103 protein-coding genes and 1 pseudogene (2 of these 104 running past the window's edge) are annotated in these 113316 nt (G+C 71.1%); 56 read left to right on the top strand and 48 right to left on the bottom strand.

Annotation, left to right across the window (positions count from 1 at the left end):
• Positions 1-577, top strand: partial view of a LacI family DNA-binding transcriptional regulator gene (locus JKJ07_RS25090; protein WP_202994215.1) — the 3' portion only. 440 nt of this gene lie to the left of the window's left edge; 577 of the gene's 1017 nt are visible here — the last part of the coding sequence; its start codon lies off the left edge, out of view; it ends in the stop codon at positions 575-577.
• Here the strand turns inward: JKJ07_RS25090 and JKJ07_RS25085 are convergent.
• Positions 574-1938, bottom strand: coding sequence for a TrpB-like pyridoxal phosphate-dependent enzyme (locus JKJ07_RS25085; RefSeq protein WP_202994214.1), 1365 nt, complete (start codon positions 1936-1938; stop codon positions 574-576). The genes JKJ07_RS25090 and JKJ07_RS25085 overlap by 4 nt on opposite strands.
• Positions 1939-1987: 49 nt before the next feature.
• On the opposite strand from JKJ07_RS25085, the gene JKJ07_RS25080 reads away from it, so the two are divergent.
• The 4 genes from JKJ07_RS25080 (at position 1988) to JKJ07_RS25065 (ending at position 4861) form a co-directional block, all read left to right on the top strand.
• Positions 1988-2623, top strand: coding sequence for a TetR/AcrR family transcriptional regulator (locus JKJ07_RS25080; protein ID WP_307834396.1), 636 nt, complete (start codon positions 1988-1990; stop codon positions 2621-2623).
• A gap of 70 nt (positions 2624-2693) precedes the next feature.
• Entirely contained in the window at positions 2694-3674 is a 981-nt protein-coding gene (locus tag JKJ07_RS25075) for a nitronate monooxygenase (RefSeq protein ID WP_202994213.1), read from the top strand.
• A gap of 33 nt (positions 3675-3707) precedes the next feature.
• Positions 3708-4103 carry a nuclear transport factor 2 family protein gene (locus JKJ07_RS25070; RefSeq protein ID WP_202994212.1) on the top strand — a complete coding sequence of 132 codons (396 nt, stop codon included), beginning with the start codon at positions 3708-3710 and terminating at the stop codon, positions 4101-4103.
• Entirely contained in the window at positions 4100-4861 is a 762-nt protein-coding gene (locus JKJ07_RS25065; RefSeq protein WP_202994211.1) for an ABC transporter permease, read from the top strand. Before JKJ07_RS25070 ends, JKJ07_RS25065 begins: the two co-directional genes overlap by 4 nt.
• A 135-nt stretch (positions 4862-4996) precedes the next feature.
• On the opposite strand, the gene JKJ07_RS25060 is transcribed toward JKJ07_RS25065, so the two are convergent.
• Positions 4997-5317: a nuclear transport factor 2 family protein gene (locus JKJ07_RS25060; protein ID WP_202994210.1), complete on the bottom strand. Its 321-nt coding sequence runs from the start codon at positions 5315-5317 to the stop codon at positions 4997-4999.
• Between the two features lie 40 nt (positions 5318-5357).
• Here JKJ07_RS25060 and JKJ07_RS51830 point away from each other — a divergent pair, with 40 nt between their 5' ends.
• On the top strand, positions 5358-6110 hold the full coding sequence (locus JKJ07_RS51830; protein ID WP_202994209.1) for a GNAT family N-acetyltransferase: 753 nt from the start codon (positions 5358-5360) through the stop codon (positions 6108-6110).
• A 368-nt stretch (positions 6111-6478) separates the two neighbouring features.
• On the opposite strand, the gene JKJ07_RS25050 is transcribed toward JKJ07_RS51830, so the two are convergent.
• From JKJ07_RS25050 to JKJ07_RS50075, 3 genes are all read right to left on the bottom strand, one after another.
• Complete coding sequence (locus tag JKJ07_RS25050) at positions 6479-7096, bottom strand: hypothetical protein (protein ID WP_202994208.1); 618 nt, start codon at positions 7094-7096, stop codon at positions 6479-6481.
• A gap of 56 nt (positions 7097-7152) precedes the next feature.
• Positions 7153-7632, bottom strand: coding sequence for a DUF6082 family protein (locus tag JKJ07_RS25045; RefSeq protein WP_202994207.1), 480 nt, complete (start codon positions 7630-7632; stop codon positions 7153-7155).
• A 511-nt stretch (positions 7633-8143) separates the two neighbouring features.
• The gene (locus JKJ07_RS50075) at positions 8144-8362 is read right to left on the bottom strand and encodes a hypothetical protein (protein ID WP_236030025.1); all 219 of its coding nucleotides are present in this window, start codon (positions 8360-8362) and stop codon (positions 8144-8146) included.
• Positions 8363-8399: 37 nt separating this feature from the next.
• Between JKJ07_RS50075 and JKJ07_RS25040 the strand changes: the two genes are divergently transcribed.
• Together JKJ07_RS25040 and JKJ07_RS25035 are read left to right on the top strand one after the other, a co-directional pair.
• Positions 8400-8735 (top strand): LysR substrate-binding domain-containing protein, encoded by a 336-nt coding sequence (locus tag JKJ07_RS25040; RefSeq protein ID WP_307834395.1) that lies wholly within the window; start codon positions 8400-8402, stop codon positions 8733-8735.
• Between the two features lie 95 nt (positions 8736-8830).
• On the top strand, positions 8831-9709 hold the full coding sequence (locus JKJ07_RS25035; protein WP_236029856.1) for a substrate-binding domain-containing protein: 879 nt from the start codon (positions 8831-8833) through the stop codon (positions 9707-9709).
• Here JKJ07_RS25035 and JKJ07_RS25030 read toward each other — a convergent pair.
• Positions 9678-11084 (bottom strand): glycoside hydrolase family 43 protein, encoded by a 1407-nt coding sequence (locus JKJ07_RS25030; protein ID WP_202994205.1) that lies wholly within the window; start codon positions 11082-11084, stop codon positions 9678-9680. The two genes, JKJ07_RS25035 and JKJ07_RS25030, sit on opposite strands and share 32 nt — an antisense overlap.
• Before the next feature lie 131 nt (positions 11085-11215).
• Here JKJ07_RS25030 and JKJ07_RS25025 point away from each other — a divergent pair, with 131 nt between their 5' ends.
• A complete protein-coding gene (locus JKJ07_RS25025; protein ID WP_202994204.1) occupies positions 11216-11512 on the top strand; it encodes a hypothetical protein in 297 nt (98 codons plus the stop codon).
• Between the two features lie 495 nt (positions 11513-12007).
• Here JKJ07_RS25025 and JKJ07_RS25020 read toward each other — a convergent pair whose 3' ends face one another.
• From JKJ07_RS25020 to JKJ07_RS24985, 8 genes are all read right to left on the bottom strand, one after another.
• A complete protein-coding gene (locus JKJ07_RS25020) occupies positions 12008-13105 on the bottom strand; it encodes an epoxide hydrolase family protein (protein ID WP_202994203.1) in 1098 nt (365 codons plus the stop codon).
• A gap of 53 nt (positions 13106-13158) precedes the next feature.
• Positions 13159-14634 carry an L-arabinose isomerase gene (araA, locus tag JKJ07_RS25015; protein WP_202994202.1) on the bottom strand — a complete coding sequence of 492 codons (1476 nt, stop codon included), beginning with the start codon at positions 14632-14634 and terminating at the stop codon, positions 13159-13161.
• Complete coding sequence (locus JKJ07_RS25010; protein WP_202994201.1) at positions 14631-15302, bottom strand: L-ribulose-5-phosphate 4-epimerase; 672 nt, start codon at positions 15300-15302, stop codon at positions 14631-14633. The genes araA and JKJ07_RS25010 overlap by 4 nt, the downstream gene beginning before the upstream one ends.
• The gene (araB, locus tag JKJ07_RS25005) at positions 15299-16906 is read right to left on the bottom strand and encodes a ribulokinase (RefSeq protein WP_202994200.1); all 1608 of its coding nucleotides are present in this window, start codon (positions 16904-16906) and stop codon (positions 15299-15301) included. The genes JKJ07_RS25010 and araB overlap by 4 nt, the downstream gene beginning before the upstream one ends.
• Positions 16907-17926, bottom strand: coding sequence for a galactofuranose ABC transporter, permease protein YjfF (gene yjfF / locus JKJ07_RS25000; RefSeq protein WP_202994199.1), 1020 nt, complete (start codon positions 17924-17926; stop codon positions 16907-16909).
• Positions 17923-18954, bottom strand: coding sequence for an ABC transporter permease (locus JKJ07_RS24995; RefSeq protein WP_202994198.1), 1032 nt, complete (start codon positions 18952-18954; stop codon positions 17923-17925). Before JKJ07_RS24995 ends, yjfF begins: the two co-directional genes overlap by 4 nt.
• Positions 18951-20453, bottom strand: coding sequence for a sugar ABC transporter ATP-binding protein (locus tag JKJ07_RS24990; protein ID WP_236029855.1), 1503 nt, complete (start codon positions 20451-20453; stop codon positions 18951-18953). Before JKJ07_RS24990 ends, JKJ07_RS24995 begins: the two co-directional genes overlap by 4 nt.
• A 66-nt stretch (positions 20454-20519) precedes the next feature.
• On the bottom strand, positions 20520-21509 hold the full coding sequence (locus JKJ07_RS24985; protein ID WP_202994196.1) for an ABC transporter substrate-binding protein: 990 nt from the start codon (positions 21507-21509) through the stop codon (positions 20520-20522).
• A gap of 355 nt (positions 21510-21864) precedes the next feature.
• Here JKJ07_RS24985 and JKJ07_RS24980 point away from each other — a divergent pair, with 355 nt between their 5' ends.
• The 3 genes from JKJ07_RS24980 (at position 21865) to JKJ07_RS24970 (ending at position 27510) form a co-directional block, all read left to right on the top strand.
• Positions 21865-22881, top strand: coding sequence for a LacI family DNA-binding transcriptional regulator (locus JKJ07_RS24980; RefSeq protein WP_202994613.1), 1017 nt, complete (start codon positions 21865-21867; stop codon positions 22879-22881).
• Positions 22882-23547: 666 nt separating this feature from the next.
• Positions 23548-26268, top strand: a complete 2721-nt coding sequence (locus JKJ07_RS24975) for a beta-L-arabinofuranosidase domain-containing protein (protein WP_202994195.1) — start codon at positions 23548-23550, stop codon at positions 26266-26268.
• 249 nt (positions 26269-26517) lie between these two features.
• Complete coding sequence (locus tag JKJ07_RS24970; protein ID WP_202994612.1) at positions 26518-27510, top strand: LacI family DNA-binding transcriptional regulator; 993 nt, start codon at positions 26518-26520, stop codon at positions 27508-27510.
• A 492-nt stretch (positions 27511-28002) separates the two neighbouring features.
• On the opposite strand, the gene JKJ07_RS24965 is transcribed toward JKJ07_RS24970, so the two are convergent.
• Positions 28003-28659, bottom strand: a complete 657-nt coding sequence (locus JKJ07_RS24965) for a response regulator (protein WP_307834393.1) — start codon at positions 28657-28659, stop codon at positions 28003-28005.
• Between the two features lie 16 nt (positions 28660-28675).
• Positions 28676-29857 carry a sensor histidine kinase gene (locus JKJ07_RS50070; RefSeq protein WP_236029854.1) on the bottom strand — a complete coding sequence of 394 codons (1182 nt, stop codon included), beginning with the start codon at positions 29855-29857 and terminating at the stop codon, positions 28676-28678.
• A 132-nt stretch (positions 29858-29989) separates the two neighbouring features.
• Here JKJ07_RS50070 and JKJ07_RS24960 point away from each other — a divergent pair, with 132 nt between their 5' ends.
• A complete protein-coding gene (locus JKJ07_RS24960) occupies positions 29990-30940 on the top strand; it encodes an alpha/beta fold hydrolase (protein WP_236029853.1) in 951 nt (316 codons plus the stop codon).
• Here JKJ07_RS24960 and JKJ07_RS24955 read toward each other — a convergent pair.
• Positions 30906-31790 (bottom strand): EamA family transporter, encoded by an 885-nt coding sequence (locus JKJ07_RS24955; RefSeq protein ID WP_202994193.1) that lies wholly within the window; start codon positions 31788-31790, stop codon positions 30906-30908. The genes JKJ07_RS24960 and JKJ07_RS24955 overlap by 35 nt on opposite strands.
• Before the next feature lie 68 nt (positions 31791-31858).
• On the opposite strand from JKJ07_RS24955, the gene JKJ07_RS24950 reads away from it, so the two are divergent.
• The 3 genes and pseudogenes from JKJ07_RS24950 to JKJ07_RS24940 all read left to right on the top strand — a co-directional run bounded on the left by JKJ07_RS24950 (position 31859) and on the right by JKJ07_RS24940 (position 33671).
• Entirely contained in the window at positions 31859-32734 is an 876-nt protein-coding gene (locus JKJ07_RS24950) for a LysR family transcriptional regulator (RefSeq protein ID WP_202994192.1), read from the top strand.
• A pseudogene (locus JKJ07_RS24945) lies at positions 32727-33212 on the top strand (GNAT family N-acetyltransferase); the annotation flags it as partial. The gene JKJ07_RS24950 and the pseudogene JKJ07_RS24945, both read left to right, overlap by 8 nt.
• Before the next feature lie 72 nt (positions 33213-33284).
• Positions 33285-33671 carry a tetratricopeptide repeat protein gene (locus JKJ07_RS24940; protein WP_202994610.1) on the top strand — a complete coding sequence of 129 codons (387 nt, stop codon included), beginning with the start codon at positions 33285-33287 and terminating at the stop codon, positions 33669-33671.
• Here JKJ07_RS24940 and JKJ07_RS24935 read toward each other — a convergent pair.
• From JKJ07_RS24935 to JKJ07_RS24925, 3 genes are read right to left on the bottom strand one after another with little or no spacing between them, the layout of a single operon-like run.
• Positions 33653-34249, bottom strand: a complete 597-nt coding sequence (locus tag JKJ07_RS24935; RefSeq protein WP_202994191.1) for a hypothetical protein — start codon at positions 34247-34249, stop codon at positions 33653-33655. The two genes, JKJ07_RS24940 and JKJ07_RS24935, sit on opposite strands and share 19 nt — an antisense overlap.
• Entirely contained in the window at positions 34246-34782 is a 537-nt protein-coding gene (locus JKJ07_RS24930; RefSeq protein ID WP_202994190.1) for an RNA polymerase sigma factor, read from the bottom strand. The genes JKJ07_RS24935 and JKJ07_RS24930 overlap by 4 nt, the downstream gene beginning before the upstream one ends.
• A 41-nt stretch (positions 34783-34823) precedes the next feature.
• Positions 34824-36611: an ABC transporter ATP-binding protein gene (locus JKJ07_RS24925; RefSeq protein WP_202994189.1), complete on the bottom strand. Its 1788-nt coding sequence runs from the start codon at positions 36609-36611 to the stop codon at positions 34824-34826.
• An 87-nt stretch (positions 36612-36698) separates the two neighbouring features.
• Between JKJ07_RS24925 and JKJ07_RS24920 the strand changes: the two genes are divergently transcribed.
• On the top strand, positions 36699-37124 hold the full coding sequence (locus JKJ07_RS24920; RefSeq protein WP_202994188.1) for a MarR family winged helix-turn-helix transcriptional regulator: 426 nt from the start codon (positions 36699-36701) through the stop codon (positions 37122-37124).
• Positions 37125-37268: 144 nt separating this feature from the next.
• Here JKJ07_RS24920 and JKJ07_RS24915 read toward each other — a convergent pair whose 3' ends face one another.
• A complete protein-coding gene (locus tag JKJ07_RS24915; RefSeq protein ID WP_202994187.1) occupies positions 37269-38108 on the bottom strand; it encodes a tetratricopeptide repeat protein in 840 nt (279 codons plus the stop codon).
• Positions 38109-38260: 152 nt separating this feature from the next.
• Here JKJ07_RS24915 and JKJ07_RS24910 point away from each other — a divergent pair, with 152 nt between their 5' ends.
• The gene (locus JKJ07_RS24910; RefSeq protein WP_202994186.1) at positions 38261-38452 is read left to right on the top strand and encodes a hypothetical protein; all 192 of its coding nucleotides are present in this window, start codon (positions 38261-38263) and stop codon (positions 38450-38452) included.
• A gap of 36 nt (positions 38453-38488) precedes the next feature.
• Here JKJ07_RS24910 and JKJ07_RS24905 read toward each other — a convergent pair whose 3' ends face one another.
• Entirely contained in the window at positions 38489-38977 is a 489-nt protein-coding gene (locus JKJ07_RS24905; RefSeq protein WP_202994185.1) for a MarR family winged helix-turn-helix transcriptional regulator, read from the bottom strand.
• Between the two features lie 73 nt (positions 38978-39050).
• Between JKJ07_RS24905 and JKJ07_RS24900 the strand changes: the two genes are divergently transcribed.
• Complete coding sequence (locus JKJ07_RS24900; RefSeq protein ID WP_202994184.1) at positions 39051-41060, top strand: MMPL family transporter; 2010 nt, start codon at positions 39051-39053, stop codon at positions 41058-41060.
• Here the strand turns inward: JKJ07_RS24900 and JKJ07_RS24895 are convergent.
• Complete coding sequence (locus tag JKJ07_RS24895) at positions 41009-42151, bottom strand: LLM class flavin-dependent oxidoreductase (RefSeq protein ID WP_202994183.1); 1143 nt, start codon at positions 42149-42151, stop codon at positions 41009-41011. The genes JKJ07_RS24900 and JKJ07_RS24895 overlap by 52 nt on opposite strands.
• A 47-nt stretch (positions 42152-42198) precedes the next feature.
• Between JKJ07_RS24895 and JKJ07_RS24890 the strand changes: the two genes are divergently transcribed.
• Complete coding sequence (locus JKJ07_RS24890; RefSeq protein WP_202994182.1) at positions 42199-43464, top strand: sulfite oxidase; 1266 nt, start codon at positions 42199-42201, stop codon at positions 43462-43464.
• On the opposite strand, the gene JKJ07_RS24885 is transcribed toward JKJ07_RS24890, so the two are convergent.
• The 7 genes from JKJ07_RS24885 to JKJ07_RS24855 all read right to left on the bottom strand — a co-directional run bounded on the left by JKJ07_RS24885 (position 43421) and on the right by JKJ07_RS24855 (position 50899).
• Complete coding sequence (locus JKJ07_RS24885) at positions 43421-44335, bottom strand: hypothetical protein (RefSeq protein ID WP_202994181.1); 915 nt, start codon at positions 44333-44335, stop codon at positions 43421-43423. The two genes, JKJ07_RS24890 and JKJ07_RS24885, sit on opposite strands and share 44 nt — an antisense overlap.
• Positions 44336-45194: 859 nt before the next feature.
• Positions 45195-46034, bottom strand: coding sequence for a TauD/TfdA dioxygenase family protein (locus JKJ07_RS24880; protein ID WP_202994180.1), 840 nt, complete (start codon positions 46032-46034; stop codon positions 45195-45197).
• Positions 46031-46789, bottom strand: coding sequence for an ABC transporter ATP-binding protein (locus tag JKJ07_RS24875; RefSeq protein ID WP_202994179.1), 759 nt, complete (start codon positions 46787-46789; stop codon positions 46031-46033). The genes JKJ07_RS24880 and JKJ07_RS24875 overlap by 4 nt, the downstream gene beginning before the upstream one ends.
• On the bottom strand, positions 46776-47798 hold the full coding sequence (locus tag JKJ07_RS24870; protein ID WP_202994178.1) for a taurine ABC transporter substrate-binding protein: 1023 nt from the start codon (positions 47796-47798) through the stop codon (positions 46776-46778). Before JKJ07_RS24870 ends, JKJ07_RS24875 begins: the two co-directional genes overlap by 14 nt.
• An 11-nt stretch (positions 47799-47809) precedes the next feature.
• Positions 47810-48658 (bottom strand): ABC transporter permease, encoded by an 849-nt coding sequence (locus JKJ07_RS24865; protein ID WP_202994177.1) that lies wholly within the window; start codon positions 48656-48658, stop codon positions 47810-47812.
• Between the two features lie 63 nt (positions 48659-48721).
• Positions 48722-50614, bottom strand: a complete 1893-nt coding sequence (locus tag JKJ07_RS24860) for a beta-propeller fold lactonase family protein (RefSeq protein WP_202994176.1) — start codon at positions 50612-50614, stop codon at positions 48722-48724.
• A gap of 39 nt (positions 50615-50653) precedes the next feature.
• Complete coding sequence (locus JKJ07_RS24855) at positions 50654-50899, bottom strand: hypothetical protein (protein ID WP_202994175.1); 246 nt, start codon at positions 50897-50899, stop codon at positions 50654-50656.
• 140 nt (positions 50900-51039) lie between these two features.
• Here JKJ07_RS24855 and JKJ07_RS24850 point away from each other — a divergent pair, with 140 nt between their 5' ends.
• Together JKJ07_RS24850 and JKJ07_RS24845 are read left to right on the top strand one after the other, a co-directional pair.
• Positions 51040-51594 carry a cysteine hydrolase family protein gene (locus JKJ07_RS24850; RefSeq protein WP_202994174.1) on the top strand — a complete coding sequence of 185 codons (555 nt, stop codon included), beginning with the start codon at positions 51040-51042 and terminating at the stop codon, positions 51592-51594.
• Between the two features lie 28 nt (positions 51595-51622).
• Positions 51623-52009: a VOC family protein gene (locus JKJ07_RS24845; protein WP_202994173.1), complete on the top strand. Its 387-nt coding sequence runs from the start codon at positions 51623-51625 to the stop codon at positions 52007-52009.
• Between the two features lie 114 nt (positions 52010-52123).
• On the opposite strand, the gene JKJ07_RS24840 is transcribed toward JKJ07_RS24845, so the two are convergent.
• Entirely contained in the window at positions 52124-52339 is a 216-nt protein-coding gene (locus tag JKJ07_RS24840; protein WP_202994164.1) for a hypothetical protein, read from the bottom strand.
• 98 nt (positions 52340-52437) lie between these two features.
• Between JKJ07_RS24840 and JKJ07_RS24835 the strand changes: the two genes are divergently transcribed.
• Positions 52438-54669 carry a putative bifunctional diguanylate cyclase/phosphodiesterase gene (locus JKJ07_RS24835; RefSeq protein WP_202994163.1) on the top strand — a complete coding sequence of 744 codons (2232 nt, stop codon included), beginning with the start codon at positions 52438-52440 and terminating at the stop codon, positions 54667-54669.
• A 94-nt stretch (positions 54670-54763) separates the two neighbouring features.
• Entirely contained in the window at positions 54764-55087 is a 324-nt protein-coding gene (locus JKJ07_RS24830) for an STAS domain-containing protein (RefSeq protein WP_202994161.1), read from the top strand.
• 3 nt (positions 55088-55090) lie between these two features.
• Here JKJ07_RS24830 and JKJ07_RS24825 read toward each other — a convergent pair whose 3' ends face one another.
• Together JKJ07_RS24825 and JKJ07_RS24820 are read right to left on the bottom strand one after the other, a co-directional pair.
• Positions 55091-55564, bottom strand: coding sequence for a GNAT family N-acetyltransferase (locus JKJ07_RS24825; RefSeq protein ID WP_202994159.1), 474 nt, complete (start codon positions 55562-55564; stop codon positions 55091-55093).
• Positions 55565-55577: 13 nt separating this feature from the next.
• Positions 55578-57971 carry a phosphoketolase family protein gene (locus JKJ07_RS24820; RefSeq protein WP_202994155.1) on the bottom strand — a complete coding sequence of 798 codons (2394 nt, stop codon included), beginning with the start codon at positions 57969-57971 and terminating at the stop codon, positions 55578-55580.
• A gap of 142 nt (positions 57972-58113) precedes the next feature.
• Here JKJ07_RS24820 and JKJ07_RS24815 point away from each other — a divergent pair, with 142 nt between their 5' ends.
• On the top strand, positions 58114-59805 hold the full coding sequence (locus tag JKJ07_RS24815) for a sulfatase-like hydrolase/transferase (RefSeq protein ID WP_307834392.1): 1692 nt from the start codon (positions 58114-58116) through the stop codon (positions 59803-59805).
• A gap of 61 nt (positions 59806-59866) precedes the next feature.
• Entirely contained in the window at positions 59867-61234 is a 1368-nt protein-coding gene (locus JKJ07_RS24810) for a transaminase (RefSeq protein WP_202994153.1), read from the top strand.
• Here the strand turns inward: JKJ07_RS24810 and JKJ07_RS24805 are convergent.
• Positions 61224-61970 carry a PASTA domain-containing protein gene (locus tag JKJ07_RS24805; RefSeq protein ID WP_202994152.1) on the bottom strand — a complete coding sequence of 249 codons (747 nt, stop codon included), beginning with the start codon at positions 61968-61970 and terminating at the stop codon, positions 61224-61226. The genes JKJ07_RS24810 and JKJ07_RS24805 overlap by 11 nt on opposite strands.
• 100 nt (positions 61971-62070) lie before the next feature.
• Between JKJ07_RS24805 and JKJ07_RS24800 the strand changes: the two genes are divergently transcribed.
• Positions 62071-63588 (top strand): methyl-accepting chemotaxis protein, encoded by a 1518-nt coding sequence (locus tag JKJ07_RS24800; RefSeq protein WP_202994151.1) that lies wholly within the window; start codon positions 62071-62073, stop codon positions 63586-63588.
• A gap of 54 nt (positions 63589-63642) precedes the next feature.
• On the opposite strand, the gene JKJ07_RS24795 is transcribed toward JKJ07_RS24800, so the two are convergent.
• On the bottom strand, positions 63643-65223 hold the full coding sequence (locus JKJ07_RS24795) for a methyl-accepting chemotaxis protein (RefSeq protein WP_202994143.1): 1581 nt from the start codon (positions 65221-65223) through the stop codon (positions 63643-63645).
• Positions 65224-65555: 332 nt separating this feature from the next.
• On the bottom strand, positions 65556-66302 hold the full coding sequence (locus tag JKJ07_RS24790) for an acetoacetate decarboxylase family protein (protein ID WP_202994141.1): 747 nt from the start codon (positions 66300-66302) through the stop codon (positions 65556-65558).
• A 59-nt stretch (positions 66303-66361) separates the two neighbouring features.
• Between JKJ07_RS24790 and JKJ07_RS24785 the strand changes: the two genes are divergently transcribed.
• The 5 genes from JKJ07_RS24785 (at position 66362) to JKJ07_RS24765 (ending at position 71126) form a co-directional block, all read left to right on the top strand.
• Positions 66362-67489, top strand: coding sequence for an NAD(P) transhydrogenase subunit alpha (locus JKJ07_RS24785; RefSeq protein ID WP_202994140.1), 1128 nt, complete (start codon positions 66362-66364; stop codon positions 67487-67489).
• Positions 67486-67770 (top strand): NAD(P) transhydrogenase subunit alpha part 2, encoded by a 285-nt coding sequence (locus JKJ07_RS24780; protein WP_202994137.1) that lies wholly within the window; start codon positions 67486-67488, stop codon positions 67768-67770. The genes JKJ07_RS24785 and JKJ07_RS24780 overlap by 4 nt, the downstream gene beginning before the upstream one ends.
• The gene (locus JKJ07_RS24775) at positions 67767-69158 is read left to right on the top strand and encodes an NAD(P)(+) transhydrogenase (Re/Si-specific) subunit beta (RefSeq protein ID WP_202994135.1); all 1392 of its coding nucleotides are present in this window, start codon (positions 67767-67769) and stop codon (positions 69156-69158) included. The genes JKJ07_RS24780 and JKJ07_RS24775 overlap by 4 nt, the downstream gene beginning before the upstream one ends.
• Before the next feature lie 97 nt (positions 69159-69255).
• Positions 69256-70389: an alpha/beta hydrolase-fold protein gene (locus tag JKJ07_RS24770; protein WP_236029852.1), complete on the top strand. Its 1134-nt coding sequence runs from the start codon at positions 69256-69258 to the stop codon at positions 70387-70389.
• A gap of 137 nt (positions 70390-70526) precedes the next feature.
• Positions 70527-71126, top strand: a complete 600-nt coding sequence (locus tag JKJ07_RS24765; protein ID WP_202994134.1) for a maleylpyruvate isomerase family mycothiol-dependent enzyme — start codon at positions 70527-70529, stop codon at positions 71124-71126.
• Here JKJ07_RS24765 and JKJ07_RS24760 read toward each other — a convergent pair.
• Positions 71119-71988 (bottom strand): hypothetical protein, encoded by an 870-nt coding sequence (locus JKJ07_RS24760; RefSeq protein ID WP_202994131.1) that lies wholly within the window; start codon positions 71986-71988, stop codon positions 71119-71121. The genes JKJ07_RS24765 and JKJ07_RS24760 overlap by 8 nt on opposite strands.
• Before the next feature lie 31 nt (positions 71989-72019).
• Between JKJ07_RS24760 and JKJ07_RS51825 the strand changes: the two genes are divergently transcribed.
• The 3 genes from JKJ07_RS51825 to JKJ07_RS24745 all read left to right on the top strand — a co-directional run bounded on the left by JKJ07_RS51825 (position 72020) and on the right by JKJ07_RS24745 (position 75283).
• Complete coding sequence (locus tag JKJ07_RS51825; RefSeq protein ID WP_307834391.1) at positions 72020-72772, top strand: phosphotransferase enzyme family protein; 753 nt, start codon at positions 72020-72022, stop codon at positions 72770-72772.
• Between the two features lie 127 nt (positions 72773-72899).
• Complete coding sequence (locus JKJ07_RS24750; RefSeq protein WP_202994129.1) at positions 72900-73691, top strand: S1 family peptidase; 792 nt, start codon at positions 72900-72902, stop codon at positions 73689-73691.
• Positions 73692-74092: 401 nt separating this feature from the next.
• Complete coding sequence (locus JKJ07_RS24745) at positions 74093-75283, top strand: cytochrome P450 (protein ID WP_202994128.1); 1191 nt, start codon at positions 74093-74095, stop codon at positions 75281-75283.
• On the opposite strand, the gene JKJ07_RS24740 is transcribed toward JKJ07_RS24745, so the two are convergent.
• On the bottom strand, positions 75244-76404 hold the full coding sequence (locus tag JKJ07_RS24740; RefSeq protein ID WP_202994127.1) for a cytochrome P450: 1161 nt from the start codon (positions 76402-76404) through the stop codon (positions 75244-75246). The two genes, JKJ07_RS24745 and JKJ07_RS24740, sit on opposite strands and share 40 nt — an antisense overlap.
• 16 nt (positions 76405-76420) lie before the next feature.
• On the bottom strand, positions 76421-78793 hold the full coding sequence (locus tag JKJ07_RS24735; protein WP_202994126.1) for an NACHT domain-containing protein: 2373 nt from the start codon (positions 78791-78793) through the stop codon (positions 76421-76423).
• Between the two features lie 89 nt (positions 78794-78882).
• On the opposite strand from JKJ07_RS24735, the gene JKJ07_RS24730 reads away from it, so the two are divergent.
• Complete coding sequence (locus JKJ07_RS24730) at positions 78883-79275, top strand: hypothetical protein (protein ID WP_202994125.1); 393 nt, start codon at positions 78883-78885, stop codon at positions 79273-79275.
• An 11-nt stretch (positions 79276-79286) separates the two neighbouring features.
• On the opposite strand, the gene JKJ07_RS24725 is transcribed toward JKJ07_RS24730, so the two are convergent.
• From JKJ07_RS24725 to JKJ07_RS24715, 3 genes are all read right to left on the bottom strand, one after another.
• Positions 79287-79856 (bottom strand): hypothetical protein, encoded by a 570-nt coding sequence (locus JKJ07_RS24725; protein WP_202994124.1) that lies wholly within the window; start codon positions 79854-79856, stop codon positions 79287-79289.
• Between the two features lie 297 nt (positions 79857-80153).
• Positions 80154-81410, bottom strand: coding sequence for a glycosyltransferase (locus tag JKJ07_RS24720; RefSeq protein WP_202994123.1), 1257 nt, complete (start codon positions 81408-81410; stop codon positions 80154-80156).
• Entirely contained in the window at positions 81407-83620 is a 2214-nt protein-coding gene (locus tag JKJ07_RS24715) for a GH92 family glycosyl hydrolase (RefSeq protein ID WP_307834428.1), read from the bottom strand. The genes JKJ07_RS24720 and JKJ07_RS24715 overlap by 4 nt, the downstream gene beginning before the upstream one ends.
• Positions 83621-83821: 201 nt before the next feature.
• On the opposite strand from JKJ07_RS24715, the gene JKJ07_RS24710 reads away from it, so the two are divergent.
• Positions 83822-86524 carry an Hsp70 family protein gene (locus tag JKJ07_RS24710; RefSeq protein ID WP_202994121.1) on the top strand — a complete coding sequence of 901 codons (2703 nt, stop codon included), beginning with the start codon at positions 83822-83824 and terminating at the stop codon, positions 86522-86524.
• Here JKJ07_RS24710 and JKJ07_RS24705 read toward each other — a convergent pair.
• The gene (locus JKJ07_RS24705) at positions 86506-87903 is read right to left on the bottom strand and encodes a dynamin family protein (RefSeq protein ID WP_202994120.1); all 1398 of its coding nucleotides are present in this window, start codon (positions 87901-87903) and stop codon (positions 86506-86508) included. The two genes, JKJ07_RS24710 and JKJ07_RS24705, sit on opposite strands and share 19 nt — an antisense overlap.
• Positions 87900-89666 carry a dynamin family protein gene (locus JKJ07_RS24700; RefSeq protein ID WP_202994119.1) on the bottom strand — a complete coding sequence of 589 codons (1767 nt, stop codon included), beginning with the start codon at positions 89664-89666 and terminating at the stop codon, positions 87900-87902. The genes JKJ07_RS24705 and JKJ07_RS24700 overlap by 4 nt, the downstream gene beginning before the upstream one ends.
• 270 nt (positions 89667-89936) lie before the next feature.
• Here JKJ07_RS24700 and JKJ07_RS24695 point away from each other — a divergent pair, with 270 nt between their 5' ends.
• The 10 genes from JKJ07_RS24695 to JKJ07_RS24650 all read left to right on the top strand — a co-directional run bounded on the left by JKJ07_RS24695 (position 89937) and on the right by JKJ07_RS24650 (position 100400).
• Positions 89937-91529: an isovaleryl-CoA dehydrogenase gene (locus JKJ07_RS24695; protein WP_202994118.1), complete on the top strand. Its 1593-nt coding sequence runs from the start codon at positions 89937-89939 to the stop codon at positions 91527-91529.
• A gap of 63 nt (positions 91530-91592) precedes the next feature.
• Positions 91593-93764, top strand: a complete 2172-nt coding sequence (locus JKJ07_RS24690) for a putative bifunctional diguanylate cyclase/phosphodiesterase (protein ID WP_202994117.1) — start codon at positions 91593-91595, stop codon at positions 93762-93764.
• A gap of 186 nt (positions 93765-93950) precedes the next feature.
• On the top strand, positions 93951-94340 hold the full coding sequence (locus JKJ07_RS24685) for a hypothetical protein (RefSeq protein ID WP_202994116.1): 390 nt from the start codon (positions 93951-93953) through the stop codon (positions 94338-94340).
• Positions 94341-94350: 10 nt separating this feature from the next.
• Positions 94351-95067, top strand: a complete 717-nt coding sequence (locus JKJ07_RS24680) for an FHA domain-containing protein (protein ID WP_202994115.1) — start codon at positions 94351-94353, stop codon at positions 95065-95067.
• A gap of 125 nt (positions 95068-95192) precedes the next feature.
• Positions 95193-96407, top strand: a complete 1215-nt coding sequence (locus JKJ07_RS24675; protein ID WP_307834390.1) for an MFS transporter — start codon at positions 95193-95195, stop codon at positions 96405-96407.
• A 49-nt stretch (positions 96408-96456) separates the two neighbouring features.
• Positions 96457-97335, top strand: coding sequence for an ABC transporter ATP-binding protein (locus JKJ07_RS24670; RefSeq protein ID WP_202994114.1), 879 nt, complete (start codon positions 96457-96459; stop codon positions 97333-97335).
• On the top strand, positions 97332-98057 hold the full coding sequence (locus JKJ07_RS24665; RefSeq protein ID WP_202994113.1) for a hypothetical protein: 726 nt from the start codon (positions 97332-97334) through the stop codon (positions 98055-98057). The genes JKJ07_RS24670 and JKJ07_RS24665 overlap by 4 nt, the downstream gene beginning before the upstream one ends.
• 338 nt (positions 98058-98395) lie before the next feature.
• Positions 98396-99484, top strand: a complete 1089-nt coding sequence (locus JKJ07_RS51215) for a sensor histidine kinase (RefSeq protein ID WP_202994112.1) — start codon at positions 98396-98398, stop codon at positions 99482-99484.
• Positions 99481-100131, top strand: a complete 651-nt coding sequence (locus JKJ07_RS24655; RefSeq protein WP_202994111.1) for a response regulator — start codon at positions 99481-99483, stop codon at positions 100129-100131. The genes JKJ07_RS51215 and JKJ07_RS24655 overlap by 4 nt, the downstream gene beginning before the upstream one ends.
• A gap of 56 nt (positions 100132-100187) precedes the next feature.
• Complete coding sequence (locus JKJ07_RS24650; RefSeq protein WP_202994110.1) at positions 100188-100400, top strand: hypothetical protein; 213 nt, start codon at positions 100188-100190, stop codon at positions 100398-100400.
• Here the strand turns inward: JKJ07_RS24650 and JKJ07_RS24645 are convergent.
• Positions 100375-101835, bottom strand: coding sequence for an ATP-binding protein (locus JKJ07_RS24645; protein ID WP_202994109.1), 1461 nt, complete (start codon positions 101833-101835; stop codon positions 100375-100377). The two genes, JKJ07_RS24650 and JKJ07_RS24645, sit on opposite strands and share 26 nt — an antisense overlap.
• Positions 101836-101943: 108 nt before the next feature.
• Between JKJ07_RS24645 and JKJ07_RS24640 the strand changes: the two genes are divergently transcribed.
• Positions 101944-103551 (top strand): glycoside hydrolase family 13 protein, encoded by a 1608-nt coding sequence (locus tag JKJ07_RS24640; RefSeq protein ID WP_236029850.1) that lies wholly within the window; start codon positions 101944-101946, stop codon positions 103549-103551.
• A 118-nt stretch (positions 103552-103669) separates the two neighbouring features.
• Here the strand turns inward: JKJ07_RS24640 and JKJ07_RS24635 are convergent, their stop codons facing one another.
• Positions 103670-104314, bottom strand: coding sequence for a 4a-hydroxytetrahydrobiopterin dehydratase family protein (locus tag JKJ07_RS24635; protein WP_202994108.1), 645 nt, complete (start codon positions 104312-104314; stop codon positions 103670-103672).
• A gap of 217 nt (positions 104315-104531) precedes the next feature.
• Here JKJ07_RS24635 and JKJ07_RS24630 point away from each other — a divergent pair, with 217 nt between their 5' ends.
• The 4 genes from JKJ07_RS24630 to JKJ07_RS24615 all read left to right on the top strand — a co-directional run bounded on the left by JKJ07_RS24630 (position 104532) and on the right by JKJ07_RS24615 (position 110079).
• Positions 104532-105890 (top strand): alpha/beta hydrolase, encoded by a 1359-nt coding sequence (locus JKJ07_RS24630; RefSeq protein WP_202994107.1) that lies wholly within the window; start codon positions 104532-104534, stop codon positions 105888-105890.
• A gap of 91 nt (positions 105891-105981) precedes the next feature.
• Complete coding sequence (locus tag JKJ07_RS24625) at positions 105982-106941, top strand: DUF1996 domain-containing protein (protein WP_236029849.1); 960 nt, start codon at positions 105982-105984, stop codon at positions 106939-106941.
• Entirely contained in the window at positions 106905-107654 is a 750-nt protein-coding gene (locus tag JKJ07_RS24620) for an anti-sigma factor family protein (protein ID WP_307834389.1), read from the top strand. Before JKJ07_RS24625 ends, JKJ07_RS24620 begins: the two co-directional genes overlap by 37 nt.
• 25 nt (positions 107655-107679) lie before the next feature.
• Complete coding sequence (locus JKJ07_RS24615) at positions 107680-110079, top strand: glycogen/starch/alpha-glucan phosphorylase (protein ID WP_202994106.1); 2400 nt, start codon at positions 107680-107682, stop codon at positions 110077-110079.
• 46 nt (positions 110080-110125) lie between these two features.
• Here JKJ07_RS24615 and JKJ07_RS24610 read toward each other — a convergent pair whose 3' ends face one another.
• Positions 110126-110374 (bottom strand): three-helix bundle dimerization domain-containing protein, encoded by a 249-nt coding sequence (locus JKJ07_RS24610; RefSeq protein WP_202994105.1) that lies wholly within the window; start codon positions 110372-110374, stop codon positions 110126-110128.
• A 77-nt stretch (positions 110375-110451) separates the two neighbouring features.
• On the opposite strand from JKJ07_RS24610, the gene JKJ07_RS24605 reads away from it, so the two are divergent.
• The 4 genes from JKJ07_RS24605 to JKJ07_RS24590 are packed head-to-tail and all read left to right on the top strand — an operon-like array spanning position 110452 to position 113114.
• Positions 110452-111639, top strand: a complete 1188-nt coding sequence (locus tag JKJ07_RS24605) for an ROK family transcriptional regulator (protein ID WP_202994104.1) — start codon at positions 110452-110454, stop codon at positions 111637-111639.
• 35 nt (positions 111640-111674) lie between these two features.
• Positions 111675-112094 (top strand): hypothetical protein, encoded by a 420-nt coding sequence (locus JKJ07_RS24600; protein WP_202994103.1) that lies wholly within the window; start codon positions 111675-111677, stop codon positions 112092-112094.
• Complete coding sequence (locus tag JKJ07_RS24595) at positions 112091-112411, top strand: winged helix-turn-helix domain-containing protein (RefSeq protein WP_202994102.1); 321 nt, start codon at positions 112091-112093, stop codon at positions 112409-112411. Before JKJ07_RS24600 ends, JKJ07_RS24595 begins: the two co-directional genes overlap by 4 nt.
• Entirely contained in the window at positions 112404-113114 is a 711-nt protein-coding gene (locus tag JKJ07_RS24590) for a class I SAM-dependent methyltransferase (RefSeq protein ID WP_236029848.1), read from the top strand. Before JKJ07_RS24595 ends, JKJ07_RS24590 begins: the two co-directional genes overlap by 8 nt.
• On the opposite strand, the gene JKJ07_RS24585 is transcribed toward JKJ07_RS24590, so the two are convergent.
• A protein-coding gene (locus JKJ07_RS24585; RefSeq protein WP_202994100.1) for a P-loop nucleotide/nucleoside kinase family protein crosses the window boundary here: on the bottom strand, positions 113079-113316 show its end. 299 nt of this gene lie beyond the right edge of the window; 238 of the gene's 537 nt are visible here — the last part of the coding sequence; its start codon lies off the right edge, out of view — the gene reads right to left on this strand; its stop codon occupies positions 113079-113081. The genes JKJ07_RS24590 and JKJ07_RS24585 overlap by 36 nt on opposite strands.

Raw genomic sequence — 113316 nt, 5'->3', positions numbered from 1 at the left:
GATCCGGCTGCCCGCCACGTTCGTCGGCCACCCGCCCGACCTCGACCGCAGCATCCCGTTCGTCGGCATCGACAACATCGGCTCGGCCCGCGCCGTCACGCAACGGCTGATCGAAACCGGCCGCCGGCGGATCGGCATGGTCGCGGCCGCGCTCGACCGGGATTCCGGCGCCGACCGGCTCACCGGCTTCAAGCAGGCGCTGGGCGACCGCTTCGACCCCGCCCTGGTCGTCGACGTGCCGCTCTACGACTACGCGTACGGGGTCAAGGGCATGCGCGCGCTGCTCGACCGCGAACCGACCCTGGACGGCGTTTTCGCCGCCTCGGACGCGGTGGCCGCGGGCGCGCTGGAGACGCTGCGCGAGGCGGGCCGCCGCGTCCCCGAAGACGTCGGCCTGGTCGGTTTCGACGACAGCTCGTGGGCGATGCGCACCCAGCCCTCGCTGTCCACGGTTCACCAACCGGCCCGCGAAATAGGGCGGCACGCCGCCGAATCGGTGCTGCGTCAAATCGCCGGCGACCCGGTGGAGCCGAGCGTGCTGCTCGACTCCCCCGTGGTCTGGCGCCGTTCCGCCTAAACGGCCGGCAATTTCGTCAGGGCCGCCTCCACGGCATCACTCGACAGCGAATGGTCCTCCATCTCCCCCGACAGGAATTTCCCGTACGCGGGCAGGTCCAGATGCCCGTGCCCGCACAACGCAGTCAGGATGACCTTCTCCTCGCCCGTTTCCTTGCAGCGCAGCGCCTCCTCGATGCAGGCGGCCAGCGCGTGCGTCGGCTCCGGCGCGGGGATGATGCCCTCGGAGCGGGCGAACGCGACCCCGGCCTCGAAGCATTCCCGCTGCGTCTTGGCCACGGCCTCCATCAGCCCCAGTTCGTAGACGTGCGAAATCAGCGGGGCCATGCCGTGATAACGCAGGCCGCCCGCATGAATGGGGTCCGGGATGAAGTCGTGGCCCAGGGTGTGCATCTTCATCAGCGGCGTCATTCCGGCGGTGTCCCCGAAGTCGTACGCGTAAACGCCTTTGGTCAGTGACGGGCACGATGCGGGCTCGACCGCGCGCACCACCGGCGCCATTTTCCCGGCCATTTTCTCGCGCAGGAACGGGAAGGCGAGCCCGGCGAAGTTGGAGCCGCCGCCGGTGCAGCCGACGATCACGTCCGGCACCGCGCCGACCTTGGCCAGCTGCAGCAACGCCTCCTCACCGATCACGGTCTGGTGCAGGAGAACGTGGTTGAGCACGCTGCCGAGCGCGTAGTTGGTGTCGGGATGCTGCGCCGCGACCTCGACGGCCTCGCTGATCGCGATGCCCAGCGAGCCGGGCGATTCCGGGTCGTCGGCCAGCACCTTGCGCCCGGCCTCGGTCAGCTCCGACGGCGACGGGTGAATGGTGCCGCCGAACGTCTCGATCATCAATTTCCGGTACGGCTTCTGGTCGTACGAGGCCCGCACCTGCCAGATCTCGCACTCGATCCCGAATTGCGCGGCCGCGAACGCCAGCGCGGTGCCCCATTGCCCGGCGCCGGTCTCGGTGGTGAGCCGCCGAATGCCCGCCGACGCGTTGTAATAGGCCTGCGGCACCGCGGTGTTGGGCTTGTGCGATCCGGCCGGCGAGACACCCTCGTACTTGTAATAGATTTTCGCCGGCGTGCCGAGCGCCTTTTCGAGTCGCCGCGCACGAAAGAGCGGCGACGGGCGCCACAGGCGATAGACCTCGAGCACCTCCTCGGGAATCGTCACGTACCGTTCGGTCGTCACTTCCTGCTCGATCAGCGCCATCGGAAACAACGGCGCGAGATCGTCCGGCCCGACCGGCTGGTGCGTCCCCGGATGCAGCACGGGCGGCGGCGGACTCGGCAGATCCGGCACGATGTTGTACCAGCTGCGCGGCATTTCCTCTTCGGACAGCAGGATCTTGGTCGCGGCGTCATCGCTCATCGCCCGATCATCGCCCATTTTCCGCCCGCGGGGTCGTTACGCTGGGCGGGTGACCACTCCCGTGAAGCGCCGGGACGCGACCCGCACGCGTCAGCTGCTGCTCGACGCCGCCCGCAACCGTTTCGCGAGCGTCGGCTACGCGGCCACGACCGTACGCGAGATCGCCGACGACGCCGGGGTCAACGTGGCCCTGATCAGCCGCTACTTCAGCTCGAAAGAGGGACTGTTCGAGGCCTGCCTGACCAGCGCCGTCGAGGACATGCACCGCACCGCCGGCGGGGCCCGCCTCGACGAGGTCGCCGAACGCATCGTCGGGCAGCTCACCGGCATCGGCTCCGACAACTTCCCGCGCCACCTCGTGCTCCTGCTGCGCTCCTCCGGCGACGCCCGCGCCGACGAGATCCGCGTCGGCATGCTGCGCACCTTCGCCGAACGCCTGGCCACCCTGGCCGGCTGGCAAGAAGGCGACGATCAACTGCTGCTCCGCGCCCAAGTGACCATCGCCGCCTCACTCGGCATCGCCCTGATCCGCGCCAACACCGCACTCGAGCCCCTCGCCTCGGCCGGCCAGGAGGACCTGCTCGGCCCGATCACCGACCTGATCGCCGGCATCCTGCAGAAAACCCCACAGCACCCGTACGAATCAGCAACTCCCCCAACCGCAAAGACCCAGAACCGAGGGTGACGCGCGGCCCAGGCGATGGGCCGCGGCCGCAGCGCGCGACCGGGATGTTCCCGATGGCTAGGCTCAAAGCATGATCCGCCCCGTCGTTGTCGCACCCATGGCCGGCGGCCCATCCACTCCGGCCCTCGTCAACGCGGCCACCGCGGCCGGCGCCACCGGGTTCCTGGCCGCCGGTTACAAGACACCTCAGCGGGTGGAGGACGAGCTTCGCGCCGTCAAGGGGTCGTACGGGCTCAACATCTTCGTCCCCGGCCCGCCGCCGCCCTCCGTCGACGCCCTGACCGCCTATCGCACGCTGCTGCAGGCCGAGGCCGACCGTTACGGGGTCGACCTGCCGCCGCTCCGGCTCGCCGACGACGATCACTTCGCGGCCAAGGTGGAGCTGGCCGTCGCCCATCGGGTCCCGTTCGTCAGCTTCACCTTCGGCGTGCCCGACCGGGCCGCGGTGGCCGCCCTGCAATCCGCCGGCTCCCGGGTGCTGATCACCGTCACGTCACCGGCCGAGGCGGCCCGTGCCCTCGCTGTCGAGCCTGACACGCTGATCGTCCAGGGCGGCCCGGCCGGCGGTCACTCCGCCACCACCACACCCGCCGAGCACCGTGGCGACGTCTCCACTCTTTCGCTGCTGCACGCCGTGCGCACGGACGTGCCGCTGATCGCCGCCGGTGGCGTGGCCGACCGGGCCGACGTCGACCGGCTTCTGGCGGCGGGCGCGACGGCGGTCCAGTGCGGCACCGCTTTCCTGTTGGCCGACGAGGCCGGCACCCGCCCGGCCCAGCGCGAGTTCATGCTCTCCGGCCGCGCCACCGAAACCGTCGTGACCCGGGCCTTCACCGGTCACCCGGCGCGGGCGCTGCGCAACCGCTTCACCGACCTCTACACCGAGGCCGCCCCCATCGGCTATCCGGCCGTGCATCACCTGACGGCCCCGCTGCGGGCCGCCGCCGCCCGCACCGGCGACGCCGACGGCCTGAACCTGTGGGCCGGCACCGGTTTCCGCTCGGCCCGCCCGGGTCCGGTCGCCGATCTGGTGGCCCGGCTGCTGCCGTAGAAAGTGTCGTACCCGGCTGTTAGAACATCGGCCATGGACGTACGCGAGGCAGCACAACGGTGGGTGGACGCGTGGACGGCCGGGTGGCCCGCGCAGGACGTGGAGGGCATAGCCGCCCGCCAGGCGCCGGACGGCGACCATTACGCCTCGATGTTCCGCCCCTATCGCGGCCGCGACGGCCTGCGGTCCTATCTGACCGAGTGCTTCGACGAGGAGACCCGGCCGGCCGAGGTCTGGTTCGCCGAGCCGCTGGTCGACGGCGACACGGCCGCCGTGGAGTATTGGGCGATCACCTACCCCAAGGGCGAACCGCTGACGATCTCGGGCGTCACCCTGCTCCGCTTCGACACGTCCGGTCTCGTGACGCAGGCCCGCGACTACTCCCACGTCCGCGAGGGCCGGTTCCCCCGCTCTCATCCTCAGCCATGAACGACGGTGCGGTGTCGGTCGGCCCGATCCTCGCGGTGGTCTTGGCCGGGCTCGTGGTGGTGGCCGTCGCCGTGGCCTGGGCAGGCGGGCTCGGCCTGCGCCGCGACCTGGTGACAGCCTCGCTGCGCGCGGTCGTCCAGCTGGCCGCGGTGTCGCTGATCATCACCGCCGTGCTGCGCTCGTGGTGGACGACGGCCGCCTTCATCGCGGTCATGCTCGCGGTAGCCGCGTTCACGTCGGCCCGCCGCATCACGACGCTGCGCCTGGGCTGGCCGGCGGCCCTGCCGATCGCCGCCGGCGCGGTGCCTCTGGGCGCAGCCGTGGTCGCGGCCGGCACGACACCTTTGGCCACAGTCGCCGTGCTGCCCCTGGCCGGCATCCTGATCGGCGGCGCGATGACGGCCACGTCACTGTCGGGCCGCCGAGCGCTCGACGAACTACGCGACCGCCGCGGCGAATACGAGGCGGCGCTGGCCCTCGGCTTCCTGCCCCGCGAGGCCGCGCTCGAGGTGTGCCGCCCCACCGCCGCCACGGCCCTGGTGCCGGCCCTCGACCAGACCCGTACGGTCGGGTTGGTGAGCCTGCCCGGGGCCTTCATCGGCGTACTGCTGGGTGGTGGCTCGGCGCTGCAGGCCGGGGCCACGCAACTCCTGGTGCTGATCGCCCTGCTCGCCGTCGAGGCGATAGCCGTCGCCGTCACGGTCGAACTGGTCGCCGCCGGCACCCTGCGCCGCGCCACCTCAGCTGCCTCTTCCTGAGGACGGGGTGGCGAAAACCCGGAAAGAGGTTCACGATGTGCGACAACAACTTTCCCCCTGACCCCGTGGGCCGCCTCGATCCCCCGTAGAGGCGGCCCACGGTGGCTTCCCGCCCCGGCCGCTCCGGTCAGTCCGTCACTCCCGGATCGTCATGCGTGACACCAGATCGCCGTCGACCGTGAACGTGAAGTGGCTCGGCCCGTTGAACCCGTTGCCACCCACCGCCGCGGTGACCGTCGTCTCGTTCCCGCTGCGCCGCACGTCCTCCACCGCCAAGCTCACCTGCTTGCCGATGAACTCGCCGTCGCTCCACCCCCGGATCTCGTCGGCGCCCCGGAACTCGCGTCCCCAGTCGTCGACCACCCCGTCGGCCGTGAAGCCGGCCAGAAAAGCGTCGATGTCGTTGGCGTTAGCGGCGTCGAGCAGCCGCCGAGTCGGTTCGTCAAGCTGATCCATCGCGGTTCTCCTCCCCTTGGTTGCCCTCTATCTTGATCACGTGAACCCCGACAACGCCGCACGCGCCTGGCTGAACGCCATCCGGGAGCTGGCCGGCACCCAGCGCACCGGCTACTTCAGCGAGACCGCCGCGGGCACCGCCGAATTCGTGACGGGCGCACCCTTCCCCACCCTCAACGGCATCGCCGCCATCACCCGTACGCCGTCCGCGGCCGAGATCTCCGAGTGCTCCGACTCCGCCCGCCTGCACGAGGTCCCCTGGACGATCACCGTACGGGGTGACGCCGTCGACGCCGAGATCGTGGCCGTCGCCGACGATCACGGACTCGCCAAGCGCCAATCCCTGCCCCTGCTGCTGCGCCCGCTCACCCCGGCCGACGACGCCGAGATCCCCGAGGCCCGCCGCATCACCGCCGCCGACAGCCTCGCCTACCAGCGCACGATGGCCGCCGGTTTCGAGGCCCCCGACCCGCTCTTCGCGATCTTCGCCGACCCGGCCGTCTTCGCCCTGCCCGCCGCCCGCGCCTACCTCGTCGAGGTCGACGGCGTCCCGGTGGCCACCGCGTTCGGAATGATCGCCGGCGACACGGTCGGCGTCTTCAACATCGCCGTGCCACCCCCGTTCCGCCGCAAGGGCTACGGCCGCCTCGCCACCGCCGCCGTGCTGCGCGAGGCCCACATGGCCGGGGCGCGCACCGCCTTCCTGCACTCGTCGCCGTCGGGGATGCCGCTCTATCTCGAGATGGGCTTCAACCTAGCGGAGAACTGGTCCGTCTTCGCCGCCAACCACTAGCCTGTGGACAACCCAGGAAGATCATTCCGCCCCTGTGGACAACCCCCGCCCCACTCCCCCAATCCCGATAAAATGTCGACGGGGAGGCCCCCGGGAGGGTGGGCCTGCGTTTGGGTACTACCACCCCACGGGGGTATGCAGACGGGCGTCGGCCTTCACGCGGCCCACTCGCAATCGAGACCTAGCTGACCGTCAGAGCACGACATCTGCACGGCCAAGACAGCGAGCACGAGGCTGCCGACCGGGAACGACCGGTCGGCGGTCAGCACCGACCCGCGACGATCCGCTCGGGTTCACTGAACGACCCGCCCGCCCCAGCCAGCAGCGCGAACGCCTATCGAGCCAAGACCGGCAGCCCGCGCACCGGGTCACTTGACCACGGTCAACCCGCCCCGGCGGGAGTCCGGCCGACGAGGCCCGTCCCCAGGCCCACGCCCCTCATCTCCGCGACGACGGCCCCACGCCCGCCGCACCCCGCGGGCGATCAGCACGGCCAGCACCACGGCCGAGAAGTCGCGCACCAGCACATATCCGGCCTCGCCGAACCCGAGCCCGGTGTCGACGACCTTGTAGAGCACCGCACCCGCCCCAGCAGCCACCCCCGCGGCCCCGGCCAGCCGCCCGAGGGCCGGCCCGTGGCGGCGGAATCGGTCACCGTGCCCGAGCCAGTATCCCGGCAGCCAGCGATCGAACAGCCACGCGAACACCAGCGCCGGCACGACCTGGGGCACCGCCTGCACGAAATCGTTCAGCAGGCCGCCGCCGTGGCCGGGGGCCAGCACCGCCAGCACGGAGAGCGCGATGACGTCGAGGTTGCGCCGGCCGTAGCGACCCTGCGCGACCAGCCACAGCGCGCCGGCAACGGCGGCGGGCCACACCACGCGTACGCCCGCGCCGGTCGACGCCGTGGCCAGGCCGGCCGCCGTGGCCAGCAGGTAGAGCGCGCCGAAGCCGGCGGTCCGCAGCGCGTATCGGGTCAGGCTCATGACGGCACCTCCGGCCGGGGCCTGTCTGATCGGCGCGCCGGGGGCCTGCCTGAGCTTTAGTCGCGCACTCCCGAACCGCTCTTGACCGGCTCGCGCAGCTGCACCGAGGAGTTGGCCCGGGCGGCGGTCTCGCATTCCTGGCCGACGATCGCGAGGAAGCGGCGTTCCTTCCGGGTGCCCTTCGACGACCACGCGCTGCCGACCCGGCGCCACCACGAACGGGCTTCGGCGCTGGCGAAGAGGTCCTCGAGGTTGAACCGCAGGGCCTTCTCGTCGAGCTTGCCGATGTGCCAGAGCGTGTTCCAGTGGGCCATCCACAGGCTCATCCCGATGGCGGTCTTGCGCTCGTCGGACGGGGGCCGGTCGGTGGCGTTGTAGTCGAGCTCCGGATGGTCGAGCATCAGCTTGATCAGCTCGAAGTGGCGCTCGCGGACGTCGACGGCCTGAGCGGTGCGTGCCTGCTGCCACTGCACCACGAGGGCGATCGCGACGGCGAGCAGTGCGGCAATCGACACGACTGTTGGTAGATCGGTCATCATCACTCTCTGTTCCTTGTGCGCCGCTCCGGCCTGGGTCAGGGGGCCGCTTGCGGGAGGGCGCTGACGATCAGGGCGCGTGGTTTCCCGGTAGCTCTCACGTGGACGAATGCGTCGCAACGCAGTCTTCCACCGGCAGTACGTGAGCAGTTGCGATGTATTCCGTACCGGACAGAGTCGTGTTCCCGTCGCTCGCTCGGAGTATTGTCAGGGCCGCTGGGATGTGCATGCGCAGGTCACGATGCTTAGGCCTCCGTGCGTAGGACCAATTGTCCATGCGGAAACGATTGCCCATCGAGCCGATGAACGTACCTTCTGTCGCCGTGACCGCCGATAACGGCGAACGCGAAGAACGCCCTATGACCACCCAAAGTCGGGCATCGCGGGCGGGTCAGCCGGCGACCGCCACGGCCACCCCGAGCCCGATCATCGTCACGCCCGAGACCACCCGGACGAGCCGCTGCGCCCCAGGCCGGGCCACCCGCGCCCGCCCGCGGTCGACCAGCCACACCTAGATCGAAAACCACGCTCCGGATACTCCGGCCCAGACGAGGCCCAGTCCGATTGCCGACAGCAGCACCGGGCCGTCGGCGGTGACGAATTGCGGCACAAGCGACACGGCCACCACTCCGGCTTCGGGGTTGCCGAGGCTCGTCAGCACCCCGACCGCGAACCCGCGCCCCTTCCGCACCGGCGATTCGGCGGCCGGGCGGCGCAGCAGCGACTGCACCCCGAGCACCACCAGGACCGCCGCACCCCGAGCCGAAGTGTCAGATAGGCGCCCGGGTTGGCCAGCAGCACCGCCGAGAGCCCCGCGGCCGCGGCTGGCCGACCTGGCCGACGAGCCGTGGGTCGTGATCGTGGCCGGGCACGTGGCGCGGCGGCAGCTCGACGAGGCCGCCGGGTTCGCGCCGCGCGTGCAGTTCGAGACGGAGAACTACAACGTGGCCCAGTTCGTCGGCGGCACCGGCATCGGCGTCACCATGCAGTCCCGCCTGACCGTCACGCACCGAGCACCGGACGACCGGCCCGCTGTGAAGCCGGATTGGCAAGGGCCCGGACCGAAATTTGCGAACTGGACCGATCCCCGTACATGGATGTAACAAGGACGTAACGGAGGCTTGACCGGGCCCGACCGCACCAAGCATGTTTGCGTTCACCAATGACTCGTGGGACCTCTCCGCAAAGGACGAACAGCATGCAGACACGTCCTGCGCCGCCCAGTTCCCGCGGCCGCGACCACCGTTCCCCCGTCATCGGCGTGATCGCGCAGAACACCACTCTCTACGGTCCGGCCAGCATGGTGCAGGCCATCGGCGACGCCAGCCTCGACGAGGATCTGCCGGTCACGATCGGCCACGTCGTGGGCAAAGACACGAGGGCGGCTGTGCGCCGGCTGACCGGGCAGGGCATCGCCGGCCTGATCGTGATCGCGCCGGTCGACGCGGCCGCCGACATGCTCGAGGCCGTGCCGGCGGGCCTGCCCGTGGTGACGGTGGACGGCCCGCCCGGCTGCCCCGCCCCCAACGTCTCGGTCGACCAGCACGCGGGCGGTCTGCTGGCCACGCGTCACCTGCTCGCCAACGGCCACCGTACGGTCTGGCACGTCGCCGGTCCCGAGCAGTGGCACGGCAGCCGCGCCCGCGAGGCCGGCTGGCGGGCGGCCCTGGCCGAGGCCGGGGTGCCCGCCCCGCCGACGGTACGCGCCGACTGGTCGGCCGCGTCCGGCTATCGCTGCGGCCGCCTGCTGGCCGAGAATCCGTCGTGCACGGCCGTGTTCGCCGCCAACGACGACATCGCGCTCGGTGTCATGCGCGCGATGACCGAGCGTGGCCGCCGCATCCCCGAGGACGTGAGCGTGGTCGGCTTCGACGACGTGCCCGAGGCCGGGTACACATACCCCGGCCTCACCACCGTCCGTCAGGAGTTCGCCGAGGTCGGGCGTGAGGCGCTGCGCCTGCTCCTCGACCAGCTCGACTCGGGGCGGCACACTGCCGAATCCGTACGGCTTGACCCGGTTCTCATGCCCCGGGGCACCGTGACCTTCAGGACCACACCTCCGCGCGATCGATGCTGATCACGGCCCCGCTCGACGCCGCATTCCTTTCCCCGGTCACCCGTACGCGGACGGTGTGCACGCCGTACGGGAGCTTGGGGGTCAGGTAGTTGAGCGCCTCGCCGAAGCGGATCGCACTGTAGAGGTCGACCCGCTGCTCCGCGCCGCCGTCGACGCTGATCGCGGCGATCCCGTTGCCGGTGTCGCGCACCGACAGCAGCCCGAGCTGGGTCCCGGTGAACGTGAAGGTCGCCGTGGCCCCGGTCGCGCCGCTCCAGTGGTCATCGCCCCAGAAACACTGGGCGGCGCACCCCGTCCCCGAGCTCCACGAGCCCCCGTACGCGAGGGAGCCGTTCCCGCTCGTACGGCCGTCGTCGTTGATCCAGTTGGTCGACGGCCCCGGATCCCCCGCGGGCAAATCCTGGGTGGCGCCGATGGCCAGCGGCACGCCCAGGTTGGGGCCCGCGTCGGTCCAGGTGATCCGCTGGACCCGGGTCGTCCGGTTGTTGTACGTGAACACGCTGGTCGTCTTGGCGTGATAGACGATCCAGTCCTGCGTGCCGTCCGGGCTCTTGAAGAACGCGTGGTGCCCCGGTCCAAAGACGCCGCGCCCGTCCGAGCGGGCGAACACCGCGCCCGTACGCTGCTGCCAGTTGGCCGGGTTGAGCGGGTCGGCCGTGCTCGCGATGCTCAGCTGCCAGACCTGGTAGTCGGGCTTGCCCGTGTCACAGGTGGAGTAGGTCATCCACGTCCGGCCGTTGCGGTAGAGGAATTCGGGCCCCTCGCGCACCTCCGGGCAGCCGCCACCCGCGTTGAGGGCGACCGCGTTGCCCGAGACGGTCCACGGGTTCGACATCGGCGCCACGTTGATGCCGTTGTGCTGGTAAGCGTTGGTGCCCGCCCACGACAGGTAGAGCCGGCCGTTGTGCTGCATGATGCCCGGGTCGATGGCGAAAACGTCCCGGTTCGGCGGCACCAGGCGCGCCTTGAAGTGATACGGCCCGAGGGGATTGTCGCCGCTGGACTCGAGCACGTAGAGCCGGTGGTTCTCGTCGACGCCGTCGTCGGCGGTGTAATACATGTACCAGAGCCCGTTGAGCCGATAGAACTCCGGCGCCCACACCTCCTTGTTGCGCGAGGCGTTGGTGTCGCGCCAGACCTCGGTGGCCGGCGCGTTGAGCAGCCCCGCCACGCTGGCCGCCCGGCGCATCTTGATCGAGTCGCCCTCGGTCATCGTCAGGTAGTAGCTGCCGTTGAAATAGGTCATGAAGGGGTCGGCCTTGACCCCGACCGGGTTGCGGAAGGTGCCGGCGACCTCCTCGGCCCGGGCCGGCCCGGCGATCGCCAGCAGCCCGATCAGGGCGACGAGCGCGGGAATGATCCTTCGTCGGAGCATGGGGGAACCTCCAGAGGCGGGCCGCTTGGGGGATGACCCGCCCGTGCAGCGTATGTCCGCTGTGGCCGGTTGATCCCCGGTGCCGGCCCGATCGGAGCCTTTCGGGCAGCCGCCGTCCGTCAGTTCCCGGCATGGGATTCTTTCTCTTACCAGTGCTGGCCTTCGTGCTCTGGGAGTTCCCGAGCATCGTCGCCATGTCCGTGCACAAGTTCATCTGCGCCCGCACGGGCGGCAGCTTCGAGGAGCAGTTCGCCGGCGTCTGGCCCTACCGCCTGATCGGCATGTTCACGTTCTGGCCGTTCCTGTTCATCAGCGGTGCCCTGGCCGCCGCCATCAGCCCCCAGGCCGCCGCCACCGTGGTCGGCCTGGAGGCGGTAGCCGTCATCACCCTGCTCATCTGGGCCCGCACCAGCGACAGCGGAGCGTGAGGCGACCTGGATTCGGCGGGACGGTTCCAGATGTCGTTCCACCACGTACGTTCCGACCGTGCCGACCGGCGGGGGTGTCTCGTCGCATTCGATGACTGATGAGAAGCCGTCGAGGCGGACCACGTACTCGTCGGAATACACGCTCGTCACCGTGCCGGTCAGCTCGGAGCCGACCGGGTGGCGTGCGGTCAGTGCAGCCCACTCGTCGTCCGTCCACGGCGAGACCCCGGCATCGCCGTCGCGCATGCCGGGGTCGACCGGAAGCAGCCGTACCTGGTTGTGCCGGTGTTGCAGAACCTCGAACAGGCCCTCCTGCCCGGCCTCGGGCCAACCCTCGGCCGCGCGGGGCAGGAAGATCATGTCGACGAAGCCGGCCGGCTCCCCGCCCAGGTCGACCAGCACGCCGGTGGTGCCGGGCCCCCACGGCACGGCGCTGATGCGACCGGGGACGTGGCTGCCGATCGGCGGGCGGGAGGACATCCCGGCCAGGATAGTTCAGCGCAGCGCCCGGAAGAACGTCCGGATGTCCTCGACCAGCAACTCCGGGACCTCGATCGCCGCGAAGTGGCCGCCGGTGTCGAACTCGGACCAGTGCACGATGTTGTTGGTCTGCTCGGCGTAGCGGCGGATGGCCACGTCCTCGGCGAAGTTGGCCACGCCGGTCGGCACCTCGCTGCGGGTGGGCCAGTTCTGCGAGTGCATGCTCTCGTAATACATGTTCGCGGCCGAGCCCGCCGTACGGGTCAGCCAGTACAGGGTGACGTCGGTCAGCACGCGGTCGCGGTCGGGGAAGCCGTCGTGGCTCCATTCCTGGAACTTCTCGGCGATCCAGGCCAGCTGCCCGACCGGCGAGTCGACCAGCGCGTGGGCCAGCGTCTGGGGCCGGGTCGCCTGGATCTGGAAGTAGCCGTTGCCGTCGGACTGGAACCGTTGCATCCGCTCGTAACGGACCTGCTCGGCGGCGGTCAGATCGCCGGCCTCGCCGAACGGGATGAACCCGACTGTCGCCGCGTTGACGTGCACGCCCACCACATGCGCAGCGTCGACCCGTCCGAGATCGGGTGCCACGAAGGCCCCGAAGTCGCCACCCTGCGCCCCGTACCGGTCGTACCCGAGGCGGCTCATCACCGAAGCCAGCGCGGTCGCCATCCGCCGGCTGTCCCAGCCCGGCCCGGCCAGCGGCCCCGAGAAGCCGAACCCGGGCAGCGACGGAATGACCAGGTCGAACGGCTCGGGCCCGGTGGTGAGCGGCCCGATCACGTCGAGGAACTCCACGACCGACCCCGGCCACCCGTGCAGCAACACCAGCGGCAGGGCGTCCGGCGCCCCCGACCGTACGTGCAGGAAGTGGATCTTTTGCCCGTCGACGACGGTCGTGAACTGAGGGTAGGCGTTGAGCGCCGACTCGGCCGCCCGCCAGTCGTATTTGGTCGCCCAGTAGTCGGCCAGATCGCGCAGGAAATCGACGGGAACGCCGCGCTCCCAGGCCGCACCGGGCAGCGCGGGACCCCAGCGGGTATTGGTCAGTCGCGAGCGCAGATCGATCAGTTCGGCGTCGTCAATGTCGATGCGAAACTCGCTGATGTCTGTCATGCGGGCCACGCTAGGAGGCCTTCAGGTCAGTTCGTGACCTGAAGGCCTCAGCATCAGAAGCCGCGGGCCAGGCGGTAGTAGGCCTGGTTCCAGCGGATCTCCTTGGCGAACTCGCGGATGCGGGTTCCGGCGTCGATGACGAGCAGTTCCGTGGTGAGCATTTCGGCGAGGTCGGTCAGTTCCTCGGTGCCGACGGCCGACGAGAGGACGGTGTGGTGCGGGCCGCCCGCGGTCAGCCAGGCCTCGGTCGACGTGGAGAAGTCGGGGGCCGGCTTCCAGACCGCCCGCGCGACCGGGAGCTTGGGCAGGGGCGACGACGGCGGAACGACCTCGATCTCGTTGGCCACCAGGCGGAAGCGCTCGCCCATATCGGTCAGGCCGACCACGACGGCTCGGCCGGGGGCGGCGTCGAACACCATGCGTACGGGGTCCTCGCGGCCGCCGATGCCCAGCGGGTGGATCTCGAGGCGGGGCTTCCCGGCGGCGATCGACGGGCACACCTCGAGCATGTGCGCGCCCAGGATGCGTTCGTCGCCCGGGGTCAGGTCGTAGGTGTAATCCTCCATGAACGACGTGCCGCCGGGGGTCATCGCCTTGAGGGTGTGCAGCAGCACCGACGTCTTCCAGTCGCCCTCGCCGCCGAAGCCGTAGCCGTCGGCCATCAGGCGCTGCACCGCGAGGCCGGGCAGTTGCCGCAGCCCGCCCAGGTCCTCGAAGTTCGTGGTGAACGCCTTGAAGCCGCCCGCCTCGAGGAAGCCGCGCAGGCCGAGCTCGATCCGCGCCGCGTACCGGAGCGAGTCGTGCCGTTCGTCGCGCAGCTCGTCGGAGATCTCGTACAGGTCGGCGTACTCCCCGACCAGCTTGTCGATCTCCGCGTCCGGGATCTGGTCGACCACGGCGACAAGATCATTGACCCCGTACGTGTTGACCGAGACCCCGAAACGCAGCTGCGCCTCGACCTTGTCTCCCTCGGTGACCGCGACGTCCCGCATGTTGTCGCCGAACCGGGCGAGCCGCAGCGACCGCATGGCCGCGTAGCCGCGAGCGGCCCGCACCCAGGTGTTGATCCGGGCGGTGACCCGCGGGTCGGAGACGTGCCCGGCCACGGTCTTGCGGGCGACGCCGAGCCGGGCCTCGATGTAGCCGAACTCGCGGTCACCGTGGGCGGCCTGGTTCAGGTTCATGAAGTCCATGTCGATCGACGCCCAGGGCAGCTCGACGTTGGCCTGGGTGTGCAGGTGCAGCAGCGGGGTGCGCAGCGCGTCCAGCCCGGTGATCCACATCTTGGCCGGCGAGAACGTGTGCATCCAGGCGATGACACCGATGACATCAGCCCGGGAATTGGCCTCGTTGATCAACGAATGGATCGCACCCGAGTCGGTCAGCACCGGCTTCCAGACGACCTTGACGTCAAGACCTAGAGCCAATTTATCCGAAATGTCACGAGACTGCGCGGCAACCTGATCAAGGGTTTCGGGTCCGTACAGTCCCTGACTTCCGGTCAGGAACCAGACCTCGTGCTCGCTCATTGCTGTCCCTCCATCAGGGGTTGGCCGTAGACGTTCTGGTACCGGTCGAACAAGCGGTCCACGGCGGTTGCGGGCAGCCGGTCGACGGGACCGAGCTGTCGGGCCAGGTGCAGGGTGCGCGCCACGTCCTCGCACATGACCGCGGCCTTCACGGCGGCCTTGGCCGTCGGGCCGATCGTGAAGGGGCCGTGCTGCCGCATCAGCACCGCCGGCGACCGCGACCCGCGCAGCGTCTCGACGATGCCCCGGCCGATGTCGTCCGACCCGATCAGCGCGAACGGCCCGATCGGGATGTCACCGCCGAACTCGTCGGCCATCGCCGTGATCGAGCACGGGATCGGCTCACCCAGTGCGGCCCAGGCGGTCGCGTACGGGCTGTGGGTGTGCACGACGCCGTTGACCTCGGGCATGTGCCGATAGACGTACGCGTGCGAGGCCGTGTCGCTCGACGGGCTGTGCTCGCCCTCGACCAGCTTGCCGTCGAGATCGCAGACCACCATCGACTCGGGCGTCAACGAGTCGTACTCCACCCCCGACGGCTTGATCACCAAAAGGTCTTTCCCCGGTACGCGGGCCGAAACGTTCCCGGCCGTCCAGGTCACCAGCCCCCACCGCGTCAGGTGCCGGTGCAGGTCGCAGACCTCGGCGCGGACGTCGTCGATGCTCACAGGGCCTCGTTCCGGATCGCGCGCAGCCGGTGCAGGGTCTCCGACGTACGCCCGAAGTAGTCGTGCAGCTCCTCATATTCCGCGTAAAGACGGTCGTAGACGTCCGAGCGGGCGGGATCGGGCTGCCACAAGGAAGGCTCGACCTTGCCCATCGCCGACGAGGCCGCAGCCACATCCGGGTACGCCCCGGCCGCCACCGCCGCGTGGATCGCCGAACCCAGCGCCGGCGCCTGCTCCGAGGAGGCCACGCTGAACGGCCGCCGCAGCACGTCGGCGTAGATCTGCATGACCAGCGGGTTGCGCTTGAGGCCCCCGGCCGCGATCAGCTCGGTCACAGCCACGCCTGACGACTCGAACGTTTCAACAATCTTCCGGGTCCCGTACGCGGTGGCCTCGACCAGCGCCTTGTAGATCTCGTACGGCTGGGTCGCCAGGGTCAGGCCCGCGATCACGCCGGACAGGTGGTGATCGACCAGGATCGAGCGGTTCCCGCTCTGCCAGTCCAGCGCGACCAGCCCGTGCGCCCCGGTCGGTTGCTCGGCGGCCTGCCGCGAGAGCTCGTCATGACTCTGCCCGACGCTCTCGGCGTACCACCCGAAGATGTCCCCGACCCCGCTCTGCCCGGCCTCGTAGCCGTAGAGCCCGGCCAGGATGCCGCCGTCGACCACACCGCAGATGCCCGGCACGGGTTTGAGCTCGGCCGCGTTCATGACGTGACACGTCGAGGTGCCCATCACCAGCAGCATCTGCCCGGGTTGCACCGCGCGGGCGGCCGGTGAGGTCACATGGGCGTCCACGTTGCCCACCGCGACCGCGATGCCCTCGGGCAGTCCCGTCCACGACGCGGCCTGCGCGGTCAGCCCGCCGGCCTTCTCCCCCAGCGCCGAGATCGGGTGGGCCAGCCGGGTGTCCGCGAAGTCGGCGAACTCCGGGTTGAGCTCGGCCAGATAGTCCTTGCTCGGATACTGGCCGTCCTGGTGGATGCCCTTGTAGCCGGCCGTGCAGGCGTTGCGGGTCTCGCGGCCGCAGAGCTGCCAGATGATCCAGTCGGCTGCTTCGATCCAGCGCTCGGTCCGCGCGTAGACCTCCGGGTCCTCCTCGAGCAGCTGCAGCGCCTTGGCGAACTGCCACTCCGACGAGATCTTGCCGCCGTACCGGTCGATCCAGGGCTCGCCGCGGCGGTGGGCCAGCTCGTTGATCCGGTCCGCCTGCGGTTGCGCCGCATGGTGTTTCCAGAGCTTCACGTACGCATGAGGCCTGGCGCCGAACTCGTCGAGGCGGCAAAGCGGAGTGCCGTCGGCCAGCGTCGGGAGGACGGTGCACGCCGTGAAATCGGTGGCGATCCCGATGACCTCCGACGGGTCGACGCCGGCGTCCGCAACGGCTGCGGGCACCGCCGTACGCAGCACGTCGAGATAGTCCGACGGGTCCTGCAACGCCCAGTCGGGCTTGAGGCGCTCCCCCGTGGCCGGCAGGGTCCGCTCGATCACGCCGTGCCGGTACTCGTGGACGGCGGCGCCGACCTCCTCGCCGTCACTGACCCGGACGACCACGGCCCGGCCGGACAACGTCCCGTAGTCCACCCCGATGACGTACTGAGGCATTTACTTGGCCTTTCTCGTGACGAGCCGCTGCAGGACGATGAAGGCGAAGAGCAGGATGCCGACCACGATCCGGGTCCACCACGAGTTCAGGTCGCCCTGGAAAGTGATGATCGTCTGGATCAGGCCGAGCACCAGCACGCCGAGCACCGTGCCCAGCACGTATCCGGAGCCGCCGGTCAGCAGCACGCCGCCGATGACCACCGCGGCGATCGCGTCGAGCTCGAGCCCCTGCCCGTGCAGGCTGTAGCCGGACGAGGTGTAGAAGCTGTAGAGCACGCCGCCGAGCGAGGCGCAGAACCCGCTGAAGGTGTAGACGGCGATCCGCGTACGGCCGACGGGCAGCCCCATCAGCAGCGCGGAGTCGGCGTTGCCACCGATCGCGTAGATGTTGCGGCCGAACCGGGTCCAGGCCAGCACCAGCGCCGCGAGCACCACGACGATCACCGCGATCACCACGTTGAGCGAGATGAAGACGCCGTCGTCGAACCGGAACCGCTTCTGGGCCATCTGCGTCCAGAAGTCGTTCGTGATCGGGATCGAGTTGCGGTTGATCAGCAGGGACAGGCCACGGGCCAGGAACATGCCGGCCAGGGTGGCGATGAACGGCTCCACCTTGAAGAAGTGGATGACGCAGCCCATGCCCAGGCCCAGCACCGTGCCGATGAGCAGCGCCAGCGGCAGCACGACGCCCGCCGGCCAGCCCGCCTCGAGCAGCGTCGCGGCGACCGTCGTGGTCAGCGCGATCACCGCCCCCACCGAGAGGTCGATGCCGCCGGTCAGGATCACGTACGTCATGCCGACCGCGACCACGAGCAGGAACGCGTTGTCGACGAAGACGTTGAGGACGACCTGGGTGTCGCCGAACCCGTCGTAGTTGTAGACGCCGACGGAGTACATGACGACCAGGAGCACCAGCGTCGCCAGTACGGGAATGTGTTTGGTGTTGGCCTTGTAGACCCGCTTGGCCCCGAGCAGCGGCCGGTTGCGCTGCGGCGTGGGCGGGGTCGTCACGTCGATCATGCGGCAACCGCCTCTCGCGTCGCTGCCTTCTTGGTGGCGAACCGGCCGAACACCTTGGCCCGGAACGTGGGCGACTGGGCCAGGCAGAGGATGATCACGACGATCGCCTTGAACAGCAGCGTCGTCTCGACCGGCACCCCGACGCTGACCGCGGTGATGTCGAGGGTGGTGATGATGACCGCGCCGAGCACGCTGCCCGCGATCGAGAACCGCCCGCCGGTCAGCGCCGTGCCGCCGAGCACGACGGCCAGGATCGCGTTGAGCTCGATCAGGTTGCCGGCCGCGTTGCTGTCCGCGCTTGACACGTCCGAGCTGTAGATCAGCCCGGCCACGCCGGCGAACGCGGCGGCGAAGACGTACACCATGATCGTGATGCGCCGGGCCCGGATGCCGGCCAGGCGGCTCGCCGTGGGGCTGCCACCCACCGATTCGAGGAGCAGACCCAATGCCGTACGGCGGGTCAGGGCCACGGTCAGCGCGACGGCGGCCGCCGCGATCAGGAAGCTCACCGGCACCGCGAGGAAGTAGCCGGCGCCGATCACCCGGTAGGGCGCCGAATGCACGTTGAGGATCTGCCCGTCGGTGATCAGCTGGGCCACGCCGCGCCCCGCGACCATCAGGATCAGCGTCGCGATGATCGGCTGGATCCCGAGCACCGCCACCAGGAACCCGTTCCACAGCCCGAAGACCAGGCACAGGGCGATCGCCGCGCCCACCACGAGCAGCACGCTTGTTGTGGAATCAGGATTGCTGAGATCGCCGATCAGCAGACACGCCAGCGCGCCCGAGATGGCCATCACCGAGCCCACCGACAGGTCGATGCCGCCGGTCGAGATGACCAGCGTCATGCCCAGCGCGACCAGCACGAGCGGGGCGCTGCGGCGCAGGATGTCGATCAGCGAGCCGTAGAGGTGCCCGTCCTGCAGGGTGATCGTGAAGAAGTTGTTCGAGAAGACAAGGTTGCTGGCGAGCAGCACCACCAGGACGGCGATGGGCCAGAACAGCCGGTGTCTGAGCAGATTGGTCATGGTGTGGCTCCGGTTGTTCCGCTCGCGATCGTCTGCATGATCCGGTCGGCGTCGACGTCGTCGGTGTTCACCAGCTCCTCGACCAGCCGCCGGTCGCGCAGCACCTCGATCTTGTGGCTGAGCCGGAGGACCTCCTCGAGCTCGGCGCTGACGAAGAGCACGGCCATGCCGCCGTCGGCCAGCTCGGCGACCAGCCGCTGGATCTCGGCCTTGGCCCCGACGTCGATGCCCCGGGTCGGCTCGTCGATGATCAGCAGCCGGGGCTCGGTGATCAGCCACCGGGCCAGCAGCACCTTCTGCTGGTTGCCGCCGCTGAGATCGCGGACGAGCCGCTCGGGATCGGCCGGGCGGATCTGCAGCGCCTTGACGTACTTGTCGACGAGCTCGTCCTGCCGGCGGCGCGGGATCGGCCGGGTCCAGCCGCGGGCCGCCTGCAGGGCCAGGATGATGTTCTCCCGCACGGTCAGCTCGCCGATGATGCCCTCAGTGCGCCGGTTCTCGCTGGAGAACGCGATGCCCTTGGTCATGGCGTCGCGCGGGCTGTGGAACTTGGCGGGCGTGCCGTCCACGTCGAGCTCGCCGCTGTCGGGGCGGTCGGCACCGAACAGCAACCGGGCCAGCTCGGTGCGTCCCGAGCCCAGCAGCCCGGCCAGCCCGACGACCTCACCCGCGTGGATCGTCAGATCAAAAGGCGCGATCGAGCCCGTACGGCCGAGGCCTTTCGCTTCTATGATCTTCGTTTCCTGGCGGGGCGCCTCCCGGGCGTGCTCCTCGATCTGCTCGAGCGCCTCGAGGTCCTTGCCGATCATCTTGCTGACCAGTTGCATCTGGGGCAGCTCGGCGGTGCGGTATTCGCCGATCAGGCGGCCGTTGCGCAGCACGGTCATCCGGTCGGCGATCTCGTAGACCTGATCCAGGAAGTGGCTGACGAACAGGATCGCGACGTTTTCGTCCTTGAGGCGGCGCATCACGGCAAAGAGCTGTTCCACCTCGGACGCGTCGAGGCTGGAAGTGGGTTCGTCCAGGATCAGCACTTTGGTATTGCCGACATCGGTCGCGCGGGCGATCGCCACCATCTGCTGGATCGCCAGCGAGTAACTGTCGAGCTGGGCCGAGACGTCGATGTCGAGATCGAGCCGGGCCAGGCTGGTGTGGGCCCGCTTGCGCATCTCGGACCAGTGGATGCGCCCGAACCGGCGGGGCTCGCGGCCGATGAAGATGTTTTCCGCCACCGACAGGTTGGGGCAGAGGTTGACCTCCTGATAGACCGTGCTGATGCCGGCCTGCTGGGCCTGGAGCGGGCCGGTGAACCGGACCTGCTCGCCGGCCAGCTCGATCTGGCCCCCGTCGATGTCGTAGACGCCGGTCAGCACCTTGATCAGCGTGGACTTGCCGGCGCCGTTCTCGCCCATGAGGGCGTGGATCTCGCCCGGTAACAGCCGGAAGTCGACGCCGTCCAAAGCGACGACGCCGGGGAAGACCTTTCTGATGCCGGTCATCTGCAGGACCATGTGCGCTCCGTTCGATGGTGGGCCGCCGCGACGCGACGGCCCACCGGGCGGGACTCAGTACTTGCGGTCGGCCAGAACTTCCTTGGCCTGCTCGGGCGTGAAGGTGGTCTCCTCGGTGAGCACCCGCTGCGGGATCGTCTCGCCGTTGTTGACCTTCTTGACCAGGTCCATCAGCTGTGGGCCGAGGAGCGGGCTGCACTCGACGATGAAGTTGATCTTGCCTTCGGACAGGGCGGTCATGCCGTCCTTGACCGCGTCGACCGTGATGATCTTGATGTCGGTGCCGGGCTTCTTGCCGGCCGCCTCGATCGCCTCGATCGCGCCCAGGCCCATGTCGTCGTTGTGCGCGTAGAGCACGTCGATCTTCGGCTGCGACTTGAGGAAGGTCTCCATCACGGCCTTGCCGTCGGTCCGCGTGAACTGGCCGGTCTGCGAGGCCACCACCTTGAACTTGGTGTCGGCCTTGATGACGTCGGCGAAGCCCGACTTGCGGTCGTTGGCCGGCGCCGCGCCCGGCGTGCCCTGCAGCTCGACGATGTTGACCGGGTCGGTCTTGCCGTTGTACTCCTTGACCAGCCAGTCGCCGGCCTTCTTGCCCTCCTCGACGAAGTCGGAGCCGATGAAGGTCTTGTAGAGCGACGTGTCCGGGTCGTCGATCGCGCGGTCGGTCAGGATCACCGGGATGCCCGCGTCCTTGGCCTCCTTGAGCACGGTGCTCCAGCCCGACTCGACCACCGGCGAGAAGGCGATGACGTCGACCCGCTGCGTGATGAAGTTGCGGATCGCCTTGATCTGGTTCTCCTGCTTGCCCTGCGCGTCGGAGAACTTCAGGTCGATGCCGGCGCTCGCGGCCGACTCCTGGATCGACTTCGTGTTCGCCGTGCGCCAGCCGCTCTCCGCGCCGACCTGCGAGAAGCCGAGCGTGATCTTGTCGTCCCCGCCGCCGCCGTTGCCCGAGCCGGCGTCGTCGCCGCCGCCACAACCGGCGACCGCCGACGCGAGCAGGAGCCCGCCGGCCACCGCGATCGAAAGTCTTCTGAGCACTGGATCCTCCACGTCTACGTGTTAACGTTCACAGGCGCGCACTCCGGCGCCTCGGGGGATGTCGAGCGGCCGGATCGCTGGTGTCTCATGTGGCTCATCGTTGCGGCGAGTCGCTGCGACCTCACTCTCAGGACCCGCGTTCCGAGAGTGTTACCGTTCTCAACATCCGAGTCAAGGCCTCGCCGCCGGTTTGTTACCGACTGATTGCCGCTTCCCACAAGGTGCAGGAAGACCTTGGTGGGATGGATGGACACGACCCGCCGGAAACGTAGACTGTGCGCGCTCACATCGGAGGTCGTCTTTGCCCACGAGAAAGCCCACCCCCGACGGCGTCGCCCGGCCCCGTCTCACCGTCATGCGCGACGTCGCGAAGCTGGCCGGCGTCTCGCACCAGACCGTGTCCCGGGTGCTCAACAACCACCCCAACGTGCGGGAGGAGACCCGGGCCCGGGTGCTCGACGCGATGCGCTCGCTCAACTACCGCCGCAACCTGGCCGCCCGCACCCTGGTCACGAGGCAGTCCGACACGCTGGGCATCATCGGCTTCGAGACCACCCTGTTCGGCCCCGCGTCCATGCTGCACGGCATCGAAAGCGCGGCCCGCGACGCCGGCTACATGGTCAGCATCGCCTCGGTCCGCGACCTGGACCGCCGCCAGGTGCTCGAGGCCGTCGACCGCCTGACCCAGCACTCGGTCGACGGCGTGATCGCCATCGCCCCCAAACAGTCGGTGACCCACGCCCTGGCCCAGGCCCCACCCTCCCTGCAGTGCGTGGCCGTCGGCGGCGCCGGCGAGTCGGACGCGGCCCCCACCGTCTCGATCGACAACGCGCTGGGCGCCCGCCTGGCCACCCAGCACCTGCTCGACCTGGGCCACGCCACCGTCCACCACGCGGCCGGCCCACCCGACTGGCCCGAATCAGCCGAACGCATCGAAGGCTGGCGCCGCACCCTCTACGCCGCCGGCGCCGTGGTCCCCCCGGTGGAACACGGCTGGTGGGACGCCGAATCCGGCTACGAACAGGGCCACGCCCTGGCCCGCGACCCCTCAGTGACGGCCGTCTTCTGCTCCAACGACCGCATCGCTTTGGGCGTCCTGCGCGCGTTGCACGAGGCCGGCAAACGCGTACCCGACGACGTCAGCGTGGTCGGCTTCGACGACATGCCCGACTCCGGCTTCTTCGTCCCCCCGCTAACCACAGTCCACCAAGACTTCGGCGAACTGGGCCGCCGCAGCCTGGCCCTCCTCCTGGAACACATGACCCACACCCCAGCCGCCGAACTCCCACCACCAAACCACGTGCTGGTGTCCCCGCAACTGGTAGTCCGCGCCAGCAGCGGCCCCGCCCGCCCTGACTGCACCCGCACCTGACTGCGCCCCTTCCTTCTTCGCTCTTCCCCCGCCCCCTTGCCGCGCCCTCCCACCTCACCGCCCCTCCGCCACCCCTCGCCTCGCCCTCCCACCTCCACCGCCCCTGGTTCGCCCGCTTGCCCCCGCTTCTCTTCTCCCAGCTGCCGCTTCGCGCGACCACTGAAATGTTAGATGTCAGCAGTCTGACGCTCTCCCCGTCATCTCTCGTCCAGGCCGTCCCACGAAGAGCACTGAAATGTCAGATTCCAGCATCCGGGAGCCCTTCCCTCGCCGGCTCCCGCATCGCGTCCAGCTCCAAGCCATGCACTGAAATGTCAGATGTCAGCGCCCGAGCGCCTTCCTCTCCACAGACTCCCGATCGCGAGCCGCTCCCCGCACCAGACTGAAATGTCAGATGCCAGCGCTTTGGACGCCCTCCCCCTTTACCGACTCCCGCATCGCACGCCGCTCCGCACAACACAGTGAAATGTCAGATGCCAGTGCCCAGATCAGATGCAGCCCTCCCCTGTCGGCTCGCCGGCTCCCGAAACGCGCACCGCCGCGATCGACGGCCAGACACGCCCCCTCTCGGCGCCGAGGGAAGCGACCCTTGCGCCGGGCCGGGGCGGCGATGTTATCGTTCACACCGCGCTAACAACGAAGTCCGTCGATACGTGTGGAGGTCCCGTGTCTGTGCCGTCGCTCAGCCGCCGCCGTCTGCTGCAAGCAGCCGGGGCCACCGCCGTGGCGTCGGCGGGCGGGATCGCCACCACCGCAAGCCCCGCGACCGCCGCCCTGCCACCCGCGCGGGCCGACATCGGCGTCAGCGCCTACCCGTTCGAGCTCGGCCAGGTGCGACTGACCGCAAGCCGCTGGCTCGACAACCAAAATCGCACCCTCAGCTACCTGCGCTTCATCGACGTCGACCGCCTGCTCTACAACTTCCGCGCGAATCACGGCCAATCCACTCAGGGCGCGGCGGCGTGCGGCGGCTGGGAGGCGCCGAACTTCGAGTTCCGCAGTCACAGCCAGGGCCACTTCCTCACCGCGTGGGCACAAGCCTGGGCCGTGCTCGGCGACACCGTCTGCCGCGACAAGGCCACCTACATGGTCGCCGAGCTGGCCAAATGCCAGGCCGCCAACGGCTACCTGTCCGGTTTCCCCGAGTCGGACTTCGACAGCATCGAGGCCGGCACCCGCCGCGGCGTTCCCTACTACTGCCTGCACAAGACGCTCGCCGGCCTGCTCGACGTGTGGCGTTACCTGGGCAGCGCACAGGCGCGCGACGTCCTGCTGGCCTTCGCGGCCTGGGTCGATCGGCGAACGGCCAGGCTCTCGTACGCGCAAATGCAGACCGCCCTGACGATCGAGTTCGGCGGCATGAACGCGGTGCTGACCGACCTCTACCAACAGACCGGTGACGCTCGCTGGCTGACCGTGGCGCAGCGTTTCGATCATGCGGCCGTGTTCGATCCGCTCGCCGCCAATCAGGATCGGCTGAACGGTTTGCACGCGAACACCCAGGTGCCGAAGTGGGTCGGGGCGGCGCGCGAATACAAGGCGACCGGCACGACGCGTTATCGGGACATCGCCGCCAACGCCTGGGGCATCACGGTCAACAGCCACTCGTACGTGATCGGCGGCAACAGTCAGGCCGAGCACTTCCACGCGCCGAACGCGATCACCGCCTATCTTTCCCCGGACGCGGCGGAGGCGTGCAACACGTACAACATGCTCAAGCTGACCCGCGAGTTGTGGCTGCTCGACCCGGATCGGGCGGCCTACTTCGACTTCTACGAGCGCGCGCTGATGAACCACCTGCTCGGCCAGCAGAACCCGGCCGACGGCCACGGTCACGTCGTGTATTTCACGGCGCTCAACCCGGGCGGCCGCCGTGGTCAGGCCGGACCGGTCGTGGGTGGCGGCAGCTACAGCACCGACTACGGAACGTTCTGGTGCTGCCAGGGCACGGGCCTCGAGACCAACACCAAGCTGATGGACTCGATCTACTTCTTCAACGGGACCACGCTCACGGTCAACCTGTTCATCCCGTCCGTGCTGACCTGGTCCCAGCGCGGCATCACGGTCACGCAGTCGACGTCCTTCCCGTCCTCGGACACGACCACGCTCACGGTCACCGCCGCCACATCAAGTGCCTGGACCTTGCGCGTACGGATCCCTGCCTGGACGACCGGGGCGGCGATCACGGTGAACGGGGTCGCGGCGGCCGTCACCGCCACGCCGGGTAGTTACGCGGCCATCACCCGTACGTGGGCCTCGGGCGACGTCGTCACGGTGCGCCTGCCCATGCGGGTTGCCCTGCGTGCCGCCAACGACAACGCGGGCGTCTCGGCCATCACGTACGGGCCGGTCGTGCTCTCCGGGAACTACGGGAACGCCGCCTTCAGTACGCTGCCCGCGTTGACGGTCTCGTCGATCGCCCGCACCAGCACGTCGGCGCTGACGTTCACGGCGACCGCGAACGGCTCGGCGGTTCCGCTGATCCCGTTCTACGACGCGCACGGGCACAATTACACCGTCTATTGGAGCGCACCGGGCGAGGGCGCGATCCCCACGCCGGCGAACTTCCGCCTGGTGAACGTGGCCAGCGGAATGGTGCTCGGGATCCAGGACATGTCGACGGCCGACGGCGGGCTCGCTTTGCAGTGGGGCGACACCGGGACCCTGGATCACAACTGGGAAATCGTCGTCGACGGCACCGCCGTACGGCTTCGGAACGTCAACAGCGGCAAGGTGCTCGGGATCGATTCCATGTCGACGGCCGACAGTGCGCGCGCCCTGCAATGGGCCGACAACGGCACGGCCGACCACCGGTGGACCGTGATCGACGCGGGCGACGGCAGCCACCGGATCCGCAATGCCAACTCGGGCAAGATGCTCGGCATTCTGAACGCCTCGACGGCCCAGGGCGCGCAGGCCGTGCAGGATCCCGACAACGGCTCGAGCGACAACTTGTGGCGGTTCGTGCCCGACGGCGCGCGGCGCATCCAGAATTTGGCGAGCGGGCTCGTGCTCGGCGTGCAGAACATGTCGACGGCCGACGGCGGGCTGGTCGTGCAGTGGGGCGACGCCGGCACGGCCGACCATTTGTGGACCGCGGTGGTCGACTCCGGTGGCTATTTCAGACTGCGCAACACCAACAGCGGAAAGGTGCTGGGGGTGGAGAACGCGGCGAATGCGAACGGCGCCCGAATCATGCAGTGGGCCGACAACGGAACGGCCGACCATCGGTGGCGGCTGCGCTACGGAAACAACGGCTATTTCCGGATCCAATGCGGCAACGGCGGCCGCGTGCTGGGCGTGAACGGCGCCTCCACGGCGGCCGGCGCGCAGGTCGTGCTCTGGGACGACAACGGCACGAACGACCACCTCTGGCGATTCCTGTAGGGCGGCGGGCGCTCCCCCGGGCGCCCGCGGCCTGCGGTGTTCCGGCGGTCTCCTGTCGCCGGAGGCTGCCGGAACACCGCACATTCCGTCAATGGGAACGCTCCCGCGGCACCTTTTGCGGCGATCGATAACAGAATTCGGCCGACCGGCCCACCCGCAGTTCAACAGACAAGGATGTGAAGAGATATCCTGCCCGCAACCAGTGGATGCGGGGTACGGGTGAGCGTGAAACGCGGACGGCCGCCGGGCATGATGGACGTCGCCCGGCTGGCGGGGGTGTCGCATCAAACCGTGTCGCGGGTGCTCAACGAGCACAAGAACGTGAGCGAGCAGACCCGCCTGAAGGTCCGGGCGGCGATCGCCGAGCTCGGTTACCGGCCCAACCGGACGGCCCGGGCCCTGGTCACCGGCACGTCCAAAGTGATCGGCGTGGTCGCGCCCAACACCGCGCTGTACGGTCCCTCGTCGATGCTCACGGCGTTCGAGCAGGCCGCGCAGGAGAGCGGGTTCGCGGTCAACGTCGGCAGTGTGCGCAGCCTCAACGAGCGCTCGATCGCCGACGCCGTCGAACGGCACCTCGACCAGCGCGTGGCCGGCCTCGTGGTGATCGCCCCCGTGGCGAGCGCCGGCCCGGCCCTGGCCCGCCTGCCCGAGGACGTCCCGCTGGTCACCATCGACGGCGACCCGCAGCGCGCCAGCACCCTGGTGACCGTCGACCAGGTGGCCGGGGCTCGTGCCGCCACCGAGCACCTGCTGGCCGCCGGCCATTCGACGGTCTGGCACATCTCCGGCCCGGCGGACTGGTTCGACGCCGCAGGCCGCGTGCAAGGCTGGGAAGAGGCCCTCAAGGCGGCCGGCGCCGAGCAGCCCCCGCTGCTGACCGGCGACTGGAGCGCCGAGTCCGGCTACCGCAACGGCAAGCTGCTGGCCCGCCTGCCTGAGGTGACGGCCGTCTTCACTGCGAACGATCACATCGCGCTGGGCCTGCTACGCGCCCTGAGCGAACACGGCCGCCGCGTCCCCGAAGAGATCAGCATCGTCGGCTTCGACGACGTCCCCCAGTCGGCCTACTACACGCCGCCCCTGACAACGGTCCGCCCCGACTTCGACGCCGTGGCCACCGCCAGCGTCGAACTCCTGCTGGAACAGATCGACTCCGGCACCCCCGACGCCAGCACCCGCCGCACGATCGCCCCCACCCTCATCCCCCGCGACAGCGTCGCCCCACCCCCGCCCCGCTGACCACCCCACCACCGCGCCCGCGCAGGACCACGCGCGCGCCCCGCCGCACCGCGCCATGCCGCAACCCAGCGCCCCCACCGCGCCACACCCTCCGCCTCGGCACGCCTCGTTGCACCGCGCAACAACACTTGGCGGAGTTTGGTGCGGAGCAAGGGCGGGATGAGAGCGCGGCCCGACGGGGTCAGCGAGCAGGGTGAGAACGCGCTCCGACGGGGATAGCGGGCAGGGTAAGGGCTGGGCGAGGTAGAGCGCGCGGTACGACGGGGCCGTGCAGCGAGGTGCTGGGGCGGCGCGTTCGGTCCTGCTGATGTTCTCCCCGGCTATTTTCGCGTTTGCCTGGCTTTCTGGCGGCGCGTTCTGTTAGCGTTAACAGGTCTCACTACGGGTATTCCTAGGCCTGTGGCGCTGACATCGGAAGAGAGGACCCGGTCGGGGCCATCAAGGGGAGGATGGCCCCGCTGGGTGTTGTGCCGAGCGCGTTCCCGCGGAAGTTCACTCCCCCGATGCCGACAGGCCGGCCGCCTTGGCCAGCAGCCCCGCCTGTGTCCGGTTCGCGCATCCCAGCTTGTCGAACAGGTGCGACACGTACCCCTTGACGGTCGTCTCCGAGAGCCCCAGCCGCCGAGCGACCTCCGCGTTCGTCAACCCGTCGCCGATCGCGGCCAGCACGTCCCGCTCGCGCTCCGTCAGCTCGGACAGCCGGGCCTGAGCCGCCGCCCGTTCCTCGTGGGCCGTCGCCGACGCCGCCACCAGTCCGTCCTTGGCTACCGGTGACAGCACCGTATGACCCTGGGCCGCCACCCGGATGACGTCGAGCAATTCGCCGGGCGGCGTCGACTTGACCAGATAGCCCGCCGCGCCCGCCTGCAGCGCCCGGATCACGTAACCGTCGGCGTCGAACGTGGTCAGGACCAGCACCACCGGCGGTGACGTCAGCCCCCGGATCCGCTCGGTGGCGGCCAGACCGTCCACTCCCGGCATCCGCAGATCCATCAGCACCAGATCCGGCCGCTGCAGCACCACCATCTCGGCCGCCTCGGCCCCGTCCGACGCCGTGCCGACCACCTCGACGTCGGGCGCCGCCGACAGGATCGCGGTCAGATGCCGGCACACCAGCGGCTCGTCGTCGACCACCAGCACCCGGATCACCACGCCACTCCCCCGTTCACGACGACACCTTGGACGGCATGACGGTCTCGAGGCGGAACCCGCCGTCCTCGTCCGGGCCGACCTCGAGCGTGCCGCCGATCGACTCCACCCGCTCGCGCAGCCCCGCCAGCCCCGTCCCGCTGCTGATCGCCCCGAGCGCCCGCCGGCCCGCTCCGTTGTGCACCACGATGCGCACGCGATCGGGCAGATACTCCGCATCGACCCGGACCGCCGCGCCGTGGGCATGCTTGCGCGCGTTGGTCAGCGCCTCCCGCACGACCCGATACGCCGTACGCCCGGTGACCCGCGACAGCCCCGAGAACTCCCCCGCCTCGACGAACTCGACCCGCTGCCCCGCCCGTTCCGCCGCGTGCACCAGCTCGGCCAGCGGCGGTGTCGGCGGCTCGTCGAGCGGCGTCTCCAGTGGCTTGCCGCCGCGCCGCAGCACCCCGACCAGCTCCCGCAGCTCGTCGAGGGCCAGAGCACCGTTGGCCCGCAGCTCCTCGGCGGCGGCGCGGGTGGTGTCGTCGGGGGCGTGCATCGTCAGCGCGCCCGCCTGCAGCGTCATCAGCGTGACCCGGTGCGCGACCAGGTCGTGCAGCTCGGTCGCCAGCCGCGCCCGTTCCTCGGCCCGCGCCTGCTCGGTCCGCCACCATTGTTCGCGTTCCGCGTTGTCGGCCCGCTCGCGCAGCAACTGGATGCGGCGGCGGCGCGCCGCCAGGTAAAGCGCGAACAGCGGCGCGACCGCGCTGTGCAGCACGCCGTTGACGAGGAAGGCCGTCGACGGCTCCCACGGCCGCATGCTCACCACGGCCAGCACCGCGATCAGCGCCCACACCCGCGCCGACCAGCGCCTCGGCACGCCGCGCTCGGTGATGTTCTCCACCGCGACGGACAGGGCGAACGGGATCCACGCGCTCACCGACAGCACGGTCTCGGCGACCTGATCGGGCGCGGTGAACAGGGCCAGGGTCTGCACGAGGGCCGAGACCACGATGGTCACCGCCACCCCGGTCGGCCACTTGCGCCGCAGGAGGATGACGGACGACGTCGCGAGCTGCACCGCGGCGATGCCCCACCCGTACGCGGAAGCGGTTGGGCTTTTTCCGACCCGCGCGGCCGCCAGGCCACCCAGCACCGCTGCCGCGAGAAGAGCGGTCAGCAGCACCGAGTCGACCAGCCGGTTCCGCCGTTTCATGGGCCCGACGGTACAGGCGGGCGAGGCGGGGCGGACCCTACCAAAGTAGGTGCCCGGCCCGTACTTTCTCCGCTGCCGCTCACCGCCGTCCCGGGGCTGAATGGACACCGACAGCCACGAAGGGAGAAGGCGATGACGAAGATGACGAGGCGCGGAGTGCTGGGGATCGCCGCGGGCGCGGCGGCCGCCGTGGCCACACCGTCGGCGGCGCCGGCCCAGGGCCCGCCGCGGCGTGACGGGGTCACCACGATCGTGCTGATCACCGGGGCCAACGGGTCGGCCGGCGGCGACCCCGAGCTGACCCTGCGCGGGCATCGGACAGTCGGTGTCGAGCTGCCGGGCCACGGATTGCGGGACGCCCAGTTCCGCCGGTCTTATCAGGCACCGCAAAATCTGGCCCGGCTCGCGACCGAACGCTCGCCGATGGCCGGCGTCACCCTCGACGACTACGCCGAGGCCGCCGTCCGGGTGGTGCGCCGTGCGGCGGAGCTCGGCCCGGTGATCGCGTGGGCCGGCAGCATGGGCGGCGCGACGCTCAACCGGGTCGCCAACGAGGTGCCCCGGCTGCTCAAGCGGATCGTCTACAGCTCGGCGTTCTGCTGCGTCGACCTGCCCCGCATGGCCGACTATCTGCAGCTGCCCGAGGCCCGCGAGAGCATGATCCTCGAGCTGGGCAGCGCGGGCATCGGCGACCCGGCGGTGATCGGCGCCAGCCGCACCAATTTCCGGACGAACGACCTCACGATGCTGGCCAAGATGAAGCAGGCCCTGTGCGCCGACGCGACCGACGCCGAGTTCCTGGCCATGCTCAACGGCATGCATCCGGACGAGTCGATCGAGGTGCCGCTGGCCGACACCCGTGGCCACGTCGACACGTGGGGCACGATCCCGCGTACGTTCATCCGCCACACGCGCGACCGGATCATCCCGCTCGCCCTGCAGGATCGCATGATCGCCGGGGCCGACCGGGCGACGCCGCACAACAAGTTCGAGGTGCGCTCGGTGGCGACGTCACACGCCCCCGACGTGGAGGGCTGGGCCGCGACGATCAACATCGTGGACGAGCTGGCCCGTCGGCGATAGGCGGAGACGGCAGAGCCGGGGAGGAGACGACCGCCCGGCGTCGGGTGGCGGCCCCGGCATTGGCCAGGACGACGAGGGCGATGCCGATCCACTGCCCGAGGCCGAGCACCTGGCCCAGCAGGAGCAGCCCGGCCAGCGCGGCCAGCACCGGATGGACGCTCATGAACAGCCCGAAGAACTGGGTGGGCACACGACGCAGGATGAGCAGATCGGCGGCGTAGGGGATGACCGAGCTGAGCAGCCCGGCGCCCACGGCGAAACCGATGGCCGCCCCGTCGAGCCGACCGGCCACGGCCAGGCCGACAGCCACCGGCAGATACAGGAGGGCGGAGACGCTGGTAGCGGCGGCGGGGGCCTGCAATCCGGGCAGCCGCGCGCCGACCAGCCGGTTCAGGACGATGTAGGAGGCCCAGCAGGCGGCGGCGAGCAGACCCGTGCCGACGCCGAGGAAGTCGCTGGACGGGCCGGGCTGCACCAGCACGTACACGCCGGCGCCCGCCCCCACGGCGCAGAGCAGGTCGATCCGCGTACGGGAACCGGCGAGCGCGACGGCGAGCGGGCCCAGGAATTCGAGCGTGACGGCCAGCCCGAGGCCGATCCGGTCGATCGCCGTGTAGAGGCTGAGGTTCATGGTGGCGAAGACCAGCCCGAGCAGCAGCGTCGGCCACCACTGGCGCCAGGTGAAGCGGCGCAGGTTCGGGCGGGCGACGGGCAGCAGCACGGCGGCCGCGACGAACTGGCGCACCGCGACGACCCCGGCCGGGCCGATGGCGCCGAACGCGTGGGCGCCCAGCGCAGCGCCGACCTGGTTGCTGGCCCCGCTCGCGATCATCGCCACGATCCCTTTCATGGGTCCAGCCTCGCCGGGCGCCACTGATACGGGAAATGCATGACGCGGCGCAGTTATACGCTGTACGTATGGATCTGCAGCTGCGCCAGCTCCAGATGCTCGTGGCGGTGGCCGACGCGGGCACGTTCACCGACGCGGCGACGGTCGTGGGCGTCTCGCAGGCCTCGGTGTCGCGCTCGATCGCCGCGTTGGAGTCCGCCTTGGGCGTACGGCTCCTGCAGCGCACCACCCGCCACGTCGCCCTGACCGCCGCCGGGGCCAAGGTGCTGCCCGCCGCCCGCCGGGTGCTCGACGAGGTGGCCCACCTGCAGCGCACGGTCACGGAGTCCTCGGGCGAGCTGCGAGTCGGCTACAACTGGGCCGCGCTGGGCCGGCACACCCGCCGGCTGCAGAAGACGTGGGCCGCGGCCCACCCGTCCGTCCCGCTCGTGTTCGTGCAGTCGAGCACGGTCAGCGCCGGCCTGAGCGAGGGCCTGGTCGACGTGGCCGTGATCCGCCGTTCGCTGGACGACGATCCGCGCTTCGCGACGGCCCTGATCGGCGCCGAACGCCGGTTCGCCGCGATCGCCACCGACAACGTGCTCGCCCGCCGCCGTCAGCTGCGCATGGCCGACCTGCGGCGCTACCCCGTGGCCATCGACGCCCGCACCGGCACGACCACACCCGCCCTGTGGCATCCGGGTCCGCCGCCCGCCACGATCCGCCACACGCATGGCGTCGACGAGTGGCTGACGCTCATCGCCGCAGGTCAGGCTGTGGGCGTCACCTCCGAGGCGACCGCCCATCAGAACCCCCGCCCGGGCGTCGCCTACCGTGCCGTACGGGATGCTCCGCCGATCCCCGTCTGGCTGGTGTGGTGGTCCGACACGCCTCCGGCCGTCCTGCCCGAGCTGCTGGCCCTGACCCGCGAGACCTACGCCCCACCCGGGAGACTGCATGAGTAGCGTGACGATCCGCCCGATGCGGGCCGCCGACGCCGTCGCGGTGCTCGCGCTCTATCAGACCGGCCTCGACGGCGGGAACGCCAGCTTCGAGACCACCGCCCCCGCGTGGGAGGCGTTCGACGCGGGCCGCCTCGACGAGCACCGGTTCGTCGCGGTCGACGAGCGGCACAACGTGCTCGGCTGGATCGCGATCACGCCGGTGTCGGCCCGCCCGGTCTACGCGGGCGTGGTCGAGCATTCGGTCTACGTCTCCCCCGCCGCGCAGGGCCGGGGCGTCGGGCGCGCGCTGCTGCGGGCGCTGATCGACTCGACCGAGCGGGCGGGCATCTGGACGATCCAGTCCGGCATCTTCCCCGAGAACACTGCCAGCCTCGCCCTGCATCGCGCCTGCGGATTCCGTACGGTCGGGGTCCGCTCGCGGCTGGGCCGGCACGGCGACCGCTGGCGTGACGTCGTGCTGCTGGAGCGCCGCAGCCCCGACCGGGAGTCGCCGATCGCCGAGTTCTGGGCCGGCGCCGGTTCGCTCGGCGAGGACGAGGTCGTGGCCACGATGGACCAGCTGGCCGGCGACGACGCGGCAGGGCTGTTCGAGCGGGCGTCGGCGCGCGACTTCGCGGGCCGGGAGGCGGAGGCCGAGCCGCTCTATCGGGCCGCGCTCGCCGCCGGGCTCGACGACGACCTCCGCCCGCAGGCCGTGATCCAGCTGGCCAGCACGCTACGCAACCTCGGCCGGGCCGACGAGGCGGTCGCGCTGCTCACCGAGGCCGACGGGATGGAGGCGTACGAGGATGAACGCCTGGCCTTTCTCGCGTTGGCGCTGATCGACGCGGGCAACGAAAGACGTGCCGCGGCCCTGGCCGTTCGCGCCCTGGCCGCGCACGTTCCGCACTACGGTCGCGCGCTGACGGCGTACGCGGATCAGAAGGCCTCGTCGTAGAGCTCTTGCAGCCCGGGGGCGGTCGCCTCGCCGCTGTAGCCGCAGACCAGGATGCCGCCCTCGTTCGAGGCGACCAGGTAGTCGAGGCCGTTCTCGAACCTGCCGCTGCCCATGAGCGTCTCGGACGAGTAGCCCTCCTGCGCGACCCGCACCTCGGTGACCGGTTTCCCGAGGTAGACGCGGGTGACCGCGAGCGTGACGGTGCCGCGGCTGATGCCGGTGACCGTGCCCGCGAACGCGAAGTCGGCGTACTCCTTGAGCTTGGCGGCGGTCGGCTCGATGCACTTGGCGTTCGCGGCCGGCGGCGCGGCCAACTCGGTGGTGACCGGGGCGGCGACGGGCTGGCTCGGCCCGGAGGACGGCTGCGGTCGCGTCACCAGGAACCCTCCGACGGCGGCAATCAGCACAATCACGGCGGCGGCCATGGTGAGCAGGCGGGTGTCGAAACGCGGCCGGACAACGGCGGTGGTCATGGTCTTCTCCAGGAGGTTCGAGATGTCTTCAGGCGCCGCCGGGGTCAAGCCGGCGGCCGGGTCGGTGCGGCGCAGGCGCGAACGCAGGTCGTCGTCGTCCGTCATGGCCGTCTCCCCTCTGTCAACTCCTCATGTCCGCCGGGGTGGCTGTGCTTTCGCAGTTCGTCGCGTAGTTTCTGCTTGGCCCGGTGCAGCCGGATGCTCGCCGCGTTCGCGCTGATCCCGAGCACGGTCGCGATCTCGCCCGGCGTCAGGTCCTCCCACGCCCACAGGCGCAGCAGTTCCACGTCATCGGGGCGCAGCCGCGCCATCGCCTCGGCCAGTTCGCCGTCCGTGTCGTCCACCATCCGGGTCACCGCGCCGGGCGGGTCGAGCCGCAGGATCCGGGCGACCAGCCGGTTCTGCCGCCGGTGCGAGCGCTCGGCGTTGGCCAGGCAGAGCCGAGCGATCCCGTACGCCCAAGGCAGCAGCTCGACGGCGGGCATGTCGTCGAGGCGCCGCCAGCAGACCAGCAACGTCTCCTGCAGCACGTCGTCGGCGGTGGCCGCGTCGGTGCGCCGGGCCAGATAGCGCCGAACGGCGTCGACCACCGCGGGCGCCACCGCCTCGAAACGCCGCCGCCGCTCATCCGGATTCACAGGTCCCACCCTCACCTATGTCCGGCGCGGGCGTCGTCCTTTCACGCGGCCAGGGTGGCGTAGCGGCCGCCCACGTCGACCAGCGTGTCGTGGGTGCCGTTCTCGAGGATGCGGCCGTGGTCGACCACCGCGATCTGGTCGGCGTTGCGAATGGTGGACAGGCGGTGCGCGATGGTGACCGTGGTGCGGCCGCGGGACAGGTCGTCGAACGCCCGCTGCACCGCCCGCTCGGTCTCGTTGTCGAGCGCGCTGGTCGCCTCGTCCAGCACAAGGATGCGCGGGTCACGCAGGAGGGTGCGCGCGATGGCGATGCGCTGCTTCTCGCCGCCGGAGAACCGGTGGCCGCGGGAGCCGACCATCGTGTCGTACCCGTCGGGCAGGCCGGCGATCACGTCGTGGATCTGTGCGGCCCGGGCGGCCGCCTCGAGCTCGGCGTCGGTGGCGTCGGGTTTCGCGTACCGCAGGTTCTCGCGCACTGTCGTGTGCAGCAGGTACGTCTCCTGCGAGACCACGCCGACGATCGACGACAGGGTCTCCAGCGACAGGTCGCGCAGGTCGACGCCGTCGATCGTGATGCGGCCCGCGGTGGGGTCGTAGAGCCGGGCGATCAGGGCCGCGATCGTGCTCTTGCCCGAGCCGGTCTCGCCGACCAAGGCGAGCGACGTCCCGGCGGGCACGTCCAGGGTCACGCCGGCCAGGGCGGCGGCGGGGCTCCCGTCGTACGAGAATGTGACGTCCTCGAAGCGCAAGTGGCCGCGCGGCGCCGGCACCGCGACCGGGCGGGCCGGCTCCTCGATGTCGACCGGCAGGTCCAGATACTCGAAGATGCGTGCGAAGAGGGCCAGCGACGTGGTCACCGTGACACCCACGTTGAGCAGGGCCATCAGCGGGCGAAAGAGCCCGGACTGCAGGGCGGTGAACGCGACGAGCGTGCCGATGCTCATCGACCCGGCCGTGAACGGCAGGCCGGCGGCGAGGTAGATGATCGCCGGGATCGCGGCGAACACGATGCTCATCGCGGCCATCCGCCAGCGACCGGCGAGCTCGGAGCGCAGCTCGAGATCGATCAGGCGGCGCGACGAGTCGGTGAACCGCTCGACCTGCGCGGGGCCGGTGCCCATGGTCTTGCTCAGCTGCACGCCGCCGATGGACAGGCCCTCCTCGATGATGACGTTGAGGTCGGCCAGTTCGCGCTGGCGCTGCGCGGTGATGGCCCGGCGCATGCTCGCGACCCGGCGGGTGAGCCAGATCGACGGCGGCAGCACGAGCAGCGAGACCAGCGACAGCTGCCAGGAGAGGGCGGCCATGGCGACCGCGGTGGCGACGACCGTGGTCAGGTTCGAGGCGATCGAGGTGGCGGTGGAGGTGACGACGGCTTCCATGCCGCCGATGTCGTTGGTGATGCGCGACTGCACCTCGCCGGTGCGGGTGCGGGTGAAGAACGCGATCGACTGGCGCTGCAGGTGCCGGAACACGTCCGTACGCAGCCGGTGCATGACGCGCTGCCCGACCGTGGTCGAGATCCACGTCTGCACGACGCCGAGCGCGGAGGTCACGGCGGCGACGGCGACCATGCCGATCACCAGCCAGACGAGCAGTCGCACGTTCTGATCGGGCAGCGCGGAGTCGATCACTTCGCGCAGCAGGAACGGGCTGGCCATGCCGACGATCGACGAGACCACGATGGTGAGGACCACGACCCCGAGGGGGCGGCGGTGGTCGGTGAACAGGGAGCCGATGCGGCGCAGCGAGACGTTCTTGGCCTGCGCGATCTCGGCGGCGGTGGGCTTCTTCTTGCCGCGGGTGCGGCCTTCGACGGGGCTTTCCAAGAGCGGACCTTCTTCCGTACGGGAATCTGTATTGCTGAGGTTACCTCAACATGAGGGAACAACAGAAGTCCCTGGTACGGTATTCCCGTGCACGAGGTCGACGACGAGGGCCTGGCCGAGGAGTTCTTCTCGGTGTCACGCCGGCTGCGCCACCGCACGCGGGAGGCCCTGCTGCCGTGGGAGCTCACCCCGTCGCTGGGGCGCGCGATCAGCGTGCTCACCCGGCACGGCGACATGCGGCCCGGGGCACTGGCCGAGCATCTGCGGATCGCGCCCCGCTCGGCCACCGAGGTCGCCGACGACCTGCAGCGACTCGGCCTGGCCGAACGCCATCCGGACCCGGCCGACCGGCGCGCGGTGATCGTTACGCTGACCGACGAGGGCCGCCGGATCAGCCGCGAGATCAAGGCGGCCCGGCACGACGCGGGCGAGCAGTTCTTCGCGACCCTGTCTGCGGACGACCGCGCCGAACTGACCCGCCTGCTGCGCAAACTCCGCGACGCCGGCAAATAGCCGGACTTGCCCGGTTACACAAATCAAGAAGGGCCCACCCGACCGGGGGTACCCCCGCCCTCGGCCATTTTAGAGGGCGGGACAGATCTTGGCAGGGACGAGCGCCCCGGCCTGTGGACAGAGCGGGATTGTGGATAACCCGGGCTACCGCCGCATGTGGGTGTAGGCGGTCAGGCAGGCGGTGGCCCCGGTGCCGCAGAACGTGCCCACGAGCAGCGCCATCGGCACGTCGACACCCACCACCCGGATCAGGACGGCCAGCACCAGCAGCACGGCCAGGCAAACCCCGAACGCGACCCGCGCCACATGCCCCAGCGCCGACGACGGCGAGTCCGAGCCCCGCCGTACGCCCCCGGCCGGCACCCGCAGCGACTCCGCGAACTCGTCGGCCACCCGCACCAGCGAGTCAGCGTCCCGGATGTGCTCCTCGGCCGCGCTCAGGCGGCGCAGCTCGGCCAGCGCCCGCGGGTGTCCCGCCTCGAGACGCAGCGCACGCGAATAGGCCTCCCGCGCGCTCAGCGGCCGACCGGCGGCGAACAGCGCCATCCCGAACGCCACCTGCACGTCCGCGTCGTAGTGGGCGATCTCGGCCGCGGCCTCGAGCACGAGCGAGGCCTCCGCCGTACGGCCCGCGGCCAGCAACGCGCGACCGTGCCGCTCGGCCAGGCGCGGGTTGCCCGGGTCCTCGTCGGAGGCGGCGGCCGCGGCCGTGATGGCCAGGTCGTGCCGGCCGAGCGCGGTGTAGGCGGCGCTCACCCAGAACAGCTCCTCGATCCCGCGCGGCTGCAGGGTCAGCGCCGTACGGGCGGCTTCGAGCGCCTCCGCGTGCGCGCCCAGCGCCATCCGGGCCCGGGCCATGAGCAGCCACGCGACGCCGTTGCCGGGGTCGGCGCCGACGACGGGGCCCAGGAGGGTCGCGGCCTGGCCGGCCTGCCCGCTGGAGAGCAGGTCGCCGGCACGGTCGAGAAGGTTTTCGCTCTGCACGGAGGTGTGTTCGGCGCCGCCGGGGGCGGGTGGCGGTTCACACCGGGTGCGTTCGGGTTGCCGGAAACCCTTAACCGGGTCGGTGGCGATGCCGATCGAGAGCGGTTGCCAACGAGGAGCAACCCCCCACCCCGGAAGCGGAAGGAAAGACCATGACGATCGGGTCGAGCACTTGGATGTCGCACATCAGCCTCGTCCACCTGCACACGGATGTGCAGCGACTGCGAACGGACTTCGTCTCCGGCGCCGATCAGCAGACCATCGCCGCCGACCGCGCCGCCGTGCAGGACAGCCGCCGGGTGGTCAGCAATCACCGGGCCGCGCTGGTCGACGTCACCGTCTGAGCGCTCCGTGATGATCGGCTCCGGCCGCCGCCGCGATCAGGGCCGGCGGGGTGGAGTTCGGGTGCGGAGCTCGCGGTGATGCTCCGTGATCGCACCGAGCATCCCGCTCAGGAAGCTGCGCACGGTTTCCAGCTCGGCCGGGCTGAACTCGTCCATGACCGCCTGGCTGCGCCGCCCGAGCGGGCCGAAGAAGGCCACGGCGAGCTCCATGCCGGGTTCGCCGTAGCGCAGGTGCACCACACGACGGTCGGCACTTTCGCGCGTACGGCGTAAATGCCCCACCCGCTCGAGCCGGTCGATCACCGCAGTGGTCGCGCCCGAGGACAGACCGAGCGTCTCGCCGAGCCGTCCCGGCGTGAGCGGCTCACCCCGCCGCTCGGCGTGCATCACCGCGATCAGTGCCTGCAGGTCGGTGAAGTGCAGACCCTCCTGGCCGGCGAACGAGTGAGCGACATGCTGCGCCTCGATGCTGTAGAGCCGGAGCAGGTCCACCACATCAGCGCGCAGATCGTCCCGTTCCTTCACTGCGCCAGTGTTGCAGACGGCGGCCCCATGGGTAAGAATCTCGATCGTCGAGATACTTCATCGTGGAGGCTTCATGCGTCGCGCCTGGCTCACGCTTGTCATAGCGGTCCTGATCGGCGGGGGCGTGCTGGCCTTCGCGGGCCCGCTCGAGACGACCAACGACCCCACCGCCTCCCTGCCGGCCAACGCCGAGTCGACGCGCGTGGCCGAGCTCGAGCGGCAACTGCCGTCCGGCCAGGTCAACCCGGCCCTCATCGTCTTCGCCAAGGACGACGGCAGCGCGCTCACCCCGGCCGAGCTCGAGAAGATCCAGACGTTCGGCCAGCCGATCGTCGCCCCCGGCAAGGACGCGGCGATCGTCTCCAAGCCCTACCCCGCGGGCTACTCGGCCGAGCAGATCGTCGACGCCGTCACCCAGCTGCGCGAGCAGGTCCGCGCGGAAACCCCGCCGGGCATCACCGCACAGGTCACCGGAGGCGCCGGCTTCACGGCCGACCTGGCCGACAGCTTCTCCGGCGCCAACACCCGTCTGCTGATCGTCACCGTCGTCGTGGTGGCGCTGCTGCTGCTCGTCACGTATCGCAGCCCGATCCTGTGGCTGGTGCCGCTCGCGGTCGTCGGCCTGGCCGACCGGCTCAGCGGCTCGGTCGTGGCCATCCTGTCGCGGCACACCGACCTGGCCATCGACGCGTCGACCAACGGCATCATCACGGTGCTCGTCTTCGGCGCCGGCACCAATTACGCCCTGCTGATCATCTCGCGCTACCGGGAAGAGCTGCACCGGTACGAGGATCGGTTCGACGCGATGCGCAAGGCGCTCAAGGGCGCCGGCCCGGCCGTGCTGGCCAGCTCGGGCACGGTGGTGCTCAGCCTGCTCACGTTGCTGCTGGCCAGCCTGGGCAAGAACCTCGCGCTGGGCGTGGCCGGGGCGGCCGGCATCGCGATCGCCGCCGTCTTCGCGCTGTTCGTGCTGCCGCCCGCCTTGCTCGTTTGCGGCCGCGGACTGTTCTGGCCGTTCGTCCCGCGGGTCGGGCAGGCCGGGGTCGAGGCCGGCAAGGGCGCGTGGGCGCGCATCGGACGCGCGGTCTCGCATCGCCCGGTTGTGGTGACCGCGGCCGCCGTGGCCGTCCTGGCCGTACTGGGCAGCGGCCTGATCGGCACCAAGCTCGGCCTGTCGCAGGCCGACCAGTTCCGGGTCGAGGCCGAGGCGGTCGACGGCCTCGAGACGGTGAGCAAGTACTTCCCGGCCGGTGCGACCGATCCGGCCACGGTGATGACCACGCCCGCCCGCGCCGAGGAGGTGCTGGCCCTCGTCTCGAAGACGCCCGGTGTGGCGAGCGCGCGCATCGGCGAGCAGGCCGGCGAGCTGGCCAGCATCAGCGCGGTGCTGACGGCCGCGCCCGACACCCCGGAGGCCTACGACACCGTACGGGCGTTGCGTGAGCGGGTGAGCGGGGAGGACGCGCTCGTCGGCGGGAGCGTCGCCGCGGGCCTGGACGATCGGGACGCCGCCCGGCGCGACTTGACCGTCATCGTCCCGGCCGTCCTGCTCGTGGTGTTGTTCGTGCTGATCGGCCTGCTGCGCGCCCTGGTCGCTCCGGTGCTGCTGCTGGTGACGGTCATCGCCAGCTTCGGGGCCGCCCTGGGCGCGGGCAGCTGGCTGTTCCGGCACGTCTTCGACTATCCGGCGCTCGACACCGGCGTACCGCTGCTCTCGTTCCTGTTCCTGGTGGCGCTCGGCGTCGACTACAACATCTTCCTGGTCACCCGGGCCCGGGAGGAGACGCCGGAGCGCGGGACCCGCGACGGGATGGTGCACGCCCTGGCCGTGACCGGTGGCGTCATCACGAGCGCGGGCATCCTGCTGGCGGCCGTGTTCGGGGTGCTCGGCGTGCTGCCGGTGATCACGCTGACCCAGATCGGCGTGATCGTCGGCATCGGCGTACTGCTGGACACCCTGCTCGTCCGTACGGTGCTGGTGCCCGCGCTGGCCACCATGTGCGGCGACCGCTTCTGGTGGCCGTCCCGGCTTCAGCGCGCGGAGATCGGCACCCCCGCGAAGGGCACCGCCGACGTCGCCTGAACGCCGTCCCCCGCGGGGTGCCGCCACCCCCCGCGGCGGGCCAGCTCGGGCAGCACGCCCTCGCCGAACCAGTACGCCTCCTCGAGGTGCGGATAGCCGGACAGGATGAACTCGTCGATGCCGAGCGCCGCGTACTCCTCGATCCGGTCGGCCACCTCCTGATGGCTGCCGACCAGGGCCGTGCCCGCGCCGCCGCGCACCAGGCCCACACCCGCCCACAGGTTGGGCGAGACGACCAGGCCGTCGCGGTTGCCGCCGTGCAGGTCGAGCATGCGGCGCTGACCCTCGGACTCGCTGCGGGCCAGCCCGGCCTGCACCGCGGCGATCGCCTCCTCGGAGACGCCGCGCAGCAGCCGGTCGGCCTCGGCCCACGCCTGCTCGGCGGTGTCGCGCGCGATCACGTGCAGCCGGATGCCGAACCGCATGTCCGGCTTGAGCGACCGGATCCAGTCGAGCTTCTGCGCGACCTGCGCGGGCGGCTCACCCCAGGTCAGATAGACGTCGGCGTGGTCGGCGGCGACCGGGCCGGCCGCCTTGGACGAGCCCCCGAAATAGATGGCCGGCGCCACGTCGGGCACCTTGCTCAACTGCGCACCCTCGACGTGCAAATGCGCACCCTCGAACGTCACTGTCTCGCCGCGCAGAAGCGATCGCACAATGCCGAGAAATTCCCCCGTACGGGCGTAGCGCTCGTCCTTTCCCAAGAAGTCGCCGAACTGGCGCTGCTCGTGCGACTCGCCGCCGGTGACCACGTTGAGCAGCAACCGGCCGCCGGAGAGCCGCTGGAACGTCGACGCCATCTGCGCGGCCAGCGTCGGCGAGAGCAGACCCGGGCGGAAGGCGACGAGGAACTTGAGCCGCTCGGTGACCGAGGCGAGCATCGCCGTCGTCAGCCACGCGTCTTCGCACCAGGCGCCGGTCGGCGTGAGCGCGCCGACGAACCCGAGCTGCTCGGCCGCGCGCACGATCTGGGAAAGATAGTCGACGGTCGGCTGACGCACGCCGCCCGCCGACCCGACCGGCGTGCCGTGGCCGCCACCCACGATGTCGCGGCTGTCGCCGTTGGTGGGCAGAAACCAGTGAAAGTCCATGCCCGCACCCTACCTACTATTCCTATGAAGTCGATAGGCTCGCGGGCATGGATGAGCGTGCATACGACGACCGGCGGTTCCGTCAGTGGCAGGCCGGGCGGGCCCGCGGCCTCGACCGTCGCGACCTGCTGAAACTGGCCGCCCTCGGCGTCACCGCCCCGGCCCTGGCCGCCGTGGGAGCCTCCCCCGCCGCCGCGGCCGCCGCCGCCGCCGCCCCGATTGTCAAGCCGCTGCCGCCCGAGCTGTTCAAGCCGCTCGGCACCAACGCCGAAACGCTCTGGTCCTCGCTCAAGGACGTCGGCTACCACGTGCCGATCGACCGCTTCTTCGTCCGCAACCATACGAGCACCCCGATCATCGACAGCGCGTCGTGGCGGCTGACCGTGTTCGGCGCGGGCCTGCGCGGCGGCCCGGTCGAGTTCTCGTTGCGCGACCTCGAGCGCCTGCCGTCGGTGACGCGCTCGGTGACAATCGAGTGCGCGGGCAACGGCCGCAGCTACTTCACGACACAACAAGCCCAAACCGTTTCCGGTACGGCGTGGGGCCTGGGCGCCGTGGGCGTCGCGCGCTGGCGGGGCGTCAAGCTGTCGACCGTGCTGCGCCGGGCCGGGCTCTCGTCCCGCGCCGTCGACGTGCAGGCGGCCGGCCTCGACCCGAATTATGTGACCGGCGGCGTCGACCTGGGACCCGTACGGCGGCCTTTGCCCGTGCGCAAGGCCCTCGACGACGTCCTGCTCGCGTACGAGATGAACGGCTCGCCCCTGCCCGCCGACCACGGCCATCCCGTACGCCTGGTCGTCCCGTCCTGGATCGGCATCTCGTCGATCAAGTGGGTCGGCAGCATCGAGGTCTCCGACGAGCCGCTGTTCTCCCCGTGGAACACGCAGTTCTACAGGTTCTTCGGCCCCGATTTCCCGGCCGAGGGGCAGCCCTTCGACCGCCAGTCGATCAAGAGCGCGTTCGAGCTCGACCCCGGCGCGACGTTCCCGGCCGGCCTTCCCGTACGCCTGACCGGCCGCTCCTGGTCGGCCGCGGGCCGCATCAAGCACGTCGAGGTGAGCACCGACGGCGGCACCCGCTGGCGCCGGGCCCGCCCGGTCGGCCCGTCGATCGACAACGCCTGGCAGCGCTGGGAACTCGACTGGCGCCCGGCCGAAGGCCCGCACGTGCTGCAGGCCCGCGCCACCGACGTGCGCGGAAACGTGCAGCCCGATGTTGCGCGTTTCAACACGCTCGGCTACCTGTTCGACGCCGTGGTCAAGGTGCCCGTCACCGCTTCACCGGCACCGGCTGCCCCTGCTGCACTTCGATGACGGCCCGCCCGCCCAGCGGCTCCGACAGCGTGACCGTAACCGTGCGCATGTAGCCGACAAGCATGCAAGCGTGCGTGCTGCCGGCCGGAACGCTGGGCGGCGGGCCGTCGTAAGGCCGTTCCTGAATGAGAACGGCAACGGCCCGCTCGGACTCGACGGCCTCGGCGGTGTAGTCCGCGCCGCAGGGCTTGTCGGCCCCTTCCCGCGACCCCGTGAACTTCACCGTGAGCCGCAGCCCGTCGGGACGAGCCGCCTCGGCCGCGGCCCCGTGCGGGATGTCGTCGGGGTTGCCGGCCGGAGGATCCACCTGAACCGGGGTGCCGCTGTCGACGGCCGCCCGCAGAATGCGCATCTTCGTCTGCGCGAGCGTGTACTCCCACGCCGGCACGGTCGCTTCCCCCCGCGTAGTCATCACACGCATCGTGCCCAACCGCGCCCCCGTCACCGGATGCGGCGTGCACTCCGAGCACCGGTTGTCGGCAGCCATCAGCCGCAGCCCCTCCCGCGCCGAGATCAGCGGCAACGCCAGCCGCGCACCGCTCCCCCACACAACCTCGCCGGTCTGGCGGGGCGCCGCCGGCATCTCACCCGACGCGCGAAACAGCCCCGCCGAGATGACCTGCTTGAGGTGCTCATTGCTGGTCTCCAGCGCGCCCACACTGCCGGTCTCCGTCCGCCCGACCACGACGAAGCCCGCATCGCCCATCGCCTTGTCGTAGTTGGCGAGCACCACCCGGGCCCGTTCCCGCAGCCGTTGCAAGTTCTCAGGCGCACTCGGCCGCGACGGCTCGTCCAGCCCCTGCACGACGGTCGACGGCGCGGCACAACCCGCCAGCACCAGCCCTACCGCCATCGCCACCAGCAGCCGCATCTCATGCCCACGCGCTCCCCCGTCTCGCCGGGGCCCCTTCGACGCGCGTGAACCGTCGCAAGTTCCCGCAGTCCCCCGCAACCCCACCCTCACCAAGCAACCGGCCACCCATGAACACGAACCCGCCTTCGGGAGTGACCACACGTGCCCGCGCAACGAGCAAGACCGCGCAAACGCGCAACGACGAGCACCATCGCTCAATCAAGCGGCCCGACGCACCGACCGGACGGACCCACACGACCGGCCAGCCCGACACCGATCAAAGGCGCAACGGCGAGCACTGTCGCTCAACAAGTGAGCAGCCCGCGCACCAATCAGACGAACACACGAGACCGGTCAAGCCGACACCGACCAAACGCGCAACAACGAGCACTGTCGCTCAAACACGCGGGCGGCTTGGCGCACCGATCGGACGAGCACACGAGACCGACCGGGCCGACACGGAACTAGTGCGCAACTACGAGCACTGTCGCTCAACAAGTGATAGGAGTGAGCGCTCAAGATGGCGTGCGGTCCGGTAATGAGCGGACGAGCAACTGCGAGCGACATCGCTCGGATGACGCGCGCGGCCCTCACGGCGGGAACGAGCGCTCACGGCCGCGCAGGCGGGACTGATCGAACGCGCAATTGCGCGCGCTATCGCTCAGTCGCGCCGGGCTGCCACGAGCGTGCGCGCATCTGTGGGCTTGTCCGGCGGTTGGGGGTTGGGCATTACCACTTACTCACGTCGCGCGGGTGGGGTGAGTGTTTTGGGCGCGCCAGCGCCCTGCTCGCCCCGCCCGCGTCCCGGCGGGAGCGACGGTCCGTCACCCCCCACGCCGCTACGACATCTTGAAGTTGATCTGAACCGGTAGAACGCTCAACCGTTGACGCCGACCGGGACGTCGCCGCGCAGGGTGATGCGGTGCATGACGCGACGTTCGGAACCGTAGTCGCGGTTGGCGTAGTGGGCGGTGCTGCGGTTGTCCCACATGGCGACGTCGCCCGGGCGCCAGCGGTGGCGGACGATGTGTTCGGGCTTGGTCAGGTGGGCGTAGAGCAGGTCGAGGATGGCGCGGCTCTCGAATTCGGACACGCCGACGATGTGGGACGTGAAGCCGGGGTTGACGAAGATGCCACGGCGGCCGGTCTCGGGATGGACCCGGATCACCGGGTGTTCGATCGGCTTCAACGACGTCACCACCTCGCCGTCCCACTCGTTGCCCTGGCCGTTGCGGCGCTGGGCCAGGTAGTAGCCGAATTCGCGGTTGCCGTCGTGCACTGCGGTCAAAGTCGAAACCAGCTCCTGTACGGCCGGCGAGAGCGAGTCGTAGGCCAGTTGCGCGTCCGCCCAGTTGGTGTCGCCGCCGGTGGGTGGCAGGGTGACCGCGCGCAGGATCGAGCCCAGGGGTGGGCGGCGCATGAACGTCACATCCGTGTGCCACACGTCGGCGAAACCGTTGTCGGTGCTGTCGAGGGCGTACACCTCGGGGTGCTCGGCGTCGACCCCCGCGACCACGGGGTGCGAGGCGGTCAGCTCGCCGATCCGGCGGCCCAGCGAGATCTGCCCGTCGTCGTCCAGGGTCTGGTCGCGGAAGAACAGGACCTTGCGTTCCACCAGGGCGGCCCGGATGTCGGCCACGTCGGCGTCGGACACCTTGCTCAGGTCGATGCCGTGGACGATCGCCCCGAAGTGCGGGGACAGCTGGTCGAAGATCATGCGGTTACCTCCGTACGGGATCGGACCGCCGCGCCCACCTCGGCGCGCAGGGCGGCGAACTCGGGCAGGCCGCGCAGCTCGTCGGGGGTGATCCCGGTGCGCGGCAGGTCGATCGGCAGGTCGAGGGCGACCCGCCCGGGCCGCGGGGTGAGCACCACGACCCGGCTGCCCAGGAACACCGCCTCGTCGACGCTGTGGGTGACGAACACGCAGGTACGCGTGGCCGAGACCGTACGCAGGTCCTCCTGCAGCCGTTCCCGGGTGAGCGCGTCGAGCGCCGCGAACGGCTCGTCGAGCAGCAGCAACGGGTTGTCGACGGCCAGCGCCCGCGCGATCGCGACGCGCTGTTGTTGCCCACCGCTGATCTGCCACGTGCGCCTTCGCGCAACATCGTGCAACCCGACCCGTTCGAGCAGCAGTTCCACGTCGGCCGTCGACGCGGACTGGCCGGCATATTTCAACGCCAGTGCGATGTTGCCGCCCACGCTGCGCCACGGGAACAGCCGCGGCTGCTGGAACACCAGCCCTGCGCCGCGCCCCGGCACGGGTGGCGAGCCCGAGGTGTGTACGGTGCCGAAGGTGGGCTCCTCGAACCCCGCGATCAGCCGCAGCAGCGTGCTCTTGCCGCAGCCGGAGGCCCCGACGAGCACGAGGAACTCGCCGGACGGGACGGTCAGGTCGACCGGCCCGACCGCGGTGACGTCGCCGTAGCGGTGCTCGACGTCGGCCAGCTTGATCGCGTCAGCCGAGGACACCGGGCAGCCCCTCGACGTAGATGGCCTTCTGCACGTCGGCCAGCGCGGGCACGGCGTCGATCTTCTGCTGGCCTTTGAGGAACTCGGCCGCGCTGACCAGGTTGTCGGCCAGCTTGCCGACCTTCTCCGGCGTGCCCAGCCACTCGTCGCTGGCCAGGTCGGCCGGCTTGAGGAAGACGCCCTGCGAGAGCTGGTCCTGCGCCTCGGCCGGGCTGAGGTTGAGCTCGGCGCCGATCGACTTGGCCGCGGCCGCCGGGTCCGTCGCGATCAGGTCGAGGGCCTGCGCCTCCACCTTGCGCCAGGCGTCGACCGCCTCGGGGTGGGCCTCGGCGAAGGCCGTCGTCACCACGCCCAGGTCGAGCGTCGGCTTGCCCGCGGTGGCCAGCTCGCGGCTGGAGATGAGCACCTTGCCGGTCTTCTTGATCTCGGCCAGCGACGGCAGCCACGTGTACGCCGCGTCGATGTCCCCACGCGTCCAGGCGGCCTGGATGTCCTGCGGCTCGAGGTCGACGATGTTCACTTCCTTCTCGGCCACGCCCGCCTTGTCGAGCGCGGCGAGCAGGCTGTAATGCGCCGTCGAGGCGAACGGCGTGCCCACCTTCTTGCCCTTGAGCGAGGCCACGTCGGTCACCCCGCTGCCGTTGCGCGCGACGAGCGCCTCGTTGTCGCCGGCCACGTCAAGAACAAAGGCCACCTTGTACGGGATGTTGAGCGGGGCGGACAGGCCGCGCGCGACCGGGCTGGACCCGATGGCCGCGATGTCGATGCTCTTGCCCACGAACGCCGTGTTGATGCTGGCCCCGGAGTCGAACTTGGTCCAGGTGATCTCGTAGTCGGGCAGTGCCTTCTCGAGCAGCCCCTGGTTCTTGACGACGAGGTCACCGCTGGGGAACGCCTGATAGGCGAGCCGGATGGTTTTCTTCTCCGGGTCCGCGCCCCCGCTTGCGGCGCCGTTGCCGCAGGCGGCGAGCGAGAGGAGGGTCAGACCGGCGATGATCTTTTTGAGCACGGGGTTCCTATCTAGGCACGGCCTCGCCACGGGATCAGCCTGTTTTCGGCCGTCCGCAGCAGGGCGTCGATGAGCAGGCCGGAGAGGCCGATGGCGAACAGTCCGAGCACGACGACGTCGGTCTGCGAATAGCGCTGGGCGTCGCGGACCATGCCGCCGATTCCCGGTACGCCGTTGATGGTCTCGGCGGCGACGACCGAGCTGTACGCCATGCCGACCGCGAGCCGCACCCCGGTGAAGATCTCGGGCAGCGCGTTCGGCAGAGTCACATCCCGTACGACCTCCCACCGGCCCGCCCCGAGCGCGCGGGCCGCCTCGACCAGGCCCGTCGGTGCGCCCTGCACGGCGGCGGCGGTGGCCACGGCGACCGGCGGCAGCGCGGCGATCGAGAGCAGCCACAGCTTCGGGGTCTCGTCGATGCCGAACCAGATGATGAACAGGCTGAAATACGCGAGCGGCGGCAGAGCCCGTACGAAGGTGACGACCGGCTCGGTGACGACGCGCAGCCACGAGATCACGCCCATCAGCACGCCCAGCACGAGGCCGCCGGCGACACCGATGACCGAGCCGATCAGGATGCGGCGCAGCGAGATGCCGAGATGCTCGATCAGCAAGCTGCCGCTGTAACCCCGTACGCCGTCATGGGTGGTCGAGGTCTGGATCAGTTGATGCCAGACCGCGCCCGGGGACGGGATGAACGTGGGGTTCCGCGTCGTGCGGGCGGCCAGCTCCCAGAGTCCGTAGAGGACGACGAGGGCCAGCAGCCGCAACGCGATCCGGCGCCGCTTCTTGGGCGCCGCAGCGGAACGCCTCGGGGACGGGTCGGCCGACAGGGCAGGCGGCGCGGACAAGATGGTCACGCGTCATTTCCTACCTTGCCTATCGGGTTTAGGCAAGCGTGTGTCCGGCTGCTGGACCTCTCCTCAGCTCACGCGCAGGACCGAAACCGTGTCGTCGTCGCCGTTGGTGACGTACGCGAGGCGGCCGTCGGGCGCGACCGCCATCGTGCGCGGGCTCTTGCCGACCGGGACGGTGGCCGTCACCTGACCCGTGCGCGGGTCGACGACGGAGACCGAGTTGCTGCCCTCGTTGACGGCGTACGCGTGACCGGAGTCGGTGGCGAAGGCCGCGGCCTGGGGCTTGTCGCCGACCTTGAACGGGCCGCGGCGTTCCAGCGTCTGGGTGTCGATCAGGTCGACCGCGTCGGCCTGGAAGCAGGCGACCACCGCCGTACGGCCGTCGGGCGAGACGGCCAGGCTGTGCGGGGCGGCGCTGACCGGGATCGACTTCAGCCGCTTGTCGTTGCGCGTATCGATGGCCGAGACGGTGCTCGATTCGTGGTCGGGCGTGAACGCGCGCTGCCCACCCTTGTCGAACGAGACGGCATGCGGGTTCTCGGGCACGAACACGCGGCCGGTGAGCTGCTCGTCCTTGTAGATCTCGACGTTGCGGCCGCCGTGGATCGGCACCCACAGCCTGCCGTCAGGAGCCACAGCCAGCGCGTACGGCTGAACTCCGGTCTTCAGGTTGCGCAGGACGGTCAGCTTCTCGGCGTCGACGACGGCCACCCCGCTGCCGCTGAGATCGTCCTCGTACATGGAGACGAAGACCCGCTTGCCGTCCCGCGACACGGCGACGAACCGGGGAGTATTGCGGAGCGCGACCTCGTCGACCTGGCCGGATTCGAGGTCGGCCACGGAGAGGATGCGCGAGCTCTGATTGGCCACGTAGAGGGTCTTGCTGTCGGGCGCGACGGCCACGCCCTCGGGCTCGTCGCCGACCTTGATCGTCCCCACCACTGCCGGCTTGTCGACGCTGGCCCTCACCTGCTCCTGGCCGCCACCTTGCTGCTCGTCCTCGCCACTTTTGTCGCCGCCGGACTCCTCATTCTTCCCGCCGCCGGGTTGCTCGTTCTTGCCGCCGCTGGGCTGCTCATTGCCGGCGGGCTGCTCCTGCTGCTGAGCGACCGGCGCTTGATCGTCCTGCAGCGTGACCGCGGCCGCCAGGCCCGTGCCCACGAGCAGAACCAAGGCGGTCGCCCCGGCGATGATCAGCCCCTTGACCCGGCGGCGAGACTGCTCCGGCGGATCGGTGGGCGGCAGAAAGACCGGCTCACGATTCTCAAAGGTGACCTGAGGCGGCGCCGCAAGACCCGCCGAGATCGGCTCGAACGTCTCGGTCTCGCTCAGCCCGGTCACGCGCGCCCGTCCCATCTCGAACGGCCAGCTCTCGAGCATCGCCGCCGTCAGCGGCTCCCCGGTCTCACGCGGCCCATTTCCCCGTACGGCATCGGCCAGCGGCTCGCTCCCCGACGCGCTGACGAACCGCTCTCGTACGGCGTCGGCCTGCGGCTCCGGCGGCCAGGTCTCCAGCGCCTCGCCACCGATCAGCCCGGCTCCGATGTGACCCGTGACCGGCAGGTCGGCCGCGCCCGCCGGCCCGTCCAGCGAGACCATCCCGGCCAGCGCACCGTCGCCCGGCTGCCACTGCACCTGCAGCTGGTCGCCGGCAATGCGCGCCCGCAGGCCAGGGCCGGTCACCTTGATCCGCGAGGCCAGCGCCATCGGCGAGCCCTCAATCTTGATCACCGCCGCGAGCCGGGGCGTGCCCGGCGCGACCGGCCCGAAGTCGATCCGGCCCGGCACCAGCGAGATCGAGGTCTCGGCCAGGGCCGCATCGGCCGCCGCGGCCACCTCGGGGTCGTCGTCCGTCATCAGGGCGACGAGGCCGGCCCGGGCGGCCACGGCGACGTCGCTGTCCTCGCTGTAGGCCCGGTCGCGCAGGTCTTCGACCGCCGAAAGCCGCTCCGCACTCATCTGGTCACCGCCCTGTCTCGAAGGGGACGGCCGACCGCGTCAGTCGACCGGGTGGGGCCGCAGCTGGAGGACCGGGGCGACGTGGCCCGGGGGCAGCGCGGGATAGGCCGGCTCGGCGCCGAGCTCACGGCGCAACCGCCGGGCCGTGCGCCGCCAGCGCAGATCGTCGTCGTCGGCCGGACCCTCGATGAAGGCCTCGGCCGGCAGCGCGGCGAGCGCTGCCAGTAACCGCCCGTCATCCCACATGCCGTGGGGTACGGGCGGCGCGTCCACCGGGTTCAACACAGCTGCACATCGATGTTCAACGCCCCAAAGTCGGTCCTCTGCCCTGGCCCTGTCCACACGCCGCCCGGCGCCGGTCGGTTCAGGATTTCTGTCAGAGGGCCGGTCTAGGGTCGTCCTCGCAGCCGTTGAAGGAGGACCGCATGACCACCCTGAAGGACCGCCCCGCCACCGCCCTGCTGGTCGTCGACGTGCAGACCGGCGTGGTCGCCGCCGGCCACGACCGCGACGCCGTGCTGGCCAACATCGCCGCGCTGGCCGACCGCGCCCACGCCGAGCAGGTGCCGGTCATCTGGGTCCAGCAGACCGACGACAACCTGGTCCACGGCTCCGAGAATTGGCAGCTGGAGCCTTCCTTACCGGTCGCACCCGGCGATGTCGTGCTCGAGAAGCAGTGGGGCGACTGCTTCGAGGCCACCGAGCTCGAGTCCCTGCTCGCCGCCCGCGGCGTGGGCCGCCTGGTCATCACCGGCGCCCAGACCGACGCCTGCATCCGCTCCACCCTGCACGGCGCCTTCACCCGCGGCTACGACACGCTCCTGGTCAGCGACGCCCACACAACAGAAGACCTCACTTCGTACGGCGCTCCCCCGCCGGCCCAGGTGATCGCCCACACCAACCTGTATTGGACCCACCAGTCGGCCCCGGGCCGCACCGCCGGCACCGCGCCGACCAAGGAGGTCACCTTCACCCCCTGAACGGCGCGGCGGGGCCGACACTGAGGGCATGACAGCTATCTCGTTGATGCTTGCCGTGCCCGACGCGGCCGAGGCCTCGGCCTGGTATCGGCGCGCCCTCGGGGCCGTCGAACTGTGGAATCTGGGCTCGGTGATCGGCCTGGAGATCGAGGGCGCCCCCATCTTCCTGGCCGAGCCCGCCAACAACGGCTGGGAGACCCCGCACAACACCGGCACGACCACCGTCCGCGTGGAGGTCTTCACCGACGAGCCGGACGCCTTCGTGGCCCGCGCCGCGGCGGCAGGGGCGCACAACCACGACCCCGTACGCGATCACGACATGCCGTGGGGCCCCCATCGCCAGGGCGGCTTCTTCGACCCGTACGGGCATCTGTGGCTCGTCGGTGATCTGACGCCGCTGACCAGGAAGAGGTGATCTGCAACCGCTGACCCGGGACAGCTGAGGTGCGCCCTGTTGTCCCCGCGGGCGACAACGTGTTCTAGAGGCGGCCGGGAAAGCCGCCACCGGGAACGCCCGCGGCGGGCCGGTTCAGCGCGGGAACTTCACGTGCTCGTACGGGATGGATTTGATCGTCAGGACGGCGGCGAGCCCGGCGGCCACGGGCACGGCCGCCCATAGCCAGGTGGGGCCGCCGATCGCGGGGACGATCACGGCCTGGGCAGTGGCGACGAGCGCGACGACGGCGCCGGCCTGATAGACGGGTCGCGCGTAACGGCGCAGCACGGCCTGACGCACGGCATCCACCCTTGGAGGATCAACGGACACCGGAGGCTACTGCACGAGATCTTGTGAAGTCCACGACACCCGCTCAGGTCGTGGACGCCGGGTCCCGATGACCGGACGTGAGGCACGGACGGCTTTGGATCTGGTGGCTCGCGGCCGGCGTGGCCGCGATCGCCGGTCACTATGTGCTGCCCGCGAGCAGCTCGACCGCGAACCTGGTGTACGACGTCATCGGCGTCATGACGGTGGTGGCGATCCTGCTCGGCCTGCGCCTGCACCGGCCGGCCCGACCGGCGATGTGGCGGTGGTTCGCGGCGGGTCAGGTCACCTTCGTGCTCGGCGACGTGACCTGGGAGATCTACGAGAACGTTCTGCACCTGTCGCCGTACCCGTCGCTGGCCGACGCCTTCTACCTCGGCTCGTACCCGATGTTCGTGGTGGGCCTGTTGCTGCTGGTGCGCCAGCGCCGCAGCTCGCTGGGCGACCTGATCGACTCGGCGATCGTGGCCACCGGTCTGGCGCTGGTCTTCTGGATCTTCGTGTTGTACCCGGTGGCCGCCGATTCGGGTCAGACACTGGTCGAGCACGTCGTGACGATCGCCTACCCGGTGGCCGACGTGCTGTTGCTGGCGTTGCTGGCCCGCCTGTTCACCAGCGGCGGCGCCCGCACCCCGAGCGTCCACCTGCTGGTGCTGGGGACGACGCTGCAGCTCGCCGGGGACACGGCCTTCTCGGTCATCCCGCTCTATTCCGACGCGAGCACTCATCCGACCGACCCGATCTTCCTGCTCTCGTACGTGGTGTGGGGTGTCGCCGCGCTGCACCCGTCGATGGCCGCCCCGCCCGCCACCGGCCGCGTGTCGGCCCGGGTCGGCCGGGGCCGGCTGCTGCTGTTCGGGCTGTGCTCGCTGCTCGCGCCGGCCCTGCTGCTGATCCCACGGGTCGGCGGCGACCCGGCCGGCCGGTTGTCGGTGGCGGTCGGCGCGACGGCGCTGATCCTGCTGGTCATCGCGCGCATGTCCGGTTTCGTGTTCGAGGTGCGCCGCCAGTCGGCCGAGCTGACCCGGGCCGCGATGAGCGACGCGCTGACCGGGCTGGCCAGCCGCCGGCGGTTCGAGCTGGCGCTGACCGACGCCCTGGCCGCGGGCCGGCCGCAGATGGCGCTGCTCGGCCTGAACGGCTTCAAGAACGTCAACGACGAGCTGGGCCGCCCGGTCGGTGACCGGGTGCTCGAGCTGCTGGCCGAGCGGGTGGCCGCGCTGGCCCCGGAGTCCTCGGTCGTGGCCCGCCTCGGCGGCGACGAGTTCGCGGTGCTTCTGCCCTCGGCCAGCGCCGACGAGATCCGCGTGGTCGCCGCGACCCTGTCGTCGGCGCTGGGCGCCCCGGTCGCGGTGGGCGGGCACGAGCTGTACGTCGGGGTGGCGATCGGCCTGGCCGGCGGTCGCGGGCTGACGCCGGTCGAGGTGCTGCGGCAGGCCGAGGCGGCGATGCACGCGGCCAAACAGACCGGTGAGCCCGTACGCCGGTGGACGCCCGCCCTGGACGAACGCGCGGGCGAGTTCGTGCGGCTGGGCGCGGAGATCCGGGCCGCGCTCGACCACGACCAGTTCCGGGTCGTCTATCAGCCCATCGTCGAGCTGCCGTCGGGGCGGGTGGCCGCCGTCGAGGCCCTCGTGCGGTGGGAGCACCCGGTCCGTGGCGTGGTCAGCCCGGCCGCGTTCATCCCGGTCGCCGAGCGCAACGGCCTGATCGTCGAGCTGGGTGAGTGGATTCTGCGCACCGCCTGCCGCCAGCTGGCCGAGTGGCGGGCGACCCTCGGCGACCGCGCGCCGGAGCGGGTCAGCGTCAACGTGTCGGCCCGGCAGCTGGCCCGCCCGCAGTTCGCGGCGACGGTGGCGGCCGCCCTGGCCGACAGCGGGCTGCCCGCCTCGCGCCTGGCCGTCGAGGTGACCGAGACCGCCGTGTTCGAGGGTGGCCAGGCGGTCACCGCGCTGCACGAGCTGCGCGCGCTCGGGGTGCGGATCGCGCTCGACGACTTCGGCACCGGGCACTCGTCGCTCGGCCTGCTGCAGACCGTGCCGGTGGACATCCTCAAGGTCGACAAGTCCTTCGTCGACAATGTCACCCAGGCGGGCCGCCACACCGTCATCGCGGAGGCGTTGTTCCAGGTGAGCACGGGTCTGGGGTTGTCCGCGGTGGCCGAGGGCGTGGAGACCGCCGAGCAGGCCGACGCGTTGCACCGGCTCGGCTACCGCTATCTTCAGGGCTACTACTACGGCCGTCCGGTCGCGGAGCCCGACTTCGCCCTGTCCGCCGCGATCGCCGCCGGTAGTGAACCTGTCAGGGCTTGATCAAGCGAGCGGGTGAATGAACGCGACCGTCACGTTTGATCGTCCCCGGGCGGGGTATGGCGGCGGTTCCCATTCGCAGAGCGACGGAGTGAGTATGTCGTTGGAGTATCGGCTCGAACGCCACGGCGATCGGATCACGGTGGCGCCCGAGGGTGACATCAGCCTCGAGACCGTCGACGTGCTGCGCAACGTATTGCGGACCATCGTGGACAGCGGCGACGTCGCGCACATCGACGTCGACATGCGGTCGGTGGCGTTCCTCGACTCCAGCGGCATCGGCGTGCTGGTGGCCTCGCGCAAGGCGGCCGCGGCCCGGGGCGCCACCTTCATCCTGCGCGAGCCGACGCCGATGGTGCGCATGGTGCTGCAGGTGGCCCACCTCGACGGCATCCTGCTCGAGGACACCTCGATGAGCTGACGGCTACAGCCGCAGCAGCATCGTGTCGGAGTTGCCCTCGCGGCCGACCACGGTGAACCCGGCCCGCTCGTAGAGGCGGCGGGCCGCGTTGCCGTCCTCGACGCTCAGGCTCAGGCCGGGCAGCGACCGCTGCCGGGCCCGTGTGATCAGGGCGTCGAGCAGCGCCGAGCCGACGCCCCGGCCCCGTGCCCCGGCCAGCACCCCGGCCGACAACTCGGGGACCTCCGGCGCCACGAAGCCGTAGCCCGCCCGGTCGGCGGGCAGCGCCCGGGCCCAGACCGCGCCCACGTCCCGACCGTCGACGGCCCCGATCAGGCCCAGGTCGCCGGCCCGCGGGAATCCCGCGAGGTAGCGCTGGGCCATCGGGTCGGAGCGCACCCACTCGAGGGTGAAGCGCGGCTCCGACCAGTTGTACGCCGCCAGCGTGATCTCTTCGAGGAAGGGCAGATCGCCGGGGCCGGCTTCGCGTATCAGCACCCGGCGACCCTACCTACGACGTCGCCCAGTCCCCCAGCGACCAGTCCCGCACCTCGGGCATGTCTTCGAGGTGCTCCACCACGTAACGCTCGTGGCGGGCCAGCTGCGCCTGGCACCACTCCTTGAGCTCGGTGGCGCCCTGGGGCAGGCGGCGGGCGTTGTTGATCGCGTCCATCACCAGGTGGTAGCGCGACGCCTTGTTGCGGACCGTCATGTCGAACGGGGTCGTCGTGGTGCCCTGCTCGATGAAGCCGCGCACCCGGAACCGGTCGGCGTCGGGCCGGCCGTGCACCAGCTGGTGGATCGCCCCCGGATAGCCGTGGAACGAGAACACCACGTCGACCGTGTCGGTGAACAGCTCGGTGAACAGGGTGTCGCTCATGCCGTGCGGGTGGTCCTTGGGCCGCACGAGGGTCATCAGGTCGACCACGTTGACGACCCGCACCCGCATGCCGGGCAGCCTTTCCTTGAGGATCTGGGCCGCCGCGACCGTCTCCATCGTCACGACGTCGCCGGCGCAGGCCAGGATGATGTCGGGGTCGGAGGCGCCGTCGTCGGTGCCGGCCCAGTTCCAGATGCCGGCGCCGCGGGCGCAGTGCTCGAGGGCCTCGTCCATCGTCAGCCACTGCAGCTGCGGCTGCTTGTCGATGACGATCAGGTTGATGTACGACTTCGACCGGAAGCAGTGGTCGGCCACCGAGAGCAGGCAGTTCGCGTCCGGCGGCAGATAGACCCGGCTCACCGTGCCGCGCTGGGTCAGCACATTCTGGATCAGGCCGGGGCCCTGGTGGCTGAATCCGTTGTGGTCGTTGCGCCACGCCGTCGAGGTGAGCAGCACGTTGAGGCTGGGCACCTTGGCCCGCCACGGCAGGTGGTCGGCCTCCTCGAGCCACTTGCCGTGCTGGATGGTCTGCGAGGCGCTGACCATGGCGAACGCCTCGTACGTGGCGAACAGGCCGTGCCGGCCGGTCAACGTGTAGCCCTCCAGCCAGCCGTGGCAGTTGTGCTCGCTGAGCACCTCCATGACCCGGCCGGCCGGCCCCAGCGCGTCGTCGCCGGGGTGCACCTGCTCCATGAACGCGCGGTCGGAGACCTCGAAGACCGCGCCGAGCCGGTTGCTGTTGGTCTCGTCGGGCGAGAACAGCCGGAACCGGTCGGGGTTGTCGCGATAGATGTCGCGCATGAACTCGCCGAGCTTGCGGGTCGACTCGGCCCGCACCGTGGCCGGCGATTTCACCTCGATCGCGTAGTCGCGGAAGTCGGGCAGGTCGAGCTCGCGGGTCAGCACACCGCCGTTGGCGTGCGGGTTGGCGCTCATCCGCAGCTCGCCCGCCGGGTCCTGCTCGCGCAGCAGGGCCACCGGGGCGCCGTCGGCGTCGAAGAGCTCCTCCGGCCCGTAGGACTTGAGCCACTGCTCCAGCAGGGCCAGGTGCTCCGGGTTGTCGCGCACGCCGGCCAGGGGCACCTGGTGCGAGCGGTAGGTGCCGGTGACCTGCACGCCGTCGACCTCGGCCGGGCCCGTCCAGCCCTTCGGGGTGCGCAGCACGATCAGCGGCCACCGCGGGCGGCTGCCGTCCCACTCGCCCTCGCGGGCCGCCTGCTGGATCGTCCGGATGCTCTGCCAGGCCTGGGCCAGGGCGGCCGCGAACCGGTGATGCATGCCGGGCACGTCGTCGCCCTCGACCTCGATCACGTCGTAACCGTGGCCGGAGAGCAGCTCGCGGACCTCGGCCGGATCCTTGCGGCCGAGCACCGTGGGGCCGGAGATCTTGGCCCCGTTGAGGTGCAGGATCGGCAGGACCGCGCCGTCGTGGGCCGGGTTGAGGAACGAGATGCCCTTCCACGAGCCCTCGAGCGGGCCCGTCTCGGCCTCGCCGTCGCCGACCACGGCGATCGCCAGCAGGTCGGGGTTGTCGAACACCGCGCCGAACGCGTGGACCAGCACGTAACCCAGCTCGCCGCCCTCGTGGATCGAGCCGGGGGTAGTCACCGAGACGTGGCTGGGGATGCCGCCGGGGCTGGAGAACTGGCGGAACAGCTTGCGCAGGCCCGGCTCGTCGCGGGTGACGTCGGGATAGACCTCGGAATACGTGCCCTCGAGATAGCCGGCGGCGACCAGCGCGGGACCGCCGTGGCCGGGGCCGGTCAGATAGATCGTGTCCTGCCCGGTGTGGCGGATCAGCCGGGACACGTGGGCGTAGACGAACGACAGGCCGGGGCTGGTGCCCCAGTGACCGAGCAATCGCGGCTTGATGTGCTCGGCCTTGAGCGGCTCGCGCAGCAACGGGTTCGCCTGCAGATAGATCTGGCCGATGGTCAGATAGTTGGCGGCCCGCCACCACGCGTCGACCCGGGTGAGGTCGGCCTCGTCGAGGGTGGGAAGCAGATCGGAGACAGCCGTAGTCACTCGCTCGTCCCTTCAGACAGCTGGTCGATGGCGTCGAAGCTATGGCCTACCCCATCGGGGCCAATAGAGTCTTTGGTACTGGGTCGAAGTGACTTTTGCGTGTCAGTGAACCGACAAGCCCGGTCCATCCGTTCCCCATGGCGTGCCAGAGACCACGGACGGCCCGCCAGTCGTCGAGAACCGCCGCGCCCGCTTGAAGAAGCTGCTCCACCGGCCGAAGATCCAGCTCGCGCTGACGATCACGGCCGCGGTCCTGCTCTTCGCGGCGCTGATCTTCCCGAACGTGCTGTCCCGCCTGACCCCGATCGGCTTCCTGCGCATCCCGGTCGAGGGCGCGGTGATCCTTGGTCTGCTGGCGGTCCTGCCCGGCCGGGCCCGCAAGATCTTCGCGGTCGTCGCCGGCTCGGCCGTCGGTCTGCTGGTCATCGAGAAGTGCCTCGACATGGGCTTTTTCGAGGAGCTCAACCGCCCGTTCGACCCGGTGCTCGACTGGGTGCTGTTCGACGACGCGTTCAGCTTCGCCGTCGACTCGTACGGGCGGCCGGCCTCGATCGCCGCCGTCGTCGCGGTCCTCCTGCTGGTGGCGGCCGTCCTCGCGCTGACCAGCTGGTCCGTGCTGCGCGTGGGCGAGCTGGTGGCCCGCCACCGGAGGCGGTCGGCGATCACCGCGGGCGGCCTGGCCGTGGCCTGGGGGCTCACCTTCTCGCTCGGCGTCTCGATCACCGGGGCCGTGCCGGTGGCCGCCCGCAGCACCGCCACCTACGCCTGGGACCGCGCCCACCAGGCCCGCGTCGGCCTGCGCGACGGCGCCACCTTCCGCCAGGAGGTGCAGCAGGACGCGTTCAAGGCCGTCCCGGCGGCCCAGATGCTGACCGGGCTCGAAGGCAAGGACGTCATCTTCACGTTCGTCGAGAGCTACGGCCGCAGCGCCGTCGAGGGCGTCGCGCTGTCGCCGATGACCCGCCCGGTGCTCGACGGCGGCGCGGCCGAGCTGAGCAAGGCCGGGTTCGCCGCCCGCAGCGGCTGGCTGACCTCGCCCACCTTCGGCGGCGGCAGCTGGCTGGCCCACGCCACGTTCGAGTCCGGCCTGTGGATCAACAACGAGCAGCGCTACCGCAACCTGGTCGCCAGCGACCGGCTCACGGTGACCCGCGCGTTCAAGCAGAAGCAGTACCGCACGGTCAGCGTCATGCCGGGCGCCACGCGGGCCTGGCCCGAGGGCAACTTCTACGGGTACGACCGGGTGTGGGACTCGCGCAACCTCGGCTACCAGGGCCCGAAGTTCAGCTGGTCGCCGATGCCCGACCAATACACGCTGAAGCAGCTCAACACCATCGAGTACAAGAAGCCCGGCCGGGGCCCGCTGATGATCGAGATGCCGCTCGTCTCCAGCCACACCCCGTGGGCGCCGATCCCCGACTACCTGCCCGACTGGGAGCAGGTCGGCGACGGCTCGATCTACACGACCATGGAGGCCGCCGGCCAGAAGCCCAAGGCGCTGTGGTCCGAGCCCAAGAAGGTGCGCGCCGAGTACGGCAAGTCGATCGTCTACTCGCTGACCTCGCTGATCAACTGGATCAAGCTGTACGGCGACGACAACCTGGTGATGGTCTTCCTCGGCGACCACCAGCCGTCCCCGATCGCGGCCGGCGCCGGGGCCAGCCACGACGTGCCGATCACGATCGTCGCCAAGGACCCGAAGGTGCTCGACCGGATCACCGGCTGGGGCTGGGCCGACGGCCTGCGGCCCAAGCCCGAGACGCCGGTGTGGCCGATGAGCGACTTCCGCGACAAGTTCCTCGGCGCGTTCGGGGAGCAGACCCCGGCCTCCTGACTCCTGCGGAATCGGTGGCCGGGCCTCCCGCACGGGCAGGAATTGTTGGTAGCGTCGCGCCATGCCGACGGATTCCGGAGTTGATCGCGCCCGACTTGCCGCCCTGGCCGCCCGCGAACGCGCCACGTTCGCCGAGCGGCGGCCCCGCTCGGCCGCCGCCCACCAGCGGGCCGGCCACCTGTTCGGCCGCGTCCCGATGACCTGGATGAACAAGACCGCCGCGGGCTTCCCGATCTCGTTCGAGACCGCCCGCGGCAACCGGATCATTGACGTCGACGGCATCGAATATCTGGACTTCTGCCTGGGCGACACCGGCGCCATGGCCGGGCACTCTCCCGCGCCGGTCGTCGAGGCGGTCACCCGGCGGCTCGGCGACCTCGGCGGCGCCACCACGATGCTGCCGACCGAGGACGCGGCGGCCGTCGGGGCCGAGCTGGCCCGGCGCTTCGGCCTGCCGTACTGGAGCCTCGCGCTGACCGCCACGGACGCCAACCGGTGGGCCATCCGGCTGCTGCGCGCGGTCACCGGGCGGCCGAAGATCCTGGTCAACAGCTACTGCTATCACGGCTCGGTCGACGAGTCGCTGATCGTCGTCGGCCCCGACGGGCGTGGGCAGAGCCGCGAGGGCAACGTCGGCGCGCCCACCGACGTCACCGTGACGAGCCGGGTCGCCGAGTTCAACGACCTCGAGGGCCTGGAGCGCGAGCTCGCCCACGGCGATGTCGCGGCGGTGCTGATGGAGCCGGCCCTGACGAACATCGGGATCGTGCTGCCCGAGCCCGGCTATCTGGCCGGCGTCCGCGAGCTGACCAGAAAATACGGCACCTACCTGATCAACGACGAGACCCACACATTCTCGGCCGGGCCGGGCGGCGCCACCGCGGCGTGGGGGCTCGAGCCGGACGTGCTCACCATCGGCAAGGCGATCGCCGGGGGCATCCCCATCGGGGCGTACGGGCTGAGCGAGGCGCTGGCCGGGACGCTGCTCGCCCGCACCGATCTCGACCTGGTCGACATGGGCGGGGTCGGCGGCACCCTGGCCGGCAACCCGGTGTCGACGGCGGCCGCGCGGGCCTGCCTGGAGCAGGTGCTCACCGAGCAGGCGTTCGAGGGCATGATCGCCACGGCGACCGGGTTCGCGACCGGCCTCCGCAAGATCATTGAGACGTACGGGCTGCCGTGGTCGGTCAGTCAGCTCGGCGCGCGTGTCGAATACCGCTTCGCCGACCCGGCCCCGCGCAACGGCACCGAGTCGGCCGCCGCCGCTGACGCCGAGCTCGAGGACTTCCTGCACACCTACCTGGCCAACCGGGGCGTGCTGCTCACCCCGTTCCACAACATGGTGCTGATGGCGCCCCAGACGACCACGGCCGACGTGGAGCGCCACCACGCGATCTTCTCCGATGCCTTGAGCGAGCTCACGGCCTGAGGCCGGGCGGCTCCACCGTGCTGATGGCGACGGCTGTCCCGGTCGGCACGCTGGTGCCCGCCGGGACGGCCTGCCGGGCGACCAGCGCGCCGTCCGGGGCCCCCTCGGGCACCAGCAGCGTCACGTTGCTGCGGCTGGCCGCCTGCTTGGCCTCGCCGAGGGTCTGGTTGCTGAGGTCGGGCATCGTCTGCTGGTTCTGCCGCTCGGCCTCCTCCAGCAATTCCCGTACGCGGATGCTCGTCCACAAATAGTTCAGCAGGAACCCGGCCATCAGCCCGATCACCAGCACCGAGATGCCGACCGCGCCCGCGTACGCCGTGCCGCCCAGCGGATCGTGCAGCGCGCGGGCCAGGCTGCGCATGCTCGGCACGACCTTGCCCAGGTTGACCAGGCCGAGACCGATGACGATCGTCGTCAGCCAGTCCGACACCTTGATCAGGTTGGAGTTGGTCAGATAGAAGGTGCCCGGCTGCACGCCGCCGCCCTCGCTGGCCTCGGCCGCCCGCGCCCGCGGCAGCCCGAACACGAAACCCAGCCCGGCCCCGACCGCCGCCGCGGCCACGAACAGCAGGAACGCCGTCACCCCGGCCCCGCCGTCGCGACTGGACAGGGCGAGCAGCACCGACACCACGATCATGGAGAACAGCAGCCCCACCACGAACAGCGAGACGCCACGCTGGATCTTGTCGCCCGCCTTGCGCGAGGTGCGCGACGAGAAGAGGTCACGAATGCCCATGGGCACGCACCGTATTGGTTGCCGCCGATGCGTCGCGGGCCGGGGTCGGGGTTTCGCGATACGGGCATAAAGACGGCATTCACGACCGTAGCCTGACATCATGGGTCTGTTCGGAAGGCGGGTCGAAGCCGAGCCCGCGGTGCAGCGCACGCCGCCGCGTGACGTCGAGGCGCTCGAAGAGCTGGTCAACAACCTCGAGGGCGTGACCGACGAGGCGAGCAGCTGGCGCATTTACGCCTCGACCAACCAGGAGTTCTACGGCCTGGAATACGTCGCCGTCTGGATCGTCGACAACGGCCAGCCCCGGCTCGAGTACGAGGTCGGCCAGCTGAGCAGCGCGCTCGGCAACACCGGTCAGGCCGCCCTCGTGCAGCAGGCGGTCCGCAGCGGCCACGCCGTGTTCTCCACCGCGGCCGCCGCCGGGAGCGACCAACGCCTGGCCGCGGCCGTACGGGCCGGAGCCAGGGGCGGCGTGGCCGTACCGATCACCACATCCCATCGGGTGAGCGCGGTGATGGAGTACTACACCTCGTACGAGGTCGCGCCGGACGCCGCCCTGATCAGCAAATGGGGGGCCATCGCCCGGGTCGCCGAGCAGGCCCGGGTGGCCGCCCTGACCCGGTTCTACACCCAGCAGGTGGCCGACGACCGGCTCGCCGTGACCAACGTCGTGGCCGCCCTCGGGCACACCAACGACTCCAACCTCGCGCTGCGGGCCGCGCTCGACGCCGTCCGCACCGCCTTCCACTGGGCGTACGGGTCGTACTGGCAGATCGACGAGAACGAGAACGTACTGAAGTTCGCCGTCGAGTCCGGCAACGCGGGCGACGAATTCAAGAAGGTGACCCTGGCCGCGACGTTCGCCGAGGGCGTCGGCCTCTCCGGACGCGCCTGGCGGGCCCGCGACCTGGTCTTCGTGCGCGACATCGGGCAGCTCACCGACTGTGTGCGGGCCCCCGCGGCGCAGCGGGCGGGCGTGCGCTCCGGCGTCTGCTTCCCCATCTCCAGCGGCGACCGCATCATCGGCACGATGGACTTCTTCACCACCGAATACGTGGAGCTGTCGGAGTCGCGGATGGACGCGCTGCGCAACGTGCAGCAGCTCGTGTCGCAGCGCCTCGACGTCGTGCGGGGCGCGGAGACCGCCGCCGGCAACGCCCGCGCGCTGCTCGACACCGTCGACCGCCTGCGCACCGCCACCGCCGACGCCAGCCGGGTCGCCGACGAGGCGGTCGGCCGGGCCAGCGACATGACCGGCGACGTGTCGGCGCTCAACGACGCGTCGGCCGCCATCGGCGACGTCATCCAGATCATCTCGTCGATCGCCGACCAGACCAACCTGCTCGCCCTCAACGCCACCATCGAGGCGGCCCGGGCGGGCGAGATCGGCAAGGGCTTCGCGGTGGTCGCGGGCGAGGTCAAGGAACTGGCCCGGGAGACCGCGGAGGCCACCAAGAAGGTCTCCGAGCAGATCGCCGCGCTGCAGTCGAGCGCCGAGTCGGTGGCCGGCGGGATCCGCAGCACCAGCGACACGATCGCCCAGCTCGACGCGGTGCAGGCCCGCATCGGCGAAGTGCTCGAGGAGCAGGCCGAGATGGCCCACGCCTTCGAGCACTGAGGAGGACACGAAGCAGGGGCGGCCCGCGACGGGCCGCCCCTGTTTGTTCGCCGGTCAGTAGCGGAACCGGGCGACCAGGGTCTGCAGCTGGCTGGCCGTCGTGGCCAGGTCGTCCGCCGCGTGCCGGGTCTCCCCGATCGACGACGTCGTGCGCTGCGTGGCCTGCGAGACCCCGCCGATCGTGGCCGCGATGTCGCCCGCACCGGCCGCCGCCTCCGAGAGCGTGCGGTTCATCTCCTGCGTGGTCGCGGTCTGCTCCTCCACCGCCGAGGCGATCGTCATCTGGATGCCGTTGATCCGCTCGATGATCGCCGAGATCTCGCCGATCGCCGTGACCGCGTTGCCGGTGTCGCCCTGGATCGTCTGCACCCGCCGCGAGATGTCCTCGGTGGCCTTGGCCGTCTCCTGCGCCAGGTCCTTGACCTCACCCGCCACGACCGCGAAGCCCTTGCCGGACTCGCCGGCCCGCGCGGCCTCGATCGTCGCGTTCAGGGCGAGCAGGTTGGTCTGCTCGGCGATCGCGGTGATCGTCTTGACCACCGACGCGATCTCGCTGGACGACTCGCCCAGCCGCGCGACGATCGCGGTGGTGGCCGAGGCGACCTCGACGGCCTGCACGGCCACCTCGGACGCCTCGGTCGTGGAGACGCTGATGTCGCGGATCGCCGAGCCCATCTCCTGCGAGCCCGACGAGACGACCTGCAGGTTGTTCGAGACCGCGTCGGCCGCGGCGGCGACCGTTCCGGCCTGCGAGGACGCCTCCGAGGCGGCCGCGTCGACGGCGCCCGAAACCGCGCTGAGCTGCCCCGAGGCCGCGTGCAGGGTGTTCGCGTTGCCGGCCAGCGTCACCACGTCCTGCCGCAGCCGGGCGACGGCCTGATCCAGGGCGCCGGCCATGCGGCCCACCTCGTCGTGGCTCGTCACCCCGGACGTCCGGGTCAGGTCGCCGTCGGCCAGGCCCTCGGCGACCCGGCCGACCTCGCTCACCGAGCGCCGCACCCCGCCCGCGACCCGGAAGCCGAGCAGCAGGCTGGCAAGCACCCCGGCGGCCAGCAGGCCGCTGATGACCCAGGTGGCGGCGGCGGTGTCCCGCTCGGAGCGGGCGATCGACTCCTCGCCCAGCGCCCGGGCCCGCGTGATCAGCGCGTTCTGGTCGGCGTTGAGGGCGCCGTAGATCTTCTCGTACGTCGTGACGGCCTCGGCCAGCTGGGCCGCCGTCGCCTTGGACAGGTCGACCCCGAGGAAGTCGAGGTAGGCCTGCCAGTCGGTGCGGGCCTGGGCGGTGGCCGACGTGCCCGTGGCGTCGCCCGCGAAGGCCGCCTCGAGCTCGTCGAGGGCCGCGTTGACGGCGGCCCGGTTGCCCTCCATGTTCTTGCGGATGCCGTCGGCCAGCGTCGGGTAAAGCTTCAGGCTCGAGTTGTTGCCGCTGAAGGCCTCGATGTTCTTGGCGAACTGGCCCGCCGCCGCGCTCAGCGCGATCGTCTTGCGCTGGGCCTCGGCGGTGTCCTGGTTCTGCCCGCGCAGGGTCGCGATGGACACGCCGCCGACGACCAGGCCGCTGACCGTGCCGACCAGGACCGCCGACCCGATCTTCGTGCGCAGCGAGCGGTTGTCGAAAGCTGAGAGAACTCCCATGTCGCATGCCTCCCTGTCCTGTTACGCGCAGACGCAGATCGGCACCGGCGGCCCTGCCTCAGGTCGCGCGATCAAAGATCCAGAAGTCACGCTAAAGGGACGAGGTCCTCGTTGAGCCCGCGTTGCCGACATCCGCAACGCCTGTGACAGGTGAGACCAGCCCCATGGCGTCCTAGGAGGCTAGGTCCCTTCTTGATCTTCCGGAGTACACAGTCCCACCCTCCCGGGGGGACCCCCGCCGCCGTCATTGTGGCGGAAAATGGCGATCTTGATGGGCGGGGCTGTGGACAACCGCGAACTGTGGATAACTCCGACGGGCGGTGCGGAAGGGGCTAAGGTCGCTGCACGTCGGGATGCCGGGCCTCGGTCACCCGGCGGAACTCGGCGAGCGGGCCGCGCATGCGCTCGGCGTGCACGGTGAGCAGGGGCCGGCTGCCCATCCCGAGCGCCTTCATCCGCGCGGCCATGGGGTGGTCGCCCAGCCCCACACGGAAGGCGCCGCGGCCCAGGCGCACGCCGGAGAGGTGCATCGGCACGGCGCCCCGCAACAGCGCGCCGGCCTGGGCCCCGTGCTCCAGATAGGACCAGGCGGGCAACGACGCCCGCAGGTCGAACGGCAGACGGAAGCGGCCGTGGCGGAACGACGCGCGCATCACCTCGTCGGCGCGGTCGCGCACGACCACGTCGGTCTCCATCTTCGAGAAGCGCAGGTCGGCGTCCATCAGCCACTTGGGCAGGGCCCAGAAGTCCTGCCCCGCCTCGCGGGTGAACGCGCCGGTCACCGGCAGGTCGGCGAAGTGCAGGCCGGGCGGGCCGGCCGGGCCGCGTACGAGCAGGCCGACCCCGACTTCGTCGTACGTCTTGAGCGCCCACTCGTCGTAGTGCACGCACATGAGCACGCCGATCGCGCGGCCGAACAGCGCGAACGGGCGCAGCGGCGTTCCGTCGAGGACCGTACGGGCCGAGGCGACCGGGGTGGTGAACACCGCGGCGGTCAGGCGGGCCGAAGTGATCTCCACCGGGAGGGTGATCGTCTCGCCCTGCAGGGTCCACACGCCGTCGCCCACGCGTTCCGCCATGGACCGACCTTACCGGGCACAGGGTGGCCGCTCCGAGCGCGAAGTGATAGGGCTTCGATATGTCGACGACGACAGTAGGCGTGCTGCGGGAGACCGCCGGCCGCGAGCGCCGGGTGGCGATGACCCCGGACGGTGTGACCCGGCTGCGCCGTACGGGTGTGCGGGTCCTGGTCGAGACGGGCGCGGGACGCCACGCCTGGTTCGACGATCCCGACTATGCCGCGGCGGGGGCCGAGATCGGGGCCCGTGCGCAGGTGTACGAGGAGAGCGACGTGCTGCTGGTGGTGCGCCCGCCCGACGACGTGGCCGCGCTGCCCGCGGGCCGGGTGCTGATCGGGCTGCTCGACCCGCTCGGCGACCCCGCGCTGACCGAGACGCTGGCCGCGCAGGGCGTGACCGCGATCAGCCTCGACCTGCTCCCCCGCACGCTGAGCCGGGCCCAGCCGATGGACGCGCTGACCTCGCAGGCCAACGTGGCCGGTTACAAGGCGGCGCTGCTGGCCGCGGAGGCGTACGGGGGCTTCTTCCCGATGCTGGTCACCGCGGCCGGCACCGCGCGGCCGGCCCAGGTGCTCGTGCTGGGGGCGGGGGTGGCCGGGCTGCAGGCCATCGCGACCGCGCGGCGCCTCGGCGCGCTGGTCACCGGGTACGACGTACGGGTGCAGGCGCAGGCCGACATCGCCTCGACCGGCGCGGCGGTCCTCTCACTGGACGCGTCGCAAAACGGAGACGACGGATACGCGCAGGCCATGGATGCGGACGAGGCCGCTGTCCAGCTGCGGGCGCTGACCCAGGCCGTCCCCCGGTTCGACGTGGTGATCACGACGGCCAAGGTGCCGGGCGGACGCTCGCCCCTGCTGGTGTCCGAGGACGCGTTGCGGGCCATGCGGGCCGGCTCGGTGGTGCTCGACCTGGGCGGCGGCAACGTGGCCGGTTCCGCTCCCGACACCCGTACGGTGACCGAGCACGGGGTGACGGTGATCGGCGCGCCCAACCTGGCCGCCACGGTGCCGGTCGCGGCGTCCACTTCGTACGCGAGAAACATCGTCGCCCTCGTAAGCAGTCTGATGCCCGAAGGGCGTCTTCCAAGTGAGAACGATGACGAGGTCCTCGCGGCAGTGCTGATCTGCCGTGACGGCGTCGTCGTGCATCCCCGGCTTCGCGACCACGAGAAGGAGATCCGATGAGCCCGCTGCTGCTGGCCGACCTCACGGTGTTCACGCTCGGCCTGCTCGTCGGCTTCGAGGTGATCAGCAAGGTGCCGGCCACCCTGCACACGCCGCTGATGTCCGGGGCCAATGCGATCCACGGCGTCGTGCTGGTCGGCGTCATGCTGCTGGCCGCCACGATCTCCACCCCGGTCGGTTACGCGCTGCTGGCGGTGGCCGCGTTCTTCGCCGCGATGAACGTCGCCGGGGGCTACGTGGTGACCGACCGGATGCTGGCGATGTTCCGGAGCCGGTCGTGAGCGCCTTCGACACGATCGTCCACCTGATCTATCTGGCCTGCGCGACGGCCTTCGTGATCGGGCTGCACCTGATGAACGCGCCCTCGACGGCCCGGCGCGGCAACCAGGTCTCGGCGGCCGGCATGGGGGTCGCGATCCTGGTCACGCTGGCGGTGCTGATCGAGGACGGGCGAATCAACGCGTACGCCGCCTGGGCGCTCGGCCTGGGCACGGCCGCCGGGGCCGCGGCGGGGCTGGTGGCCGCGCGCGTGGTCCGCATGACGGCCATGCCCCAGCTGGTCAGCCTGTTCAACGCGGTCGGCGGCGGCGCGGCGGCCCTGATCGCGCTGGGCGAGCGCCCGGCCTCGACCCAGGCCGAGGTCACCGGCGTGCTCGACGTGCTGATCGGCGCCCTCACGTTCAGCGGGTCGCTGATCGCCTCGGGCAAGCTGGCCGGGCGGGTGCCGGGCCGCCCGATCGTGGTGCCGTACGGGCGGTTCGTCTGGGCCGGGCTGGCGGCGGTCGCGGCCGCGATGGCGGTGCTGGTCGTCGGGTTCGACGGCGGCACGGCGGCGCTCGTCGGGGCGGCGGTGGCCGCCCTGGTCGCGGGCGTGCTGCTGACGCTGCCGATCGGCGGGGCCGACATGCCGGTGGTGATCTCGCTGCTCAACGCGTGCACGGGCACGGCGGTGGCCATGGCCGGGTTCGTCCTCGAGAGCACCCCGCTGATCATCGCGGGCGCGCTGGTCGGCGCGGCCGGCGCGATCCTGACGAAGCTGATGGCCGACGCGATGAACCGGCCGATCAGCGCGATCATCGCGGGCGGCTACGGCACCGGCGACGCCATTGCGGTCGAGGCCGGGGCGGGGTCCGCGGCCGTCCGCGAGATCACGGCCGACGACGCGGCGATCCAGCTGGCGTACGCGGGAAGGGTGGTCATCGTCCCCGGTTACGGGCTGGCCGCCGCCCAGGCCCAGCACGAGGTGGTGGCGCTGGCCCAGGCGCTGACCGCGCACGGGGTCGAGGTGTCGTACGCGATCCATCCGGTCGCGGGCCGCATGCCGGGCCACATGAACGTGCTGCTGGCCGAGGCCAACGCGCCCTACGAGCAGCTGCAGGACCTGGAGGAAAGCAACCCGGCCTTCCCGCGCACGGACGTGGCGCTGGTCATCGGGGCCAACGACGTGACCAATCCGGCGGCCCGACGGGCCGGCAACCCGGTCTCGGGCATGCCGATCCTCGACGTCGACCTGGCCCGCAGCGTCATCGTGATCAAGCGGTCGCTCGGGCACGGGTACGCCGGGATCGACAACGAGCTCTACGCGGATCCGCGCACGGCGATGCTCTTCGCGGACGCCAAGAAGGGGTTGAACGCGCTGTTGACGGGGGTGTCGGCGTACGCGAAATAGGCTCTCGTCTTGACTAAGCAAGATCCACTTGGGACTCTCGGTTGCGGATCGCTCACCCTCCGCCGCCCTCGGGAGTGCTGACGTGCAGAGTCCGCTGATGTCCACCCTGCTCGAAGACCCGGCCTCGCTGCACGAGTGGTGGCAGCGCGTCACCGCGAACGGCACGCCGCTGGTCGAGCCGTGGCGCGACGGCTCGCAGCTGGTGACCTTCCTGTGGCGCGGCTCGGCCCAGAGCACCCGCGTGTGGTGGGGGCTCGACGTGCCGCTCGAGCGCATGCGCGGCAACGACCTCTGGTACGCGACGCGGGTGCTGCCGTCCGACCTGAGCACCGTCTACTGCCTGGTGCACGACGGCGTCGAGGAGCTGCCGCGCGACGCCTCGGGCCGGGGCAAGACCCACATCGACGGGCACAACCCGGCGCGCTATCTCTTCCCGCCCGACCCGGCCGACCCCGGCGATCACGACAACTGGGTGTCGATGCTGTCGCTGCCCGACGCGCCGCCCGAGCCGTGGCTGGCCCCGCGCCCGGGAGTGACGCCGGGGGTGCTGACCGAGGCGCCGTTCGACCGGCAGGTGATCGTCTATCACCCGGCCGGCACGGCGACGGCCGGGCTGCCGGTGCTGGTCGTCTTCGACGGCTGGATCGCCCGCGAGGTCCAGCGGATCCCGACCGTGCTCGACAACCTGATCGCCGCGGGCGAGATCCCGCCGCTGGTCGCGCTGTTCGTCACCAGCCACGCCGCCGGCCGCGACGACGACCTCTCGCCCGACGGGGCGATGCGCGACTTCGTCACCCGCGAGCTGCTGCCGTGGGCCCGCACGACCCTCGGGGCCGGGCTCGACCCGCGCGCCAACATGATCGCCGGCGCCTCCCGGGGCGGGTTGCTGGCCGCGCACATCGGCCTGACCGCCCCCGGCAGCTTCGGCGCGGTGATCTCACAGTCGGGCAGCTTCTGGTGGCCGAGCGACGCCCCCGGGCGGCTGATCCGCGAGGTGGCCCAGCGCCCGGTGGCCGACGTGCGGTTCTATCTGGACGTGGGCATCTTCGAGACGTTCCCGGCGCCGGGCGGGGTGCCGTCCCAGATCGACATGAACCGGGCCATGCGCGACGCGCTGCGCAAACAGGGCTACTCGGTGGCGTACGCCGAATACTCGGGCGGCCACGACTACGTGAACTGGCGCCGCACCTTCGCCGACGGCCTGATCGCGGTGGCCGGGGTGCGCGCATGACGGCGGCCGACGAGCGGGGCGAGCGGCGGACGGAGACCCGGGCATGACGGCGGCCGACAAGCGGGCCGAGCGGTGGACGGAGGCCCGGGTATGACGGCGGCCGACGAGCGGGGCGAGCGGTGGGCGGGGGCCCGGGCATGACGGAGGTCGCGACGCTGGGTGAGCTGTGGGCGGTCTGGGCCGCGTACGGGGAACGGATGACCGCCGGGCAGTGGGAGGCGCCGACCCGGCTGGAGCCGTGGACCGTACGGGCGCTCTATGCGCACGCCGCCAAGTGGCCGCACTGGCTCGCCTACGTCGCCACCCAGACTCGCGACGACCCGCCGACCCACGAGTCCACGGCCGGCCTGCTGAAAGACTTCAACGCGCCCGACGGCGTCGCCACCCGCCACCGCTCGCAGACGGCCGAAGCGGCGGTCGACGACGCCGCGCAGTTCACGCCGGAGCAACTGACCGCGGCGTTCGCCGACGTGGGCCCGCGATCCCTCGACGCCGCCCGCGATCTCGGCGACTCCGTCGTCGACTACTTCGGCACCGGCCGGCTGCGGATCGGCGAGGTGCTCGGCATCGGGATCGTCGAGGCCACCGTCCACCTGCTCGACCTGCAGCGGGCCCTGGGCGAGCCGCCGTCCGTGCCCGCCGCCGGCCTGGCCCACACGTCGGCGATCCTGACCGCCATGACCGATCCGGCCGGCATCGTCGAGGCCCTGACCGGCCGGGGCGCCGTGCTCACCTAGCCATCGCCAGCACCGCCACCCCGGCGAAGACCAGCGTCGCCCCGACCGCGGTCCGCGCCGTCGGCCGGTCCGCGCTACCCGGCGCGGCCGCCCAGGAAAGGACGCTGCCCCGCGCGGCCGCCCACGACAGGACGATCACGAACAGGATGCCGGTCTCGCGCAGGGCCGCGATCGCGGGCACCTCGGCCGCGGTGACCAAAGCGAGGGCGGCCAGCGTGAGGACATGGGCGGCCACCGACCCGAGCCCGATGACGAACGTGATCGGCTTGATCGCGGCGTACAGGGAACGCGGTTTTGTCAGCAGCCGGATGGTGACCGAGCCCAGCACGACCGGCGTCATGGACAACCACAGATAGGTGCTCGGGTCGACGGAGGCCAGGCCGCGCGAGGCGATGATCGTGTAGCAGGTCAGCGAGAGCGCGACGGGCGCGGCGGCCAGCACCGAGCGGCGGTTCGCGCCCGAGGCCGTGACGAAGATGCCCGCGCTGATCACCAGCACCCCGACGCCGGCCCCGGCGGGCACGTCGTCCCCGGCGATCAGCGTCACCAGCAGCACGAGGACGGGAGCCAGCCCGCGCGCGACCGGATAGGCGGCGTGCACCGGAACCCGGGCGTAGGCCACGTTGAGCAGGAGGAAGTACGTGATCGAGAAGAAGGCCGACAGCGCGAGATAACCCCAGGCGCCGTCCTCCACCCGCCAGCGGATCAGCGCGAACGGGGTCAGCGCGAGCCAGCCGACCGCATAGCCGACGATGCCGGCGTCGAACCCCTTGGGCGCGGCCCGGCCCAGCAGCACGTTCCACAGTGCGTGCAGCAGCGCCGACGACAGGATCAGCGCGAGCGCGAGGGCCGGCAACCCCATGGCGCCAGTCTGCCCGACTACGATTCCGGACGTGGAGATCCTTTCCGGTGGCGGCATCAACGAGGTCGTGAAGATCGGCGACGCCGTACGCCGCCCGACCGGCCACTGGTCGCCCAACGTGCACGCGTTGCTGCGCCACCTGACGGCCGCCGGATTCACGGGCGCGCCCGAGGTGCGGTCGGTCGAGGACGGTTACGAGCTCTTGTCCTATCTGCCCGGTGACGTCTCGAACTACCCGCTGACCCCGGCCGCCCAGTCAGCCACCGCGCTGACCTCGGCCGCGACGCTGCTGCGGGCCTATCACGACGCGACCGTCCCCTTCGCCCGTACGGCTCCGCGCGACGGCTGGCAGGTGCCGGCGATGGACCCGGTCGAGGTGCTCTGCCACGGCGACTTCGCCCCGCACAACTGCGTCCTCGACGGCACGACGGTGACCGGCCTGTTCGATTTCGACTTCGCCCACCCGGGCCCGCGGCTGTGGGACATCGCGTACGCGGTCTATCGCTGGGTCCAACTGACCAAGCATGGTTTGCCGCCCACCGCGCAGGCCGAGCGGCTGCGCACGTTCTGTGACACGTACGGCCTGGACGCCGAGTCACGGCTGCGCCTGATCGACACCGTGGCCGCCCGCCTGCACTCGCTGGTCGAGCTCATGCGCACCCGGGCCGCCGGCGGTGACCAGGCCTTCGCGAGTCATATAGCCGACGGTCACCACACCCTCTACCTCACCGACGCCGACTATGTCCTGGCCGAACGGGCCACGCTGGAGCGGCCCCTCTGCTGACACCGAACGAGTTAGGCGGATCGGCGGCCACGGGGCGGTGGGACGGCCGATACCCCGGAGTTGCGCAACCTCCGTAGCTTGAGGTGGCGTCGCGATTACGCGGCGTTTCCTGACGGGAGGGCGCACCGTGACGAAGCTGGGGTGGTCGCGCTCGCTCTCCGTGGCCCTGGCCGTCTTTGTCGGCTGGGCGATGACCGGCCAGGCGTCGGCCCTGGTCGTTCCCCGCGCCGCGACCGGTGGCTCCCCCGTGCTGCCGGTCGCCCGGATCGAGGCCGATCACGGCCTGCTCGACCGGGGGCTGAGCTGCACGGGCACGCTCGTCGCGCCGACCTGGGTGGTGACCGCCCAGCACTGCACCAACATCGGGCGACGCCCGGGTCACCCGTACCGGCCGCAGGATCTCAAGGTCAACTTCGCCGAGCCCGTACGGGTTGAGGCCGTCTACCGGATGCCCGGCTACGACGCGGCGTCGCTCGTCAACGACGTCGCCCTGCTGCGCCTGGCCGCGCCCGTGACCGCCGTGACGCCGGCCCGGATAGCGCCCGACCCGCTGCCCTCCCCCGCCGCGGCCCAGGTCTACGGCTTCGGCGCCACCGCCGACGGCCTGCACACCTCCGACGTGCGGGTCACCTCGCGAGCCGCGGTCAACGACGGGCCGTGCCTGTTCCCGGCCGGGCCCTTGACCTTCGTCATGTCCGTGCACGGCGGCTCCACCCCGGGCGACAGCGGCGGCCCGATGCTGCACTGGCAGGACGACCGGCCGCTGCTGCAGACGATCACCGCGGGCGCCGCCGACCGGACGACCTGCGGCACGCCCAGCCTGGAGGCCCACCCGGAAACCTGGGTCGGCATCTACAACCGGGTCGACCGGGCCAGCTCGGCCGGTTCGTTCCTGGCCACCCACATTCCCGACCTCTGACCTGACGCACCCCTCGGGTCGGCCCGGGCTCCGGAGCCCGGGGCGGCCCACCGGTGGCCGCCGCGCCTTTGCCCAGGCGCCGGCCACGGCTGGGAAAGCGGGCGGCCGGGAGCCCGCCCGCTTTCCCAGATCCACCAACGGATTAGGCCCATCGGCCTCCCCAACCCGAGGGGTATCGACTGCTGAGTCGGCCGATTCCCCGTGACAAGGCTGGTTCGTAACTTGTAGTCGGCACTTCGAGCTTGCTTCTGGACCGGCACGGCGACCCTGGGAACCTGGTCGCGACCGGTCCGGTGACCGCCGCCGGGGGAACGCTTCGTCCAGGCGCGCGGGGGCGGTCACGTGCCGGGTGGGCGGGCGGCGGGGCGGCGGCCCGCCCACCCGGCGGCAAGAATGGGGTCATGGACTACCTGACCGCGCTCGGCTCGCTGTTCGAGGCCGAGGGACGCCACGACCCGTATCCGGCCTACGACGTGATCAGGGCCCAGGCGCCCGTCTTCCGCGCCCCCGACGAACGCTGGTATGTGACCACGCACGCGCTGACCAACCGGTTCCTGCGCGACACCACCATGCGGCTGGCCGACTCCAGCGACTACGACCAGTTCTGGCCCGACTGGCGGCAGAACCGCGGGGTCGCCTCGGTGGTGCTGTCCATGCTGCAGACCAACCCGCCCGACCACACCCGCGTACGCCGGGCCGCCGCGGCCACCTTCACGCCGCGCCGGATCGCCGCGATGCGCGACGTGATCGCCGCCCAGGCCGAAGAGCTGATCAAGGAGATGCCCGCCGAGGCCGACTTCATGACGGCGTTCGCCTATCCCCTTCCCGTCGGCGTGATCTGCGCGCTGCTCGGCGTGCCCGAGGCCGACCGGCCCTGGTTCCGGCAGCGCGCCCACGACCTGACGATCGTGCTCGAGCCGATCAGCACGGCCGACGAGATGCAGCTGGCCGACGCGGCCGGGCGCGAGCTCGAGAACTACTTCATCGGCCTGATCGCCGAACGCCGGAAGAACCCGCAGGAGGATCTGACCACCGCGCTGGTCGAGGCGGGCGCCCTCACCGGCGAGGAGCTGCTGGCCAACCTGGTGCTGCTGCTCGTGGCCGGCTTCGAGACCACGGCCAACCTGCTCGGCACCGGCCTGCACCTGCTGCTCTCGCTCCCCGCGCAGGCCGACCGGCTGCGGGCCGACCCGTCGCTGGCCCCCGACTACGTCGAGGAGATCCTCCGGTACGACTCCCCCGTCCAGCTGACCACCCGGTTCGCCACCGAGCCGTTCGAGGTGGACGGCATCGCGGTGCCCGCCGGCGCCGCGCTGACCATGCTGCTCGGCTCGGCCAACCGCGACCCGGCCCGCTACGACGACCCGCACCGCTTCGACCCCGACCGCCCCAACATCCAGCCCGTGTCGTTCGGCGGCGGCGCCCACTACTGCCTGGGTGCCCCGCTCGCCCGGATGGAGGCCCAGGTCGCGCTGCCCCTGCTGCTGACCCGGCTGCCCGCGCTGGCCCTCAACGGCGACGCCGTACGCCGGGACCGGCTCGTCCTGCGCGGCTACTCCGAGGTGCCGATCACGACCGGAACGGTCTCGTAGGCGCGCAGCACGAAGGTGGGGCGGTTGACCGGCTCGGCGGCCAGTTCGAGGGGCAGCGCCAGCAGGGCCCTGAGCCCGGCCTGCAACTCGATGCGGGCGAGCGGCGCACCCAGGCAGAAGTGCAGTCCCGCGCCGAAACCGAGGTGCGGGTTGGGATCCCGGCCGACGTCGAACTCGTCCGGCCGCGCGAACACCGCCGGATCCCGGTTGGCCGCCCCCAGCAGCGCGGCAATCTTGTGGCCGGCCGGGATCCGTACGCCCGCGACGTCCACGTCGGCCGCCGCCGTGCGCACGAACATGTGCAGCGGGGAGTCGTACCGGATCATCTCCTCGCCCGCCGCGGGGATCAGCCCCGGGTCTTTCCGCAGCCGCGCCAGCTGGTCCGGATGCCGCAGCAGGGCCACCATGCCCCCGCCGAGCGCGTTCACCGAGGCCTCGTGACCGGCGTTGAGCAACAGAATCGCCGACGCCACCAATTCGTCGGATTCAAGCTCCCGTACGGCGACCAGGTGGCTGATCAAATCGTCCCGCGGCTCCGCGGCGCGCCTCGCGGCCAGATCGCGCAGGTAGCCGGCGAACTCCCGGCACGCGTCGAGAGCCTTGGCCTCGGTCTCCGGCGTACGGGAAACCTCATACATGCGGACGATCGCGGCCGACCACGGGCGCAACTTGGGCCGATCGGCCTCGGGCACACCCAGCAACTCGGCAATGACCGCCACGGCGAGGGGCTCGGCCACGTCGGCCAGGATGTCGAACCGCGGCCCCGCCTCCCGTACGAGCCGGACAGCCGTCGCCGCGATCGGCTCCCGCAACCGTTCGACGTGCCCGCGCGCGAAGGCCTTCGCCACCAGCGACCGCAGCCGGGTGTGAGCGGGCGGCTCGTTCTCCATCATCTGATTGCGGTGCAACAGATTGAACGGCTCATAGACCTCGGCCGGCTCCCGATCCTGCCAGAACCGCCCCAGCCGCCTGTCCCGCAACACCGCGTCGGCGGCGGCATGACTCGCGGCCAGAAACTGCCCGGTCGGCTCATGCCAGGTGACCGCCCCCTGCTCCCGCAACGCGGCCAGCCCCGGATACGGATCCTGAATGAACGCGAGGTCGGTGAAGTCGATCGCCACACCTGGCACGCTATCGTCACGCCGCCGACACCAGCAGCACGGCGTACGCCGTACGGGAGGTGACCGAGCCGACCGCGGAGATCTTGTATTCGCGGACGGCATAGGCCGGCTGAGGCACCGTGGCGGTGATGCGGAACTCGCCCTCGAGCGCGGTGTTGGCCACGTAGCTCGCGGAAGCCGTGGCCCCGGGCGTGTCCGGGGTCAGGAAGACATAGACCTGTTCGCCGGTCCCGAAACCGGCCCCGTGGATCGTCACCGTCCCCCCGGGCCGGGCAGTGCCCGGACTGACATCGACGACGACCGTCTCCACGAGCGGTTTCCCGGTGTCGTGCACGTCGGTCGGCGTACCGTACCGGGCGAGGTCCGGGTCGACCGACAGGATCACGCCGGCGAAGAAGACGAGGGCGCCGGTGCCGGCCAGGCCGATGTGGACGAGCCGCCACGGCACCGGACGTGCGGGCGGAAGCGGCACACCGGAGAGCCGTTCCTGCAGGGCCGCGTGCCGGAGCTGCATCGTCGCGCCCGACCGGCGCAGCACGCCCCGGCGATGCGCGTCCCGCAGGAACGGCAGCAGGTGCCATGGCAACTGCCCGTTCACGGCGAACCAGCCGCGGGCCACCTGATACCAGCCCCAGGCCGTGCTCAGCACCGTGACCGCGAGCCCGGTGCTCAGGCCGAACGCGGCCCCGGCCACCCCGCCACCGATCGGCGCGGCGGCTCCACCCGCGGCCACCGTCACCCCGGCCAGCAGCAGCAGCGCCCGCGAGCGGTCGTCGGCGACCATCCGGGCCGGGTCGATCGGCGTCCGGGGATCGGCGTCCCGGTCGAAGACCGTGGTGAAGTCGTGGGCGAGCAGCCCGGCCGTCACGACTGCCATGCCCGCGGCCACCGCGCTGCCGATCCCGGGCGGCGGGGGAAGAAAGTGGAGGCCACCGGTCCGGACGAGGACGTAGCACAAGCCGCCCGTGAATCCGCCGATCAGCGAACCCAGCGCGGCGATGCTGAGCGAGCGGACCAGGACGCGGGGCCGCCGCGGTCGCAGCCGCAGGCGACGGCGGGCGGGAGCGGGCAGCCCGGACAGGGGAACCGCGTCATCGCTGACCAGGGCGAAGCCGAGGAAGAGCGGGACGATCGCCACCGACAGCGGCCCCATCACCCACCGCCAGCCGAGCACCGCCAGCAGCACGCTGACCGGCAGGCAGTAGAGAACACCGGTCAGCCGCGCCCGCACACTCGGCGGGACCCGCCCGGCGAGCTGCCACCAGGCGATGTCGTGGTCGTCGCGGGCCAGGAAGGACAACCATTGCCGGGCGCGGTCCGCCGGCCAGACGTAGCCGTCCTCCTCCTCGGCCGGGGTCGGATACGCCGCCGGAACCAGCCGGTCGAGCAGCCGCTCGTGGACGTCGCGGACACCGAGCAGCTCACGCAGGGCCTCCGGCCGCCGCCGGCCGATCTCCCGGATCAGGGCGGCCCAGAGCGGAGCGGCCAGGGCGGCGGTCAGCCCACCGCTGTGGTCTCGGCGGTCCGCCAGCAGCAGATCCCGCCACCGCCCGGCCTCCTGCGGCGGCGCCGTCCGGACCAGATAGCGTTCGACCTGCTCGGCGGTCAGCGGCTGCAGTTCGATCGGGAGGGCGGCGGTGAGCGGGCGCCCGCCGGGGCCCTCCGCCGCCTCCAGGTATTCCGCGGTGCGGCAGGTCACCACCAGCGACGCCCGGCTGCCCAGGGTGCGGTCGATGGCCTCGATGGCGGCTCGCCGCCAGCCGACGTCCGGCATCTCGTCCAGGCCGTCCAGGATCAGCAGCAGCCCGGCGTGCGGCTCAGGGCCGCCCTCCGTCTCCGTCCCAGGGCGGCGGGCCGGCACATATCCGTAGTCCCGTTCGAGGCGCTCGTTGACCCAGGCCAGCAGTGGCTGAGTACGCGGATTCCAGGTGGCCAGCCGGACCAGGATCGGCACGGGCTCGCCACGCCGGCGGGCCCGCAGCAGGTCGATGGTCAACCGCAGCGCACAAGCGGTCTTCCCGCTTCCCGCGGCGCCGAGAACGACAACCCGGCCATGGTGCCGTGGATCCCCCACGAGCTCCATCAGGCCGGTGACGTCGCCGTCCAGGCGCAGCGGCTGGTCGGCCCCGTCACGGCGGATGTTCGACCAGTGGTCGGCGTACCGGGACGACGAGGTCCGCCAGGCCAAGGGGATCGGCTCCGGGTCGGGCAGCGACCGCGCCTCGGCCCGCTCCCAAGCCCGCCGGACCAGCCCGGCGAGCCGGTCGTCCGGGTCCGGGCCGTAGTCGTTGACCACGATCTGATCGCCGAGCGCCTGGAAGATCTGCGACCGGTCGTGCGCGATCGCCGTCATCTTCACGACGTGGATGTGGTCGTCGTCCGCGGACACACAGCGAAGGTACCGACCCCGGGAGGGGATGCCCCGCCTTCGTACCCTGAACGAATACCACCCGAGAAATCCGACGTCAGGAGTACTCGATGGACCCGATGGTGGCGGCGGCCGGCGCGGCACTGGTCGCGGCGATCGCGACCGACGGCTGGCAACAGGCGAAAGCGGGCGCGGTCGGACTGTGGCGCCGGGTCCGGCCCGAGGAGGCCGAGACCGTGGACGACGAGCTGACCGCCGTACGGGCCGAGGTGATCGAGGACGACGAACACACCCGCGCCGCCCTGGTCGGGTCGTGGCAGGTCAAGCTGCAACGCCTGATCCGCGACAACCCGGAACTGGGCGCCGACCTGCACACGCTCCTCGACGACGTGCTGACCCCGGCGCTGGGCGAGGAGCAGCGCTCGGTGGTGCTGAAGGCCGAGGCATCCGGCCAGGCCCGGGTCTACCAGGCCGGCCGCGACATGCGGATCACGGGCGACTGACCGCGCCCGGGTCAGGCCGCCTCGAAATGCAGGGTGCCGGTGGGTTCCAGCTCCTTGCCGTTCGCATCGAGGGCCTGAACTTCGAGATCGACGGCTTCGGGCAGCCAACTGTCGCGAACCATGGCCAGTCCGCCCCGGACCGGGACCGGTCCGACGCGAGTGCCGTCCGATGAGATCAGAACCACCGAAGCGCCTTCTGCTCCGGGTGGGGCGATGACGAACGTCCCCATTCCCCGCGCCGATCGCCAATCGACGTCGGTGGCGTCCCAGCACGACCCTGAAACGGCGGACTGGTGGCGGCCGTCGACGTCGACCTCTTCCTGGACGAAGCAGATGGCGGCGCTCTGATCGCGCACCCAGAGCCGGACGGAGCTCTCACCGACGCCGACGCTGGACCGGACCGTGTAACCCTCGGGGCTCTTCCAGGTGGACGCCGGCTGCTCCTCGCCGGTCAGGCTGTCCCATTGAAGGGCTCCGACGAGGACAGCGATCCCGACGACCACGACGAGGAACGTCTTGGCCCTGCGGCTGCCTGCGATCCGACGCCAGAAGCGCGGCATGGAGCTGGAGTCCACCGTCACCGAACCCTTCATCCGTAGAGGCGCCTGCCGAGCCCATATTTGCAGGCGCGTGCACGGCGCTGCGGCAGCCACCGGTCACTCCTCCCCCGGCGCGCCGCCGGTCTCGCTGACCGTCGTCAATACCTCCGGCGGTCTCCTTGATCGACCGGCGCCGCCGGCGGGACGCTGGCCGCGGTCAGCGTTGCGCTGCTGGTCGTCGGCGGGGCCGTCTTCCTGATCGGACGCCGGCGCCGTTCCCGATTCGTGGCCTGACACGCCGCGTCCGGCTCGACAAAGCGAGCCGGGCGCGGCGCGGTGTCAGTTCTTTGCCGACAGCAGTGAGTCGAATACGGCGGCCCGGTCGAAGGTCAGCGCCTTCGAGAGGGCCCGCGCGGCCATCTCCCGCTTCTCCGCCTCGGTCATGTCGAGGACGGCGTGGTCCAGGGCGTCGGCCAGGGCGTTGATGTCCCCCGGCTCGACGATGACCGCCGTGTCCCCCACAGCCTCGCCGGTGCCGCCGGTTAGCGTCGTGATGACCGGGCCGCCGCCGGCCAGCATCTTCTCGGCCAGGGCGATCCCGAACGTCTCCACGAAGTCCGGCTCCGGCTTGGTCGGCAGCGCATAGGCCGCGCAGCCCCGCATCAGCAGGGGCTTCTCCTCGTCGTCGACGTCGGTCAGGAAGATGATCCGGTCGTCCTCCTTGGCCATGGCCTGCACGTGTTCCAGGGCCGGGCCGGTGCCCGCGACCACCAGCTTCACCTTGTCCCGGCTGCGCATCTGGCCGTACGCGATGACCAGGTCGTAGATGCCCTTGGCCCGGGCCACCCGCGACAGGAACAGGATGTATCCGTCGCGTTCCAAGCCGCGGCGGGCCAGGGCGGCGTCGACGGCAGCAGGGTCCAGGTCGAGGTAGGCCGAGGAGTCGATCGGCGGGTAGCTGACCGTCACCCGTTCCCGGCACTGCGCGGCGAACGACGTGCCGCAGGCCGCGTCGACCTCCAGGGCCGAGGCGATGATCTCGTCCTTCGTGTACTCCGAGACCGCCACCACCTCGTCGTTGGCCAGGAACGTGGTGAACAGGACCGTGGCGGCGCCGAAGCGGCCCTCGCGCAGGCACTGGCGGATGACGTTGGTGACGTCCGAGCCGACCGCCTTGGCGATGGTGTGCACATCCGGAGCCAGCCCGGCCGCCCGGGCGGCCTGCACCGCGTCGACCACGACCGTCTGGTGCGGCACCAGATACATCGACAGGCAGACGGTGGGGATCGGCTCGGCCAGCAACTCGACCAGGCGTCCGGTGAGGCCGGCCAGATGCCGGCCGTCGGGCACGCGGTAGTCGCCGACGGCCTCGGGCCGTTCGACGGTGATGCCCTCGCTGTACGGCAGCAGCCGGTCGAGCGGCTTGAGCGGCAGACCGGCGGCCTGCAGCACCGGGATGGGCCAGGTGAGCAGGCGGACGTCCGTGAAGCCCCGGGTGAGCGCGACCTCGGCGAGGTTGCGGGCCTCGCCGGAGTGGCCGCAGATCACCGGGTCCGCGCGGACCACGATGACGAGACGACGGTCGGGCTTGTTCAACGTGCGGCCTCCGAAGGGGGTGAGTCGGACAGGGAAGGCGGGCGGATCCCGTTTCCCCAGCTCGACGGCTCCGGGCCCAGCCGCAGGTGCAACCGGCCGCCGCGGTGCACGTCGGCGGCGCTCAGGTGCGTGGCGTGCAGGGGCTTGCCGTTCAGGGTGGCGCTCTGGACGAACAGGGCGGGCGGCTCGCGGTCGAGGCCGTCGACGCCGATCGGGGTCTCGCGGTGCCCGCTCGTCTCGATCACGAACTCGCCCTCGGGCATCTGCAGGGCGGCGCGCTCGAAGGCGGGCGTGTTGACCAGGAACAGGTGCTGCCCGGCGACCGGGAACAGGCCCAGCGACGCCCACACGTACCAGGAGGACAGCCCGCCCGAGTCGTCGTTGCCCGGCAACCCGCCCGGGCCGGTGCCGAACTGCCAGGTCAGCGCCGAGTGCACGACCTGAGCCGTACGGTCGGGGCGGCCCGCGTAGTGGTAGGCCCAGGGAGCCTCCATGTCGGGCTCGTTGTTGAGCCCCTCGAACCGCTTGAGCGCGTACCCGGCCTGCATCTCGGCAGTGGGCGGGCGCCGGCCGGGCTGCTTGACCGGCTCGGCGCCGTAGCCGAAGAACCGGTCGAGCTTGCCGATGAACGCGGTGTCGCCGCCGGCCAGGTCGATCCGGCCGCGCATGTCGTGCAGCAGCCGGAACGAGTAGTTCCACTTGCCGCCCTCGTAGTATTCGGAGTCCCGCAGCAGGCCGGTGACCGGGTCGAACGCGTTGACCCAGCCCCGGCTGCGCTCCTCCAGGTCGGCGGCGAGCCGGCGGTCCCCGAGCGCGCGGGCGACACGGGCCGTGCAGTGATACCCGTACGCGAGGTCGAGCGTGTGGGTGATCGGGTGCACCACGCCGTGCTCGTAGAAGTCCTCGCCGTACATGCGGCGCAGGTCGTCGACCATGTGCACCAGCGCCCAGGCCCAGTCGATCGGGGCCCGGCCGAGGGCGTGCGCGTCGGCCAGGGCGGTGTGGGCGAGCGCGCTGGCCTGCCGGAAGAACCGGTCGGCGCCGCGGGCCATCCGGTAGCCGATCGGGAAGTTGCCCTCCTCCTCGCACACTCTGATCAGCGATTCGAGCAGGTCGGCGGCCCGGTCGGGGGCGATCGCGGCCAGCAGCGGGATCTGCGTTTTATAGATGTCCCACATCGTGGAGACGTCGAAGGCGTACGGGCCGGAATTGGGCCAGAACGGGCTCTCGTCGTCGGCGAAGCAGGGCTTGATCAGCGCGTGGTACAGCGCGGTTCCGAGCACCGTACGCCGGGCTGAAGTGCCCCCGTCGACCTGGATCTTCTCGAAGTGCTCGCGCCATTTGGCCCGCGTTTTCGCCCGTACGGTCGTGAACGCGGAACTCTCGCCGTTGCACTCGCGCCGCAGATTCTCCCGAGCCTGGTCGGTCCCGCGCAGCGAGAAGCCCATCCGGACCTCGATCGTCTGACCGGCGCGGGCCGAGCCGCGGAACAGCATGCCGAACGGGCGCAGGTTGGTGTGCCGGATGCTGTCGAAGTCGAGCCGGGTGCCGCCGTCGATGAGCCGCCGGTCGTACCAGAGCATCTGCCGCCAGCCCGGACTGTCGACCTCGACATAGACCGAGAGCGGCACGCCCTCCATCACGATCGTGCCCTGGGCCCGGCCGTGCCCCATGCTCTCGATCTGCGCGCGCAGCGGCACCGTGCGGCCGAGCTCGGTGGCCAGGCCGCCGCACGACAGGTCGAGCACCACGCGGGCGCTGCTCGAGGCGGGGAACGTGTAGCGGTGCACGGCCACCTTGTCGCCGACCGTGATCTCGCTGCGGATGCCGGTGTCGAGCGTGGCCGCGTAGTAGCCGGCCTCGGCGGTCTCGTCGTGCAGGGCCCAGGACTGCCCGAGGTCGTCGAGCGGCTGCACCATCGGCGTCACGCGGACGTAGTTGTAGTACTTGCGGATCGCGCCGGTGCCGGACTGCTGGAAGTGCGTGAACCCGGACGCCTGGATCCGGTCGAACATCGTCTCGGGGACGCCCTCGGTGTTCTTGGTGTAGAGCCCGTAGCCGGTCGGGTAGGCGCCGGAGTAGGCGCAGGCCGAGACCATGCCGAAGGGCGCCGTGGCTCCGGGGTGGGTGTTGCCCACCTGTGGCTTCGGGAACCACCACGTGGCGGCGAGTCCGCGGGCGGGAGGCAGGTCCGTGGCCGCGGTGCCGATGAAGGGGTCGACGTTGTCAAGAATGGCGGGACTCTATCCAGCGGTTCGTGGCCTGAGGTTTCGTCAAGGTGAACTCCCAAAGTCAGAAGTGGATCTTGCACGATCGGGGCTGCCTCTAGATCGAGTCTGTCGTACATCTGCGCCGCAGTTACCCGTTCGGGCAGCGTCGGGATGTCGCACCCGGATGCGAAAATCCACGGCGTGGAGTGGACCTACGGCCTCGGCATCGACCTCGGCACGACCCAGACCGCGGCGGCGGTGCACGACGACGCCGGCGCGACCGGGATCGTGCGCCTCGGCGGGCGCCGGGCCGAGATCCCGTCGCTGGTCTTCGTCAAGGAGGACGGCTCGCTGCTGATCGGCGAGGCGGCCGAGCGGCGGGGGCTGGCCGAGCCGTCCCGCCTGGCCCGCGAGTTCAAACGGCGGATGGGCGACCCGGTGCCGATCCTGGCCGGCGGCACCCCGTTCTCGGCCCACGCGCTCACCGGCAAGCTGCTGCGGCACGTGCTCGACGAGGTCACCCGGCTGCGCGGCGGGCCCCCGTCCGCGCTCACGCTGACCCACCCGGCGAACTGGGGTCCGTACAAGCGCGAGCAGTTCGCGCAGGCAGTGCGCCTGGCCGACGCCGAAAATGTCACCTATCGCACCGAGCCCGAGGCGGCCGCCCTGCAGCACGCGACCGCGCGGCGGATCGCGTCCGGCGAGACCGTGATGGTGTACGACCTGGGTGGCGGCACGTTCGACGTGGCGCTGCTGCGGCGCGACGGCGACGGGTTCACGCTGGTCGGCGAGCCCGAGGGCATCGAGCAGCTGGGCGGGGCCGACTTCGACGAGGCCGTGTTCGCGCACGTCGTGGGCGCGCTCGGCGACGCCGCCGAATCGCTGGACGCCGACGATCCCGAGGTGGTGGCGGCGCTGTCCCGGCTGCGGCGCGACTGCGTCGAGGCCAAGGAGGCGCTCTCGTTCGACACCGAGGCGATGATCACGGTGGCGCTGCCCGGCCTGCACACCCGGGTGCGGCTCAACCGCTCCGAACTGGAGTCGATGATCTCGCCCGCGCTCGAGGACACGCTGGCGGCCACGCGCCGGGCGATGCGGTCCGCGGGCCTCGACGCGACGCAGGTCAGCGCCATCCTGCTGGCGGGCGGCTCGTCCCGCATCCCGGTGGTGGCCCAACTGCTGGGCGAGGAGTTCGGGCGCCCCGTGATCGCCGACCCGCATCCGGAGCACAGCATCGCGCTGGGGGCGGCGGTCGCATCGGGACCTGCGGCGTCTTCCCAGCTCACGCCACCGACAACTTCCCCGTACGCCCATCCGGCGCGCACGTCCGAGCAACCGACGACGCCGTACGCGCAGCCCGCGGCCACTCACGAACAACCGACGACGCCGTACGCGCAACCGGCGCCCACGGCCGATGCGCCGAACCCGACGCGGGTGATGCCGGCGCAGCCGTTCTCGGCGCCACCGCAGCGGTCCGGCGATGGTGTGCCGGTCTTTCAGCGCGGCGCGGCCTCGGTGCCGAGTGGGGAGCCGGAGCCTTTGTCGGCGACCAGGCCGTTCCCGGCCGGCCCCGAACCGTTGGCGCCCACGGCTGCCTTCGCGGCGGGAGCCGAAACGCCTGCGCCCACTTACCCGGCAGACCAGCGGTCTCCGTCCCACCCGGCCGACCAGCGGCCGCCGGCTTTTCCGCCCGGCCCCGCAGCGGGGCACCTGCCGCTGACGAACACGACGCCGTTCCCGGCGAGCCCGGCGGCGCCTGGCTACGCGGGAACGAACATGGCGCCGCCCTCGGCCCCCGTCGCGGCCTTGAAAAGCGGGACGGCGGAGCGGGGAACACCGCCAGTGTGGGACGACCGGAACTCGTACGGGAAAGGGAAACCGACAGACCTCGAGGCGCCGCGCTCGCGGCCGAGCACCCGGCGCCTCGCGCTCGCGGCCGGGATGGCCGTCGTGCTGGTCGTGGGTGGTGTGGCCGGCGCTGTGGCCTGGAACAAGCGCGACAAAGGGGACGGTGAGACGGCCGCTCCGCCGCCGAGTGCGCCGGTGACCTCGACGACGCCTAAGCCGCCCTATCCGACCGATGCGTCGATTCTCGTGCGGGTTGATACGGGGGGTGACGACAGCGCGAGCCGGGTGTCGAAGATCGTGTCGTTCAAGCCGGGGATCGGCACCGAGCGCACCGCGTTTCCGTCGACGGAGCCGGGTGATCTGCTGCCGCGGTGGTCGCACAACCGGGAACTGATCGCGATGACGCACACCAACGCGGACAACACCAACGACATCGTGATCATGAACAAGGAGGGCACGAGCCGGCACACGCTGGTCGAGGACGTGGCCAACAGCCGGGCCACGTGGTCGGGCGACGACAAGCTGGTCGCGTACATGAAGAAGGTCGACGGGTTCAACCAGATCTTCCGGATCTCGATCGACGGGGGCGAGCCCGAGCAGCTGACGTTCTCGAAGGAGGCCAAGGACGACCCGTTCTACACGGTCGACAGCGAGGCGATCGTCTATTGGGTGTTCCGGGCCGACCAGAAGCTGATCTACGTGCTCAACGCGAAGAAGCTCGAGGAGCCGGGCCGCCGCATCACGCAGCCCAAGCTGGGCCCGGCCGTCGACCCGGCGCTCGCCCCCGACGACAGCTACATCCTGTTCACGCTGGAGAGCCCGGACGGCAACTCGGACATCTGGATCGTCGACAAGCTGACGAAGAAGCCGCCGCGCCGGTTGACCACCAGTCCCGAGCGCGAGATGGACCCGACGTGGTCGCCGGACGGCAAGTGGTTCGCGTTCACGCGCGGTGACTACGACAAGCCGCAGATCGTGATCATGAAGCCGGACGGGACGGGTGAGACCGTGCTGACCGCGCCGGGCCAGCGCGAGGGTCATCCCTGCTGGTTCTGACCGGCCAAAATTCCTTCCGCCGTACGGGTCACGGCGCGCGCCGCCGTGCGCAGGTCGCGGTTGGAGAGCGGGTGCTCGGCGAGGCGCTGCCACTTGGCTTGAGCGGCCCGCGCGGCCTCGCCCACGTCGCCGTCCTCCGGGAGGCCGAGGCGTTCCCGGGCGCCGCCGCCGGAGCCGCCGAGCAGGCGGTCCATCTCGGCCCGGCGGTCGTCGGCCAGCGTGAGGCGGCCCGAGCGCAGCTCATGCAGCAGGCGCAACTCGACGAACTCGTGGGCGCCGGCGCGGATCTCCTCGGCTCCCGCGGCCAGGGGTGAGCCGGGCGGCAGGCGCTCGTCGAGGGTGGCCAGGGCGCTGCGGGCCTTGAGCACCTCGGCCCGGCCCTCCAGGTGGGCACTGAGCACCTCACGCAGCCGGGTGATGCCGCTGCGCTCGGTCAGGGCCGCGGCCAGGCCGGCGGCGTCGGTGACCACGCCCTCGCGGATCAGGCGGGTGCTCAGCCGCACGCCGAACAGGCCGACCCGGGTCAGCAGCCGCCGCCGCTGTTCGCTGCCGGCGGCGAACCGGTCGGCGGTCAGCAGCAGCTCGACGATGTCGTCCATGGGCCGGGCCGCGACCTGGGCCAGCAGCCGGAACTCGCCCTCGCGCAGGGTCGCCCCCGCCGCGCCGAGCAGGCCCGCCACCGGCACCACGACCGGGCACAGCCGCCGCAGCCGCTCGTCGGTCGTATAGCGGTCGGCGACGCGCTCGGCGGCCGTCATCGCGTCGAGGCGGCAGCCCCCGATCTCGTCGGCCCGGCTCAGCACGCCGACCGCGTTGACCGAGGTGCCGCCCCCGCCGCCGCCGTGGAAGGCCTCCAGGAAGCGGACGTCGCCGCCGTGCAGGTGCCGCAGCAGATAGATGACGGCGTCGGCCTGGCCGTGGTCGTTGACGAACGTGTGGGTGCGGGCCGATACGTCGGCCGACAGCGACTCGATGCCGGGCGTGTCGATCAGCGTGTGCCGGCGCAGGCGGGCGCTGGGCACCCGCACCTCGAGCCGGTCGACCTGCTCGGCGGGGCGGCCCAGGTCGATCCGGACCGCGCCGTCGTGCCGGGCGAACGGCCGGGCCTCGCCGGTGCCGTCGCGCAGATACGACGTGACCGCGTACGAGGGGCCGTCGGCGTACCAGGTGACGATCCGCGTGCACTCGCCCGCGTCGGTGGGCGCCAGCTCCTCGCCGATCAGCGCGTTGAGCAGGGTGGACTTGCCCGCCTTGAGCTTGCCCGCGATGGCCACCCGCAGCGGTTCGTCGAGCCGCCGCCGGGCCTGGATGAGCCGCTGGTCGGCGGTGGCGGCGACGGCCTGGTCGAGCAGCGCGCGGGTGCGCGCGAGCAGGTTCACGACGCCAGCCGGTCGATGCGGCGGCGCTGCTCGTGCAGGGCGGCGGCCCGGTGCTGCCGCTCCTGCTCGCCCAGGGCGGCCACCTCGCGGACGGCGGCCTCGGCGGCCTGGGCCGAGCGGGCCAGCTCGCGGGCCCGGGTGGCGAACTCGTCGCGCAGCAGGCGCTGGGTGCGGCGTACGGATTCGCGGCTGTCGCGGCCGACGTGGAAGCCGACCTCGTCGACGTAGCGCCGCAGCTCCTGCCCGGCCTGCGCCCGCCGCTGCTGCACCTGACGCTCCTTCTCGGCCTTGACCAGCCGCCGCCCGAGCGTGACCCCGGCCAGCAGGCCCAGCGGGGCGGCCCAGGCCACGCTGAACAGCGCGCCCACCGCGCCGAGCAGATAGAACCCGCCGTACGCGACCCGGGCCGCGGTGAAGGCGCCGAGGAACTGCGCCATGCCCGACTTGCCGAAGGTCAGCTCGATCGGCCGGGCCTTGCCGGCGCTCATCGGCAGCGCGGGCAGGGTGGCGCTGAGGTCGTGCGCCTCCATGCCGAACCGCTCGGCGACCTCGGCCGCGAGCTGCTCGGCCCGGGTCACCAGCAGCATCAGGTTGTCGGCGGCGGCCCGGGCGGCCTCGCGCGCGGCCCACGCCTGGAAGTCCTGCCACGTCTGCCGCGGGTCGGACTCGGCCAGCAGCTCCTCGCCCTGGCGGATCAGCAGGCGCAGCCGCTCGCGCAGGTCGTGGTCGACATCGGCCGCCAGATCCTGGATGCCGTCCTGCAGCACGACCTGCCAGGTGCCGTGCTGCAGGGCGGCGCTGCGGCGGGAGCGCTCGGCGTAGCCCGCGGTCACCTGCGGGTCGAGGGCCGCCGCGGCCTCGGCGTCGAGGCGCTCGCGCAGCTGGGCGGCGACGAAGGCCAGCTCGTCGCGGGCGGCGGCCAGGCGGTCGGCGGCGGCCGTGTCGATGACCTCCGTACGCAGGAGGTCGACCAGCCGCGGGAAGCCCGACTCGGCGTTGAGGGCGGTGTCGTCGCGGGCCTGGGCACGCATCCGCAGGAACGACGACACCGGCACGACGGGCAGGTCGAGCCCGAGCCGGCGCAGGTGCCCCTGGTTGAGCTCGGCGATGCGCCGCCACTCGACGTGCAGGTCGGTCTTGGTCAGCACGAGGAACGTGCGAGGGCAGCGCTCGACCGTACGGCGCAGGAACTCGACCTCGGGTGCGGTCAGCTCCTGGGCGGCGTCGGTGACGAACAGGGCGGCGCCGGCCGTGGTCAGGGTGGCCAGGGTGAGGTTGCCCTGCGCGGAGTCGAGACCGCCGACGCCGGGCGTGTCGACGACGGCCAGGCCGGCCCCGAGCAGGCGCCGGTCGATCCTGATCTCGACGGCGCGCGCCTCCTGGCCGCTGTCGCCGGTGATGTGCTTGGCGACGTCGCCGAACTCGATCGGCGTCTCGTGGTCGGCGATCAGGGCCGCGCTCGGCGGGCGGCCGAAGCGCAGAATCGTGGGCAGCGCGGTGACGATGTCGGCGTCGACCGGGCACAGGTCGGTGCGCAGCAGCGCGTTGATCAGGGTGCTCTTGCCCTGCTTGAACTCGCCGACCACGGCCACGGCGACGTCGCCGCCTTGCTCCAGCCGCGTGGCCGCGTGCCGGAGCCGCTCCGCGAGGTCGGCGCGGCCCGCGCCGGTGGCGATCCGGCCGGCCGCGGACAGCCGGGCGAGCATGTCGGCCGCCGTCGGCGGAGGCGTGGGCGAGGTCGGGCTGGACCAGAACGTGGTCAACCGTGTCCCCCTCCGCGCTCGCAACGCCCGACCATAGCGCCCCACACCCTGCCACCTGCGGACGGATTTCCGACACTCCCCACGGCGCGTTTGATGTGCGATGTTGTGCGCGCTTCGCACGCGCCGTCCCGGGACGGCACCTCCCTCTCCGGCGCGTGCGAAGCCTTCCGTGCCCGCGCGCCTTCGTCCTCGCCCTCCGACGCCCGCGCCCCTCGCCTCGCCCTCGCGTGACGCCTTCCCCGGCAAGTTACTCGGCGGTAGGCTCCGAGCGTGACCCACGAGGTGTTCAACCAGCCCCCGCCGCTGGTCGACTACGACGTCGCCGGCGATGCGGCCCTGCTGACGGCCGTGGAGCGCGAGGGTGCGCCCTGGGCCACCGGCGAGCTGCACCGGCTGGGCAAGCTGGCGGGCACAGCCGAGCCGCAGCGCTGGGCCGACGAGGCCAACCGGCACGAGCCCCGGCTGATCACCCACGACCGGTACGGGCATCGCGTCGACGAGGTCGACTTCCACCCCTCGTGGCACCGGCTGATGGCGGTCGCGGTCGGCGAGGGTCTGGCCGGGGCGCCGTGGGCCGAGACCAGGCCGGGCGCGCACGTGGCCCGCGCGGCCGGGCTCTACGTGTGGTCGCAGGTCGAGGCCGGGCACAGCTGCCCGATCTCGATGACCTACGCCGTGATCCCCGCGCTGCGACACGCGCCCGACCTGTCCGCGCTCTACGAGCCGCTGCTGACCGCCCGCTCGTACGACCCGGGCCTGCGCACCCCGGCGGCCAAGACGGGCCTGCTCGCGGGCATGGGCATGACCGAGAAGCAGGGCGGCTCGGACGTGCGGGCCAACACGACCGTGGCCACCCCGGCCGGCGACGGCACCTATCGGCTGCGCGGGCACAAGTGGTTCACCAGCGCGCCCATGTGCGACCTGTTCCTGGTGCTGGCGCAGGCCCCGGGCGGCCTCTCCTGCTTCCTCGTGCCCCGCGTGCTGCCCGACGGCACCCGCAACACGTTCCGCATCCAGCGCCTCAAGGACAAGCTGGGCAACCGCAGCAACGCCAGCAGCGAGCCCGAGTTCGACGACACGGTGGCCTGGCCGGTCGGCGACGAGGGCCAGGGCGTCCGGACGATCATCGAGATGGTCGCGATGACCCGGTTCGACTGCGTGACCGGCTCGGCCTCGGGCATGCGGGCCGCGCTGACCCAGGCGATCCACCACACCCGGCACCGGCAGGCGTTCGGCGGGCCGCTGATCGACAAGCCGGTGATGCGCAACGTGCTGGCCGACCTGGCCCTCGAGTCCGAGGCGGCCACCGCGCTGGCGATGCGGCTGGCGGGTGCGGTCGACCGGGACGAGCAGGCGTTCAAGCGGCTGGCCATCGCGATCGGGAAGTTCTGGGTGTGCAAGCGGCAGCCGGTTGTGGTCGGCGAGGCGCTGGAGTGCCTGGGCGGGAACGGGTACGTCGAGGAGTCGGGGTTGCCGCGGCTCTATCGGGACGCCCCGCTCAACTCGATCTGGGAGGGGTCGGGGAACGTACAGGCTCTCGATGTTCTCCGGACCATGCAGCGGTCGCCGGATAGCGTATCCGCCGTTATGGGCGAAATGTCGTTGGCGGCCGGGGCTGATTCCCGCTTCGATGCCGCATTTAAGGCTTTGCAGCGCGACAAACCGGACGAAGCCGACGCGCGTCGTTATGTCGAGCGGCTGGCGCTGCTGCTCCAGGCGTCCTTGCTCGTACGGTTCGCCCCGCCCGCGGTGGCCGACGCCTTCTGCGCGAGCCGGCTCGGCGGCGACTGGGGCCACACGTTCGGCACCCTGGGCCGCGGGGCCGACACCGCAGCGCTCGTCGAACGGGCCGCACCGGCGTAGGAAAACTTCAGGCTGCTCAAGATCCCGCCGATCCGTCCAGTGATGAGGTCTTGGTGGAGCTGGATGACGGCGGGCCTGCTGGTGTGCGCCGGCTACCTGCTGCTGCCCGACGGCCACATCGCCTCGACGGTGATCTACAACGGCCTCGGCGTGCTCTCGTTCGTGATGATCATCGGGGGCATCCGGCACCACCGCCCGGTCGCCCGGCACGGCTGGTGGCTGTTCGCGGCCGGCACGATCAGCTACGTCACGGCCGACATCGTCTACGAGGTGTCGGGCCACATCCTCGGCCACCACCCGTACCCGTACTGGGACGACCTGATCTACTTCTCGGCGTACCCGATCCTGCTCGCGGGCCTGCTGATGATCTCGCGGGGCGAGGGCAAGCGGGAGAATGCCGGAATCATCGACGCCGCGATCCTGGCCGCCGGGGTCGGGCTCGTCTACTGGGTCTTCGTCATCCAGCCGACGCTGAGCGACACCGGGACCCCGCTGCTCGAACGCCTCGTCGCGGTCGGCTACCCCACCTGCGACGTGCTCATGTGCGCCGTCGTGACCCGCCTGCTGAGCCGGTCCGGCGCCCGGGCGCTGAGCCTGTGGCTGCTGGCGCTCGGCTGCGCCCTCAACTTCACCTGCGACGTGGCGTGGAGCCTGACCCAGGCGTTCTCCAACTACTCGGGCGGGCTGATCAACGCCGGCTTCATGGTCGCCTACGTGCTCTGGGCCGGCGCCGCGCTGCACCCGTCGATGCGCGACATCGGACGCCGTACCGGGCGTGCCCGCTTCGGACGCGGCCGGCTCCTGCTGCTGGGCGGGGTCACGATGACCGTACCGGCCGTGCTCTTTCTCCAAGGCGGGCGCGGCGACACCGTCAACTGGGCCGCCGTCGGCGTCGGCGCGGTCGTCCTGTTCCTGCTGGTCATGACCCGCCTGGGTGGTTTCGTGGGCCAGACCCAGCGGCAGTCGGCCAAGCTCGAGGAACTCGCCATGCGCGACGACCTGACCGGGCTGGCCAACCGCCGCCTGTTCGAGCTGCGACTGCGCGCCGCCACCGCCATCGGCACGCCGCAGGTCTGCCTGCTCGACCTCAACGGCTTCAAGCAGGTCAACGACCGGCTCGGCCACGCCGTCGGCGACCACCTGCTGATCGCCGTGGCCGCCCGCCTCGGCGCCGAACTGCACGGCGAGGGCGTGCTGGCCCGGATGGGCGGCGACGAGTACGCGCTGCTGCTCGCCGACGCCACCGACGAGCAGGGCGACGCGGTCGTCGAGCGGCTCGCCCAGGCGTTGCGCCGCCCGTTCGAGGTCGACGGCCACGAGCTGCTGATCGGCGCCGCGATCGGCATCGCCGACGGCAGCGACCCGGTCGACCTGCTGCGCCGGGCCGACGTCGCCATGTACGCCGCCAAGACCGGCAAGGCCCGCTTCCGCCGCTACTCCGTCGAGCTCGACGACCGCGCCGGCGAGGAGGCCCGCCTCGGTGCCGAAATGCGCGCGGCCCTCGACAACGGCCAGTTCCACCTCGTCTACCAGCCGATCGTGTCGCTGCCCGAGGGCGAGCTGCGCTACGTCGAGACCCTGATCCGCTGGACCCACCCGGCCCGCGGCTTCGTCAGCCCCGCCGAGTTCGTGCCGGTAGCCGAGCGCAACGGCCTGATCGTCGAACTCGGCGAGTGGATCCTGCGCACGGCCTGCTGCCAGTTCATGGCCTGGCAGGCTTCGCACGGTGCGGCCGCGCCGTGCCGGATCAGCGTCAACGTGTCGGCCCGGCAGCTGGCCGAGCCCGGCTTCGCCGCGGTCGTCGCGGACGCCCTGACCGGCTGCGGCATGCCCGCCGACCAACTCATCGTCGAAGTAACCGAAACAGCAGTCTTCGGCGGCGGCGTAGCCCTGCGCGCGGTCGAGGAACTGCACGAACTCGGCGTGAAAATCGCCCTGGACGACTTCGGCACCGGCCACTCGTCCCTGACCCTGCTGCAAATCGTCCCCGTCGACGTCCTGAAGGTCGACAAGTCATTCGTCGACAACATCACCGAAGCCGGCCGCCACGCCGTCATCGCCACCGCCCTCATCCAGGTCAGCGACGGCCTGGGCCTGACCGCCGTGGCCGAGGGCGTCGAGACAGCCGAGCAGGCGGCGTCACTGTTCGAGCTGGGCTACCGCTACGCCCAGGGCTACCACTTCGGCCGCCCCGTCGCCCAACCCACGTTCCACGACGAGGGCGTCGCGGCGTAGCCGTGACCGCCCCGGCTCGGCCCGAGCTTCGCTCTGAACGTCTTATTCATGAGCCACAGCGGCAACCAGACCACGGCGTTCTTAGGTGGACTACGGCTTGAAACCTCCGCGACGGATCAACGACTCGTCGCAACCGCGATCCCGCGTGAAGACTAATTTGGTGGCCACATCGAGTAAGGAGCGATCGTGGCGATCAATGTCGGGAACCAAAACGCGGGCCAGATCAACAATGTAGAGGGCACCCAGAACCTATCCGGCCAAAATCTGTACGCGCCCGTGGTCGCAACTGCCGACGCTCAAGCGGCCGCGCAACTGTTGCACGCCACCCTGCAACAACTGAATTTGCCGGCGGGGGTGGGCGAACTATTGCGGCGTGACGCTGAAGCGGTGCAACGCGACCTTGCTGCTGGCGAACCGAATCGCGCCGAGACGGCGCGCCGACTGGAGAGAATCACTAACGAACTCGGGCGCCTGGGCGCACTCGCGGAGACGGGCGCGAAGTTGGTCGGTCCGCTACAGACCCTCGGTCGATGGCTGGGGCCTGTCGGCGCGACATTGCTATCTCATCTGACCTAGCGAGCCCACCGTGCTGAGCCTCAGAGTCACAACGACGCGTCTAGCCGGAACTCGCATCAGTCTCGACGCGCCCCGGGTCACGATCGGACGACAGGACGACTGCACTGTCTACCTCGACGATCCGACGGTCAGTCGCAAGCATGCCGTCGTTGAGACAGGCGCGGGCGGCACCACACTGCGCGACTTGGGTTCCATCAATGGAACTTCATTGAACGGAATGCCAGTGATGGGCTTGGCGAGGTTGCAAGCCGGCGACCGCGTGACTTTCGGACGCGTCGAAGCGCTTGTGGAGCCAGGACGAGAGTGGTCAACTCCTGCGGGCGTACATGTAGGCTCGCAGGGAGCGGGACAAATCAACAATGTTGAAGGAATCCAGTACATTCAGCATATTCGCGCGGAGCGGGAGAGCTTCCTGGCGGATATCGCTGCCACGAAGACGACCGCTCGGCGCTTGGTTGCCTTCGGATTCGTGTGCATAGTCACAGGTTTTGCGCTCTTCGGATTCGGCGTCGTTTCCTTCATCCAACGGGTTCCGGAGGTCGATATCGATACTCCGGAGTCTCAGATTCCGTCCCCGTTCGGCCCAGATGTGGGTGGCGTCCCGCTCGGGATCATCGGATTCGCGCTCTTCGCAACCGGAATGTTCACCTTGATCGCAGGCATCGTCAAGCACGTCAGCGCGGCGGCTCGCCTGAGGCGCATGAACAGCAACGGGATGGGTTACTGATCGATCTTTCCCTCCGTAAGCCATTGGTCGATCAGCCGGCGTTTCTGGTGCCGAAGCCGCACTGCGACGACGAGGGCTCAGCGGGTCAGACCGAATCATGGGCGGGGCGCTAGTAGTGTGCCCGGGTGGCGCTGGGGTCCGATTTTCGCCGGTTGTGGGCGGCGTATGCGACTAGTGAGTTCGGTACGGGGATCGGGTTTGGGGCGTTGCCGCTGGTCGCCGTGTTGGTGCTCGACGTGCCGGAGTTTCAGGTGTCGTTGCTGGCGGCGTTCGGGGGGCTGGCTGCGGCCGTGCTCGCGCTGCCGTTGGGGCCGTGGATCGAGCATCGGCGTAAACGGCCGGTGATGATCGGGGCCGACCTGGTCCGCTTTCTCATCATGGTTAGTGTGCCGGTGGCGATGCTGGCCGGGGTGCTCACGTATGCACAGCTCTGCGTGGTTGCTGTCGTGCAGTCGGTGGGGACCATCGCGTTCAGTGCGGCCAGTGGGGCGCACCTCAAGGCGCTGGTCGGGCCGGACGACCGGGACGCGGCGAACGGGCGCTTCGAGGCGACGTTCTGGACGGCGTACAGTGCTGGGCCGGCCATCGGGGGTGCACTGACCTCGGGGTTCGGGGTGGCGTGGACCATTACGGCCGATGCCGTGAGCTTTCTGCTGTCCGCCGTGGGCGTCCGTTCGCTGCGGAGCCCCGAGCCTTCCCCACCCGTACGGGAAAGGGCTCGGCTGGACATCACGGCGGGGTGGCGGCACATCGCGGGGCATCGGGGGTTGCGGGCCCTGTTCGTGAACTCGCAGTTGTTCGGCGGCTCGATGATGGCGGCCTCTCCCCTGCTGACCGTCCTGATGCTGCGTGACCTGGGTTTCGCGCCGTGGCAGTACGGCATCGCGTGGGGCATCCCGTGCCTGGGCGGCGTCGTGGGCGCGCTGCTGGTGCGGCCGCTGACTTCCCGGTACGGGCGTCGCAAGGTCCTGCTGGTCTCGGGTGTCGGCCGCGCGGTGTGGCTGTGGCCGCTCGCGTTCATGCCCGCGGGCGTACCGGGCCTGATCCTGATCACCACTGTCGAGTTCATGGCCCTGTTCGGTTCGGGCGTCTTCAACCCGGCCTTCGCGACCTATCGGATGACCGAGACGGCCGACGGCTTCCTGTCCCGCGTGATCGCGTGCTGGCAGATCACCTCGCGTACGGTCCAGCCGATCGGCATCGCCCTGGGTGGCCTGCTCGCCGCCGTGACCAGCCTGCGGACCGCGCTGCTGGTGTGCGGGCTCGGCGTGCTGGCCAGTTCGGTCCTGCTCCCCTGGCGAACCAAGACCTGGACCAGGACCGCGGTATCGGTCCGATAGCGACCGTGGGTGGTTCCGGCGGGGCCGCCCGATTTCTAGCGTCGAAGTCATGATTGAAGTTCATGACCTGGTCAAACGCTACGGCGCGACCACCGCGGTGGACGGGCTGTCGTTCACCGTCAAGCCCGGCCGGGTGACCGGCTTCCTCGGCCCCAACGGCGCCGGCAAGTCCACCACGATGCGCATGATCATCGGGTTGGACCGGCCGACCGCCGGGCTGGCCCTGATCAACGGCAAACGCTACCGGGAGCACAAGGCGCCCCTGTGTGTGGCCGGCGCCCTGTTGGAGGCCCGCTCGATCCACCGCGGTCGCAGCGCCCGTACGCACCTGCTCGGCCTCGCCCGCACCCATGGCCTCCCGGACGGGCGGGTCGGTGAAGTGCTCGAGGAGGCCGGGATCGCGAACGTGGCCCGGCGCCGGGCGGGCACGTTCTCGCTCGGCATGGGCCAGCGACTCGGGATCGCGGCCGCGCTGCTCGGCGACCCGGCCGTGGTCATCCTGGACGAGCCGGTCAACGGCCTCGACCCGGACGGGGTGCTGTGGGTGCGCACGCTCATCCGCGAGCTGGCCGCCGACGGCCGTACGGTGCTGGTCTCGAGCCACCTGATGAGCGAGATGGCCGTGACCGCGGACCACCTGGTGATCGTGGGCGGCGGCCGGCTGCTGGCCGACACCACCGTGGACGAGCTGATCGGCCGCGTGGCGCCCGCCTCGGTCACCGTGCGCACCCCTGAGGCCGTACGGCTGCGGTCGTCGCTCTTGTCGCACGGGGCGACCGTGTCGTCGTCGGAGGCGGGCGAGCTGTCGGTGGCCGGGCTGGACGCGCCCGACATCGGTGCCCTGGCCGCGGCCGCCGGGATCGTGTTGCACGAGCTCACGCCGCGGCGGGCCTCGCTGGAACAGGCGTACATGGAGCTGACCCGATGAAGGTGACGTTCGCGCGCGTCGTCCGCTCCGAGTGGACCAAATTCCTGGCCCTGCGCTCCACGTGGATCCTGTTCGCGCTGGTCGCGGTGGCCACCGTCGGGTTGTCGGCGGCGATCGCCCGCAACGCCTCGGCGCCCTCGTCGTCGGCGCCCTTCCTCGGGGTGGACGTGGTGTCGGTGCTGCTGGGCATCGTGGGCATCGTCATGATGACCGGCGAATACGGGTCGGGGCTCGTCCGGGCGACGTTCGCAGCCGTGCCCGCCCGGCTGCCCGTGCTCGGGGCCAAGGCCGTGGTGCTGACCGTCGCCGTGCTGCCGTTCATGGCCGTGGTCGTGCTGCTCTCGGCGTGGGTGTTCCGGGTCGTGGGCGGGCCGTTGCCGGGGTCGGGCGATCACATCGTGGGGGCCTTCGTGGCGCCTGTGCTGCTGGCGCTGCTCGGGTTGGGGCTGGGGGCGCTGATCCGGCATACGGCGGCCGCGATCACTGTGTACGTGCTGGCCATTTTGGTGGCGCCGGCCTTGTTGGGGGCGGCGTTGCCGGATGATCTGGGCGAGCGGCTGGTGAAGTACACGCCTGTGGCGGCGGCGCAGGCGCTCTATACGGACCGGGCGACGGATCCTACGGGGATGCTCGCGCCGGGGCCGGGGGGTGTGGCGTTGGGAGTGTGGGTCGTGGCCGTGCTGGTGGCGGGGGCCGTGGTCGTGCTGCGCCGAGACCCGTGAGCTGCGGACGCTGTGGGCCGTCGAGGCGCGGAAAGGCATTACCGCCGCCGCCTGTCCAAAGCCCCACACGAACGGCCGAAAAGAGGCAATGTCGCCGTTTTTAGGAGGCCGCACACACGGCACCGCAAGCCGTTGACCTGCTGAAACCTCATCTCATGATCAACGTGTGTCAAGGGGGCCCGCCCACCGGGGGTCCCCCACCCTAAAGCAGCCAGCAAGACCGGCGGCGCCAGTTTTCCACAGGTCCAAGATCGGCGGCCGAGTTATCCACAGGCGACGGATTCGACGTTGCGGGCTGTGCGCCGGCCGGGAAGAGTTCCCCGCGAAAGGAGGCGACCGTGCGAACCCGCCCGCAACCGATCGACGTCCTCGTGGCCGCGCTCACCCTGGTCGCCTGCCTGGTGATCCAGACCGGCCGCACGGGCGCCACCGCCCCCGGCACGTCGTTGCTCGACTGGACGGCCGTCATCCTGCCGTGCGTGCCGCTGCTCTGGCGCTCCCAATGGCCGCCGGCGGTCTTCGGCGCGGTCATTGCGCTCATCGGCCTAGGCGGGGCGCTAGGAGCCCGCACCCCCGCCATCTTCCTGATCCCCCTGGTCGCCCTCTACGCCGTGGCCCGCCATCGCCCGGCCCGCCCGGCCTGGGCCGCGGTGACGGTGACCATCCTGGCCGGTCTCGTCACCCGCCCCGGCTGGACGGCCTTCATCGCGGTCTCGGTCGTGATAGTCGCCATCGCCGTGATCGGCATCAACCAGCGCACCCGCCAGGCCTACCTGACCGCCCTCGAGGCCGATCGCGATCAGCGGGCCCGGCTCGCCGTCGCCGACGAGCGGACGCGGATAGCCCGCGAGATGCACGACGTCGTGGCCCACCACCTGACGGTCATGGTCGCGCTCTCCGAGGGCGCGGCCGCGGCCCCGCAGCAGGCGACGCCGGTGATGACGCAGGTCGCGGTGACCGGGCGGCAGGCGCTGGCCGAGATGCGGCGCTTAGTCGGGGTGCTGCGCGACGACGGCGGCCGCACGCCGCAGCCGGGTCTCGGCCAGCTCGACGAGTTGATCGATCAGGTGCGCGGGGCCGGGCTCGACGTGACGCTGACCCGCGAAGGTCAGCCGAAGGCGTGGGGGCCGGGCGCGGAGTTGACGATCTTCCGCATCGTGCAGGAGGCGCTGACCAACACGCTCAAGCACGTCGGCCCCGGCGCCGGGGTGCAGGTCAGGCTCGCGTACGGGCCGGACGAGGCGACGATCGACGTGGTGGACGACGGCGGCGGGCGGGTCGCGCGGGAACCCGGGCCGGCCGATCGGCACGGGCTGATCGGCATGGCCGAGCGGGCGGCGGCGTACGGGGGAAGGGTTGACGCCGGACCGCGGGAGGGCGCCGGGTGGCGGGTGCACGCGCGGCTGCGGATCAAGGAGGCCGTGTGACGATCTCCGTCCTGCTGGTCGACGATCAGCCGCTGCTGTCGCTGGGGTTCCGGCTCGTGCTCGAGGCGCAGCCCGACATCAAAGTGGTCGGCGAGGCCCCGGACGGCGCGAAGGCGGTCGCGATGACCCGGGCGCTGGAGCCGGACGTGGTGCTGATGGACATCCGGATGCCGGTCATGGACGGCATCGAGGCGACCCGGGCGATCGTCGCCTCCGGCAGCGCCTCCCGCAGCCTGGTGCTCACTACGTTCGACCTGGACGAATACGTGTATGCGGCCCTGCGCGCCGGGGCCAGCGGCTTCTTGCTCAAGGACGTGCCGCCGGCCGATCTGCTGTCCGCGATCCGGGCCGTCGCGGGCGGTCACGCCGTCGTCGCGCCCGCGGTCACCCGGCGCCTGCTGGAGCGGTTCGCGCCGATGCTGCCCTCGGGGTCCGGCCCGGCGCCGCTCGAGCAGCTGACCGCCCGCGAACGCGAGGTGCTCGACCTGGTCGCGCGCGGGCTGACCAACACCGAGATCGCCGGGCGGCTGGTGCTCAGCGAGGCCACGGTCAAAGCGCACGTCGGCCGGCTGCTGGCCAAGCTCCAGCTGCGCGACCGCGTGCAGATCGTCATTTTCGCGTACGACAACGGTTTCCGGAGTATCTGACGCGCCGCTCCCCGCCCCTTGCCCCGGGAAGGAGGGCAGAAGAAATGGGTCCAGTCATGAAAGCGATCTTCTCGGCCGTCACCAGCGGCCTCATCGCATTGCTGTCGTCGCTGCTCACCGCGCTGCAGGGCGAGCACACCGGGTTCGAGACGATCACCGACGGCCAGTGGGTGACCGCCGCGCTCGCGTTCATCGTGGCCGTCGCCGGCACCGGCACGGTCACCTATCAGGTCAAGAACAGGGTCAGCGAGGGCCAAGCAGTTCCCTGATGCTGGCCAGCAGCTCGTCCGTGGTGATCGGGGCGGCATTTCCCCCCGTACGGGCGTCGAGCATCGCCTTGGACAGCTGCACCCGCCGCAGGACCTCCTTGATGTCGGCGCCGGTCATGCCGTGGCTCGCCGTGGCCAGCGCCGTCACGTCGAGGTCGTCGGCGAACATCTGGAAGCCGGGAGCCTCGTGGGCCGCGATCAGGCCGCGGATCATCTTGCGGAAGATCTCGGCCCGCGACGCGTCGTCCGGCTTGGGCACGCTGATCTTGACGTCGAAGCGGCCCGAGCGGATCAGCGAGTCGTCGACGCGGTGCGGGAAGTTCGTCGTGGCCACCACGATCACGTTCGGGTTGGCCTCGATCAGGTCGTTCATCTCCTGCTTGAAGATGCCGGCCACGGCGTTGATGGCCTGGCTGGCCGCGTCGCCGCCCGACCCGGCGTAACTGATGATCGAGTCGAATTCGTCGAACAGCATCAGCGTGGGCACGCGGTAGCGGCGGGCGTCGCGGAAGATCTGCTTGATGTTGCGCTCCGAGCCGCCGAGCCACTTGTCGAGAATCTCCGGCGTCCGGATCTCGCGGAAGTCGGCGCCGATCTCGTTGGCCAGCGCGCGCGACAACATGGTCTTGCCGGTGCCGGGCGGACCGTACATGAGCAGGCCCTGCGGGCGCCGCGCACCCCAGCGGGCCATCGCCTCGGGGTGCCGGAACGACACCGCGATCTGCCGCAGCTCGGACACCACGTCGGCGAGCCCGCCCACCATGTCGAGCGTGACCTCCTGGGTGGTGACCGGCGCCGTCGCCAGCGTCTCGCGGCTCACTACGTACCGCCGTCCGGTCAGTGACTCGGGCCCGGCCAGCTCGAGCACCGCCTGCAGCGTGAGCCCGACGAAGGCCTGCAGGTGGGCCGGGGTCACGTCGTCACGCGGCACCTCGGCGTGCAGGCGCACGACCGTGCCGGTCTCGTCGTACGAGATCTCGGCCTGCAGCCCCACCACCGCGTCGGCCAGCGTGCCCGGTTCCCGGCCCGTCATCGGCTGGGCTTGACGATCAAGACCGAGTTTCTTGTACGCCGCCGCGGCCGCCGCCCCCACCCCGTCGACGATGCGGGTGGCGATCGGGTCGCCGGCCTCGATGCGCTTGGCCAGCAGCACCCCGACCGGGTCGTTGCCGAGCACCAGCTTGCGGATGCGCTCCTTGGACAGCGGCTCCTCGGCCGTGCTGATCGCCGCGGCGAACGTGTGCACCGGGCCGGACGGACGGTCGGCGCTGGCCACGGTCAGGTCGACCCGCTGCACGGGAGCGGGCCAGGACGCCCGGCGCAGCAGCTCGACCGGGTTGACCCGGGCCGCGGCGAGCACGGTCGCCGCGTCGACGAGCTCGACGGTGGCGCCCGCGTAATCGAAGGTCTCGCCTCTGGGCCGCGTGTCGGACATCAGTACCTCCCGGGGAGTGTCGACTCACCAAGAGTGACACGGGTCCACACCAGTTGCCGTTCGGTGCGACCCTGACGCACCCCGGGCGAGCAGCCGATCAAGGCTGGCATGTCAGCAGAGCCGATCGAAGACATGTGCCTGACCACGCGTTCCGGGCGCGACGAGTGGTGGCGGGACGCGGTGGTCTACCAGGTCTACCTGCGCTCGTTCGCCGACGGCAACGGCGACGGTGTGGGCGACTTCGCCGGCCTGCGCGCGCGGCTGCCGTACCTGGCCTCCCTCGGTGTGGACGCCGTCTGGGTGACCCCGCACTACGTGTCGGGCGGGGCCGACGGCGGCTACGACGTGATCGACTACACGGCGGTCGACCCCTCGTACGGGACCGTCGAGGACGTGCGGGCGCTCGTCGCCGACGCGCACGACCTGGGTCTTCGCGTGCTGCTCGACATCGTGCCGAACCACACCAGCGACCAGCACGAGTGGTTCCGGCGGGCGCTCGAGGACCCGTCCTCGCCCGAGGCCGCGCGCTACCACTTCATGCCGCCGTCGGAGAACCCGCCCAACAACTGGCAGTCGATGTTCGGCGGGCCGGCCTGGTCCCGTACGCCGGACGGCCGCTGGTATCTGCACCTGTTCACGCCACAACAGCCCGACCTGAACTGGGACAACCCGGAGGTGGCGGACGACTTCGACCGTACGTTGCGGTTCTGGTTCGACCTGGGTGTCGACGGGTTCCGGGTCGATGTCGCGTACGGGCTCTTCAAGGACCCGGCGTATCGCGACAACCCGGGCATCTACTCCCCGACGTTGTTCGGGCACGGCCCCGAGCAGGTCATGACCACCAACCAGGCCCGGGTGCACCAGATCTGGCGGCGCTGGCGGGCGATCTGCGACTCCTACGCCGAGGAGAAGATGCTGGTCGGCGAGGTGTCGCTGGCCGATCTCGACCAGGTCGGCCTGTACGCCCGGCCCGACGAGATGCACCACGCCTTCCAGTTCCGCCTGCTCAAGAGCGACTGGGACGCGGCCGCGTTCGCCTCGACGATCACCGAGGCACTCGACGCGTTCGCAGCCGTCGGCGCGCCCGCGCCCTGGGTGCTCGGCAACCACGACAAGGCCCGCCAGGTCACCCGGTACGGCAGCGAGCGCCGGGCCCGCGCGGCGGCGTTGCTGATGCTGGCCCTGCCCGGCTCGGCCTACCTGTACGCCGGGGAGGAGCTCGGCCTGCCCGAGGCCCCCGTCCCCGACACGGCTCGCCGCGACCCGATCTTCCTGCGCTCGAACGGCGCCCGCCTGGGCCGGGACGGCTGCCGCATCCCCATGCCGTGGGACTCGGCGGCGCCCGCCGCGGGGTTCTCCGTCGCCGACCCGTGGCTGCCCCAGCCGGACGGGTGGGCCGGCTACGCGGTCGACCGCCAGGAGGGCGACCCGGCCTCGACGCTGACCATGTATCAGCAGGCCATCCTGCTGCGTGACCTCTACAAGGCGCCCGGCTCCGGCCTGGCCTCGGTGACCCTGGAGGGCGAGGTCATCCGCGTCGACCTGATCGCCCGCGACGGCGACCCCGACCCGATCACGGTCTGGATCAACATGGGCTCCGAGACGGTCACGGTGCCCGCCCACCGGCTGCTGCTGGCCTCCTCCCCCGACGTCGGCGGCCCCGTCGCCGGCAAGCTGACGCTGGCTCCCGACACCGCCGTCTGGACCCGCGTCTGACCGACCCGCCATCACCGTTCCCGTGTCGCGCCCGCCCCCGGCGCGCCCGGGTCTGGTGCTGGCGCGCACTCGGCCGGCCCGTCCGCCCCCGGCGGGCCGGCCGAGTGACCCCGTCTCATCAGTCACGCCCCTGCCATGTGCTGATGCAGGCCTCGTTGCCCTCGGGATCGGCCAGCACCCAGAACGACGGCGCCCGCTCGTCCGACACCACCCGCCCGCCCGCTTTGAGCGCCGCCTCGACCCGCAGCACCGCCTCGTCGTGCGCCACCGAGATGTCGAGATGGATCCGGTTGCGCTGAGTCCGCGGCGAATCCATCTGCTGGAACCAGACCGCCGGCCCCCGCCCCGCCGGGTCGGTCAACGGCTCCGACGGCCCGCCCTCCGCGTAGCCGAGCACGGCCGACCAGAACGGCCGCACCGCCGCGATGTCCATCGCGTCGACCGCGATCTCGAGCAGCTGCAGATCGCCCGGCTCGGTCGGCAGCCCCGACGCCGCGATCCGCTGGGCGAGCTCGACGTCGGTCGCGGTGACCGTCGCCTGCCGCCGGGTCTGCAATGTCAGCACCACCCGATCGACCCGCACGTCGATCGACAGATGCTCGTCGGCCTCCTCCCCGCAGGCCGCCACCGCCTGCAGGGCCACCGAGGCCCCCTGAAACAGCGAGCCCACCGGCACCGACGCCCGCAGCGTGCCGAGCATGTATCGCCACCCGAGCCCGCTCACCGCATCGGAGGCCGCCTGGCGGGTCACCCGTTCGTCCATGCCGGGCATCCTGCCACTCCGCCACGACATTCCGAACGTTGTCCACAATTCGTGGTTGTCCACAGGCCACCCCGCAAAGATCGCTCCCGCTTGAAACAATGGGTCTTGGGTGGAGGTCCCCCTGGTAGGGCGGGTTGGGGGGGTAGGAGTCGTAGGGGGTCGGCTCAGGGATCTCACCGATGTCTTCTCGGTGTGGGCAGTGTCGAGGATGGACGGCATGAACCGCCGCAGTCTTGTCGCGTCCTTGATCGCCCTCGTCACCGGTTTTGCCCTGGCCGCCGCCCCACCGGGCCATGCCGCCCCGAAGCCCGACAAGCCCCACATCATCTGGACGGCCTGCGGCGACGACAAGGCCGTGCAATGCGGCAAGCTGCGATTACCGGTCGACTGGTCGAAGCCCGACGGCCCCACGTTCGAGCTGGCCGTCGCCCGCCGAGCCGCACGCAAGCCCTCGACTCAGACGCTCGTCTTCGGCCCCGGCGGCCCGGGCGATTCCGGCGTGGAGCGCATCCAAGCCGGCAACCGGTTCAGTCCCGAGATCCTCGACAAGTTCAACACGGTCAGTTTCGACCCGCGCGGCGTGGCCGGCAGCGGCGGCGCGAAGTGCGACCTGTCCCTCGACAACGGCCTCCTCACGAGTCAGGCCGACTTCGCCGCCGTCACCGCATCCAACCAGGCCAAATGGGCGGCCTGCCGAGCGATCAGCCCGGTCTGGGACCACGCCGACACGGCCAGCGCCGTCCGCGACCTCGACGCCCTCCGAGCTGCTCTCGGACTGCGGCAGTTGACGTTCCACGGCAGCTCGTACGGCACCCTGCTGGGCCAGCAGTACGCCGAGCGCTACCCGAGCCGGGTGCGGGCGATCGTGTTGGAGAGCGTCTTCGACCACAGCCTCGGCGTGCGCGAGTTCGTCCGTACGCAAGCTTTGGCCGCGCAGGACGCGTTCGACGAGTTCGTCGCGTGGTGCGCCACCGAGACGACGTGTGTGCTGCACGGGCAGGACGTCCGCGCGATCTGGAACGACGTGCTGGACTCCCGCGAGAACAGGTTCGAGCTGGCCATGCTGCCGATCGCCCGGCTCGCCGTGCCCGACCGCGCGAAACTGGCCGAAGACATCGCCGCCCTGCGCGACGGGGCCAATCCGACGGTCAAGCTGCCGCCGCTGGTGTCGTCGGTCTTCTGCGCCGACTGGCCGGCCGCGGTCCGCGACTTCCCCGCGTACGAGCGGCTGGTCCGCACCGCCCGCGAGGCCGCGCCCGACGTCCGCTACAGCGGGGGCCTGCTCGCGATCCGGGCCTGTCTGGGCTGGCCGCAGCCGGTGGCCAACCCGCCGCACCGGCTCGACGTCCACACCCGCACGCCGTTGCTGCTGCTCAACTCGCGACACGACGTCCGCACCGGCTACGTGTGGGCGACCCACGTGGCGGCGCAGCTCGGCCGGCACGGGCGGCTCGTCACGTACGAGGGTTCGGGCCACGGGGCGTACGGGAACACGCCTTGCACGACCGCCGCTGTCGACCGCTACCTGATCGATCTGGTGCTGCCGCCGCGCGGCGCGAGCTGCCCCAAGGCTTGACCAGGGCAGGAATTGCGGCCCGGGGCCGAATCGGGCCGATGTTGACAGTTCGGGTCAACATCGGGCGACGGGGCCTGGGTATCGTCGAACCATGTCGATGGGTCGGGTGGCCGTCGCGCTCGAGGGGGCCCTGGTGGCCGCGGTCGTGCTCGCCGCGGCCGTGCTTCCCGCCCTGCGCGGCCCTGACCTGGGGCCCTACTCGATCAGCATGGACAAGGCGGGCCCGGTCGCGGCCGTCCCCCCGGCCTCGGCGGGCGCCTCCACGGGGTCGTACACGTGGAATTGCGGCCGTAACGAGCGCGGTCATCGCAACACCGCCAACATTGTGGTCACGCCCGGCCGGCCGGGGCCGCAGCATCACACGCACGACTACGTCGGCAATCTCGGGGTGCAGCCCGACTCGACCGTCGACAGCCTGGTCGGCAAGCCCACGACCTGCACGAACGGCGACGCGTCGACGTATTTCTGGCCGGTTCTGCGCTATGTTGAGCCGGGTCGGGACGTGCACGGCGGGCCGGTGCAGGTGCCGGTGTCGCTGACCATGACCTATCGCGGCAACCCGCGCGGGCCGGTGCTGGCGATGCCGCGGCTGCTGCGGGTTCAGGTCGGCGACGCGTACGCGCACACCAACGGCGGCAAGCTGGCGAAGGCCTGGTGGACTTGCTCCGACACACTGGACCGGATGACGATGGACTATCCCGCGTGTGAGGACGGAGCCCAGGTGGTGCGGATCTTCGAGTTCCCCAGCTGCTGGGACGGCCGTCAGCTGGACAGCCCGGGCCATCGCCAGCAGGTGGTCTTCCCGGCCGAGGGCGGCGGCTGCCCGGTCGGCACGTTCGCCGTCCCGCAGTTGCGGATCACCATGACGTACGCGGTCCCACCCGGCACGCGCTATCAGATCGACGCGTTCGACGGGCAGGACAACCACCCCGCGACCGATCACGGGTTCCTGGTCAACCTGATGCCCGACGCCGTGATGAAACGCGTCGTGAGCTGCCTCAATGAGGGCAAGCAGTGCGACGAGACGAGCACCCGCCGGGCGGCGTCGTGACCACCCCCGAGACCGGCGACCACGTCGACCTCGCGGGCTACCTGGTCGACGAGCTCACGCCCGAGCAGCGCGCCGAGGTCGACGAGCACCTGGCCGGCTGCGCCGAGTGCCGGGCCGAGGTCGAGTCGCTGCGGGAGTGGACGTCGCGGCTGCGTGCCGTGCCCGAGGAGATGCTGCTCGAGGGCCCGCCCGACGGCGGCGACCTGTTGCTTCAGCGCACGCTGCGCGAGGTCCGCAAGCAGTCGTCGGGCGAACGCAACCGGCGGCGGTTCCTGGTCTCGGCGGCCGCCGCGGTGCTGCTCGTGGCCGCGATCGGGGGCGGCGTCCTCGCGGGCCGCCAGACCGCCCCGTCGGCACCGGTCGCGCAGGCCCCGCCGCCCCTGGCCACCCCGCCCACGTCGGTGCCCGGCACCCGTACGGGAACTGCGGTTGACGCCACGACCGGCGCGCGGATCACGGTGGCGGTCGCCCCGGCGGCGGGCTGGGTGCGGGTCAACGCGGCGGTGGCCGGCATCCCCGCGGGCGAGAAGTGCGTGCTCGAGGTCGTGGCCCGCGACGGGTTCACGGTGCAGGCGGGCAGCTGGGTGGTCTCCGAGGCGGGCGAGACGGGCGGCACCACCCTGAACGGCAGCGCGCTGATCAATCCGGACGACGTGAAATCCGTACGGGTGGTGAACACTGCGGGAAAGCAGTTCGCCAGCGTCGACGTGTGAAACGGCGATGGGGAAGGGTCGCATCATGGACCTTCGCAACGGGCTGCGGCCGCTCGGGAGCACGTCGGCCGAGTTCGAACAGGATCTGCTGAGCAACCTGATCTACCGCCGGGGCACGACGGTCGAGTCGGCGAGCGCGCAGGACGCGTACGAGACGCTCGCCCTGACCGTGCGCGACCGGCTGGCCGCCCGCCGGGCCCGCACGGCCGCGGCGCACTACGAGAGCAACCCGCGCTGGGTCTACTACCTCTCCGCGGAATACCTGCTCGGCCCCCAGCTGGAGCAGAATCTGCTCTACAGCGGCACCACCGACCTCGCCCCGGCCGCGCTCAAGGCGCTCGGCTTCTCGCCCGAGGAGGTGGCCGCGCTCGACGTCGAGCCGGGCCTGGGCAACGGTGGCCTGGGCCGGCTGGCCGCCTGCCTGCTCGACTCGCTGGCCACCCTCGACATCCCTGCGGTCGGCTACGGCATCCGCTACGACCTGGGCATCTTCAAGCAGGATTTCGTCGAAGGCGAGCAGGTCGAGCGGCCCGACGACTGGGCCTTCCAGGGCGACCCGTGGGAGTTCCCGGCCCCCGACGACTGGCAGACGGTCGGCTTCTACGGCTTCCTCGGCCCCGAGGGCTGGGTGCCCGGCGAGGTCGTGCACGGCGAGCCGAGCCACCTGCTGGTCCCCGGCTACGGCACCGAGACGGTCAACATCGTCCGGCTGTGGCGGGCCCGCGCCGCGCAGGCGTCGTTCGACCTGCGGCGCTTCTCGGCCGGTCAATACGCCGAGGCCGTGCAGGAGGCCGTCAAGGCCGAGAACATCAGCAAGGTGCTCTACCCCGACGACAGCACCGACATGGGCCGCGAGCTCAGACTCAAGCAGCAGTACTTCCTGGTCTCGTGCTCGCTGCGCGACATCGTCCGGCGGTTCCGGTTCCGCAACTCCGACTGGGCCGAGTTCCCGGCCAAGACGGTCATCCAGCTCAACGACACGCACCCGACGCTCGCCATCCCCGAGCTGATGCGGCTGCTGGTCGACGAGGAGAAGCTGGAGTGGGAGCAGGCCTGGTCGATCGTCCGCCGGACGTTCGCGTACACGTGCCACACGCTGCTGCCCGAGGCCCTCGAGACGTGGCCGGTCGAGATGCTGGGCCGGCTGCTGCCGCGCCACCTCGAGATCATCTACACGATCAACGAGGCGTTGCTGGCCGAGGTCCGTTCCCGTTTTCCCGACGACCTCGACCGCGTACGGCGGATGTCGCTGATCCAGGAGGAGCCGCAGCGCCGGGTCCGGATGGCCAACCTGGCCGTCACCGGCACGTTCGCGGTCAACGGCGTGGCCGAGCTGCACTCGCAGCTGCTCACCTCGACCACGTTCGCCGACTTCGCCGCCCTCTGGCCCGACCGCTTCACCAACGTCACCAACGGCGTCTCGCCCCGGCGTTTCGTGCGGCTGGCCAACCCGGGCCTGTCGACGCTCATCTCGGAGGGCCTCGGATCCGATGACTGGCTGAGGGATCTGTCCCTTCTGAAGAACCTGGAGCCGCTGGCCGACGACGCCTCGTTCCGCTCGCAGTGGCGCTCGGAGAAGCGGCACGCCAAGGCGGCCCTGGGGCTCGGCGACCCGGGCGCGATGCTGGACGTGATGATCAAGCGGTTCCACGAGTACAAGCGGCAGCAGCTCAAGCTCCTGCACGTGATCACGCTGTATCACCGGCTGCGCTCGGACTCGGGCCGCTTCGGGGTGCCGCGCACGGTGCTGTTCGGCGGCAAGGCGGCCCCGGCCTACTACGCGGCCAAGTCGATCATCCGGCTGATCAATGCGGTGTCGGCCACGATCGCGGCCGACCCCAAGGCGTCCGGCCTGCTGCGCGTGGTCTTCCCGGCCAACTACAACGTCACGCTGGCCGAGCGGATCATCCCGGCCGCCGACCTCAGCGAGCAGATCTCGATGGCCGGCAAAGAGGCTTCCGGTACGGGCAACATGAAGCTCGCGCTCAACGGCGCGGTCACGATCGGCACGCTCGACGGCGCCAACGTCGAGATCCTCGAGCGGGTCGGCGCGGACAACTTCTTCCTGTTCGGCCTGGACACCCCGGCCGCCGCGGCGCTGCGGGCGTCGGACTACCGCCCCCGTACGCACTACGACGCCGACGACGAGCTGCGGGCCGCCCTCGACGCGATCCTGTCCGGCGCGTTCGGCGGGGTCGGTCAGGAGGTGGCGCAGTCGCTGCTCGACCGCGACGAATACCTGACGCTGGCCGACTACCGGTCGTACGTCGACAAGCAGGACGAGGTCGCCGCGGCCTGGCAGAACCAGGAGCAGTGGACGCGCATGTCGATCCTGAACACCGCGCGCAGCGGGTTCTTCTCGGCCGACCGTACGGTGAACGACTATCTCTCGCGGATCTGGCACGCCTCGCCGGTGCGCCCCTGACGCGGCAGTGCCCGGCCGTGCGTCACGGCCGGGCACTTCGTTGTCGCTACTCGGCCGCGTCCTCGCTGCGGACGTGGACCTCCTCGCCGCGGGCGCGCAGCGCGTCGGTCACCTGTCCCTCGGTCATCGAGACGAGGTGCGACTCGACGGCCGCCTCGTCCTTGAGCCGGTCGTAGGTCGCGTGGACGAGCTGCTCGAGCTCGGCCTTGTCGACGTCGGGGAATCGCAGGGTCAGGGCGTCGACCTGCCGGCGCAGGGCGACGTCCACGTTGACGATGCCGTGAGTGTCACTCATCGGAACACCTCCCGGAGTCTCGTTTCCCCGCGGCGGGGCTTGGCAATCGCTTTCCGTCCGCGTTTGATGTCGGTGGGATGCACAGACACCGGCCCAGCCTCGGAACCCTGCTCCACCACGTCCATGTGAGCGGGCCGCTCTCGCGTGCCGCGCTGGCCGAGCGGATGGGCGTCAACCGCAGCACGATCCTGGCCCTGACGGCCGATCTGGTCGCGGCCGGGCTCGTCGTCGAGCAACACCCGGCCGGTACGACCGGGGCCGGGCGCCCGTCGCTGGTGGTGCGCCCCTCCCCCGGCGTCTTCGTGCTGGCCTTCGACGTCGCGGTCGACCGGCTCACCGTGGCCCGGGTCGGGCTGGGCGGCGCGGTGCTCGACCGCCGCTCGGCCGCCCGCACCCGTACGGGGGCCGACCTCGACCCGGTCGTCCGCAAGCTGGCCGCCCTCGGCCGTTCCCTGCTCGACACGGCCCCGCCCGGCTCGGTCTGCGCGGGGCTCGGCGCCTCCTACTGCGGCATGATCCGCCCCGGCGACGGCATGGTCCGCTACGGCCCGTCGACGGGCTGGGTCGACCAGGCGTTCGGCACCGAGCTGGCCAGGGCCCTCGACACCGGCCGTCCCGTGGCCGTCGGCAACGAGGCCCACCTGGGCGCGCTGGCCGAGTTCGAGCGCGGCGCCGGTGTCGGCGTGCCCGACCTGATCTATCTGCACGGCGACGTCGGCGTGGGCGGCGGCATCCTGGTCGGCGGCCAGCTGCTCGGCGGCGACGGCGGCTACGGCTGCGAGGTCGGGCACATGCTGGTCAACCCGGCCGACGGCCGCCCCTGCCTGTGCGGCTCGCAGGGCTGCCTGGAGGCCGAGACCGGCGAGTACGCCCTGCTGGCGGCGGCCGGGCGCACCCCGGGCCCGGTCGGCGCCGAAGCCGTCCGCGCGGTCGCCCGCGACGCCCAAGCCGGCGACCCGGCAGCCGCCGCGGCCGTGGCCGAGATCGGCGACTGGCTGGGCATCGGCGTGGCCAACCTGATCAACCTGTTCAACCCCGGCGTGGTCGTCTTCGGCGGCATGCTCCGCGACGTCTACACGGCCGCGGCCCCGCAGGTGTCGGCCCGCATCGCCCGCCACGCCATGCCCGTCTCCCGCGAGCGCGCCCGCCTCACGGTCTCCGCCCTGGCCGACGACGCCACCCTGCTCGGCGCGGCCGACCTCGGCTTCGCCGCCCTGCTCGCCGACCCGCTGGGAGCCTTCGACGCTTTTCAAAGTGCTCACTAGTTTCCAAGTTGGAAAGTCTGCCGTAGCCTGAGGGCATGACGGGGGACGAGGACGTGAGCCCGGGCTGGGCGGCCGTGGCGCTGGCCGAGGTCGATCAGTCGACAGCGGCCGTGCGAGAGCACTCCGGCTGGGTGCGGCGGGCGCTGATCGCGTACGGGATGGCTTCGCTGGTGTTCTTCCCGGCGGGCGGCCTCGTGCACGGGTTCTGGGCGGTCGTGATCGGCGTGATCTGGGGCGTGTTCCTGGTCAGCGTCGTGTTCTACGCGCTGCCGCAGCGGGTGCTGGTGCGCGGTTTCCGGCGGGTCTATCTGCGGGCGACGCTCTGGTGGACGGCCCTGTGGCTGGCGGGCACGGCGATCGGGCATCTGCTCTTCGCCGACCGGGTGGCGTACTGGGTGCCGGCCGGCGTGGTCGTGGCGTTGCCGATGTTCGCGGCCGCGGCGAGGTCGCGATGACCGAGCACCCGCGGCACCAGCTCGACGCGGTCATCCACTCGCCGATCCGGTTGTCCATCGTGGCCTGCCTGGCCGCGGCCGACAAGGCCGAGTTCGCCTTCGTCCGCGACACCGTCGAGGTCAGCGACTCGGTGCTCTCGCGCCAGATCACCCTGCTGGTCGAGGCGGGCTACGTGAAGGCGCGCAAGGGCTACGTCGGGAAAAGGCCACGCACGTGGCTCTCGCTCACCGCGGCCGGGCGCAGCGCGTACGGGAAGCATCTGGCCGCCCTGACCGCTATCGCACGCCTGCCCGTGAAGGATGAGGCCGATGTCTGAACGTCCCCCCGGCAGCTACGGCTTCGACGCGCCGCGCCTGCTGGCCTTCCCGGTCCTGCTGATGATCGCCGGCGTGGTGCAGACCGTCCTCACCGGCAGCCTGTGGCCGCTGCTCGGCGTGGCCGCGATCGGCGCGTGCTGCGCGCTCGGCTTCTACGCGTCGCGGCAGGGCAAGTTCGTCGTGTGGGCGCGCCTGCTCGACGGCCTCGGCCTGGACGGCGACGAGGAGGTGCTCGACCTCGGCTGCGGCCGCGGCGCCCTGCTCATCTCGGCCGCGCTGCGGGTGCCGAAGGGCCGGGCGGTCGGCGTCGACCTGTGGCGCACCGGCGACCAGTCGGGCAACGACCCCGAGGCCACGCTGCGCAACGCCGCCGCGGCCGGGGTCGCCGACGTGGTGTCGGTCGAGACCGCGAACGTCACCGCCCTGCCGTTCCCCGACGAGTCCTTCGACCTGGTCGTCTCGAACATCGCGCTGCACAACCTGAAGGCGGCCGCCGATCGGGACAAGGCCGTGACCGAGGCCGTGCGGGTGCTGCGCCCCGGCGGGCGGCTGCTGCTGGCCGACCTCAGCCACACCCACCAGTACGAGCAGCGGGCGCGCGAGCTGGGTCTGCAAGACGTCTCGCGGCGCGGCCTGGGCTGGCGGCAGTGGTGGTCGGGCCCGTGGCTACCGACCCGGCTCGTCAGCGCCCGCAAGCCCTGACCACCCGGCCTTGTCGAGGATCTCGCGCACCGACTCCTCGACCGGGACGGGGTGGGTGCTGACCAGGAAGTGCCGGATGCGCTCACGGTCGTCGCGTGAGTGGAAGAGGTCGATCAGGCCACGCAGCCGCTCGCGCCACTCGTCGGTGGGCTCGCGCTCGGTGACCCGCCGCTTGAGCACCTCGACGGGCGCGGTCGTCTCG

The sequence above is a fragment of the Paractinoplanes lichenicola genome (genome assembly GCF_016785085.1).
Classification (GTDB): domain Bacteria; phylum Actinomycetota; class Actinomycetes; order Mycobacteriales; family Micromonosporaceae; genus Actinoplanes; species Actinoplanes lichenicola.
Note: the sequence above shows the minus strand (reverse complement) of the source record. Positions and strands in the feature narration are given on the sequence as shown.

Bases quoted from the DNA above. Each gene is read 5' to 3' on its own strand.
- JKJ07_RS24635 (WP_202994108.1), bottom strand. From the start codon at position 104,314: ATGGACGAACGGGTGACCCGCCAGGCGGCCTCCGATGCGGTGAGCGGG.
- JKJ07_RS25030 (WP_202994205.1), bottom strand. From the start codon at position 11,084: ATGCTCCGACGAAGGATCATTCCCGCGCTCGTCGCCCTGATCGGGCTG.
- JKJ07_RS24665 (WP_202994113.1), top strand. From the start codon at position 97,332: ATGAAGGTGACGTTCGCGCGCGTCGTCCGCTCCGAGTGGACCAAATTC.
- JKJ07_RS24940 (WP_202994610.1), top strand. From the start codon at position 33,285: ATGGACCAGCTGGCCGGCGACGACGCGGCAGGGCTGTTCGAGCGGGCG.
- JKJ07_RS24990 (WP_236029855.1), bottom strand. From the start codon at position 20,453: ATGACCGGCATCAGAAAGGTCTTCCCCGGCGTCGTCGCTTTGGACGGC.
- JKJ07_RS24590 (WP_236029848.1), top strand. From the start codon at position 112,404: ATGTCTGAACGTCCCCCCGGCAGCTACGGCTTCGACGCGCCGCGCCTG.
- JKJ07_RS24625 (WP_236029849.1), top strand. From the start codon at position 105,982: ATGTCGATGGGTCGGGTGGCCGTCGCGCTCGAGGGGGCCCTGGTGGCC.
- JKJ07_RS24670 (WP_202994114.1), top strand. From the start codon at position 96,457: ATGATTGAAGTTCATGACCTGGTCAAACGCTACGGCGCGACCACCGCG.
- JKJ07_RS24600 (WP_202994103.1), top strand. From the start codon at position 111,675: ATGACGGGGGACGAGGACGTGAGCCCGGGCTGGGCGGCCGTGGCGCTG.
- JKJ07_RS24850 (WP_202994174.1), top strand. From the start codon at position 51,040: ATGACCACCCTGAAGGACCGCCCCGCCACCGCCCTGCTGGTCGTCGAC.
- JKJ07_RS25070 (WP_202994212.1), top strand. From the start codon at position 3,708: ATGGACGTACGCGAGGCAGCACAACGGTGGGTGGACGCGTGGACGGCC.
- JKJ07_RS24790 (WP_202994141.1), bottom strand. From the start codon at position 66,302: ATGGCGGAACGCGTGGGCGACGGCGTGTGGACCCTGCAGGGCGAGACG.
- JKJ07_RS25035 (WP_236029856.1), top strand. From the start codon at position 8,831: ATGCAGACACGTCCTGCGCCGCCCAGTTCCCGCGGCCGCGACCACCGT.
- JKJ07_RS24880 (WP_202994180.1), bottom strand. From the start codon at position 46,034: ATGATCTTCGACCAGCTGTCCCCGCACTTCGGGGCGATCGTCCACGGC.
- JKJ07_RS24830 (WP_202994161.1), top strand. From the start codon at position 54,764: ATGTCGTTGGAGTATCGGCTCGAACGCCACGGCGATCGGATCACGGTG.
- JKJ07_RS24805 (WP_202994152.1), bottom strand. From the start codon at position 61,970: ATGGGCATTCGTGACCTCTTCTCGTCGCGCACCTCGCGCAAGGCGGGC.
- JKJ07_RS24885 (WP_202994181.1), bottom strand. From the start codon at position 44,335: ATGCGGCTGCTGGTGGCGATGGCGGTAGGGCTGGTGCTGGCGGGTTGT.
- JKJ07_RS24995 (WP_202994198.1), bottom strand. From the start codon at position 18,954: ATGACCAATCTGCTCAGACACCGGCTGTTCTGGCCCATCGCCGTCCTG.
- JKJ07_RS24745 (WP_202994128.1), top strand. From the start codon at position 74,093: ATGGACTACCTGACCGCGCTCGGCTCGCTGTTCGAGGCCGAGGGACGC.
- JKJ07_RS25020 (WP_202994203.1), bottom strand. From the start codon at position 13,105: ATGACAGACATCAGCGAGTTTCGCATCGACATTGACGACGCCGAACTG.
- JKJ07_RS24690 (WP_202994117.1), top strand. From the start codon at position 91,593: ATGACGGCGGGCCTGCTGGTGTGCGCCGGCTACCTGCTGCTGCCCGAC.
- JKJ07_RS24640 (WP_236029850.1), top strand. From the start codon at position 101,944: ATGTCAGCAGAGCCGATCGAAGACATGTGCCTGACCACGCGTTCCGGG.
- JKJ07_RS24900 (WP_202994184.1), top strand. From the start codon at position 39,051: ATGCGTCGCGCCTGGCTCACGCTTGTCATAGCGGTCCTGATCGGCGGG.
- JKJ07_RS25075 (WP_202994213.1), top strand. From the start codon at position 2,694: ATGATCCGCCCCGTCGTTGTCGCACCCATGGCCGGCGGCCCATCCACT.
- JKJ07_RS24615 (WP_202994106.1), top strand. From the start codon at position 107,680: ATGGACCTTCGCAACGGGCTGCGGCCGCTCGGGAGCACGTCGGCCGAG.
- JKJ07_RS24960 (WP_236029853.1), top strand. From the start codon at position 29,990: ATGACGAAGATGACGAGGCGCGGAGTGCTGGGGATCGCCGCGGGCGCG.
- JKJ07_RS24760 (WP_202994131.1), bottom strand. From the start codon at position 71,988: ATGGGGTTGCCGGCCCTCGCGCTCGCGCTGATCCTGTCGTCGGCGCTG.
- JKJ07_RS25085 (WP_202994214.1), bottom strand. From the start codon at position 1,938: ATGAGCGATGACGCCGCGACCAAGATCCTGCTGTCCGAAGAGGAAATG.
- JKJ07_RS24955 (WP_202994193.1), bottom strand. From the start codon at position 31,790: ATGAAAGGGATCGTGGCGATGATCGCGAGCGGGGCCAGCAACCAGGTC.
- JKJ07_RS24765 (WP_202994134.1), top strand. From the start codon at position 70,527: ATGACGGAGGTCGCGACGCTGGGTGAGCTGTGGGCGGTCTGGGCCGCG.
- JKJ07_RS24800 (WP_202994151.1), top strand. From the start codon at position 62,071: ATGGGTCTGTTCGGAAGGCGGGTCGAAGCCGAGCCCGCGGTGCAGCGC.
- araB (WP_202994200.1), bottom strand. From the start codon at position 16,906: ATGCCTCAGTACGTCATCGGGGTGGACTACGGGACGTTGTCCGGCCGG.
- JKJ07_RS24980 (WP_202994613.1), top strand. From the start codon at position 21,865: ATGCGCGACGTCGCGAAGCTGGCCGGCGTCTCGCACCAGACCGTGTCC.
- JKJ07_RS24895 (WP_202994183.1), bottom strand. From the start codon at position 42,151: ATGGACTTTCACTGGTTTCTGCCCACCAACGGCGACAGCCGCGACATC.
- JKJ07_RS24860 (WP_202994176.1), bottom strand. From the start codon at position 50,614: ATGAGTGCGGAGCGGCTTTCGGCGGTCGAAGACCTGCGCGACCGGGCC.
- JKJ07_RS24845 (WP_202994173.1), top strand. From the start codon at position 51,623: ATGACAGCTATCTCGTTGATGCTTGCCGTGCCCGACGCGGCCGAGGCC.
- JKJ07_RS24910 (WP_202994186.1), top strand. From the start codon at position 38,261: ATGACGATCGGGTCGAGCACTTGGATGTCGCACATCAGCCTCGTCCAC.
- JKJ07_RS24595 (WP_202994102.1), top strand. From the start codon at position 112,091: ATGACCGAGCACCCGCGGCACCAGCTCGACGCGGTCATCCACTCGCCG.
- araA (WP_202994202.1), bottom strand. From the start codon at position 14,634: ATGAGCGAGCACGAGGTCTGGTTCCTGACCGGAAGTCAGGGACTGTAC.
- JKJ07_RS25050 (WP_202994208.1), bottom strand. From the start codon at position 7,096: ATGAGCCTGACCCGATACGCGCTGCGGACCGCCGGCTTCGGCGCGCTC.
- JKJ07_RS24935 (WP_202994191.1), bottom strand. From the start codon at position 34,249: ATGACGGACGACGACGACCTGCGTTCGCGCCTGCGCCGCACCGACCCG.
- JKJ07_RS24780 (WP_202994137.1), top strand. From the start codon at position 67,486: ATGAGCCCGCTGCTGCTGGCCGACCTCACGGTGTTCACGCTCGGCCTG.
- JKJ07_RS50070 (WP_236029854.1), bottom strand. From the start codon at position 29,857: ATGAAACGGCGGAACCGGCTGGTCGACTCGGTGCTGCTGACCGCTCTT.
- JKJ07_RS24890 (WP_202994182.1), top strand. From the start codon at position 42,199: ATGGATGAGCGTGCATACGACGACCGGCGGTTCCGTCAGTGGCAGGCC.
- JKJ07_RS24730 (WP_202994125.1), top strand. From the start codon at position 78,883: ATGGACCCGATGGTGGCGGCGGCCGGCGCGGCACTGGTCGCGGCGATC.
- JKJ07_RS25025 (WP_202994204.1), top strand. From the start codon at position 11,216: ATGGGATTCTTTCTCTTACCAGTGCTGGCCTTCGTGCTCTGGGAGTTC.
- JKJ07_RS24950 (WP_202994192.1), top strand. From the start codon at position 31,859: ATGGATCTGCAGCTGCGCCAGCTCCAGATGCTCGTGGCGGTGGCCGAC.
- JKJ07_RS24605 (WP_202994104.1), top strand. From the start codon at position 110,452: ATGCACAGACACCGGCCCAGCCTCGGAACCCTGCTCCACCACGTCCAT.
- JKJ07_RS24795 (WP_202994143.1), bottom strand. From the start codon at position 65,223: ATGGGAGTTCTCTCAGCTTTCGACAACCGCTCGCTGCGCACGAAGATC.
- JKJ07_RS25045 (WP_202994207.1), bottom strand. From the start codon at position 7,632: ATGACCGATCTACCAACAGTCGTGTCGATTGCCGCACTGCTCGCCGTC.
- JKJ07_RS24610 (WP_202994105.1), bottom strand. From the start codon at position 110,374: ATGAGTGACACTCACGGCATCGTCAACGTGGACGTCGCCCTGCGCCGG.
- JKJ07_RS24630 (WP_202994107.1), top strand. From the start codon at position 104,532: ATGAACCGCCGCAGTCTTGTCGCGTCCTTGATCGCCCTCGTCACCGGT.
- JKJ07_RS24650 (WP_202994110.1), top strand. From the start codon at position 100,188: ATGAAAGCGATCTTCTCGGCCGTCACCAGCGGCCTCATCGCATTGCTG.
- JKJ07_RS24810 (WP_202994153.1), top strand. From the start codon at position 59,867: ATGCCGACGGATTCCGGAGTTGATCGCGCCCGACTTGCCGCCCTGGCC.
- JKJ07_RS25060 (WP_202994210.1), bottom strand. From the start codon at position 5,317: ATGGATCAGCTTGACGAACCGACTCGGCGGCTGCTCGACGCCGCTAAC.
- JKJ07_RS24770 (WP_236029852.1), top strand. From the start codon at position 69,256: ATGTCCACCCTGCTCGAAGACCCGGCCTCGCTGCACGAGTGGTGGCAG.
- yjfF (WP_202994199.1), bottom strand. From the start codon at position 17,926: ATGATCGACGTGACGACCCCGCCCACGCCGCAGCGCAACCGGCCGCTG.
- JKJ07_RS24970 (WP_202994612.1), top strand. From the start codon at position 26,518: ATGATGGACGTCGCCCGGCTGGCGGGGGTGTCGCATCAAACCGTGTCG.
- JKJ07_RS24645 (WP_202994109.1), bottom strand. From the start codon at position 101,835: ATGTCCGACACGCGGCCCAGAGGCGAGACCTTCGATTACGCGGGCGCC.
- JKJ07_RS24785 (WP_202994140.1), top strand. From the start codon at position 66,362: ATGTCGACGACGACAGTAGGCGTGCTGCGGGAGACCGCCGGCCGCGAG.
- JKJ07_RS25065 (WP_202994211.1), top strand. From the start codon at position 4,100: ATGAACGACGGTGCGGTGTCGGTCGGCCCGATCCTCGCGGTGGTCTTG.